This window comes from Noviherbaspirillum suwonense (assembly GCF_900182955.1).
In the GTDB taxonomy this organism is placed as follows: Bacteria; Pseudomonadota; Gammaproteobacteria; order Burkholderiales; family Burkholderiaceae_D; genus Noviherbaspirillum_A; species Noviherbaspirillum_A suwonense.
Genome location: NZ_FXUL01000001.1, coordinates 395,141 through 508,235, shown reverse-complemented (window position 1 = coordinate 508,235; position 113,095 = coordinate 395,141). Strand labels below are relative to the sequence as shown.

The 113,095-nt window shown below is 63.8% G+C and carries 111 protein-coding genes (2 of these 111 cut by a window edge); 40 read left to right on the top strand and 71 right to left on the bottom strand.

Annotated elements, in window-relative coordinates; genetic code table 11:
* On the top strand, positions 1-562 hold the 3' portion of the coding sequence (sctL, locus tag QOL82_RS02380; RefSeq protein WP_283440614.1) for a type III secretion system stator protein SctL. The gene continues 149 nt to the left of window position 1, outside the view; only the last 562 of its 711 coding nucleotides appear in the window; its start codon lies off the left edge, out of view; it ends in the stop codon at positions 560-562.
* Positions 563-749: 187 nt separating this feature from the next.
* Here the strand turns inward: sctL and QOL82_RS02375 are convergent, their stop codons facing one another.
* The 18 genes from QOL82_RS02375 to QOL82_RS02290 all read right to left on the bottom strand — a co-directional run bounded on the left by QOL82_RS02375 (position 750) and on the right by QOL82_RS02290 (position 17,467).
* A complete protein-coding gene (locus tag QOL82_RS02375) occupies positions 750-1,373 on the bottom strand; it encodes an RNA polymerase sigma factor (protein ID WP_283440613.1) in 624 nt (207 codons plus the stop codon).
* A 581-nt stretch (positions 1,374-1,954) separates the two neighbouring features.
* Complete coding sequence (locus QOL82_RS02370; RefSeq protein ID WP_283440612.1) at positions 1,955-2,620, bottom strand: hypothetical protein; 666 nt, start codon at positions 2,618-2,620, stop codon at positions 1,955-1,957.
* A 31-nt stretch (positions 2,621-2,651) separates the two neighbouring features.
* Positions 2,652-3,137 carry a CesT family type III secretion system chaperone gene (locus tag QOL82_RS02365; protein ID WP_283440611.1) on the bottom strand — a complete coding sequence of 162 codons (486 nt, stop codon included), beginning with the start codon at positions 3,135-3,137 and terminating at the stop codon, positions 2,652-2,654.
* Between the two features lie 28 nt (positions 3,138-3,165).
* Entirely contained in the window at positions 3,166-3,645 is a 480-nt protein-coding gene (locus QOL82_RS02360; protein ID WP_283440610.1) for a CesT family type III secretion system chaperone, read from the bottom strand.
* A 124-nt stretch (positions 3,646-3,769) separates the two neighbouring features.
* Positions 3,770-5,089, bottom strand: a complete 1,320-nt coding sequence (locus QOL82_RS02355) for a hypothetical protein (protein WP_283440609.1) — start codon at positions 5,087-5,089, stop codon at positions 3,770-3,772.
* Positions 5,090-7,312, bottom strand: a complete 2,223-nt coding sequence (locus QOL82_RS02350) for a GNAT family N-acetyltransferase (RefSeq protein ID WP_283440608.1) — start codon at positions 7,310-7,312, stop codon at positions 5,090-5,092.
* An 18-nt stretch (positions 7,313-7,330) separates the two neighbouring features.
* Complete coding sequence (gene sctC / locus QOL82_RS02345) at positions 7,331-9,154, bottom strand: type III secretion system outer membrane ring subunit SctC (RefSeq protein WP_283440607.1); 1,824 nt, start codon at positions 9,152-9,154, stop codon at positions 7,331-7,333.
* An 8-nt stretch (positions 9,155-9,162) separates the two neighbouring features.
* Positions 9,163-9,564, bottom strand: a complete 402-nt coding sequence (locus QOL82_RS02340; RefSeq protein ID WP_283440606.1) for a CesT family type III secretion system chaperone — start codon at positions 9,562-9,564, stop codon at positions 9,163-9,165.
* A complete protein-coding gene (sctU, locus tag QOL82_RS02335; protein WP_283440605.1) occupies positions 9,558-10,619 on the bottom strand; it encodes a type III secretion system export apparatus subunit SctU in 1,062 nt (353 codons plus the stop codon). Before sctU ends, QOL82_RS02340 begins: the two co-directional genes overlap by 7 nt.
* Before the next feature lie 3 nt (positions 10,620-10,622).
* Entirely contained in the window at positions 10,623-11,417 is a 795-nt protein-coding gene (sctT, locus tag QOL82_RS02330) for a type III secretion system export apparatus subunit SctT (protein ID WP_283440604.1), read from the bottom strand.
* Between the two features lies 1 nt (position 11,418).
* A complete protein-coding gene (gene sctS / locus QOL82_RS02325; RefSeq protein ID WP_283440603.1) occupies positions 11,419-11,688 on the bottom strand; it encodes a type III secretion system export apparatus subunit SctS in 270 nt (89 codons plus the stop codon).
* Positions 11,689-11,692: 4 nt separating this feature from the next.
* On the bottom strand, positions 11,693-12,349 hold the full coding sequence (sctR, locus tag QOL82_RS02320; RefSeq protein ID WP_283440602.1) for a type III secretion system export apparatus subunit SctR: 657 nt from the start codon (positions 12,347-12,349) through the stop codon (positions 11,693-11,695).
* A gap of 48 nt (positions 12,350-12,397) precedes the next feature.
* The gene (gene sctQ / locus QOL82_RS02315; protein WP_283440601.1) at positions 12,398-13,423 is read right to left on the bottom strand and encodes a type III secretion system cytoplasmic ring protein SctQ; all 1,026 of its coding nucleotides are present in this window, start codon (positions 13,421-13,423) and stop codon (positions 12,398-12,400) included.
* Complete coding sequence (locus QOL82_RS02310) at positions 13,420-13,965, bottom strand: hypothetical protein (RefSeq protein WP_283440600.1); 546 nt, start codon at positions 13,963-13,965, stop codon at positions 13,420-13,422. The genes sctQ and QOL82_RS02310 overlap by 4 nt, the downstream gene beginning before the upstream one ends.
* Positions 13,962-14,471 carry a type III secretion system stalk subunit SctO gene (gene sctO / locus QOL82_RS02305; RefSeq protein ID WP_283440599.1) on the bottom strand — a complete coding sequence of 170 codons (510 nt, stop codon included), beginning with the start codon at positions 14,469-14,471 and terminating at the stop codon, positions 13,962-13,964. The genes QOL82_RS02310 and sctO overlap by 4 nt, the downstream gene beginning before the upstream one ends.
* A 260-nt stretch (positions 14,472-14,731) precedes the next feature.
* Complete coding sequence (sctN, locus tag QOL82_RS02300) at positions 14,732-16,084, bottom strand: type III secretion system ATPase SctN (protein ID WP_430438422.1); 1,353 nt, start codon at positions 16,082-16,084, stop codon at positions 14,732-14,734.
* A 22-nt stretch (positions 16,085-16,106) separates the two neighbouring features.
* Positions 16,107-17,024, bottom strand: a complete 918-nt coding sequence (locus QOL82_RS02295) for a hypothetical protein (RefSeq protein WP_283440598.1) — start codon at positions 17,022-17,024, stop codon at positions 16,107-16,109.
* A gap of 128 nt (positions 17,025-17,152) precedes the next feature.
* Positions 17,153-17,467, bottom strand: a complete 315-nt coding sequence (locus tag QOL82_RS02290) for a hypothetical protein (RefSeq protein ID WP_283440597.1) — start codon at positions 17,465-17,467, stop codon at positions 17,153-17,155.
* Positions 17,468-17,670: 203 nt separating this feature from the next.
* Between QOL82_RS02290 and QOL82_RS02285 the strand changes: the two genes are divergently transcribed.
* Together QOL82_RS02285 and QOL82_RS02280 are read left to right on the top strand one after the other, a co-directional pair.
* The gene (locus QOL82_RS02285) at positions 17,671-19,227 is read left to right on the top strand and encodes a TyeA family type III secretion system gatekeeper subunit (protein ID WP_283440596.1); all 1,557 of its coding nucleotides are present in this window, start codon (positions 17,671-17,673) and stop codon (positions 19,225-19,227) included.
* A 6-nt stretch (positions 19,228-19,233) separates the two neighbouring features.
* Positions 19,234-19,617: a type III secretion system chaperone family protein gene (locus QOL82_RS02280; RefSeq protein WP_283440595.1), complete on the top strand. Its 384-nt coding sequence runs from the start codon at positions 19,234-19,236 to the stop codon at positions 19,615-19,617.
* Positions 19,618-19,661: 44 nt separating this feature from the next.
* On the opposite strand, the gene QOL82_RS02275 is transcribed toward QOL82_RS02280, so the two are convergent.
* The 13 genes from QOL82_RS02275 to QOL82_RS02215 all read right to left on the bottom strand — a co-directional run bounded on the left by QOL82_RS02275 (position 19,662) and on the right by QOL82_RS02215 (position 30,917).
* The gene (locus QOL82_RS02275; protein WP_283440594.1) at positions 19,662-20,819 is read right to left on the bottom strand and encodes an ABC transporter substrate-binding protein; all 1,158 of its coding nucleotides are present in this window, start codon (positions 20,817-20,819) and stop codon (positions 19,662-19,664) included.
* A gap of 185 nt (positions 20,820-21,004) precedes the next feature.
* Positions 21,005-21,706, bottom strand: a complete 702-nt coding sequence (locus tag QOL82_RS02270) for an ABC transporter ATP-binding protein (protein ID WP_283440593.1) — start codon at positions 21,704-21,706, stop codon at positions 21,005-21,007.
* On the bottom strand, positions 21,699-22,454 hold the full coding sequence (locus tag QOL82_RS02265) for an ABC transporter ATP-binding protein (protein ID WP_283440592.1): 756 nt from the start codon (positions 22,452-22,454) through the stop codon (positions 21,699-21,701). Before QOL82_RS02265 ends, QOL82_RS02270 begins: the two co-directional genes overlap by 8 nt.
* Positions 22,451-23,449 carry a branched-chain amino acid ABC transporter permease gene (locus QOL82_RS02260; protein ID WP_283440591.1) on the bottom strand — a complete coding sequence of 333 codons (999 nt, stop codon included), beginning with the start codon at positions 23,447-23,449 and terminating at the stop codon, positions 22,451-22,453. Before QOL82_RS02260 ends, QOL82_RS02265 begins: the two co-directional genes overlap by 4 nt.
* Positions 23,446-24,309 carry a branched-chain amino acid ABC transporter permease gene (locus QOL82_RS02255; protein ID WP_283440590.1) on the bottom strand — a complete coding sequence of 288 codons (864 nt, stop codon included), beginning with the start codon at positions 24,307-24,309 and terminating at the stop codon, positions 23,446-23,448. Before QOL82_RS02255 ends, QOL82_RS02260 begins: the two co-directional genes overlap by 4 nt.
* A 157-nt stretch (positions 24,310-24,466) precedes the next feature.
* The gene (gene pcaC / locus QOL82_RS02250; RefSeq protein WP_283440589.1) at positions 24,467-24,859 is read right to left on the bottom strand and encodes a 4-carboxymuconolactone decarboxylase; all 393 of its coding nucleotides are present in this window, start codon (positions 24,857-24,859) and stop codon (positions 24,467-24,469) included.
* Positions 24,860-24,875: 16 nt separating this feature from the next.
* Complete coding sequence (gene pcaD / locus QOL82_RS02245; protein WP_283440588.1) at positions 24,876-25,655, bottom strand: 3-oxoadipate enol-lactonase; 780 nt, start codon at positions 25,653-25,655, stop codon at positions 24,876-24,878.
* Positions 25,652-27,055, bottom strand: a complete 1,404-nt coding sequence (locus QOL82_RS02240; protein WP_430438421.1) for a 3-carboxy-cis,cis-muconate cycloisomerase — start codon at positions 27,053-27,055, stop codon at positions 25,652-25,654. The genes pcaD and QOL82_RS02240 overlap by 4 nt, the downstream gene beginning before the upstream one ends.
* Positions 27,048-27,644, bottom strand: coding sequence for a protocatechuate 3,4-dioxygenase subunit alpha (gene pcaG / locus QOL82_RS02235; RefSeq protein WP_283440587.1), 597 nt, complete (start codon positions 27,642-27,644; stop codon positions 27,048-27,050). The genes QOL82_RS02240 and pcaG overlap by 8 nt, the downstream gene beginning before the upstream one ends.
* Position 27,645: 1 nt before the next feature.
* A complete protein-coding gene (pcaH, locus tag QOL82_RS02230; protein WP_283440586.1) occupies positions 27,646-28,350 on the bottom strand; it encodes a protocatechuate 3,4-dioxygenase subunit beta in 705 nt (234 codons plus the stop codon).
* Positions 28,351-28,380: 30 nt separating this feature from the next.
* Positions 28,381-29,583 (bottom strand): 3-oxoadipyl-CoA thiolase, encoded by a 1,203-nt coding sequence (gene pcaF, locus QOL82_RS02225; protein ID WP_283440585.1) that lies wholly within the window; start codon positions 29,581-29,583, stop codon positions 28,381-28,383.
* Positions 29,584-29,610: 27 nt separating this feature from the next.
* Positions 29,611-30,252 carry a CoA transferase subunit B gene (locus tag QOL82_RS02220; RefSeq protein WP_283440584.1) on the bottom strand — a complete coding sequence of 214 codons (642 nt, stop codon included), beginning with the start codon at positions 30,250-30,252 and terminating at the stop codon, positions 29,611-29,613.
* The gene (locus QOL82_RS02215) at positions 30,249-30,917 is read right to left on the bottom strand and encodes a 3-oxoacid CoA-transferase subunit A (RefSeq protein ID WP_283440583.1); all 669 of its coding nucleotides are present in this window, start codon (positions 30,915-30,917) and stop codon (positions 30,249-30,251) included. Before QOL82_RS02215 ends, QOL82_RS02220 begins: the two co-directional genes overlap by 4 nt.
* Before the next feature lie 357 nt (positions 30,918-31,274).
* Here QOL82_RS02215 and QOL82_RS02210 point away from each other — a divergent pair, with 357 nt between their 5' ends.
* Together QOL82_RS02210 and QOL82_RS02205 are read left to right on the top strand one after the other, a co-directional pair.
* Positions 31,275-32,117, top strand: a complete 843-nt coding sequence (locus QOL82_RS02210; RefSeq protein ID WP_283440582.1) for an IclR family transcriptional regulator domain-containing protein — start codon at positions 31,275-31,277, stop codon at positions 32,115-32,117.
* A gap of 189 nt (positions 32,118-32,306) precedes the next feature.
* Positions 32,307-32,762, top strand: a complete 456-nt coding sequence (locus QOL82_RS02205) for a hypothetical protein (RefSeq protein ID WP_283440581.1) — start codon at positions 32,307-32,309, stop codon at positions 32,760-32,762.
* 1,074 nt (positions 32,763-33,836) lie between these two features.
* On the opposite strand, the gene QOL82_RS02200 is transcribed toward QOL82_RS02205, so the two are convergent.
* The 3 genes from QOL82_RS02200 to QOL82_RS02190 form a co-directional block, all read right to left on the bottom strand.
* Positions 33,837-34,367 carry a ferritin-like domain-containing protein gene (locus tag QOL82_RS02200; RefSeq protein ID WP_283440580.1) on the bottom strand — a complete coding sequence of 177 codons (531 nt, stop codon included), beginning with the start codon at positions 34,365-34,367 and terminating at the stop codon, positions 33,837-33,839.
* A gap of 145 nt (positions 34,368-34,512) precedes the next feature.
* Entirely contained in the window at positions 34,513-35,160 is a 648-nt protein-coding gene (locus QOL82_RS02195) for a general secretion pathway protein GspB (RefSeq protein WP_283440579.1), read from the bottom strand.
* Between the two features lie 2 nt (positions 35,161-35,162).
* On the bottom strand, positions 35,163-36,971 hold the full coding sequence (locus QOL82_RS02190; protein WP_283440578.1) for an ExeA family protein: 1,809 nt from the start codon (positions 36,969-36,971) through the stop codon (positions 35,163-35,165).
* Positions 36,972-37,092: 121 nt separating this feature from the next.
* On the opposite strand from QOL82_RS02190, the gene QOL82_RS02185 reads away from it, so the two are divergent.
* From QOL82_RS02185 to thpR, 3 genes are all read left to right on the top strand, one after another.
* Positions 37,093-38,049, top strand: a complete 957-nt coding sequence (locus tag QOL82_RS02185; RefSeq protein WP_283440577.1) for a metallophosphoesterase family protein — start codon at positions 37,093-37,095, stop codon at positions 38,047-38,049.
* A gap of 61 nt (positions 38,050-38,110) precedes the next feature.
* Positions 38,111-39,163 (top strand): GMP reductase, encoded by a 1,053-nt coding sequence (locus QOL82_RS02180; RefSeq protein WP_283440576.1) that lies wholly within the window; start codon positions 38,111-38,113, stop codon positions 39,161-39,163.
* 7 nt (positions 39,164-39,170) lie between these two features.
* Positions 39,171-39,725 (top strand): RNA 2',3'-cyclic phosphodiesterase, encoded by a 555-nt coding sequence (thpR, locus tag QOL82_RS02175; protein WP_283440575.1) that lies wholly within the window; start codon positions 39,171-39,173, stop codon positions 39,723-39,725.
* A gap of 10 nt (positions 39,726-39,735) precedes the next feature.
* Here the strand turns inward: thpR and tcdA are convergent, their stop codons facing one another.
* Complete coding sequence (gene tcdA / locus QOL82_RS02170) at positions 39,736-40,617, bottom strand: tRNA cyclic N6-threonylcarbamoyladenosine(37) synthase TcdA (protein WP_283440574.1); 882 nt, start codon at positions 40,615-40,617, stop codon at positions 39,736-39,738.
* 200 nt (positions 40,618-40,817) lie between these two features.
* On the opposite strand from tcdA, the gene QOL82_RS02165 reads away from it, so the two are divergent.
* From QOL82_RS02165 to QOL82_RS02155, 3 genes are all read left to right on the top strand, one after another.
* A complete protein-coding gene (locus QOL82_RS02165) occupies positions 40,818-41,366 on the top strand; it encodes a hemerythrin domain-containing protein (RefSeq protein ID WP_283440573.1) in 549 nt (182 codons plus the stop codon).
* A 3-nt stretch (positions 41,367-41,369) separates the two neighbouring features.
* A complete protein-coding gene (gene pdxH, locus QOL82_RS02160) occupies positions 41,370-42,005 on the top strand; it encodes a pyridoxamine 5'-phosphate oxidase (RefSeq protein WP_283440572.1) in 636 nt (211 codons plus the stop codon).
* Between the two features lie 63 nt (positions 42,006-42,068).
* Positions 42,069-43,271: an SAM-dependent methyltransferase gene (locus QOL82_RS02155; RefSeq protein ID WP_283440571.1), complete on the top strand. Its 1,203-nt coding sequence runs from the start codon at positions 42,069-42,071 to the stop codon at positions 43,269-43,271.
* A 57-nt stretch (positions 43,272-43,328) separates the two neighbouring features.
* On the opposite strand, the gene msrA is transcribed toward QOL82_RS02155, so the two are convergent.
* Positions 43,329-43,859: a peptide-methionine (S)-S-oxide reductase MsrA gene (gene msrA / locus QOL82_RS02150; RefSeq protein ID WP_283440570.1), complete on the bottom strand. Its 531-nt coding sequence runs from the start codon at positions 43,857-43,859 to the stop codon at positions 43,329-43,331.
* A gap of 212 nt (positions 43,860-44,071) precedes the next feature.
* On the opposite strand from msrA, the gene QOL82_RS02145 reads away from it, so the two are divergent.
* Positions 44,072-44,728, top strand: a complete 657-nt coding sequence (locus QOL82_RS02145) for a DUF1345 domain-containing protein (RefSeq protein WP_283440569.1) — start codon at positions 44,072-44,074, stop codon at positions 44,726-44,728.
* Between the two features lie 31 nt (positions 44,729-44,759).
* Here QOL82_RS02145 and QOL82_RS02140 read toward each other — a convergent pair whose 3' ends face one another.
* Positions 44,760-45,398, bottom strand: a complete 639-nt coding sequence (locus QOL82_RS02140) for an AMP-binding protein (protein WP_283440568.1) — start codon at positions 45,396-45,398, stop codon at positions 44,760-44,762.
* A gap of 121 nt (positions 45,399-45,519) precedes the next feature.
* Between QOL82_RS02140 and QOL82_RS02135 the strand changes: the two genes are divergently transcribed.
* Positions 45,520-46,029, top strand: a complete 510-nt coding sequence (locus QOL82_RS02135; protein ID WP_283440567.1) for a flavin reductase family protein — start codon at positions 45,520-45,522, stop codon at positions 46,027-46,029.
* Positions 46,030-46,088: 59 nt separating this feature from the next.
* Here QOL82_RS02135 and QOL82_RS02130 read toward each other — a convergent pair whose 3' ends face one another.
* From QOL82_RS02130 to QOL82_RS02090, 9 genes are all read right to left on the bottom strand, one after another.
* A complete protein-coding gene (locus tag QOL82_RS02130; RefSeq protein WP_283440566.1) occupies positions 46,089-47,129 on the bottom strand; it encodes an L-threonylcarbamoyladenylate synthase in 1,041 nt (346 codons plus the stop codon).
* Positions 47,126-48,319, bottom strand: a complete 1,194-nt coding sequence (locus QOL82_RS02125; protein WP_283440565.1) for a 5-(carboxyamino)imidazole ribonucleotide synthase — start codon at positions 48,317-48,319, stop codon at positions 47,126-47,128. The genes QOL82_RS02130 and QOL82_RS02125 overlap by 4 nt, the downstream gene beginning before the upstream one ends.
* Positions 48,316-48,822, bottom strand: a complete 507-nt coding sequence (gene purE, locus QOL82_RS02120) for a 5-(carboxyamino)imidazole ribonucleotide mutase (RefSeq protein WP_283440564.1) — start codon at positions 48,820-48,822, stop codon at positions 48,316-48,318. The genes QOL82_RS02125 and purE overlap by 4 nt, the downstream gene beginning before the upstream one ends.
* Positions 48,823-48,833: 11 nt before the next feature.
* Positions 48,834-49,733, bottom strand: a complete 900-nt coding sequence (locus QOL82_RS02115; protein ID WP_283440563.1) for a phosphoribosylaminoimidazolesuccinocarboxamide synthase — start codon at positions 49,731-49,733, stop codon at positions 48,834-48,836.
* A 102-nt stretch (positions 49,734-49,835) separates the two neighbouring features.
* The gene (gene fba, locus QOL82_RS02110; protein WP_283440562.1) at positions 49,836-50,900 is read right to left on the bottom strand and encodes a class II fructose-bisphosphate aldolase; all 1,065 of its coding nucleotides are present in this window, start codon (positions 50,898-50,900) and stop codon (positions 49,836-49,838) included.
* Positions 50,901-50,922: 22 nt separating this feature from the next.
* Complete coding sequence (gene pyk / locus QOL82_RS02105; protein ID WP_283440561.1) at positions 50,923-52,356, bottom strand: pyruvate kinase; 1,434 nt, start codon at positions 52,354-52,356, stop codon at positions 50,923-50,925.
* A gap of 83 nt (positions 52,357-52,439) precedes the next feature.
* Positions 52,440-53,633 carry a phosphoglycerate kinase gene (locus tag QOL82_RS02100; RefSeq protein ID WP_283440560.1) on the bottom strand — a complete coding sequence of 398 codons (1,194 nt, stop codon included), beginning with the start codon at positions 53,631-53,633 and terminating at the stop codon, positions 52,440-52,442.
* Between the two features lie 114 nt (positions 53,634-53,747).
* The gene (locus QOL82_RS02095; RefSeq protein WP_283440559.1) at positions 53,748-54,086 is read right to left on the bottom strand and encodes an AzlD domain-containing protein; all 339 of its coding nucleotides are present in this window, start codon (positions 54,084-54,086) and stop codon (positions 53,748-53,750) included.
* A complete protein-coding gene (locus tag QOL82_RS02090) occupies positions 54,083-54,871 on the bottom strand; it encodes an AzlC family ABC transporter permease (protein ID WP_283440558.1) in 789 nt (262 codons plus the stop codon). The genes QOL82_RS02095 and QOL82_RS02090 overlap by 4 nt, the downstream gene beginning before the upstream one ends.
* Positions 54,872-55,113: 242 nt before the next feature.
* Between QOL82_RS02090 and QOL82_RS02085 the strand changes: the two genes are divergently transcribed.
* The 6 genes from QOL82_RS02085 (at position 55,114) to QOL82_RS02060 (ending at position 59,286) form a co-directional block, all read left to right on the top strand.
* Positions 55,114-55,914 carry a PEP-CTERM sorting domain-containing protein gene (locus QOL82_RS02085; protein WP_283440557.1) on the top strand — a complete coding sequence of 267 codons (801 nt, stop codon included), beginning with the start codon at positions 55,114-55,116 and terminating at the stop codon, positions 55,912-55,914.
* 185 nt (positions 55,915-56,099) lie between these two features.
* Entirely contained in the window at positions 56,100-57,020 is a 921-nt protein-coding gene (locus QOL82_RS02080) for a branched-chain amino acid transaminase (protein ID WP_283440556.1), read from the top strand.
* A gap of 19 nt (positions 57,021-57,039) precedes the next feature.
* Positions 57,040-57,240 carry a zinc-finger domain-containing protein gene (locus QOL82_RS02075; protein ID WP_283440555.1) on the top strand — a complete coding sequence of 67 codons (201 nt, stop codon included), beginning with the start codon at positions 57,040-57,042 and terminating at the stop codon, positions 57,238-57,240.
* Positions 57,241-57,242: 2 nt separating this feature from the next.
* Positions 57,243-57,674 (top strand): YybH family protein, encoded by a 432-nt coding sequence (locus QOL82_RS02070; protein ID WP_283440554.1) that lies wholly within the window; start codon positions 57,243-57,245, stop codon positions 57,672-57,674.
* Positions 57,674-58,639 carry a YheT family hydrolase gene (locus QOL82_RS02065; protein ID WP_283440553.1) on the top strand — a complete coding sequence of 322 codons (966 nt, stop codon included), beginning with the start codon at positions 57,674-57,676 and terminating at the stop codon, positions 58,637-58,639. Before QOL82_RS02070 ends, QOL82_RS02065 begins: the two co-directional genes overlap by 1 nt.
* A gap of 53 nt (positions 58,640-58,692) precedes the next feature.
* Entirely contained in the window at positions 58,693-59,286 is a 594-nt protein-coding gene (locus QOL82_RS02060) for a DUF2946 family protein (RefSeq protein WP_283440552.1), read from the top strand.
* Positions 59,287-59,381: 95 nt separating this feature from the next.
* On the opposite strand, the gene QOL82_RS02055 is transcribed toward QOL82_RS02060, so the two are convergent.
* Positions 59,382-60,881 (bottom strand): beta-barrel assembly-enhancing protease, encoded by a 1,500-nt coding sequence (locus QOL82_RS02055; protein WP_283440551.1) that lies wholly within the window; start codon positions 60,879-60,881, stop codon positions 59,382-59,384.
* A gap of 419 nt (positions 60,882-61,300) precedes the next feature.
* Here QOL82_RS02055 and QOL82_RS02050 point away from each other — a divergent pair, with 419 nt between their 5' ends.
* Together QOL82_RS02050 and moaC are read left to right on the top strand one after the other, a co-directional pair.
* The gene (locus QOL82_RS02050) at positions 61,301-65,221 is read left to right on the top strand and encodes a VCBS domain-containing protein (RefSeq protein ID WP_283440550.1); all 3,921 of its coding nucleotides are present in this window, start codon (positions 61,301-61,303) and stop codon (positions 65,219-65,221) included.
* A 307-nt stretch (positions 65,222-65,528) separates the two neighbouring features.
* Positions 65,529-66,035, top strand: a complete 507-nt coding sequence (moaC, locus tag QOL82_RS02045) for a cyclic pyranopterin monophosphate synthase MoaC (protein ID WP_283440549.1) — start codon at positions 65,529-65,531, stop codon at positions 66,033-66,035.
* Between the two features lie 253 nt (positions 66,036-66,288).
* Here the strand turns inward: moaC and QOL82_RS02040 are convergent, their stop codons facing one another.
* The 3 genes from QOL82_RS02040 to QOL82_RS02030 form a co-directional block, all read right to left on the bottom strand.
* On the bottom strand, positions 66,289-67,338 hold the full coding sequence (locus QOL82_RS02040; protein ID WP_283440548.1) for an alpha/beta hydrolase: 1,050 nt from the start codon (positions 67,336-67,338) through the stop codon (positions 66,289-66,291).
* 357 nt (positions 67,339-67,695) lie between these two features.
* Positions 67,696-68,862 carry a GGDEF domain-containing protein gene (locus tag QOL82_RS02035; protein ID WP_283440547.1) on the bottom strand — a complete coding sequence of 389 codons (1,167 nt, stop codon included), beginning with the start codon at positions 68,860-68,862 and terminating at the stop codon, positions 67,696-67,698.
* A gap of 419 nt (positions 68,863-69,281) precedes the next feature.
* Entirely contained in the window at positions 69,282-69,740 is a 459-nt protein-coding gene (locus QOL82_RS02030) for a putative periplasmic lipoprotein (RefSeq protein WP_283440546.1), read from the bottom strand.
* Between the two features lie 446 nt (positions 69,741-70,186).
* On the opposite strand from QOL82_RS02030, the gene QOL82_RS02025 reads away from it, so the two are divergent.
* Entirely contained in the window at positions 70,187-71,173 is a 987-nt protein-coding gene (locus tag QOL82_RS02025; RefSeq protein WP_283440545.1) for an acyltransferase family protein, read from the top strand.
* A 20-nt stretch (positions 71,174-71,193) separates the two neighbouring features.
* Here QOL82_RS02025 and QOL82_RS02020 read toward each other — a convergent pair whose 3' ends face one another.
* The 5 genes from QOL82_RS02020 to QOL82_RS02000 are packed head-to-tail and all read right to left on the bottom strand — an operon-like array spanning position 71,194 to position 76,432.
* Positions 71,194-71,889 carry a molybdate ABC transporter substrate-binding protein gene (locus QOL82_RS02020; RefSeq protein WP_283440544.1) on the bottom strand — a complete coding sequence of 232 codons (696 nt, stop codon included), beginning with the start codon at positions 71,887-71,889 and terminating at the stop codon, positions 71,194-71,196.
* Positions 71,890-71,930: 41 nt separating this feature from the next.
* A complete protein-coding gene (locus tag QOL82_RS02015; protein ID WP_283440543.1) occupies positions 71,931-74,087 on the bottom strand; it encodes a xanthine dehydrogenase family protein molybdopterin-binding subunit in 2,157 nt (718 codons plus the stop codon).
* Complete coding sequence (locus QOL82_RS02010; RefSeq protein ID WP_283440542.1) at positions 74,084-74,563, bottom strand: (2Fe-2S)-binding protein; 480 nt, start codon at positions 74,561-74,563, stop codon at positions 74,084-74,086. The genes QOL82_RS02015 and QOL82_RS02010 overlap by 4 nt, the downstream gene beginning before the upstream one ends.
* On the bottom strand, positions 74,560-75,543 hold the full coding sequence (locus tag QOL82_RS02005; protein WP_283440541.1) for a tripartite tricarboxylate transporter substrate binding protein: 984 nt from the start codon (positions 75,541-75,543) through the stop codon (positions 74,560-74,562). The genes QOL82_RS02010 and QOL82_RS02005 overlap by 4 nt, the downstream gene beginning before the upstream one ends.
* Before the next feature lie 10 nt (positions 75,544-75,553).
* Complete coding sequence (locus QOL82_RS02000; protein WP_283440540.1) at positions 75,554-76,432, bottom strand: fumarylacetoacetate hydrolase family protein; 879 nt, start codon at positions 76,430-76,432, stop codon at positions 75,554-75,556.
* A gap of 154 nt (positions 76,433-76,586) precedes the next feature.
* Between QOL82_RS02000 and QOL82_RS01995 the strand changes: the two genes are divergently transcribed.
* On the top strand, positions 76,587-77,285 hold the full coding sequence (locus QOL82_RS01995) for a FadR/GntR family transcriptional regulator (protein ID WP_283440539.1): 699 nt from the start codon (positions 76,587-76,589) through the stop codon (positions 77,283-77,285).
* Positions 77,286-77,312: 27 nt separating this feature from the next.
* Here QOL82_RS01995 and QOL82_RS01990 read toward each other — a convergent pair whose 3' ends face one another.
* The 7 genes from QOL82_RS01990 to QOL82_RS01960 all read right to left on the bottom strand — a co-directional run bounded on the left by QOL82_RS01990 (position 77,313) and on the right by QOL82_RS01960 (position 84,701).
* Positions 77,313-77,762 carry a MaoC family dehydratase gene (locus QOL82_RS01990; protein WP_283440538.1) on the bottom strand — a complete coding sequence of 150 codons (450 nt, stop codon included), beginning with the start codon at positions 77,760-77,762 and terminating at the stop codon, positions 77,313-77,315.
* A complete protein-coding gene (locus QOL82_RS01985) occupies positions 77,759-78,562 on the bottom strand; it encodes an enoyl-CoA hydratase/isomerase family protein (protein WP_283440537.1) in 804 nt (267 codons plus the stop codon). The genes QOL82_RS01990 and QOL82_RS01985 overlap by 4 nt, the downstream gene beginning before the upstream one ends.
* A gap of 17 nt (positions 78,563-78,579) precedes the next feature.
* On the bottom strand, positions 78,580-79,827 hold the full coding sequence (gene boxA / locus QOL82_RS01980) for a benzoyl-CoA 2,3-epoxidase subunit BoxA (RefSeq protein WP_283440536.1): 1,248 nt from the start codon (positions 79,825-79,827) through the stop codon (positions 78,580-78,582).
* A gap of 71 nt (positions 79,828-79,898) precedes the next feature.
* Positions 79,899-81,326 carry a benzoyl-CoA 2,3-epoxidase subunit BoxB gene (gene boxB, locus QOL82_RS01975; protein WP_283440535.1) on the bottom strand — a complete coding sequence of 476 codons (1,428 nt, stop codon included), beginning with the start codon at positions 81,324-81,326 and terminating at the stop codon, positions 79,899-79,901.
* A gap of 40 nt (positions 81,327-81,366) precedes the next feature.
* Positions 81,367-83,025 (bottom strand): 2,3-epoxybenzoyl-CoA dihydrolase, encoded by a 1,659-nt coding sequence (gene boxC, locus QOL82_RS01970; protein WP_283440534.1) that lies wholly within the window; start codon positions 83,023-83,025, stop codon positions 81,367-81,369.
* A gap of 191 nt (positions 83,026-83,216) precedes the next feature.
* Positions 83,217-83,672: a hypothetical protein gene (locus tag QOL82_RS01965; RefSeq protein WP_283440533.1), complete on the bottom strand. Its 456-nt coding sequence runs from the start codon at positions 83,670-83,672 to the stop codon at positions 83,217-83,219.
* Positions 83,673-83,750: 78 nt separating this feature from the next.
* Positions 83,751-84,701, bottom strand: coding sequence for a helix-turn-helix transcriptional regulator (locus tag QOL82_RS01960; protein WP_283440803.1), 951 nt, complete (start codon positions 84,699-84,701; stop codon positions 83,751-83,753).
* 137 nt (positions 84,702-84,838) lie between these two features.
* On the opposite strand from QOL82_RS01960, the gene QOL82_RS01955 reads away from it, so the two are divergent.
* From QOL82_RS01955 to QOL82_RS01885, 15 genes are all read left to right on the top strand, one after another.
* Positions 84,839-85,309, top strand: a complete 471-nt coding sequence (locus QOL82_RS01955; RefSeq protein WP_283440532.1) for a DUF4863 family protein — start codon at positions 84,839-84,841, stop codon at positions 85,307-85,309.
* Between the two features lie 40 nt (positions 85,310-85,349).
* Positions 85,350-86,915, top strand: coding sequence for a benzoate-CoA ligase family protein (locus QOL82_RS01950; RefSeq protein ID WP_283440531.1), 1,566 nt, complete (start codon positions 85,350-85,352; stop codon positions 86,913-86,915).
* Between the two features lies 1 nt (position 86,916).
* On the top strand, positions 86,917-87,720 hold the full coding sequence (locus QOL82_RS01945; protein ID WP_283440530.1) for an alpha/beta fold hydrolase: 804 nt from the start codon (positions 86,917-86,919) through the stop codon (positions 87,718-87,720).
* A 75-nt stretch (positions 87,721-87,795) separates the two neighbouring features.
* Positions 87,796-88,995, top strand: coding sequence for an ABC transporter substrate-binding protein (locus QOL82_RS01940; protein ID WP_283440529.1), 1,200 nt, complete (start codon positions 87,796-87,798; stop codon positions 88,993-88,995).
* A 271-nt stretch (positions 88,996-89,266) separates the two neighbouring features.
* Positions 89,267-90,139, top strand: a complete 873-nt coding sequence (locus QOL82_RS01935) for a branched-chain amino acid ABC transporter permease (protein ID WP_283440528.1) — start codon at positions 89,267-89,269, stop codon at positions 90,137-90,139.
* Positions 90,140-90,141: 2 nt separating this feature from the next.
* Complete coding sequence (locus QOL82_RS01930; RefSeq protein WP_283440527.1) at positions 90,142-91,170, top strand: branched-chain amino acid ABC transporter permease; 1,029 nt, start codon at positions 90,142-90,144, stop codon at positions 91,168-91,170.
* Complete coding sequence (locus QOL82_RS01925; protein WP_283440526.1) at positions 91,160-91,933, top strand: ABC transporter ATP-binding protein; 774 nt, start codon at positions 91,160-91,162, stop codon at positions 91,931-91,933. The genes QOL82_RS01930 and QOL82_RS01925 overlap by 11 nt, the downstream gene beginning before the upstream one ends.
* A 23-nt stretch (positions 91,934-91,956) precedes the next feature.
* Positions 91,957-92,658 carry an ABC transporter ATP-binding protein gene (locus QOL82_RS01920; RefSeq protein ID WP_283440802.1) on the top strand — a complete coding sequence of 234 codons (702 nt, stop codon included), beginning with the start codon at positions 91,957-91,959 and terminating at the stop codon, positions 92,656-92,658.
* A gap of 144 nt (positions 92,659-92,802) precedes the next feature.
* Positions 92,803-94,176, top strand: coding sequence for a PxKF domain-containing protein (locus tag QOL82_RS01915; RefSeq protein WP_283440525.1), 1,374 nt, complete (start codon positions 92,803-92,805; stop codon positions 94,174-94,176).
* 291 nt (positions 94,177-94,467) lie between these two features.
* Positions 94,468-95,631: an ABC transporter substrate-binding protein gene (locus QOL82_RS01910; protein WP_283440524.1), complete on the top strand. Its 1,164-nt coding sequence runs from the start codon at positions 94,468-94,470 to the stop codon at positions 95,629-95,631.
* Between the two features lie 72 nt (positions 95,632-95,703).
* A complete protein-coding gene (locus QOL82_RS01905) occupies positions 95,704-96,759 on the top strand; it encodes a branched-chain amino acid ABC transporter permease (protein ID WP_283440523.1) in 1,056 nt (351 codons plus the stop codon).
* Positions 96,759-98,540 (top strand): branched-chain amino acid ABC transporter ATP-binding protein/permease, encoded by a 1,782-nt coding sequence (locus QOL82_RS01900; RefSeq protein ID WP_283440522.1) that lies wholly within the window; start codon positions 96,759-96,761, stop codon positions 98,538-98,540. The genes QOL82_RS01905 and QOL82_RS01900 overlap by 1 nt, the downstream gene beginning before the upstream one ends.
* 15 nt (positions 98,541-98,555) lie before the next feature.
* A complete protein-coding gene (locus QOL82_RS01895) occupies positions 98,556-99,305 on the top strand; it encodes an ABC transporter ATP-binding protein (RefSeq protein WP_283440521.1) in 750 nt (249 codons plus the stop codon).
* Between the two features lie 143 nt (positions 99,306-99,448).
* Entirely contained in the window at positions 99,449-100,585 is a 1,137-nt protein-coding gene (locus tag QOL82_RS01890; RefSeq protein WP_283440520.1) for a hypothetical protein, read from the top strand.
* A 269-nt stretch (positions 100,586-100,854) separates the two neighbouring features.
* Positions 100,855-102,444, top strand: coding sequence for a histidine phosphatase family protein (locus tag QOL82_RS01885; protein WP_283440519.1), 1,590 nt, complete (start codon positions 100,855-100,857; stop codon positions 102,442-102,444).
* Between the two features lie 64 nt (positions 102,445-102,508).
* Here the strand turns inward: QOL82_RS01885 and QOL82_RS01880 are convergent, their stop codons facing one another.
* The 9 genes from QOL82_RS01880 to QOL82_RS01840 form a co-directional block, all read right to left on the bottom strand.
* Positions 102,509-103,156 (bottom strand): TIGR04282 family arsenosugar biosynthesis glycosyltransferase, encoded by a 648-nt coding sequence (locus QOL82_RS01880; RefSeq protein ID WP_283440518.1) that lies wholly within the window; start codon positions 103,154-103,156, stop codon positions 102,509-102,511.
* On the bottom strand, positions 103,153-103,836 hold the full coding sequence (locus QOL82_RS01875) for a TIGR04283 family arsenosugar biosynthesis glycosyltransferase (protein WP_283440517.1): 684 nt from the start codon (positions 103,834-103,836) through the stop codon (positions 103,153-103,155). Before QOL82_RS01875 ends, QOL82_RS01880 begins: the two co-directional genes overlap by 4 nt.
* A gap of 7 nt (positions 103,837-103,843) precedes the next feature.
* Positions 103,844-105,994 (bottom strand): dihydrolipoyl dehydrogenase family protein, encoded by a 2,151-nt coding sequence (locus QOL82_RS01870; protein ID WP_283440516.1) that lies wholly within the window; start codon positions 105,992-105,994, stop codon positions 103,844-103,846.
* A 53-nt stretch (positions 105,995-106,047) separates the two neighbouring features.
* The gene (locus tag QOL82_RS01865) at positions 106,048-106,998 is read right to left on the bottom strand and encodes an alpha/beta hydrolase family protein (RefSeq protein ID WP_283440515.1); all 951 of its coding nucleotides are present in this window, start codon (positions 106,996-106,998) and stop codon (positions 106,048-106,050) included.
* Positions 106,995-107,954: an arsenosugar biosynthesis radical SAM (seleno)protein ArsS gene (gene arsS / locus QOL82_RS01860; RefSeq protein WP_283440514.1), complete on the bottom strand. Its 960-nt coding sequence runs from the start codon at positions 107,952-107,954 to the stop codon at positions 106,995-106,997. Before arsS ends, QOL82_RS01865 begins: the two co-directional genes overlap by 4 nt.
* A gap of 190 nt (positions 107,955-108,144) precedes the next feature.
* Positions 108,145-109,020 carry a PhnE/PtxC family ABC transporter permease gene (locus QOL82_RS01855; RefSeq protein ID WP_283440513.1) on the bottom strand — a complete coding sequence of 292 codons (876 nt, stop codon included), beginning with the start codon at positions 109,018-109,020 and terminating at the stop codon, positions 108,145-108,147.
* Positions 109,017-109,895: a phosphate/phosphite/phosphonate ABC transporter substrate-binding protein gene (locus QOL82_RS01850; protein ID WP_283440512.1), complete on the bottom strand. Its 879-nt coding sequence runs from the start codon at positions 109,893-109,895 to the stop codon at positions 109,017-109,019. Before QOL82_RS01850 ends, QOL82_RS01855 begins: the two co-directional genes overlap by 4 nt.
* A gap of 115 nt (positions 109,896-110,010) precedes the next feature.
* A complete protein-coding gene (gene mtnP, locus QOL82_RS01845; RefSeq protein ID WP_283440511.1) occupies positions 110,011-110,883 on the bottom strand; it encodes an S-methyl-5'-thioadenosine phosphorylase in 873 nt (290 codons plus the stop codon).
* 16 nt (positions 110,884-110,899) lie between these two features.
* Entirely contained in the window at positions 110,900-111,886 is a 987-nt protein-coding gene (locus QOL82_RS01840) for a serine/threonine protein kinase (protein WP_283440510.1), read from the bottom strand.
* 70 nt (positions 111,887-111,956) lie between these two features.
* On the opposite strand from QOL82_RS01840, the gene QOL82_RS01835 reads away from it, so the two are divergent.
* Both QOL82_RS01835 and QOL82_RS01830 read left to right on the top strand, forming a co-directional pair.
* Positions 111,957-112,640, top strand: a complete 684-nt coding sequence (locus QOL82_RS01835; RefSeq protein WP_283440509.1) for a UPF0149 family protein — start codon at positions 111,957-111,959, stop codon at positions 112,638-112,640.
* A gap of 164 nt (positions 112,641-112,804) precedes the next feature.
* A protein-coding gene (locus QOL82_RS01830) for a DUF4331 domain-containing protein (protein ID WP_283440508.1) crosses the window boundary here: on the top strand, positions 112,805-113,095 show its 5' portion. It continues 1,209 nt past the right edge of the window; 291 of the gene's 1,500 nt are visible here — the first part of the coding sequence; the start codon lies at positions 112,805-112,807; its stop codon lies off the right edge, out of view.

Sequence of the window (113,095 nt, the reverse complement as noted above, 5' to 3'; positions counted from 1 at the left end):
AGAATCCGCTTATCTGCAGCAAGAAGTTCGCGGTTATAAAGACGGCATGCAAAAGGCGCAGGCGCAATTTGCAGAATGCATGATGGATACCGTCAATAGAACGGTGCTTTATCTGATGAAAACTGAAAGCCAGTTTGCAGCGCTCGTCTATGACTCAGTAAGGCAGGTAATTGCGGCTTATGACGACAATCAAAAGGCCCTCGCTGTAGTCAAATCTGCTATTGCTGCAATGCGAGGACAGAAACACATAATCCTGAAACTAAACCCGTGCAACATGGATTATGTGACATCGGAGTTGAGATCGCTACATGCCGCATTTCCGACCATTACCCATATAGAGATTGTGGAGCAAGCGGATATCTCCGCGGATGCATGCATCGTACACACTGAAATTGGCAGCGCGGAAGCCAGTATCGGATCTCAACTCGACGCACTAAAATCATCACTAAACCGAGTTTTTGGGAGCTTGGAAATTAGCGTAGTCGAAACAGCATCAAGCAAAGACTCAACTGACTCTGAATATGGCGAACATTCAATGTCTCTTCAAGATGAAGAGAGCTAGAATGATAATCCGACAATTACCGCCGCCAGCATGATTTGGCAAGCGCCAGGACGTGGTAGAAAGTTGTGAGGACTGCAAATCGGCATTTTTCGTTCAACATAAACGTGATTTGTGCAAGATGCCCTCGTGAAGAAAGTAATGTCGCCGTACACGACTCCGGCAACATTACTCAGGAGGCCCGCGCACCTTAGAAAGCCAGTTTTACGCCCTTTTTTTCAAGTTGCAGTCGCAATCCCGCTCTGGCTCTCGATACTCTGCTTCTTACAGTCCCCAATGGGATACCAAGCTTTTTGGAGACGTGCAAGTAGGACTCTTCTTCGATTGCAACCAGACTGAGCACTTCCCCCATTTCTTCTGGAAGTTCTGCCAGAGCGGCGAATACAATCTGTAGCATTTCTCGCTGATTCAGATGCTCACTCGGCTCAATGGCATTGGATGCGATACTGCTGAGGCTTTCTTCTGTTTCAAACTTATAGATTCGGTGCGGCGCACGGCTCAGGTAATTGCGCACCATATTCATGGCAATGCCAAACAGCCAAGTCGACAACTTGGACTCTCCGCGGAAAGTGGCTATGGTTCGGCTTGCTTCGGCAAATGCCTGCTGCGCGATATCCGCAGCGTCGTCGGGATGGTCGACGTATTTCGTAACGAAGCGATATAGTCGGCCCTGGTGCTGTGCAACGAGTTGTCTGAAAAGTTTTTCGCGGTCCATCAGATCGGGAATTGGCTCGGAGTATGCTGTTACGCCGCTGATGGCGGGTTGAACATTAGTCTTGGTCAGTTGCTGAATACTTTCTGACGTTACGGCCATGGTGATGCTCCTTGTAAGACATTTTGAAGACTACGGCAGCGGCTGGAGGTAGTTTCGATCGAGGAACGCATGCGGATACGGCTTATGGCCAGCCATGCCTGCAAGCGAGAAGAGATACTTGGGTGGGTTTGAACGGCCGACTGGCTAGAGTAGCGTCGTGCAGTGATGCGGTGGGCCTGGCTGCAATCCGTCGGCTTGAATGGTCACCTAGGCGACGAGGGGAAATGCCACCAGCAGCATGGATGAATACGATGGCAAGGATCCGGAACAGCGTGTAGAGGGCATGCATGATTTTCGAGATCTCCCTAATTGATGGGATTGACTTTCTCGAATCATTCCTTAATCACCCTTGTCCACCCAGAAAAATTAGGACGTACTAACAAATCAAAAATTGCCTGATAACCAGAAATTGCTGTAATCCGGCTGACGATCTTTTCATGAAATTACATGGCTTATCGATGAAATTGATTGATAGGATATGGCTTTAACGCAAAAATTGGGCCTGTTGCATATCGTTATTTCCATTCTTGCTAAAAGGAAAAATAATTTCCTATAAGTAAATTTTTTCGGGAGAGTTATTTTTAGTCTGTGTCCGAATCCTCTTCCGTTTCAGACCCGACGAGTATATTCGGCGCCGTTGCTGCTCTAAATAATCCAGCGTGTGAATTGGAAAATATTCTTTGCAGAGGCTGCATCTCATTCCGTATTTTTTCAAGATTTTCGAATTTTTCTTTGACATCTTTGAATAAATTGAAAGTACTATTTTTCAATTTCGTAACATTACCAATTTTGATAGCGAGATTGTCCCACTGTTGCTTAACTAATGTTTTTTCATTTTCTGCCAAGATGGCCTTGGCATTACCATTTCCATCGCTGATCAACGTTTTATATTGAAGGAATGATGTTTTTGCTTCGTCAATCGCTGCCACAAACAGGCTTTTGTTCCCACCATGGGTGGCGACAGACAGCATGCGAACCACTTCGTCCAGCTTTTCATTCGTTTCGATTAATTTTTGCTGGATTGCGAGATATCCCTTCAGAGCCAGCAAAACTTCTGCGTGTCTGTCCTGCCGGGCTTGCTCTTGCGGCGACAAACGAAAAAGGTTGATGAGATTGAAGCCCTGAGGTTTTGTTCGCACAACTGGCTGACTTGGTGGAGCAACTGCAGGTGCATCAACGTCGTTTTCCTGATCTACGGTCGAGCTTTCGCTAATTGAGATTCGCGGAGATACTCCAGTGGTGTCCATGATAACTATTCCTCTTTAATTGAGTCGGTCACTATGCTAATGAAATAAATTTCTCATTGAAATTCTCCGGGATCTTCGGACTGTCAGTGTTTAAAAAGTAAGTAGTTTGCCAATATTCCGCTCGCCAGGTAATTTCGGTCATGATAGTCAGCAAAGACGCCCCGTCGAGCGTCTCCAGCGGCGCTGTATGGATGTAGATCACCGCGTTAACCACGTCGTCAAAACCTATCTTGGCAACCCCTGTTTCTGACAGCTCGCGATTCAGGTGCATGATCCTGTAGAGAACGTCGGTTGTTCTTTCCGCAGGCAGTTGGCCGAAATCCGCCTGGATCAGCACTTTTTCAGTCTGCTCGTTCAATGAGTGCGATACGGTGAAGGCAATACCTTCAAGGGTCATTTCCATCACCAATGTTTCATCGTCACGCACCTCGCTGCTGCGTTCGGGATAATTTAGTACCCGGCATAAGTCATTCACCAAACTCATGAACGCACTTCTTTCCGTGGGCATCGAATGCATGCTTTCCTCCTGTTTTATACGGTTCATATCATGCAAGAGCCGATGAGACATAAGCTATCGCGCCGTCCTGGTTCTTTATTGCGCCAGAAAGCATCAGGCGCCATTCATAGGCGTGTGCTGCTATTTCCCGCAATGCCTGTAGTAAAGCCCCGCCACTAGCTTCTTCCAGTTCCATCGCGATGCTATAGAGGACACTATCGTCCTTGATGTCGCAGGAAAATACGCCGCTGTATATTTTTGCCATACCCAGGTTTTTTGCGAGAAGCATGGTGAGTACGGCATTGGGATTGTCGCTTGCGATATGTCCAATTCTGCCTTCAATAAGGCAGTGCGTTTCATTTGCGCGCGGATTGTGCACTACTTCGAATGTAGTGCCATCGACTTCAAGCTCCATAACCAGCGAGGCGTCCACATCGTGGGTCATCGCCGGTGCGTCGAAATGAAGCTCCCGAAAGACTTCTTCTATTACCTCGATAAACCTGCGTCTCCAAGCATATTCGGTTGACATCGTTGTCCCTTTCAAATGGCAAATGGTTTCTATCGGTCTGATCTTGCAGAGACGGCCGGTGAATTTATCCAGCGCCGCCAGTAGTCTCCCAAACACCTTTGCTTGCGCAGAACGCGAACCGCAGTCAGCTTTTATGTAAGATTAACTGCGGTAATGTTTCCGCTAGCCGCCGTTTTGTCTCATCGCTTTCCAAGCGACGTGATATTGCGCTGTAGCCCACACTGCTTTCTGCAGCTGTGATGGCGGCCTCCATCCACTGTCGTTCCGTTGCGATTGCATTGCCTAGCCGGCTGATTCGAGCCGACTTTTTTTCATCTTGCGCAGTACGCGCGCTGATTGCATCGAAACGCCGGGCTATCTCGGCTATGTACAAGGAAACCGACTGGTCGCCGGAAGCGGCCAGCCGCATTAATGCTTTTTCCGGACTGATATGGCGTGCTTGGGCAAGTCGCTGCAAGGCTGCCGGCGTGCTTGCTCCTGCCACGCTGGAAAGCAGCTCCAGGTATTCATAGAGGCTCTCGCGGTCGCGTGCCGGCGATGGGGAATCCTCCTGTCTTTCAGGGCTGACTTTGGGGCTAGCTGGTTCCAGCATGTCGGATGTGAACGCCTGCTCTGCGCTTGGCGGTGCAGCCAAGGTTTCGATAAACGCGTCGAGAAAGCGATAGCGGCCTTGCAGGCTGGGAGAATCGTTGGGTTCCGTGTCGCTGGTCGAGGTAGCAATGCGCTTAGCAGCAAGAGATTCCAGCACCACCTTTAACTCGGACGTCAGCGCTTGTGTTTGCGCCGCTTGCGTCTGCGCCTCTTGAATCAATCGGTCAAGGAATTTTTCCATTGGATGCTCAACGGCATCGGAAGTCGCACTTCCCGCGTATGCAAAGGCCACTTCCAAGCTCTGCATCCAGGAGAGTTCATCGATTTCCTGCTCGCTTGTAGTCAGGGCGACGCTGCTGCCTGCCGCATCATGACGATCGATAGCCTCCTTGGATTCCGATGTTGGCTTTGGCTCCAGTGCGCCTGAATGAGTGTCGTGACTCGGCGAGTCTTTTTCACCAGCCACGGGAATGAAAACTGCAGCCCGGGTTTCCGGCGCGCGCCGTTGCTGAAGGAGGCGTGACGCGACAGAACCGCGCGTGTCTTCCGATGGCGACTCCGCGGTCTCCCTGGCGATGTCGATGGCAAGTCCGGTCAGCTCATCTTCAATGTTTGCACCAGGAAGTTCTGATTTGGCCAAGGAAGCGCGATCCGTCCAATCCTTATCCGTGTTACGGCTTTCCACTGCCTTCCTCGCGAGCAGCCGCGATTGCGTTTCAACCGACGGCAGTACCAGGCGGCTGAACTCGCGCGCTTCCAGCTGGCGGCGGCGGGCAAGCCGGCGTCTGTACTCTACCTGCAATGAGTAGTCCGGCTCAGGCCGGTTGATTGAGATCCGGTCTATTGGTGGCATTTAAGACTCCTTTGCCTGCACGTGCATCGCCTCGACCGCAGCGTCGTTCGCATTGACCGCGACGGCGGCTTGCATAGCTGCTCGATCAGCTTGCTGACGTGTTTCCTGACCGGGAAAGTAAAGCGGCAACTTTTCTCGCTCATAGTAGGTAATCAGCCGCTCCGACTGGTCCCGCACTGAAACGTCGCTCAGGTTAAGAAAGAAGAACACGCGGTCATTTTCCGGCGGCAGGGCACGAATATCAATCCGCGAAAAACCGGTCTTTTCGAGTGCGGCAATCGATCGGGCATTATCTTGATACGCCGATGTAAAGACATGCAATACACCCTGGCGTTTTGCCAGATCAAATAGCAGCCGCGCGGATTCGATCGAAAAGCCGCTGCCCTGGAAGTCGGCGCCTATCCAAAAACAGAAATAGGCTTCGTGTGCGCTGACTGACAGGCAAACATATCCGACAAAACCATATTCCCTATGCATAAGCGCATAAGGCTTGCGGCCCGGTTCTGCGACATGCTCGAGTATCCATTTTCGGGTGGCATCCAGTGTCGACAGGGTTTGCAGCCCCGTCATGAATGCAATCTGCGGGTCCCTGTATTGATGCCAGAACGCCTCTGCATGCCCGACGTCGAGAGGCTCTATCGCCAGAGGCAAGGAATGGCTTGAAACACTGGCTTTCCAATTGGCGTCCCAACCCTGCATCTTCCCTTCTACCGTCTGCATCACTTCCCGCACGGTTGGATCATTGCCATTCAGAATTGCCGCACGCCTGATCAATGCCAGAGCGGTGTTTCCCTGTCCGGTTCGCATTTCACACCAGGCGAGATGCGCCAGGTCAAGGGCTTGCTCCCCATGAATTTGCATTCCACGCGACAGCACGGCGCGCGCCAGGCGCCATGCACCGACCCGCATGGCTGCAGGCGCAAGCTTGCGATGCAGCGCCTGCGCAGGTGCATGCGCTGACGGCAGGTGATTTGACCAGGTACGCTCCAACGCATCTACCCACGCTGCGCGTTCCACCCGGGAGGAAGTGCGGAGGTCGTCCATGATCGACGACGCGGCCACGCTAAAAACGGCCGGGTCGAACTCGGACCGCCGAATCAGCGCCAGCAGCACATTCAGCCTGTTGTCCCCTCTCGCCGCGCCAACAGCACGCGCTGCCTCGACCAGCGACGGTGCATCGGATGCAGCACCGAATTTTAGGGTGGCAACAGCCACGGAAAGAGCGCTTTTCGGATCCGGGAGATTGCCGACTGCGGCCTGAACCGCATAGTCCGGTCTGAGTTCGGATTGCCAGCTCACTCCGCCCAGGACCCCGACATACTGGCTCAGTAAATAGAAGTTGACCGGCATCTCCGCGTAGCGCCGATAGTGGGCCAGCAGGTCGGAAAACTGATGTAGCCGGATATGACGCTCGGACACGAGTCCAGGCGCCGCGGCAAGAACCAGGTAGCCATTCGAAGCGAGCGACGCGATGCGCTCGAGTATGTCGATTGCGCCGATCGGAAGCGGAACGGGAGCGCTGTTGAACTTCGACAGGCACCCTTCCATGAGCGATGTGACCCGATCGGCCACACGACCGGTTTGTAAAGGCCGCCACTCGCCGGCTTCTTCAGCCGGCGTCGTGCATTTGGACAACCGGCAGATATCCGCTTCCAATAGCCTTCCATAGTGGACCGCGCAAAGTCGCTGCCCAAGTTTTGCCCAGCTATCGTGCGCGATGACGGCCACAGGGTTAATCGGTTTCCATGCGGACCGTTTTCCGGGACGCAGCAAACAGGGATCGCCTCGACCGGGGTCCCACAGGACGGTTACAAGTTTCTCGGCCTGTAGCGATGGCTGCAGTTCAGACTGCCATCGCGTCGGCGTCAAACTGTCGCGCCGATGGCCGACCATCAAATAGCGTAATGAATGCGCAAAGCCCGGCAGCATTGCCATGCGTTGTTCGAGTGCACGCATCAGGATGCGAACGGACTCGCCGCTGCCAGGCATCAGGTCCAGCACTTCGAGCGGTTGAGTTGGATCCAGCCGGCCCTGAACGCTGGCCGACTGCCAGAATGCAATGATGGCGTCGGCCCAGGCCGACGCCACGAGCGGGCTAAAATCCGCCGGTTCGCGCATCGAGTGATGGACAGGTAGATCGGGCTGCGATTGTGGGAGGCGAACGGAAGCACGCTGTTTTATTTCCGACGCCTTGCGCTTGGTGGTAGCTGCTGTTATCGCCATTGATATTGCTCGTACGGGTTACCTATTCTCGGTTTGTAACGGCAAAGCGATATTCATCTGCATATCCATACGCATATTCGGCGATTCCTGTGGCGTGGGAGGCAACTGCGCCTGGGAGAAGCTGGTCAACGGCGTTCTGGAATCCTGCGTAGCAAGTGGGACCGCGTAGGAAATAGACTGGGTTGTGTCGCCGCCTTCGGGTCGGATGATTCTTGGCGTAATCAGAAATAGCCGCTGCTTGCGTTCCACCGTCGACTTGGTATTCGCGAATAGACCGCCAACCACCGGGAGATCGGCAAGCAAGGGAACCGCGTCTTTCTGGCGAATATTGGACTCTGAATTAAATCCGCCGATCAACAGGCTTTCATGCTCGGCCATCACGGCCTGGGTACCAATATTGCTCCTGCGGATAGTCGGCAAACCCTGGATCGTGACATCGGTCCTCGTGCCATCCTCGATATCCACTACCAGCTGCACCGATTTCCGTCCCCCCTCTTCAATGACATGAGGCGTCACCTTCAGCGTGACGCCTACCGAGACTGGTGTCACGTTGGCAACGCGCTCACCGACCGATTGGATGTAGAACGTTTCAGCCAGGTCGATCAGCGCTCCCTGGTTATCAATCGTCAGGATGGAAGGTCTCGACACGACTTTCGCCTGCCCCTTGCTTTCGAGCGCGTTGATCCGGGTTACCAGGAAATTGGCTGCGTTCGAAATGATCGTTGCCGAATTTGCGTTTCCAAGGGAAATGACGGCGGACGGATTGCTGGACGGCGCCGACGGATTCCCTATGTTCGCGCTCACCCGCCCCGCCCTTGCGTTCCAGTCCACGCCAAGCTCGGCGACCTGGCTTGCGTTCACGTCGAGTATCATCGCCTCGATTTCCACGAGCTGGCTGGGTACGTCCAGCAAGCTGATCATCTGACGGTAAATCTGCATGTTCTCGGGCCGGTCCTTGATGATCACTGCATTGAGCCGGGGATCAGCCTGGATGACCGCGCGGTTCGGCGAGCTCACCGTCGAAGGCGCTACTGTGACGGAGCCCGGTTCCGACTTGGCTGCCCGGGCATTTTCGCCATTTATCGGTGGAAGCGGGCTTAGGGTGCCGCGCAGCGGCGACGCAAGTTCCGACAGGGCAATACTGGTGCCGGTCTTGCTCTCGCCCGATATCAGTCCGCGCAGGATGCTGGCAATGCCTGGCGTGACGATCTGCCTGTCGCGGTAAAAAATCGTCCGGTCGTCAACCGGAGCATGCCGAAGCCGGAATACCTGCAGTTCCTGGTCAGGCGGCATCGAAGGCAGGTCGATGACCGAGCGAAGCACCATATCGACATAGCCGGGGGGGCCGGATACAAGCACGATCCCGCGCTCGACGACTTCGCCCCAACCGAATTTGGGATCGATCACACCCAGTTCCGTCAACGCCATCTTCAGGCCGGTCGCCGATATTCCTGGCGGGGTCAAGACGCGGGTAATGCGTTCATTGCTGCGGCTGACATGCAGCGTTCCATTCTGGATGAACCAGGTCAAACCGTAGGAGCCGGCTATCTGATTCAGAAATTCGGTGGGATTCGCAGTGCTTATTTTGCCGTTCACGACGGCTGTCGACGATGCCACTGCATTGGTAAGTTGCGCCTCAAGTCCAAATATGCGGCCAAAACGAACGAATACGTCAGGCAGCAGGTGGCTATCGGCCATGTAGGTAAAGCTGGCGTCAGGCAGCGGCGATACGGCCGCAGCCGGCATCCCGGCCAGCAGTGCCGCGAGTACCGCAAGGCGCAATGCAAGCCTGGATCCGACCGGACTCAAGGTTCTCGATAGCCACTTCCGATGAATTGCCATGTTGCCGCCTAGAGGACACCCGCCAGGCGACGCCACCCGGCAAGTGCGTTAACAAAGCTGTCCAGCATGTTGCTGAACTGGATGCGATCGGCCTGCGCCGGCACTATCTGTTGAAGCATTAAAATTTGTCCACCCGATCCAAGCGCGAGCCATTCGGCATGGTCCTGCAGTCTCTGTCCGGCCTGTTCGAGAAGCATTTCCACCGTCGTCGTGCGGCTTCCTTCATCGTCGGGCAACCGCAAGACCCGCGCCTCAAGCAATAGGTCGCCCTGTGCAAATACCTGGCAGGTCACGCGGTATTGCGCATCGAATACCATGCTGATCGAACCATCTGGACTCCTGCTGGCTTGATCAGCTTTTTCAGCAGCCAGATATCTGGCCAGTTCCGGATGCAGCGCGCTCGTTACCAAGTGCCCTCCTCACGTTGCTGTGCAAGGCGCCGAAGCGCGATCAATACTTCCGCTACCGGTTCGACCAGATCGGAAGGGATGTAGTGATCAACCACTGCGTCCGCCATCAACCGCCGTGCCAGCGGAATGTTCTGCATGATCGGAACGCCTGCCTCCCGTGCGATTCGCATGATTTCATGGGCGATCACACCGCGGCCCTTGTTCAAGACGATGGGAAGCGGCGTCTCTTCGGCGTCAAAAAAAAGCGATATGGCCAGGTGAGTGGGATTACTGACCACCACCGTTGCCTTGCGTGTCTTGTTATTGGAATCGTTCATGGCGATTTCCTTGGCAAGCTGTTTCCTGTGGCCCTTGATTTCCGGATTTCCTTCCAGCTGCTTGTACTCCTGCTTGATTTCCTCGATCGACATGCGAAGGCTCTTCCGGTGTTCGAAGCGTTGATACAAAAGGTCGAACAGGGCAATCGCACTGAAGGCGATGAACGTGAAAATAATCAGCTTCTTGAGCATGGCGGCAAGGGCCACGCCGGCAGCGGCGAGGCCAGCCGGTGGAATTTTCACCAGATCGTCTATCGAACTCCGGATAATGAAAAAAATCACCGCGGTCAGAAACATGACCTTTATATTGGACTTCAAAAATTCAACGATGCTTTTCATCGAGAACATTTGCTTCAAATTACTGACTGGATTCAGCCGCTCTCCCTTGGGCATGAGAACCTTGAACGAGACCAGCAATCCGATCTGGATCGTCTCTGCGAAAATGCCGACGATGATCACGATGAGGATATAGGGGAGCAGGATGAAAACCATTTCCACCGTCATCGCGGTCACGACGGAAGATAAGGAGGCATTGAATTCTGCATAGCCAAGGTCGGCAGGCAATTCGATGAGCTTGATCATGCGCCCGAGAAGTCGTTCTGAATCCATCAGCGTATAAACAAACAAGGCGCCGACGAGCAGCGTTTGGGTGAAGTCCTTGCTCTTGGCCACCTGTCCATTTTTCCTGGCTTCGCGCAGTTTATGGGGAGTAGGCTGTTCGGTTTTTTCGCTGCTCATGGCTCACCTGAATATCGTTGTCAACTGCTGCAGGGTAAGCGCGCCGATATTCCTGACCGCGTCGATTGAATAGTCGAATAGCACGGCCACGTAGATCGAGAACATGAAAATCGCAATTCCGCTCTTTATCGGCATCGCCAGAAAAAACACCTGCAACTGTGGCACGAACCGGCTGACAATGGCCAAACCGATTTCGGCCAGCAACATCGCGAACATGATGGGTGCGCTCATGACGATCGCCAACCTCATCATCCGGTCGAGTTGCGACAGGAGAAAAGCAGGCGTACTGGCATCCAGGTCGGGGAAGAACGAGAGCACGGGCCACAGTCGGTAGCTGTCCTGGATGGCGGCGAGTATCAGTGTGAAGCCGCCGGTGATGAACAACAGGACGACGATCGTCTGGCTGAACAGGTCGCCCAACGGCGAGCTCTCGTGACCGGTAAGGGGATTCAGCGTCTGGGCAATGCTGGCGCCGCGCTGGTTGTCCACGAATGCGCCCATTACCTCGAACGCCCATATCGGCATCGCAATGATAAATCCCAGCAAAAATCCGATCAGCGCTTCCTTGAAGCATATAGCGATGATTTCGCCGGTTCCGCGTTCTACTGCCATTGCGGGATCGATCAGACCAGGCACTAAAAATAACGCAAGGCCCCCTGCGACGCCGATGCGCAGCATTCCCGGCAATGCCTGGCGATTGAACATTGGCAGAACAGAAAAAATTGCCAACATGCGCGGCAGCGCAAATCCGAAGGCCATCAACTCAGGAAAAGGCCATACGATCCATGAAAGCGGCATTTCAGCGGACCATGGCCGGAAAGGTGTCGAACAGGAACACGGTGTAATTAAAGATTTCACCTCCCATCCACCGGGCGGTTAGAAATATCGTGACGCCTACGGATATGAGCTTGACGCCGAAGGAAAGGGTTTGCTCCTGAATCTGGGTTAATGCCTGGATCAGACTAAAGACGACGCCGACGACCGATGCAACCAGAATGGCGGGCATCGAAAGCCACAGGGTCAGCAGCAATGCCTTGATCACGACGGCGGTGAGGTCTGGTATGTCCATGCCGCTAAGGGAGATAAGTCTGAACAAGGCCGTGGATCAGCCTGGACCACCCGTCCACCATTACGAACAGAAATAGCTTGAGCGGGAGTGAAATGGTTACCGGTGAAACCATCATCATTCCCATTGCCATCAATATGTTCGAAATGATGAGATCGATGACAATAAATGGCATGTAGAGCAAAAATCCGATCTGAAACGCAGACGTAAGTTCGGAAACCATGAATGCCGGCGTCACAATGAGAAAATCCTCGGGCTGCGCGTCAGCCACTAGTTCGGCCGGCCACATCTGGCGCGCGCGATCCAGGAAAAAATTGCGCTGGTCACGACTGCTATTTGCCACTAAAAATTTCCTTAGCGGCTCGGCTCCCTTTCGGACTTCCTGGATCAAAACGGGAATTCCCATACTTTCCTGCGACACCTTGTCAAGCGAGATCAGCTTTGAAATCTCATTGCCCACCGGCGCCATGACATACACGGTCAATAGCAAGGCCAATGAATAGATAGCAAGATTCGGAGGCGCCTGTTGCACCCCAAGCGCATTGCGCACCAGCGACAGGACGATGGATATCTTGAGAAACGAGGTCATCGTTACTATCAGGATCGGCACCAGGGAAAACAGCGCTAGCGCAAGTGACAGCGCAATCGGATCAATCGAGCGCATGCCTGGCTCTTCCTGCCGCGCTGCAAGTGCAAGCGCATGGCTCGCGCATCACTCTGGCCGACCTGATACGAACAACACCGCTACACCGGTACGCCCTTCGATATCGACCAGTTCACCCTCTCCAATACGCATTCCATTCGCCCTTATCGTCACCGCCTGACGAAAGTCGCGCCCCAGGTCGAACACATAGCCGGGAGCGATAGTCTGCAGTTCTCCGAGGGGAAGCGTCCGTTCACCCAGATCGAACGTCAGCTTGATCGGAAGATCATTGACAATCTCGCCCGTGCTGTACTCGATATCATCGAAAGAATCATCCATTGTCTTTGTCAGCCCTTCTGTCACTACCAGCCGCGCACCTGATATCCGAACACGAAAAATAGCGTTATTTGCAACCATGACAGTCAACGTATCCTGCCGCATCCAGCTTTCATCCAGAACGATCACATCGCGTACTTGTATCGATGAGAAGGCTGACAGGGATACGGTCGTATTTCCTACAATGAACTGCATCGTGACAGGCAATTCGGGAAGCGCTAGCCTGGTGCGAGGGTCGTATTCACGCGCTCTCCTGGTCGCCGATGCGATCGACATCCCAAGTGCGTCTAGCACCAACTCTCCATCGAATTCGTAATCGTCACATGCGACAGTCCAGCGCATGCGGTCGGGTTCGGCGAAATGGACATCCGAATCGACCCGGCCTTCGACCACCTGCACATCCTTGATGCAAACATGTTTCTTGCTTGCCGCCTGCAGTTGATCCGCCAGTTCGTCAAATGCGGTTTCCAGAAGCGCCAGCCGCAGTTGAGGTGGCAGCGCCGACACGTCGGATTCCTGGAGTAGTGTTCTTGTGGCCATTTCGAGCAATTGCAGATCCGCATGCAGTACGGCTTCCGACCCGCCCCAATCAATTTGTATTCGCACATCTCGTTCCCGGGCTGCACGAGAATGCCACATGCTGCATTCCCATTCGCGGCCCAGCCAGGTAAAGGCGATATGCAAGCCACCCTGAAACAAGCTATTGCGGACAGCGATTTCTGCTACAGATGTACGTCTGAGATGCAATGCTCCGGTCATGAGCTTATTCCGTCTTCCCATTGGAACTGGGCGCGGCTTATTTCCAGGCCGTTAGCATTTCGAATGGATACGGAAACGGAGCGTTGCAATCGATCTGCGATCTCTTCGGCAAGTCTGGATGCACACCGGTCAAGCCATTGCCTGGTTCCTTCCAGCGCGGGGGTAAGCTCTATCTGCAGCGCGCCGATGTTCTCGTATATGCGGACCCATGTCTGCGGCAAGATCGCTTCCGGCAATCGCAATCGCACCTCTCGAACACCCTCCTTTCCATTACTTGTCCAGAGTTGCTGAAGTTCCAGCATCAGTGCCGTCTCATCCGGCATTCCTTCAAATGTCCCGTCGCAATCGGCAGCTTCCATTGCAGAATGGCAGTCGAATTCGGGCCTGTTTTTTTTCGGGTCCGAACGCCCAAGCAGGCTGCGAAGCCGGATTGAATCGCGGCCGATATGGCTGCTGGATTCCTGGTTGACGCTGGCTTCCTGCACCGGGCCAACTGCCAGGGCTATTGGTCCATAGTCGACACGACTTCTTGCGGAGCTCATGGGGCGAATTCTGGATGCGTGGTCAAGGTAGCGGCGTTTTCATCGGATCGCTTGGGAGATAGTTCTTCCAGTTCCATATCCTCCTTGTGCAACTCGATCCGTGTATTTTCGATACTTGCCTGCTTCGAAAGCTCGGTGTATTTTTCGCGTGCCCTGCATGCATTTCTGTACGCAATCCGCATCTGCTCGCGGTTTTTTTCTGCGTCGGATTGTTTCTGCCTGGCCGATTCGAGGGCCACTTCGCACTCCTTGATTACCACGTGCATTTTTTCGAGTTCGGCGTGTGCGATGTCGATGTCACTCCGTTGCACAAGCCGTGAAAAAAGATCTGCGTAGAGTGCGGCCTTTCGGGCGCCATGGGCGCCATGTGCCTGGTCGAGAGCAACTTTGGCCTCTATCCTCGCTTCTATCGCTGACTGCAATAGTTTGCTCGCCTGCGATAATTGCAATTCAGCCTGATTTTCGCGATGCGTCTTGATTCGCAGAAGATCTTCAATAATTTTCATGATCGCCCCGGTAGCCTGACATGGTGAACTCCCGTCCGGTATTCATCCGGCTCTCAAGCAGCATCTTTCAACTGACCGCACATGGCGACGGAGCTTACGGTTACGACTGCCGGATTTGCTACGGCAACTGAATAATCCTGAAACTGGCAACATGTAACTTATGACCCGGTGCAAAAGCTTTTTGTCTGAAATGGCGGCATTAACTTTGTTAGTAACGTTTATGAAGAACAGTTCCGCACAACAGAAACTGCGTCTCTGCATCAGTTTGCAAGCATGGTCAGGTCATCCAGCATGTCGTCGAACGAGACATGCTCATTGATGTCCTGTCGAAGGAAACGGTTGATCGAGTCAATTTTTTCGATTGCCTCGTCAGCGATCGGATCGCTTCCCTCCTCGTACTCGCCTACTTTCACGAGTAATTCGATGTCCTGAAATTTTGCGAGCAATTCGCGCACTTTAAGTCCCGCATTTCTATGTTCATCGCTGACAATTGCATTCATCACACGCGAGACGGAAGCCAATACGTCGATGGCGGGGTAATGGTTACCCGATGCAAGCTTGCGGGAAAGAATAATGTGACCATCAAGTATCGAACGCGTTTCGTCGGCGATGGGTTCGGTCATGTCGTCGCCCTCGACAAGCACCGTATAGAGCGCGGTAATGGATCCCTTGTCATTCATGCCGGAACGCTCCATCAACTTGGGGAGCGTGGCGAATACGCTAGGCGGAAAGCCGCGCCGCGTCGGCGGCTCGCCGGCGGCAAGGCCGATTTCCCGTTGCGCACGTGCGAATCGCGTCACCGAGTCCATTAGAAGGAGCACCCTCTTCCCCTGGTCCCGGAAGTATTCCGCGATGGCGGTCGCCGTGTAGGCGGCATGCGAACGTTCCATCGCCGAGCGGTCGGACGTGGCACAGACGATTACTGCTTTAGCCCTGCCTTCGTCACCAAGATCATTTTCGATGAATTCGCGGACTTCCCGACCGCGCTCTCCGATCAACGCGACAACCGTGACATCCACATCCGCATTTCTGACGAGCATTGCGATCAGCGTTGACTTGCCGCCGCCGGCGGCAGCGAATATTCCCATTCGCTGACCTTCGCCACAGGTAAGCAGAGCGTCAATCGCGCGTACGCCGAGCGCGATCGGCGTCGAGATAATTTTGCGACGCAAGGGATCGGGCGCGTCGGCAAATACCGGATAGCTGCGCGCGGTGGAAAGTGTCCCGTAGGTATCCATGTCCAGCGGCTTGCCAAGACCGTCCAGCACCCGGCCTAATAATTCCGTGCCGACGGCCACCATGTGAACCCGCCCGGTCGGAATGACTTCCGTCTCGGCGGAAATACCGTGGGTGTCGCCGGTGGGCATCAGCAATGCGGTGCCTTTGGAAAAGCCGACCACTTCCGCTTTCATATCGGACGCATCGCCAGGATTGCGAAGGATGCAGATCTCCCCTATTTTTACCGTAGGAACAACTGCCTTGATCACGGTCCCGGTTACCTGTATGACGCGACCCCGGAGTTTCACCGATGTCGTGCGAAGGACTGCCTTGCGCAGCATGGGAACAACGTGGTCGAAATGGCGTATCTTGCTACGCGCTTCAGACTCAGGCATGGTCGACGCTTTCAAACGATGGCTACTTGCTGTTCGATATGATCGCGTTACATGCCGCCGTGATTTTTTCGAGTATCGCGACGAACGTGGTAACGACGGTATTCAGTTGGCCGCTCAGCTTTTGCACTTCCAGGGAGTCCCCTTTCGAAAGATCGGAGGAGGCGCTGATTTTCTGATTAATCTGGGCGATCAGGCTGGAAATCACATCATCGTTCGGCGACTGAATGAATTTTTGCAGCGGATATCCGGTGACCTCGACGCCTGTTTTGGCATTGGACACCCGATAGTATCGCCCGGTGTCGAGATCCTGGACCAGGTCTCCAGGCGTACAGCTGCTGAAATCGGTTCCCTTCTGCGTCTTCGACGATATGGGCGGTATGACAGGATCGAACACATAACCCAATGGTGGAACGTTTGAACAAACCTGATATCTGCCGTTTGCCTGGGCGGTCCCAAAATCGTAAACCTGGCCGGGAACGGATTCCATGGCTTTCAAAGGCGGCGTAGGAATTGGCAGCCTGGAATAGCCTATCGAAGGCGGACTGCCGTAGGCGTACCGGACGGCATCATAATTATTATCTGGAATGCTTATGCCGTTGAGGTAAAGCGCATCGGTTTTGTTTATACGGTCCTGATTCGCGGGATTCAGTGGGTCGGGCGGCGTCTTGGCAATGATGGGCGGTGTATTCCATGCTTTCAGGCCGTTCAGCAGATCGGTACAGTCCGCAATGTCTTTGGTTTTCTGTTTCAGGCTCAGGTTCACGACTTCCGCAGCGGCGCCTATTCGCGCATAAAGGACGCGGAATGCGTCATGGAGTGCGCGCGTGATGTCTTTCACTGGCGGGCCATCGCTTACCGCCGGCGTTCCGGCTGGACTGCCCATGATGCCTTGCGGAGCGGCCTGTGCGTTTCGTGTCGTGACGCTGATTTCTTTTTCCATTCCAATTCCTGTAGCTGGTTCATCCAAAAGGAGCGGCGGCAGCACGTGCCATGCTGCGCATAGTTACGGCAATGTCTTGCCGATGAAAACGGAAGGATGTGATTGCCATTGCGGCTCCACGGGGCGCGTCAGATGCGTGGCCGGAAGCGGCCTGGCGGAATGGCCGCGCTGCCGCCTGGTGCAGGTGTGCGGCTGTTGTTCGATTGGCCCGTTCCGTCGGATGGTGCCGCCAGCGGGGTGAAGTAACGCTGGACCAGCGACTCCAGCTCCTCTTCCAGGCGTGCCTGCTGGGCCAGTTTTTTCGGGTCTGCTTCATCGTGGTCGCCGGTTTTGCCGGCCAGCTTGTTCAGGGCGGCCATCAGGTCTCTTGTCCTTGCGATGATTTCCTGGGCATCCTCGATAAATTCTTGGGTCTTGCGGATGCTGACATCGGGTTCGTTCATATCAATGCCCCACGGGTTGAATGTCGCTGCTTTGTGCAGGCTTTAACCAGGCTTTGTGCGGCTCGGTCTTTTGGCTCTTCGCTGAGTAACTGGGCAACGCTGGCGGTTCACCGGCTGGCAAGTCTGCCGGCGGACCATCCTGAACAGATGGCCGAGTCAGGTTACGAAGGACCAAATCTTTTTCCACCCTGGGTTGAAATCTCATGGATGCAACTGGCAAGGCTCGCAACCTGACAGGCGTCAGGACTGCTTCGCAGCAGAGGAAGTACCTGCTCCGGCGCGCACAGATCAATGGCACTGCGGCAAAAGGCGTGCTGGTTGCCCGGTCCGACAGAACGCATTCGCTGGGTCGGGATGCGTTTGGCATCAACCGGCCGCTCGCAGCCCGTACGCTCGCGCTGGAATCCGGCTTTCAAACGATGGCGCCCGACCAGACCGCCAAGGCCCTGAATGCGATCGAAGGACAGGCTGAAGTCATGGAAATGGTCCGGCAGATCGTGCTGGAGCGGAAGATGCCCGAGCCTGGCGGCGTCCGGAACCGGCTGGTGCGCAAGCACCTGGCCTTGCATCTTGCCGCCGGCCTGCTCGACGTGGATGCGGACCAATCTGACTGGCTGCTGATCGCCGCGTCGATGAAGGGCCGCCCGCCTGGCAGCCGCAAGGCCTTGCTGCGCCAGCTTGAACATGGGGAAACCGACGAAAGCAGTTTTGAGGCCATGTTTGCGCCGGCGCTGGAATCCAGCGGGGAGCCGGAGCGCTTGCGCAAGATGCTTTTTGCCGCACGGCGCAACCCGAGGCTGCTGGGCGCGGTGCTGCGGCAGGCGCTGGGCCTGAATGCCGTCCAGGCATTCCGGCGCAGGAATGTCGACCCGGAACAATTGGCGCGTGACATCCTCGCCTGCGGCGAAAATCCCGAACTGCTGGGCGCGCTCGCGGAATCGCTCGAAGGGCTCGACGGCAATGCGCCTCAAATGGCGCAGATGCTGAAGTCGGTGCGCGGCGATGGCCGCAAGCTGTCCAAGCTGTGGCTGCGTGCGCACCAAGCCGCCGGCGCTGCGAGCGCAGAACGGGATGAATTGCGTTGCGAGGTGCAGGCGGCGATCAAGGAACTGGAACTGCTGGACGGCGACCAGATCCGTGGCAGCTACAACGCCCTGGATGCGGCGATCGACGGCCCCGAACCGGCGCGTTTCCTCGATGCCTATGGCGAAATCACTTCCGAAAAAAGTACGAAATTCACCGCTGTGCTGCGCAACATGCTGAAGTTTTATGCGCTGGACGATATTAATGTGCAGATCGACAGGACGAAGAAGGCGCTGGGAGACGATCTCCGGGCCGAACGGTCTTCCAGCGACAAGGCACATTTATCCGAGATCCTCGACAGCCTTTCCAGCATGCACCTTTCCACTTCTTTCCTGATGATGGTGGATGAGTTCGAGGAAAAACTGGCCGGCGCAGCTGCCAGGGCGAAGGTGGAGGTTCCACCGGTGAATGGAACCATGATGGTGCTGGGACTGCTTGATGTGATTGACTCAGGAAGCTCGCAGCCCTCGCAGTTCGAGACACTGCTGGCCAAGCTTGGACTCGACTGCGATGCATGGACCGAGATCTTCACGCTGCAGGGCATCAAGGAAATCCTCCGCACCATGCCCGACCGTATTTATGACAGCATCCGGGGGCTGGGAAAGTTGCAGGAAGCTGCGCAAACCGTGCTGGAAGCCGCCATCCTGCGGGAAGAAGCGGCAGCGCCGGCGCCCTGACCTACGATGGACTGGATACAACAGGCAGTCAGGGAGTTCGGGGACACCCTCGGCATCGACAATCTCCAGTTCGACGCCGACGAGGGCGTCGAACTGGCGCTGGACTCCGGTGAAATCGTCGGCATCGCCTGCACGCCCGCGCTGGCTTCCCGGGAGATGCTGGTCTATGTCAGCGCGGCGCTCGCATTCGACCCCTTGCCCCAGATGGAATTCGCGCTGAGGCTGGGCAACGCGCGCTACGGTAACGCGCCCTACCTGCGCGCAGCGGTGATCAACGCCCGGCTGGTGCTGGCGCTACGGCTGGATGCGCGGGAATTCGATCTGCCGGCGCTGGATGAAGCGGTCTGGCGTCTTGTCGAACGGCAGCATGAGGCCAGCGCCGCAGGCTAGCGCGGCACGGGCCGGATGGCAGCGCACCAGGCCCGTGGCTCGGGCTAAAAGGCCTTTTGCTCGGTGAACTTGTCGAACTCGATGCTGTAGATGCCGCCATTGCGTTGTTCGGTGCGACGGATATAAACGGTCTGCACGACATCCCTGGTGTCCGCATCGATCTTCACGGTGCCGCGCGGGCTTTCCCAGCTTGCGCCTTTCAATGCGCCAGTAAATTTGACGGCATCGCTGTCGCCGCCGGTCTTGTTCAGGGCCGTGTAGATCGCCGCCATGCCGTCATAGCCGGCAACCGACATGTAGTTCGGCCGCATCCGCGTGCCATAGGCCTTGCCGTAGGCGGCGACATATTCGCGGTTGAGGACGGAATCATGCGCGGTGGAATAATGGCCGGCGGTAATGGCGCCCAGCGCCGGCTTGCCAATGGCCTCGACGATGCTGTCGTCGACCAGGTCGACCGTTCCCAGCAGCCGCACGCCGGCCTTGTCCATGCCCCGCTCGACCCAGGTCTTCATGAAAGCGATGGTGGCTTCGCCGGGGGGCAGGAACAGGAATACGGCGCTTGGCCCGGCATCCTTGATGCGCTGCACCGCCGCGCTGAAGTCGACGTTGCCGACCGGGACCTTCATCTCGCCAAGCAGCTTCCTGCCGCCTGCCTCATAGGCCGCCTTGAACGCGCCCTGGGCATCGAGCCCCGGCGCAAAGTCGGCAACCAGCGTATAGACTTCGCCGACCTGATTCTGCAGGGCCCATTTCGCCATCGGCTGCGAAAGCTGCGGCAGGGTGTGCGAGACCCGCACGATGTTCGGCGACTTGCTCGTCAGGACCGAGGCGGCGGCATTCATCACGACCATGGGCTTGCCGGACTGGGTAGCGACCGCGGCGGCGGCGAGCGCGCCGGGACTCAGGCCGAAGCCGGCCAGCACGTCGACATGCTGGTTGGTGACCAGTTCCTGCGCGAGTCGCTTGGTCAGTTCAGGGGCGATGCCGGTATCGTCGCGGATGATCAGTTCGACCTTGCGGCCGGCGATGGTGTCGCCATGGCGGGCAATGTATAGCCTGGCGCCGTTGCTGATCTGGTTGCCATAGTCGGCATACGGGCCGCTGAGCGGAAGGACGAGGCCGATCCTGATTTTTTCCTGCGCGATCGCGCAGTTCGCGGCCAGGGCCATTGCGACGGCCGCAGTTATCAGCCTGATGATCATGGATATTTCTCCCTGATGGTTTGGTGGACATTTAACCCGGTACGGCGGGCGCCACTGTAAACCAGTGTGCCCGGATCGCCACCCGAGATTAGGCCAAGGTTAAGACCCAGCGGGCATGCTGGGCGCTGGCCAGGCGCACCTGGCGCGCGCAAAGATGACGATGCTAACGGCGAGGACACCGCCCGCTAGGCCACCGCCACAAGCCGGTCCAGGGTCGCCCTGTCGTCCAGCAGGCTCGTGCTGCTGCCCTGGTGCACGATGCGGCCGCGGTCCAGCACGATCGCATGCTTCGTCATCGACAGCGCCAGCCGCGCATGCTGTTCAACCACGATCACCGCCAGCCCTTCCTCGCTGATCAGCCTTCGAATCACGCGCACCAGTTCCTGCACGATGATGGGCGCCAGGCCTTCCATCGGCTCGTCGAGCAGCAGCAGCTGCGGATTGGTCATCAGCGCCCGCGCGATCGCCAGCATCTGCTGCTCGCCGCCGGAGAGCTGGTTGCCCATGTTGGCGCGCCGCTCCTCCAGCCGCGGGAACAGTTCGTAGATCCGCTTCAGGTTCCAGGGACCGGGCCGGGCCACCACGGTCAGATGCTCCTCGACGGTTAGCGACGGAAACATGTAGCGCTCCTGCGGCACCCAGCCCAGCCCGGCCTGCGCGCGCCGGTGCGTGGCGACGCGGGCCAGGCTGTCGCCGCGCCATCGGATGGCGCCGCCATGCAGGCGCGTCAGGCCCATCAGCGTCACCAGCAGCGTGGTCTTGCCGACGCCATTGCGGCCCAGCAGCGCAAGGCTGTCGCCCTCGTCCATGGACAGGCTGACGTCTTCCAGCACGACCGAGTCGCCGTAGCCGGCCGTGATTTTTTCCAGCGCCAGCAATTCAGTCATGCTCGGCTTCTCCCAGATACACTTCCCTGACCCGCTGGTCCTTCGAGATTTCGTCCGGCGTGCCCTCGCACAGCACCTTGCCGCCCACCAGCACCGTAATGCGGTCGGCAAACCGGAACACCAGCCCCATGTCATGCTCGATGAACAGCACCGTGACATCGCGCGGCAATGCCGACAGCACCTCGAACAGCTCCGCGCTCTCGCCCGAAGGGATGCCGGCCGCCGGCTCGTCGAGCAGCAGCACGCGCGGCCGGGTGGCGAGGCCCAGCGCGATCTCGACCAGGCGCTGGCGGCCATAGGCCAGGCTGCGCGTCAGCGTGCCGGCGTCGCGCTCCAGTTTCAGCGAGGCCAGCAGCGCCATCGCCTCGTCGGCCTGGCGCTTCTGCTGCGCCACGGTCTGGTGCCAGACGCGGTGCCGGCCATCGCGTTCGCACAGCGCCAGCATCACCGACTCCAGCACCGTGAGTCCGGGGAAAAGCGTGTTGATCTGGAAGGTGCGCGTCATGCCGCGCTTCACCCGCATGTGCTGCGGCAGGCCGGTGATGTCTTCGTCGCCGAGGAAGACGCGGCCGGCGCTCGGCGCGAACGCGCCGGTCAGCAGGTTGATGAAGGTGGTCTTGCCGGCGCCGTTGGGCCCGATCAGCGCATGCCGCGCGCCCGGCGCGAACGTGAGGCTGATGTCGCTGTTGGCCTTGAACGCACCCCACTGCTTGGACAGGCCTTCGGTGCGCAATCCGATGCCGCTCATGGCTGGTCTCCGTTCCGCTTCTCTTGCAGCAATGGAGCGGCCAGCCGCTCGAGGCCGCCGAGGATGCCGCCCCGCGCGAACAGCACGATGACGATGAGCAGCAGTCCGATCCAGAATTGCCAGTAGGCCGGGTTCAGGCCGGCGATCGTGTCCTGCGCGACCATGAAGACGATGGCGCCGACCAGCGCGCCGTACAGCCGGCCGGTGCCGCCCAGCACCAGGATGATCAGCAGCTCGGCTGAACGCGCAAATCCCAGCGAGTCGAGGCCGACGAACTGCGTGGTCTGCGCCAGCAGCGCACCGGCCACGCCGGCGACCGCGGCGCCGACGGTGAAAATGGCCGACAGGCGGCGGCTGACGTCCGCGCCGATCGCCGGCATCCGCCGGCCGCCTTCGCGTATGCCCTTCAACGACAGGCCGAAAGGCGAATTGACCAGCCGGCGCAAGGCCACGAAAAGGATAAAGAGCACGACCAGGCTGTAGATGTAGGCGGTCTTGCCGTAGAGGTCGAATTCGAACACGCCCAGCAGCTTGCCGACCATCATGCCGGACAGGCCGTCGACGCCGCCGGTGATGAAGGCAGCCTTGTTCGCGGCCTCGAACAGCATCAGGCCAATGCCCAGCGTGACCATCAGGCGGGTCAGGTCCTGCCCGCGCACGATCAGGAAGCTCACCAGGTAGCCGGCCAGCGCCGCCACCGCGGCGGCCGCGAACAGGCCGCTGATGGGTTCGCCCCAGCCATGCGCGGCCAGCAGGCCGGCCGTGTAGGCGCCCAGGCCGAAGAAGGCGGCGTGGCCGAGCGAGACGATGCCCGCATAGCCGAGGATCAGGTCGAGCGACAGCGCGAACAGTCCGACGATCATGATCTGGCTGATCAGCACCAGGTAGCCCGGCGCCAGGAAATAGGCGGCGACCGGGAGCAGCCAGAACAGGATCTCGAGCGGCTTCCAGCGGCCGTCGGCCAGTCCATGCCGGACGATTTCCGGGGGCGTCATGTGCGCCTCCCGAGCAGGCCGTTGGGGAACAGCAGCAGCAGGACCACCATCAGCGCATAGATCACGAAAGCGCCGACCTCGGGCACGTAGTACTTGCCGGCGACGTCGAAGATGCCCAGCACGATGGCCGCCAGCAGCGGGCCCTTGATGGTGCCCGCCCCGCCGACCGCGACGACCAGCAAAAAGTACACCATGTACTTGATCGGGAAGGTCGGGTCCAGGCCGAGCACGTCGATGCCGAGGCCGCCGCCTAGGCCGGCCAGGCCCGACCCGAGCGCGAATGTCAGGCTGAACACGCGGCTGACATTGATGCCCAGCCCCGCGGACGCCACCTGGTTGTCGACCGACGCGCGGATCTGCGCGCCGAAGCGGGTGCGCTCGATCAGGTAGCCCAGCGCCAGCGTGACCAGCACGACCACGCCGATCAGGAACAGGCGGTAGCGGCCGACATCCAGACCGGCAATGCCCACCTGGCCGCGCAGCCAGGCCGGCAATTCCACAGGCTGCTGCGACGGGCCGAAGATATAGGTGGCGCCTGCCACGGCCATGAAGGTCAGCCCGATCGAGAACAGCACCTGGTCGAGGTGCGGCGCCTTGTACAGCCGGCGGTACAGCAGGCGTTCCAGCACGAAGCCGGCGGCGGCGCTGGCGAGGAAGGCCAGCGGCAGCGTCAGCAAAAAGGGCACGCCCAGCCGCGACAGCAGCGTCACGCAGACGAAGCCGCCGAGCATGGCGAAGGCGCCGTGCGCGAGGTTGATGAAGTTCATCAGGCCCATCGTGACCGACAGGCCGACGCTGATCAGGAACAGCAGGCTGCCATAGGCGACGCCGTCGAACAGCACGCCGATCAGGTTGCCCACGGCTCGCCTCCCGCTTGCCCGGCCGATGCCCGGGTCACGCCCGCCATGGCGCGTCCGCTCGATCTGAGATACATGCTGGCTCCACTCCCTTTGCTGTCATTGCTGTCGTTCTTGTTTTTAGGACTTCATGCACTCGTCATGCGGCCGTCATGCAGCCTCAGGCGGACCCGGGCGCATCCATCTCGCGAAACACCTGCTGCGCCAGCGCAAAGGCGGAGTTGGCCGCCGGCACGCCGCAGTAAATCGCCGCCTGCAGCAGCGCTTCCTTGATCTCGTCGCGGCTGACGCCGTTGTTCGACGCGGCCCGCAGGTGCAGCTTCAGTTCTTCCTCGCGGTTCAGCGCCACCATCATGCAGATGGTCATCAGGCTGCGGGTATGCCGCGGCAGGCCGGGCCGGGTCCAGATCTCGCCCCACGCATAGCGGGTGATCATGTCCTGGAACTCGGTTGTGAGCTCGTTCTTTTTCGCTTGCGCGCGGTCGACGTGCGCATCGCCCAGCACTTCCCGCCGCACTTTCATGCCGGCGTCGTGGCGGTCCTGTTCATCCATGTCTGTTCCCTTTCGATCAGGCGGTCAGGAAGGCGACCAGCGCCTGGGTGAACTGCTCGCTCTGCTCCCAGTTCGACAAATGGGCCGCGTCCAGTTCGACATAGCGCGCGCCGGGTATTGCATCGGCCACTGCGCGGCCGTCCGCCGCCGGCGTCGAGCCGTCGTGGGTGCCGGCAATGACCAGGGTCGGCACCCGGATGGACGCGAGGTCGGCGCGCTGGTCCATGTCGCGCACGGCCGCGCAATTGGCGCTGTACCCGGCCGGCGCGGTATTGAGGAGCATGTCCCGCACCACAGCCACCTGCTCCGGCGCGCGCGCCCGGAAGCGGTCGGTGAACCAGCGCTCTAGCACGGTATCGACGATGGAAGCCATGCCCTCGGCCTCCACCTTCGCGATGCGCGGATTCCATGTTTCCGGCGTGCCGATCTTTGCCGCGGTATTGCACAGCGCCAGCCGGTCGAGGCGGCCGGCATGATGGGTGCCCAGCCACATCCCTATCATGCCGCCCATGGACAGGCCGCAGAAATGCGCACGGGCGATGCCAAGGTGGTCCATCAGCGCCAGCACGTCGGCGCCCAGCTGCGCGGTGCTGTAAGGCCCGGGCGGCACATCCGACCGGCCGTGGCCGCGGGCGTCGTGCCGCAGCACCCGGAAATGCTGCAGCAGCGCGGGCATCTGCGGCGCCCACATCTCCAGCGTGGTGCCCAGCGAATTGGACAGCACCAGCACCGGCGCATCCTCGCGGCCTTCGAGTTCGTAATGGAGGCGCACGCCTTCGTGGTCGAGGTAGCTCATGGTCTTGTCTCCGTTCCAGGTTTGTTTTCGTGTTCGCTTTGTTCGTAGCGGGACAGCACGCGGTCGACGAAGGCGCCGGCCTCGCCGCGGTAGTTGGCCGGGTCGAACAGGCGGTCCAGCGCTTCGGGCGACAGGTGGCGGCCGATGTCGGCATTCTCGCCCAGCACCTCGCGCAGGTGACGGCCGCTCGCCGCCGCTTCCTGGCTGGCCTGCTCGACCAGCTTGTGCGCCGCCATCCTGCCGATCGCCGCGCCCAGCGCCAGCATGACCGATTCTCCCATGATGAGTCCGTGCGTCAGTTCGAGGTTGGCGCGCATGCGCGCGGCATCCACCTGCAGGCCGGCGGCCACGTCGCGCATCTGCCGCAAGGCGCCCGAGGTCAGCAGCACGATGTCGGGCAAGGTGTCCCACTCGGCCTGCCAGCCGCCGAGCGCCCTTTCATGTTCCTGCACCATGCCCGACAGCATGGTCGAGACCAGCGCCGGAACCCGCGCCGCCGCCGTCAGCGCGGCGGCGCAGCCGACCGGGTTGCGCTTGTGCGGCATGGTCGACGAACCGCCGCGTCCGGGTGCGGACGGCTCGGCCGCCTCGGCGACGTCGGTCTGCATCATCAGCGATATATCGCGGGCCATCTTGCCCAGCGTGCCGGTCAGCAGGCCCAGCACGGTCGCCACTTCGGCGACGCGGTCCCGCTGCGTGTGCCACGGCAGGTCGGGCAGCGACAGGCCCAGGTCCTGCGCCAGCGTCGCCGCCACCGCCAGGCCCTTGTCGCCGAGGCTGGCCAGCGTGCCGGCGGCGCCGCCGAACTGCAGGGCCAGCGCGCGACCGCGCACCTGCTGCAGCCGCTGGCGGTGGCGCAGCACGGCGTCCAGGAAGCCCGCGGCTTTCAATCCCAGGCTGGTCGGCAGCGCATGCTGCATCCAGGTGCGACCGACCATCGTGGTGTCCCGGTGTACGCGGGCAAGGCTGGCGAGTGCGCCGGCCAGCGCCGCGAGGTCGGCAGCGACCAGGGACAGCGCGTCGCGCAGCTGAAGAACGAGGCCGGTGTCGATCGCGTCCTGGCTGGTTGCGCCCCAGTGCACGTACTTGCCGGCCTCGGCATCGTCGCGCAGCACCGCGGCCGTCAGTTGCTTGACCAGCGGAATGGCGAGGTTGCCGGCGGCTGCCGCCGCCTGCGCCAGCGCCGGCAGGTCGATCCGTGCGGCATCGCAGCAGTCGACGATGGCAGCGACCGCATCGGCCGGGATGACGCCGTGCGCCGCCTCAGCACGCGCCAGCGCGGCTTCGAAGTCCAGCATGCGCTGCACGGCCGCCTGGTCGGAAAACAGCGACAGCATGTCGGCGCTGGCCAGCATCGGCCCCGTCAGCGTGAAGCCGCGCGCGGCCACGCCGTCAGACATCGAGGAATACGGTTTCGGGCCGGCCGCCGGGGCTGGCCTGAAGCACGATGTCGAACTGGTAGCTTCCCTTCGCGGACGAGGGCTGCGCAATCAGCGTGCCGCGCCGGTCGGCTGGCACGGCATTGAGCAGCGGGTCTTCGGCATTGCCGGCGGCATCGGGGAAATAGATGCGCGTGACCAGGTGCTTCAGCAGGCCGCGGGCAAACACGGTGACCGCGATATGCGGCGCCTGCAGCATGTCGCCCGGCCCCGGCAACCTGCCCGGCATGATGGTGCTGAATCGGAAATGGCCGGTGCTGTCGGTCGGCGTGCGGCCGAAGCCGCGGAAGCCGGCATGCGCGGACGCTGGCTGCCCGGCGCCTGCTTCGGCGCCGGCGGAATTGCCGGCGTAATTGCCATCGGCATCGGCCTGCCACAACTCGACCAGCGCATCGGTGACGGGCGCGCCGTTGCCGTCGTAGACCCGGCCTTCGATGCTGATGCGCTCGCCGGCGGTGTCGGCGCCGGCCAGCTCGGTGGTGATCAGCCAGTCGGTCCCGATATGCAGGTAAGGACCGATGGTCTGCGAGGAAGACATCTGCAGGCTCATGCTATTTCTCCATCGGCGTCGCATCGCGGCCGCGCAGGATGATATCGAAGCGGTACCCGAGCGCGTACTCGGGCGTGGTGTTTTCCCAGTCGAAGGTGGACACCAGGCGGTCGCGGGCGCGCTCGTCCGGGATGCTGGTGTACATCGGGTCGAACGGCAGCAGCGGGTCGCCGGGGAAGTACATCTGCGTGACCAGGCGCTGCGCAAACGCATTGCCGAACAGGGAGAAATGGATGTGCGCGGGCCGCCAGGCATTGAAGTGGTTGCCCCACGGGTAGGCGCCCGGCTTGATGGTCAGGAACTGGTAGCGTCCATGCTCGTCGGTCATGGTGCGGCCGCCCCCGGTGAAGTTGGGGTCGATCGGCGCGTCATGGTTGTCGTTCTTGTGTGGATAGCGGCCGGCCGCATTGGCCTGCCAGATTTCCACCAGCGAATGCCGCACCGGCCTGCCGTTTTCGTCGAGCACCCGGCCGCTGACCACGATGCGCTCGCCGATCGGCTCGCCGGCATGCTGGTGCGTCAGGTCGTTGTCGCCGGCCTTCACATCATCATGCCCGAACACCGGGCCGGTCACTTCGGTCAGCGTCTGCGGCAAGATGATCAGCGGCTGGCTGGGCGCGCGCTTCACGGTCGAACGGTAAGGCGGGTAAAGATAGTCCGGCTGCGTGCCGTGGAAGGGGCGCCGGTATTGTGCCTGGTTGGCCATGCTTGTCTCCGTGGTTACTGCCTGGACCGATCAAACGCGCTCGATGACCATTGCAATGCCCTGCCCCACGCCGATGCACATCGTGCAGAGCGCAAAGCGACCGCCGGTGCGGTGCAGCTGGTACATCGCGGTGGTGACGAGACGCGCGCCGCTCATGCCCAGCGGATGGCCCAGCGCGATGGCGCCGCCGTACGGGTTCACGCGCGGGTCGTTGTCGCTCACGCCCAGCTGGCGCAGGACGGCCAGGCCCTGCGCGGCGAACGCCTCGTTGAGCTCGATGATGTCCATCTGGTCTATCGTCATCCCCAGCTGGGCCAGCAGCTTTTGCGTGGCCGGCGCCGGGCCGATGCCCATCACGCGCGGCGCGACGCCGGCGGTCGCCATGCCGACGATGCGGGCGCGCGGCGTCAGGCCATGGCGGCTTGCGCTGGCTTCATTGGCCAGGATCAGCGCGCAGGCGCCGTCGTTGACGCCCGATGCATTGCCGGCGGTGACGGTGCCGTCAGGACGCACGACGCCTTTCAGCTTGGACAGCGCCTCGACGCTGGTCGAGCGCGGATGCTCGTCCTGCTCGACCGTGACCGGCTCGCCTTTTTTCGGGCGGATGATCACCGGCGTGATCTCCTCGGCCAGCGTGCCGTTCTTTTGCGCGGCAGCCGCCTTGTTCTGGCTGGCGACGGCGAACGCATCCTGGTCCTCGCGGCTGATGCCGTAGTCGGTGGCGACGTTCTCGGCGGTCTCGGGCATCGAGTCGACGCCGTACTGCGCCTTCATCAGCGGGTTGATGAAACGCCAGCCTATGGTGGTGTCGAAGATATTGGCGCTGCGTGAAAACGCGCTGTCGGCCTTGCCCATCACGAACGGGGCGCGGGTCATCGACTCGACGCCGCCGGCAATCATCAGCCCGGTCTCGCCCGACTTGATCGCGCGCGCCGCGGTGCCGACCGCGTCCATGCCGGAACCGCACAGGCGGTTGATGGTGGCGCCGCCGATCTCCTGCGGCAGGCCGGCCAGCAGCAGCGACATGCGGGCGACATTGCGGTTGTCCTCGCCGGCCTGGTTGGCGCAGCCGTACAGCACGTCGGACACCGCGGTCCAGTCGACGTTCGGATTGCGCTCCATCAGCGCGCGCAGCGGGACGGCGCCGAGGTCATCGGCGCGCACATCCTTCAATGCGCCGCCGTAACGGCCGATGGGAGTACGGATGGCGTCGCAGATAAAGGCTTCGATCATGGTCTGGTCTCTTTGGTTATTGATTGTTCAAACGGCGCGCGTCAGGGGCACGCCGGTCAGTTGCTGCAGTTCTTCGAAACTGATGTCGGACAGGATTTCCCGCACCGACAGCCCGGCCGGCGTCACGTCGAGCACGGCCAGGTCGGTATAGATGCGCGAGACGCAGCCGATGCCGGTCAGCGGATAGGTGCATTGCGCGACCACCTTGCTCTCGCCGCTTTTGGTCAGGTGCTCCATCATCACAAAGACGTCCCTCGCGCCCAGCGCCAGGTCCATCGCGCCGCCGACCGCGGGTATCGCGTCCGGCGCGCCGGTATGCCAGTTGGCAAGGTCGCCGGAGGTCGACACCTGGAAGGCGCCGAGCACGCAGATGTCGAGATGGCCGCCGCGCATCATCGCAAACGAGTCGGCATGGTGGAAGTAGGCGCCGCCGGGCAGCAGCGTCACCGGCTGCTTGCCGGCATTGATCAGGTCCTCGTCCTCTTCGCCGGGCGCAGGCGCCGGCCCCATGCCGAGCAGGCCGTTTTCGCTGTGCAGGAAAATCTCGCGGTCGCGCGGCAGGTGGTTGCCCACCATGGTCGGCAGGCCGATGCCAAGGTTCACGTAAGCGCCCTCGGGAATGTCGCGGGCGACGCGGGCGGCCATCTGGTCCCGGGTCAGGCGTTTCATGGAGCCTCCTGTTTGACGATGCGCTGGACGAATATGCCGGGGGTGACGATCGCTTCGGGGTCGAGTTCGCCGAGTTCGACGACCTCGGACACCTGGGCGATTGCGCACTTCGCCGCCATCGCCATGATCGGCCCGAAATTGCGCGCGGTCTTGCGGTAGACGAGATTGCCCCAGCGGTCGCCTTTCAGCGCCTTGATCAGCGCAAAGTCCGCATGGATCGGCGATTCGAGCACATAGTGGCGGCCATCGATGAGCCGGGTCTCCTTGCCTTCTGCCAGCAGCGTGCCGTAGCCGGTGGGCGTGAAAAACCCGCCGATGCCGGCGCCGGCGGCGCGGATGCGTTCTGCAAGGTTGCCCTGCGGCGTCAGCTCCAGCTCGATTTCACCGGCGCGGTACAGCGCATCGAACACATGCGAGTCGGTCTGGCGCGGGAACGAGCAGATGATCTTGCGCACCCGTTTCGCCTTCAGGAGCGCGGCCAGGCCGGTGTCGCCATTGCCGGCGTTGTTGTTGACGATGGTGAGTTCACGCGCGCCCTGCGCAATCAGCGCATCGATCAGTTCGGCCGGCATGCCGGCGTTGCCGAAGCCGCCGATCATCACGGTCGCGCCGTCATGCACGTCGGCGACAGCGTCCTCCAGCGTGGCAGATATTTTGTTGATCACAAGACACTCTTTCTCTGTGGACGGAACACTTGCTGCGCCGATGTTAATTCAACTGCGGATTGCAACGCCAACATATTGACCGATATTTAACAAAAATCGTGACTATTGGTTAAAGAACGTAAATCCGAAACTTGCTATTTTGTAACGAATTGCTCCGATTGTTCTGCAAACCTGTTCTGCAACCATTACACCTTTAAGCTTAACGTGCTTAAATGTTCGTTTATCGAACAAATGTCTGCTAATAGAACGAACTCTGAGTTTTTCATACGAGAACAGCAATCGTCAAGGCGATGCCCGCGATAGTGTGCGATCGCCGAACAGTAATGACCAACAATACTCACCAAGGCGAGGACCCCCATGCAAGCATTCCAAGAGCCGATTGTCCTGGACAACCAGTCTTTTCACTCCGATAAGCTATTGACCATCGCGCAGGAAATCGAAGCGATGACTGACCCAAGCTTCATGACATCGCTCGCACGCGGCCTTGCCGTGGTCCGCGCCTTCAGCGACCAGCGCCGCAGCCTCACCATCGCCCAGATCAGCCACAAGACCGGCATCCCGCGCGCCGCAGTCCGGCGCTGCCTGTATACGCTGAAGCGTCTCGGCTACGCCGATTCCGAGGCCAACAACTTCTTCCTGAAGCCCAAGATCCTGTCGCTCGGCTATTCCTACCTGTCCTCCACCCCGCTCACCGTATCCGCCCAGCCCTGCCTGAACGGCATCAGCCGCGCGCTCAACGAGTCCTGCTCGCTCGCGGTCCTCGACAATGACGAGGTCTTATATGTCGCCCGTTCAGCCACCTCCCGCGTGATGTCCATCGCCCTCAACACCGGCAGCCGCCTCCCCGCCTACTGCACGTCCCTTGGCCGCGTGCTGCTGGCGAACCTGTCGGATGAAGCGCTGCAACGCTATTTCGACACCGTGAAGCTGCGCGCCTACACCGAGCGCACCGTCGTCTCCGTCGCCCGGCTGCGCGAGATCCTGAGCGAGGTACGCGTGTCGGGCTATTCGGTCGTCGAAGAAGAACTGGAAGTCGGCCTGCGTTCCATCGCAGTCCCGGTTCGCGGCGCGTCGGGCGTCGTGCATGCCGCGCTGAACATCGGCGCGCAGGCGACGCGCGTGTCGACGCGGCAGATGGAAGAGGAATTCCTGCCATCCCTTTTGCGTGGGGCGCAGGAGTTGTCGGTCCTGCTACCGTAAAGGGGGCGGCGGCGTGGTGCCGCGGGACGTGCCGGCGGTGCTGTCGATGCGCGGCGAGGATGCAGGAAGCGATCTGACAGTGGTTGGTCGGCCACTGGCTTCGACGATCGCTGGATGGATGGGGTGGCTAACGCAAGACGATCCTAGTACAAGGAAGTTTCGCGCAGCGACTGCAGGAAGTCGTTGCCCGTGCAGCGACAGCTGGAGTTCCGCGTAGCGACAGTTGCCGTTGCCGTTGCTTGGGAAACGGCCGTTGCGGTTGCGATTGCCGTTGCCTTTGCGGTTGCCATTGCCGTTGCCTTTGCGGTTGCGGTTGCCGTTGCCGTTGCCTTTGCGGTTGCCGTTGCCTTTGCCTTTGCCTTTGCGGTTGCGGTTGCCGTTGCCTTTGCCTTTGCGGTTGCGGTTGCGGTTGCCGTTGCCGTTGCCGTTGCCGTTGCCTTTGCGGTTGCCGTTGCCTTTGCGGTTGCCGTTGCCTTTGCCTTTGCCTTTGCGGTTGCGGTTGCGGTTGCGGTTGCCGTTGCCTTTGCGGTTGCCGTTGCCTTTGCGGTTGCCGTTGCCTTTGCGGTTGCCGTTGCCTTTGCGGTTGCCGCTGCCGCTGCCGCTGCAGTTGTCGTTGCGGTTGCCGTTGCAGTGAATCCCCGTTAGATGGCGACGCGTCGCCAGCGCCTGAAACGGATAAAGAAGCGTCCGCTGTCTGAGCGAAGCGAGTTTCGGACGCTTCCCGTTTCAGGTGCTGGCGGCGCGTGCAGTCCGCGCAGCGGACCGCCATCGTAGGGGTCGCCTTTTCTTGGTTACTTCTTTTGGCGAAGCAAAAGAAGTGACCCGGCCGCCGGGACGGACTCCCGGCTACTCCCCACGGCAGTGAATCCTCAACGTTTCACCCGTCAGCAGACGCAGCATCGGCGCCTTGCGCTGTGGCGAGTTCTCGTAACGTGCAGCCGTCGCAAACTGCAGAAGCGGCTTCGCGACGGTGCGCCTGCTGGCGGATGAAGCAATACCGGCTGGCCTGCCGGACGACCTAGCCGGGTTTCGGCCCGGCAGCCGACCTACTTCTCTTGCTTCGCCAAGAGAAGTAGGCAAGAGAAGGCGAGCCCGATGATGGCGCCCCGCTGCGCGGGGTGCACACGCCGCCAGCACCGAAATCGGGAAACGTCCGAAACTCGCTTCGCTCAGACAGCGGACGCTTCTTTATCCGATTTCGGCACTGGCGACGTGTTGCCATCGACGGGGATTCACTGCAGCGGCAACGGCAACGGCCACTGCAACGGCAACTGCAACGACATGCCACAGGTGTGAGGAACCGTTCGATACACTCACTGCGAGAGCATTTAGGGGAAATGGAGGTGGGAGTACAGCGAAATACTGCAACTGCAACTGTCGCTGCGCGCGCAACAGCAACAGCAACAGCAACGGTCGCTGTGCGGTACTGCAACTACAACTGCAACAGCAAAGACATGCTGAAGCTGGGGCAACCCTTCGATACAGCTGCTGCGCAGCCGACTCACGGCGAAGAGGAAAACATGGGGGAGCAGAAATATAGGCCAGGATAGTGCCAGGCCCACCACATACTAGCCCACTTGAAAACTCAATTGCACCAACCCAGCCAGGCAGCCGGCCACTCAACAAGTCAACAAGTCGAGCAGTCGACCACCGAATCGGTCAGCCGGTCAGCTGCCAAGCATAATCAAGCAAGCCCAGCTGACCAGAACATCCTCCATCTCACTGGAGCAGATCGCTCATATCATCTGCATGTTCCTCTTCCTGCGCCATGATCTGCACCAGCATGTGCTTGGTCGTCGGATCGCTATCGCCGATCCGCTCGATCATCTGCCTGTATGCCTCGATCGCGACCCGCTCCTCGATCAGGTTGGCCTTGATCATCGCGCGGATGTCGCTCGAATCGTCGTATTCTGCATGGCTGCGCTCGCTCAGCGTGCGGGGATTGAAGTCCGGGTCGCCATTGAGTTGGACGATGCGCTCGGCGATCATGTCGGCGTGCGCTTCTTCTTCTTTCGCGTGCTCCAGGAACTCTTCCTTGATCGACGTGTTTTCCAGGCCGGTCGCGGTGTAATAGTGGCGCTTGTAGCGCATGATGCAGACCAGTTCGGTCGCCAGTGCTTCGTTCAACATGGCGATGATGCCTTCGCGGTCGCCCTTGTAGCCCGAGCTGACTGCGCCCTCTTCGGTGCTGGTTGCGGCGGCGCGGATTGCGTTCTTGTCCAATTTGCCTACGGTGTTTTCTGCGGTCATCTCGATATCCTTGCTGATTGATTGAAATAGCCGGCCTGTCCTGCGTGCAGGCAGCCGGCACTGCTGTCCAATCCTGAGCATACGCCCGACGACGGATCGTCATCGGTGCGCCAACGAACATCGGGATGCGCTTAATGACGCGTGGCTAGTAGCTGATCCGGTAGCGGTACCCGCGGTAATTCAGCACCATCTCCCTTGGCAGCAGTTTCTCGAGCACGAAACCGTCCCCCAGCGCATCGCCCTCGCGACGCAGGCGGTTGTTGATCAGCACCGAACGATCCGCCGGATTGCTTGCGTAAATATAGCCATTGATCGCCAGCGCGGGAATTTCGCGCTGTATCTGCGCGGGAAGGTCTTGCAGGGAGGCAATCCTCTCGGGCGCCGGGACGGGCGCCGGGGTGGGCGCGACGGCGCTTGCCTCCCCGGGCGCGCGTTCGCCCAGCTTGCGCAGGGGCTTGGCCGGCGCCGGCGTTGCTGCCGGCACGGCCGCCGGGGCAGGCGCCGGGGCAGGCGCAGCCTCAGGCACGGGGACCGCCTTCGGCGCCGGCGCGACGACCGCTGCGGGCGCCTGGGCCACGGGCGCCGGCGCGGCCGGCTCCGGGCGGGTCCATGGCCATTGCCAGAACAGAACCGCGCAGGCGACCAGCGCCGCCAGCAAGACCAACATCCACGGACGCAAGGGGCTGGGAGCACGGGCGGCGATGGTCGGGACCGGTTGTGCGTTGACGCCGGGAACGTCGCCGCGCGCCCGTTCGGCCTGGGCTTTCTTCAGCGCTTCCAATATGTAGGACATGGTTATTTCCCCTGCGCGCCGAGCTGCGGCTCGGCCAGTTGCGGTTCGGGCACGCCGGCGGCCCCGTTCAGGGCCATCATGGTTTTCGGCCCCACGATGCCATCGGCCGGCAAGCCCTGGGCCGCCTGGAAGGTGCGCACTTCGCGGGCCAGCGCGGCATCGTACTGGCGGCCCGGCTCCGGTTCGGCATAGTTGTTGATGACGGCCAGGCGCGCAGCGACCCAGTCGACATCGGCGCCGCGGTCGCCGGGCTTGAGATTGGCGCGGAAGTCCTGCGGCGCGCGCCACAGGGTCAGGAAGCGGCCCGGCATCCGGCGGCCCAGCGTCACCAGGCTGACCATGCGCACCTGGTCGCCGACCTGCAGGCCGGCGCCGGCGGTGCCCAGCGCCACCAGCAGCATATGCCGCTGGATCCCGGCGTCGTCCCTGACCGCGATGATGGCCGGGCGTCCCAGTTGCCGCAGTTCGGCCAGTCCGCCGGCGGACTGGAAGCAATGCAGGCCGGCCGCCAGCGCCGCCTTGCACGGCTCCCCCTCGCCCAGCGTGGACTTCCAGAATCGCGCCAACCCGGCAAGCTGCGCCTGCTCGTCGGCAGGCGCGCCATTGAGCAGGCTGCCGATTTCGGACAGCCCCGTCGCCCGCACGACCGGTTCCAGCCCGAGCGCCGCGGTGACGCTGGCGGGGCCGGGTCCCGGCGCCGGATCGGCCGGCGGCGCAGGCGAAGCGGCTGCGGATGCCGAGGCCACGGGCGCTGCAGGCGCTGACGGCACCGGCGATGCGTCCGGACTTGGGGGCACGGGCGCATCCGCCGCCTTCGCCGGCACGGCGGCGGCAGGCGTCGCCGGCGCGGTCGCAGCCACGGTTGCGGTCTCGGCGACGGGCGCATGCACCAGGCTGGCGACATCCCGCCAGTTCCATCCGCCTGCCAGCAGCGCGCCGCCCGCCAGCAGCGCCAGCACCCCGGCAATCGCATACGGACGGTAGGGCTGCGCGCCAGGCTGGGCGCCGAACACTTCGGCTGCCGCGGCGCGCAGTATGCCGCGGTCGACCCGGCGCATGCCCCCCGCGTAGGCGCCGAGCAGCGCCCGGTCGCACAGCAGGTTGATCCGGCGCGGCACGCCGCGGGTGATCCGGTGTATCAGCCGGGTCAGCCGCGGCGGAAACGGCGAGTCGCCGGGCAGGCCGGCGACCGCCAGCCGGTGGTTGATATAGGCCCCGGTTTCCGGCGCGGACAGGGCGTCGAGGTGATAGCGGGCGATCACGCGCTGCGCCAGCTGCTCCAGTTCGGGACGGGCCAGCATGTCGCGCAGTTCCGGCTGGCCGATCAGGATGATCTGCAGCAGCTTGCGCTCGCTGGTCTCCAGGTTGGTCAGCAGCCGCAGCTGTTCCAGCACGCTCAGCGACAGGTTCTGCGCCTCGTCGATGATCAGCACATTGTTGCGCCCTTCCGCGTGGGCGGCCAGCAGGTGCGCATTGAGCCGGTCGACCAGGTCCTTGACCGAGCTGTCGGACGCTGGCGGCGGCAGGCGGAATTCCTCGCAGATGGTGCGCAGCAGTTCGACCGCGGTCAGCCGCGGATTGAAGATGTAGGCGACATTGCAGTTGCGCGGCACCTGCTCCAGGAAACAGCGGCAGACCGTGGTCTTGCCGGCGCCGATCTCCCCGGTCAGCAGCACGAAGCCGCCACCGGCGTCGACGCCGAACAGCAGATGCGCGAGCGCCTCGCGATGGCGCTCGCTCATGAACAGGTAATGCGGGTCCGGGGCAATCGAAAACGGCGCGTGCCTGAGCTGGAAAAATTGCTTGTACATGGTCTCTTTGCGAATGAAGCGGCAAGGCTAACATGAACCGGCGCGCTGGCGACGCATCATGTGCGGCCTTGCCCCGGCGGCGGTCCGGGCGCTACGCTCTGGCTCCCGACGGAGAACCCCCATGCCCCAGCGCTTCCGAATTGCCCTGACCGTTCGCCGCCTCGCCGGCGCCGCCCTGATCGCCACCCTGATCGCCGCCCTCGCCGGCTGCGCGGCGCCGCCTGCGCCGCACGGCTTTCGCGGCGCGCCGCTGACGGTCTATGCGGCCGGCGACATCGCCGACTGCCGCTACCGGATGCCGGAGTCCAGCGGCGCGGCGGCCACGGCCTGGCTGGTCGAGGCCGGTCTCGCCGCCCATCCCGGCGCCCGCGTGCTCACGCTGGGCGACCATACCTATCCGGTCGGCACGCCGGCCGAATTCAGCGACTGCTACGAGCCCACCTGGGGCAGGTTTCGCGAGCGCACCCTGCCCACCCCCGGCAACCACGAGTACTACACCCCCGGCGCACCCGGCTACTACGCTTATTTCGGCGCAACGGCCGTGCCGGAACAAGACGGTTATTACAGCGTCCAATTGGGAAAATGGCATGTCATTTCGCTCAACAGCACGCTGCGCGGGGCCAGGGCCGATGCCCAGCTGGCGTGGCTGAAAGACGACCTGGCGCGCCATCCGGCCCTGTGCACGCTGGCATTCTGGCACCATCCACGGTACAGTTCCGGCGGCCATGCGGGCAACGCTTTCATGGCGCCGTTATGGCAGGCGCTGGCGGACGGCGGCGTGGATCTTGCGCTGGCCGGGCACGACCATGATTACGAGCGTTTCGCGCCGCAGGATGCGCACGGCGTGCGCGACGACGCCCGCGGCATGCGGCAGTTCGTGGTCGGCACCGGCGGCGCCTGGCTGACGCCGATGCGCTTCGCGGCGGACAACAGCGAGGCGCGGAACAATTTCAGCCTCGGCGTGCTGCGGCTGGATTTATTCGACAATGGCTATACATGGGAATTTCTGGCCGTCGCCAGCGAAACCGACCCCGGCGTCGCCGCCTATACCGACCGCGGCGCCACGCCCTGCCACTGACCGCGCCGCCCGCCTCGCCCGGCATGACGCATAACCTTACGACACTACCAGGACTACCAGCATGCATATCGAAGAATCAGTCAAGCTCGATTTCAAGGATGTACTGATACGCCCGAAGCGCTCGACCCTCACGTCGCGCTCGGACGTCGACATCCACCGCGAGTTCACCTTCCACCACTCGCGCCGCACCTACCGCGGCATTCCCATCATCGCCGCCAACATGGACAGCACCGGCACCATGGAAATGGCCCGCGCGCTGGGTGACCATGACCTGTCGGCGGCCTTGCACAAGCATTATCCGGAAGACGAGCTGGTGCGGTTCTTCAAGGGACTGCAGGACGAGGGCCGCGCCGAGTCGACCGCGTTCTACTCGATGGGCATCGGCAAGTCCGACTATGAAAAATTCGAGGCGGTGATGGCGCAGAGCGGCTCGGCGATCGCCTATGTCTGCATCGACGTCGCCAACGGCTACACCGAGCATTTCATCAACTTCGTCAAGCGCGTGCGCGGCAACTACCCGCACCTGACCATCATGGCCGGCAATGTCGTCACCGGCGACATGACCGAGGAGCTGATCCTGGCGGGCGCCGACATCGTCAAGGTCGGCATCGGCCCCGGCTCGGTCTGCACCACGCGCAAGATGACCGGCGTCGGCTATCCGCAGCTGTCGGCCGTGATCGAATGCGCGGACGCGGCGCACGGCCTCGGCGGCCAGATCTGCGCGGACGGCGGCTGCGTGGTGCCGGGCGACCTGGCCAAGGCCTTCGGCGCGGGCGCCGACTTCATCATGCTGGGCGGCATGCTGGCCGGCCATGACGAATGCGCGGGCGACCTGGTCGAGCGCGACGGCAAGAAGTTCAAGCAGTTCTATGGCATGAGCAGCCGCGTGGCGATGGAAAAATACGCCGGCGGCGTCGCGCGCTACCGCGCCAGCGAGGGCAAGGAAGTGCTGGTGCCGTCGCGTGGGCCGGTGGCGGACACGCTGCAGGACGTCCTCGGCGGCGTGCGTTCGGCCTGCACCTATGTCGGCGCGCACAAGCTGAAGGAACTGACCAAGCGCACCACCTTCATCCGCGTGACGCAGCAGCTGAACGAAGTTTTCGGCAAGTCCTGAGCCGGCGATGGCGGACGCCGCGCCCGCGCTGAGGCTGTTCTTCGCGCTGTGGCCGGATGATGCGGCCCGCGCGGCGCTGCACCGGCTGCAGCGCGGCCTCGGCATCCCGGCCGGCGCCCGGCCGGTGGCGCCGGAAAACCTGCACCTGACCATGGCTTTCCTCGGCATGCAGCAGGCGGCGCTGCTGCCGGAGATCGAGGCCATCCTGGACCGGGTGGCTGTGCCGGAACTGCGGCTGGACCTCGATTGCTATGGTTGTTTCCCGCGCGCCCGGATTGCCTGGGCCGGGATGCGCCAGCCGCCGCCGGCGCTCGCCGCGCTGCACGAGGCGCTGATGGAGGCGTTGAGGCAATGCGGCATAGGCCATGACAAGGCGTCGGCGTTCCGGCCGCATGTGACGCTGCTGCGCAACGCGGTCTGCGACAACGGCCCGGCGGCCGAGCCGTTTTGCTGGCATGGGCCGCGCCTGGCGCTGGTGCAGTCGACCACGATGCCGGCCGGGCCGGTCTACCGGGTGCTGGCGGAGCGTGCGCCGCAGGCGGGCACCGACTCCGCAAATTAAGGCGCTGCGTTCATTCCGGTTCGCTGCCGGGCTGCGGCTTCCGCCCGCTTCCCTTCTCGGCAAGGCGGCGCAGCACCTGCGCCGCCGCCACCAGCCCGAAACTGGCCGTCACCACCATCGCCGAACCGAAGCCGGCGCAATTGAGGCCGGTGACGCCCTGGGGATCGACCTCGCAGGCGTCGCCGCCCTCGCCGGTATCGGGCTGCCGCAGCGGCTCGGTGGAAAACACCGCGTCGACGCCGAACTTGTTCTTGGTGCCGCGCGGGAAACCGTGTTCGGCGCGCAGGCGCTTGCGCACCTTGGCCAGCAGCGGCTCCTGCTCGGTGCGGCACAGGTCGCGCACCTCGATCTTCGTCGGGTCGACCTGGCCACCGGCGCCGCCTATCGTGATCAGCGGGATTGCATTCGCCCGGCAGTAGGCGACCAGCGCAGTCTTGGCGCGCACATCGTCGATCGCGTCGATCACGTAGTCGTAGCCGCGCAGTCCGACCATCTCGTCGAGATTGTCGGGCGTGATGAAATCCTCGATCTGCGTAACCCGGCAGAACGGGTTGATCTGGGCGATGCGCTCGGCCAGCGCCGTCACCTTGGCCTGGCCTATGGTGTCGGTCAGCGCATGGATCTGGCGGTTGACGTTGGACTCGGCCACGTTGTCGAGGTCGATCATCGTGATCTGCCCGATGGCGCTGCGCGCAAGCGCTTCGGCCACCCAGGAACCGACGCCGCCGACCCCGATCACGCAGACATGGGCGGCGCGGAAGCGGGCCAGCGCCGGCGCGCCGTAGAGCCGGGCGATGCCGCCGAAGCGGCGTTCGAAATCGATATCGGCGACCTCGGACGGCACGGACAGCGGCGCCGTGGAAATATCGGCGATTGCATCAAGTTGTTTCATGTCGGTATTTTACCGGACAGCTATCGCGGCAATGGCGTGGCCTGCGCGAGACAGCCCGCCCCACCTGCGATGAATTTACGTCTACAATAACAAAACGCTAACATTTTATGGCCTGACCATCACGCCGTTTCGTCTCTAGTTTCGTTTCCCGGACACAATCCGGCGAATGCCGGAAGGCCCACCGCTTCAACAGGCATGCAATGACAACTACGCTGTTTGACACCGCGCCCGATTTCGACCAGCCGGTGGCCGTGCTCAAGCACTGCCACGACCGCATCCGCAAGCAACTGAAAACCATGGACATGCTTGCCAGCCCGGCCGTGCTGGCGGCCACGCCCGACGAAGTGCGCCAGGCCGCCGCCGCGGTGCTGCGTTATTTCGAGAAGGCCGCGCCGCAGCATCACGAGGACGAGGAACACGACCTGCTGCCGATGCTTGCCGACACCGCCCGCGGCGAGGATGCCGCGCTGCTGGCCCGGCTCACGCCCGAAGTGCTGGACGAGCATCACCAGATGGAGCAGCTGTGGCAACGGCTGCAGCCGCAGCTGGCGGCGATTGCGGCCGGCCAGTCGTCGACGCTCGACGGCACCGACGCCGCCGCGTTCGGCGAACTCTACCTGCGCCACATGGACAAGGAAGAAAGCCATATCGCTCCGATGGCGAAGCGCCTGTTTTCCCCCTCGCAGATGCAGCGCCTCGGCAATGCGATGCGCAGCCGGCGCGGCATTGCCCTCCCCGAAGAAAGCTGAACGATGTCGATCGCCGATCTGCGCAAGGACTACAGCCGCGCCAGCCTGACCGAGGCTGACGTCGACCCGGACCCGGTCCGCCAGTTTTCCGTCTGGTTCCGGCAGGCGCTGGACGCCGGCATCCCGGAAGCCAATGCGATGAGCGTGGCCACCGTGGGCGCGGACAACCGGCCGTCCTCGCGCATCCTGCTGATCAAGGATGTCGATGCCGACGGTTTCACCTGGTTCACCAACTACGCCAGCCGCAAGGGCCGCGAACTTGCCATCCACCCGCATGCGGCGCTGCTGTTCCACTGGGTCGAACTGGAGCGGCAGGTGCGCATCGAGGGCCGCGTCGAGAAGCTGCCGGATGCGCAAAGCGACGCCTATTTCCAGAGCCGCCCGCTGAAAAGCCGGCTCGGCGCCCTCGCCTCCGCGCAGAGCGAACCGATCGCCAGCCGGGACGCGCTGGAACGGCAATATGCGGACACGGAAGCGGAATACGGCGACCACCCGGTGCGGCCATCCCATTGGGGCGGCTACCGCCTGGTGCCGGACCGGGTCGAGTTCTGGCAGGGCCGGCCGTCGCGGCTGCACGACCGCATCCTCTATACCCGCCAGGAAGACGGCGCCTGGCGCCGGGAGCGGCTGCAACCCTAGGGCCGCACAGCACGGTACATCGCCGCATGACCAGGATAGTGACGCCACCTTACGGAGGATTTCATGTTTTGGGAAAGGAAGCTGGAAAACTGGGTTGACCATATCAGGGAGAATGCGGCGCTGCCCTTGCGGCTCCAGCTCTGGAACGGCCAGCGCTTCGACTTCGGCAAGCAGGCGCCGAAAGTCACGGTCACGGTGCCGCACGTGTCGTCGCTGCCCTTCCTGCTCAAGCCCACGCTGGCCAACCTGGGCCGGGCCTATGTCGAAGGCAAGCTGCTGGTGGAAGGCCGCGCCAAGGAAGTGATCGCGGTGGCCAATGCGCTGGCGGCCCATACCCTCAAGCGCGAGACCCGGCCCGGATTCATCGGCAATCCGTTCAGCCACACGCGCAGGAGAGACGCCGATGCGATCCAGTACCACTACGACGTGTCCAACGCGTTCTACCAGCTGTGGCTGGACCCCAACATGGTCTACTCCTGTGCGTACTTCGAGACCGGCGAGGAAGACCTGGCCACGGCCCAGGTCGCGAAGATCGACCACATCCTGAACAAGATACAGGTGCGTCCCGGCGACACCCTGCTCGACATCGGCTGCGGCTGGGGCGCGCTGGCGATCCGGGCCGCGCAGGAATACAGCGCGCGGGTGACGGGGGTCACGCTGTCGGCCAACCAGCATGCGCTGGCGACCGAGCGGGTGCGGGAGGCCGGGCTGGACGGGCGGGTCGAGATCAGGCTGCAGGACTACCGGGATGTCGAGGGCGAGTTCGACCGCATCACCAGCGTCGGCATGTTCGAGCATGTGGGCATCCGCAACCTGGCGCAGTACTTCGGCAAGATCAATGCGCTGCTGAAGCCGGACGGGCTGGCGATGAACCACGGCATCACCACCACCGACGTCGGCAACGGGGAAACGCCCTACGGCGGCGGCGAGTTCATCGACACCTACGTGTTCCCGCAGGGCGAACTGCCGCACGTGAGCCTGGTGCTGAAGGCGATGCAGGAAGGCGGGCTGGAGCCGCTGGACGTCGAGAACCTGCGCCGGCATTACGCCAGGACCTGCAGCATCTGGGCCGACAATTTCGAGGCGCGGGCCGACGAGATCCTGCAGACCGTGGACGAGAAGCGTTTCCGCATCTGGCGCGTCTATCTCGCCGGCTGCGCCTATGCGTTCAACAAGGACTGGATCTCGCTGAACCAGATCGTCTGCGGCAAGGCCGGGCGCGAGGCCGGCGCGCTGCCCTGGTCGCGCCGCTACATGTACCGCTAGGCGCCCGCCGCACGGTGGCGGGACGGCGTGCCCGTCCCGCTGCGCTCAATTGATCGGTCAGTGATTGAGCCGGTCCGAGTAGGTCTTGCGGAATTTCGCGACCTTGGGCGCGACGATGTAGGCGCAATAGCCCTGCATCGGGTTCTGCCGGAAGTAGTTCTGGTGGTAGGCCTCGGCCTTGTAGTAGTCGGGCAGCGGCTTGAGCTCGGTGACGATGGGCGCGTCCCACACGTTGGCCATCTCGGCGATCACATGCGCGGCGGTCTCGCGCTGCGCATCGTCATGGTAATAGATGACGGAACGGTACTGCGTGCCGATGTCGTTGCCCTGCCGGTTCAACGTGGTCGGGTCGTGGATGGTGAAGAAGATTTCCAGGATCTCGCGGTAGCTGACGACGCTGGTGTCGAACTGCACCTGCACCACTTCGGCATGGCCGGTAGTGCCCTCGCAGACCTGTTCGTAGCGCGGGTTGACGACCTGCCCGCCCGCATAGCCGGACTCCACGTGCTGCACGCCCTTCAATTCCTGGTAAACCGCTTCGAGGCACCAGAAGCATCCGCCGCCCAGCGTCGCCGTTTCGATCGCCATATTGTTTTCCTCCAGGGTGAACTGTTATTTAACCATCCTACTCTAGCGTAAAATTTTCCTGCCCGCTGCATCCGGCCGTGCGCTGATCGGACTACAATCGCGTCCTGTTGACGCTGGACAATCAAAAATTAACGGACGGACCGCACCACCCGCACCACCCGCACCATGCCGACCACTCTCTCCCCTTCCCCGCACCGTTCGAAGACCTGGCCATGCAGCTGCTGCGCCACCTGATCGTCTCACGTCCGCGCCTGGTGGTCGCGCTGCTGGGCGGGGTCGCCACCGCGCTGCTGCTGCCCGACAGCCTCGGCCCGGTATCGCGCGTGCTGATCGGCTGGAACGTGATGATCTGGAGTTACCTCGCCAGCGTGGGATGGCTGATGTCGCGGGTCGATCACGAGACGGTGCGCACGATGGTCCAGCAGGAAGACCGGACCGCGCTGGCCGTGCTGGCCATCATGTCCACCGCCGCGGTCGCCAGCATCGCCGCCATCGTGCTCGAACTCAGCAGCGCCCGCTCGCTTGCCGTCAGCGAGCGCGTCTTCCATTACCTGCTGACCGGCGCGACCATTGCCGGCTCGTGGTGCCTGGTCGGGGTGTTGTTCACCTTCCATTACGCGGTGATCTTCTACAAGTCGCCGCCAGCGTCGCGCGCCCTCGGTTTCCCGGACCATGAAGCGGCGCCGGACTACTGGGACTTCCTCTATTTTGCCTTCACGATCTCGGTCGCCGCGCAGACGTCCGATGTGACCGTGCTGTCGCGCTCGATGCGCAAGGCGGTGCTGGCGCAGTCCATCCTGAGCTTCTTCTTCAATGCCGCGATACTGGGCCTATCCATTAATATAGCCGCCAGCGCCGTCAGCGGCTGAAGGCCGGACTCAAGCAGGAATCACGCAAGAATCAGCGCCAGGTCAGCGTGTCGCCGGCATGCAGCGCGGACAGCACCACGGGGCCGAAGACATTGGCGTCGAACAGCGCGCCATGCACCTCGCGTCCTTCGCCCGCCGTTTCCTCGCCAAGCTGGTCCAGGCTCAGCGGGCGCAGGCTGCCGTCGCCGGCCAGGCGCAGCAGGCTGCAGGCGGCGGTGTCCGGCGGCGCCACCGTCGCCCGGTACGGACAGGGCTGGCCGATCAGCGTCGACAGGGGAAACGCCGCCGGCGCGATGCGCGACGCATCGGGGCCAGGGTCGAGTTCGTCGTCGAACAACGCCAGCGCCAGCCCAGGTCTTTCGGCAAGGCCGGCAAATGCCGCGCGGCTTGCCGGATGTTCGAGCGGCAGCAGGACCGCGCCGCAGCGCGCCAGCGCGACGAAAAGCACGATCGCATCCGGATGGCCACGGCCCTGGTAGGCGACGATGTCGCCCGGGCGGATACGCCATTCGCCCTGCAGCCGGGCGGTGGCGCGCTCGACGCGCGACCAGAGCTTGCGGTAGCTGGCGAGCCGGAAGCGCGATGCGCAGGCGATCGCGTCGGGCTGCAGGCGGGCGTGGCGCGCCAGCGCCTGGAACAGGCTTTCCGGCATGGGGCGGGATGACGGCAATGGGATCATGGACGGCAGGCAATTGATCAAACCTGCCGATTTTACGTAAAAAACCCGCGCCAACCTCATGCCGGGCCGATTTTCGGCATAATCCTTCCTGTTCAATGCTTCCAGGCTCGCAATGCAAACTATTTCATCCGGCGCGCTCGAACCCGAGTTCGATACCGCCCACTTCCGCAATGCGCTCGCCCAGTTCGCCACCGGCGTCACCGTCATCACCACCCGGCTCGAAAACGGCACGTTCGTCGGGCTGACCGCCAGTTCCTTCAATTCGGTGTCGCTGTCGCCGCCGCTGGTGCTGTGGAGCCTGTCGAACGAGGCCAGCACGCTGCCGGTGTTCACCGACAATTCCCACTACGTGATCAACGTGCTGTCCGCGCGCCAGGCGCACCTGGCCGAGCAGTTCGCTCGGCGCGGGGCCAACCGCTTCGACGGCGTGGCCTATACGCTTTCCCGCACCGGGCTGCCGGTGCTGGACGGCGTCTCCGCCTGGTTCGAATGCCATAACCGCAGCCGCTACCCCGAGGGCGACCACGTGATTTTCGTCGGCGAGGTCGAGCAATGCGCGTTCAACCCGCAGCCGGGGCTGATCTTCCACGGCGGCAGGTTGATGGAGAGCGGCGGCAGGTAGCAGGCGTGTTGCAGCCCTGACGTGCGGCGAATGGCGTCATTCGCCCTAGCCGCGACACCCTAAGGCATCGCGCCGGTCAGGCGCTCCAGCGCCTGCTCCGACCCGTGCGCGGCGCGGCGCAGCCTGTCGTTGATACCTGCCCAGGCCGCATCCTGCGGCGGCTGCTGGACGATGATCACGTCTGCCTGCGCCGCATCCATCTCCCGCAGCGCCGCATACAGTCCCTGCGCATAGCCGTCGGTCTGCGCCGGCAGCAGCGCGTGCGGATGGTCCGCCGCCAGCGCCGCCTCGGTCACGATCAGCGCTGCGCGCCGTGCGGGCCGCGCTTGCTGCAATTGCCGCAGCGCCGCCGGCAGCGCATCCCCTTCCAGCATCACTACAGGCGTGCGCGGCGCGTAATGCGACGCCAGCGCGCCGGACACCCGCGGCGCATCCGTGCCGCCGGCGCCCGGCCAGGCGCCGATCACCGCGGCGATCTGCGCCGCGCTGATCTGCCCCGGCCGCAGCAGCGCCGGGCCGCTGCTGTCCATCCGCGACAGGTCGACGATGGTCGATTCGATGCCGACCTCGCTCGCGCCGCCATCCAGCACCGCGGCCAGCGGCGAGTCCGGGCCGCTGCCGAACTCGTCCTGCACGTGCCGGGCAGTGGTCGGGCTGACATGGCCGAAGCGGTTGGCCGATGGTGCGGCGACGCCGCCCTGGCCGCCGCGGAATGCGCGCAGCAATGCCTGCGCGACCGGGTGCGACGGGCAGCGCAGGCCGATGCTGTCCTGGCCGCCCGAGACCGCTGCCGGCACGCCCGGCGAGCGCTTCAGGATCAGCGTCAGCGGACCGGGCCAGAAGGCCGCGATCAGCTTGTGGGCCGCGTCGGGAATGTCGCTTGCCCAGCGGCCGATGTCGGCGCCGGGCGCGAGATGCACGATCACCGGATGGTTCGACGGCCGTCCCTTGGCCGCGTAGATGGCGGCGACGGCGGCCGGGTTTTCGGCATCCGCGCCCAGGCCGTACACGGTCTCGGTCGGGAAGGCGACCAGCCGGCCCGCCTCCAGCGCTCGCGCGGCCGCGTCGATCGCGGCCTGGTCCGGCATGGCCGCGCTCATGCGTCTATCCGCAGGATCCCGCAGGCCGCCTGGAACTGCTGCTGCGCCTGTTCCAGCGTCGGCGCAACGAAGGTCACGTGCCCCATCTTGCGGCCGGGCCGCGCTTCTTCCTTGCCGTACAGGTGCAGGTTGGCGCCCGGCAGCGCCAGCACCCGGTCCCAGGCCGGCTCGGCGCACGCGTCGCCGTCGAACCAGAGGTCGCCCAGCAGGTTCAGCATGACGACCGGCGAATGCTGCCGCACGTCGCCCAGCGGCAGCCGCGCCATCGCCCTCACCTGCTGCGCGAACTGGCTGGTGATGCAGGCGTCTATCGTGTAATGGCCGCTGTTGTGCGGCCGCGGCGCCATTTCATTGACCACCAGCGCGCCGTCGTCGAGCACGAAGAACTCGATGCACAGGACGCCGACATAGTCGAGCCGCTCGATGATGGCCAGCGCCGCCGCCTGGGCCTGCGCGGCGCAGGCGGCCGATACGTTGGGGCCGGGCACGGTGGTCGAGAACAGGATGCCGTCGCGATGCACGTTCTCGGCGATCGGGTAGACCACCGACGCGCCGTCGGCGCCGCGCGCGGCCAGCACCGAGATCTCGTAGGCCAGCGGCAGCATCTTTTCCAGCACGCAGGGCACGCCGTCCATGCCGGCGAAGGCGGCGCGCACGTCGTCGCGGCTTTTCACCCGCACCTGGCCCTTGCCGTCGTAGCCCATGCGCACGGTTTTCAGGATGCCGGGAAACAGCGCATCGGGCAGCGCGGCAATGTCGGCGTCGCCGGTGATGAGCTGGTGCGGCGCCGGCAGCACGCCGGACTGCGCGGCGCAGCCGGTGAAGAAACGCTTCTCGACCATCCGGTCCTGCGCCACCGACACGCAGGCGGCGGACGGCGCGACGAAGGTGTCCTGCGCCAGCCGGGCCAGGCTGTTGGCCGGCACGTTCTCGAATTCGGTGGTGACCGCGCTGCACTGCGCGGCCAGTTCTGCCAGCGCCGCCGGGTCTTCGTAGCCGGCCGACAGCAGGTGGTCGGCCGCATGGCCGGCCGGGCAGTCGGGCGCCGGCTCCAGCACCGCGACCTTGTAGCCCATCGCCTGCGCCGCGTGGGCGAACATGCGGCCCAGCTGGCCGCCGCCCATCACGCCCAGCCAGGTGGCGGGCGAGGCCGACGGCATGGCGGGACCGGGATGATGCGGCGCGCTCATGCCGGCAGCGTCATGTCCAGCGCCGCCTGGGTCTGGCGTTCGCGGAACGCGAGCAGCTTCGTGGCCAGCGCCTCGTCGCCGGCCGCCAGGATGGCGATGGCGGTCAGCGCCGCGTTCGCCGCGCCGGCCTCGCCGATGGCGAAGGTGGCGACCGGCACGCCCTTGGGCATCTGCACGATGGACAGCAGCGAGTCCTCGCCGCGCAGGTATTTCGACGGCACCGGCACGCCCAGCACCGGCACGATGGTCTTGGCCGCGATCATGCCCGGCAGGTGGGCCGCGCCGCCGGCGCCGGCGATGATGGCGCGCAGGCCGCGGCCGCGGGCGGCCTCGGCATAGGCGAACATCTGGTCCGGCATCCGGTGCGCGGACACCACGCTGGCCTCGTGGGGCACGCCGAACTCCTTCAGCATCGCGACCGCGTGCTGCATTACTTCCCAGTCGGACGACGAGCCCATGACCACGCCGACCAGCGGGGCTGCGGCTGAAACGTCAGCATTCATGCGTGGCTCCCTTAATCCTTGAGTTGTTCGCCGGTCAGGCGCTGCAGCGCCTCGCGGTATTTGGCGCCCGTCTTTTCGATCACGTCGGCAGGCAGCGGCGGCGCCGGCGGCGCCTTCTTCCATTCGGTCACCGTTTCCAGGTAATCGCGGACGAACTGCTTGTCGAACGACGGCGGCGACATGCCGGGCCGGTAGGAGTCGGCCGGCCAGAAGCGGGACGAGTCGGCGGTCAGCACTTCATCCATCAGGTGCAGCACGCCGTTGTCGTCGAGGCCGAACTCGAACTTGGTGTCGGCGATGATGATGCCGCGGGTCGCCGCATAATCGGCCGCCGCCTGGTACAGCCGGATGCTGATCTCCTTCATCTGCCGGGCCAGGTCCGCGCCGATGCGCTGTTCCATCTCGGCATAGCTGATATTCTCGTCGTGATGGCCCAGCTCCGCCTTGGCCGCGGGCGTGAAGATCGGCTCGGCCAGTTTTTCCGCCTGGCGCAGGCCGACCGGCAGCGTGATGCCGCAGACCGCGCCGGTTTCCTGGTAATCCTTCCAACCGGAGCCGATCAGGTAGCCGCGCACCACCGCTTCGACCAGGATGGGCCTGAGCTTCTTGGCGACCACCGCGCGGCCGCGCACCTGCTCGACTTCGTCCGCCGCCACCACCGACTCCGGCGCGATGCCGGTCAGGTGGTTGGGCACGATGCCGGCGAGCTTGTCGAACCAGAAGTCGGACATCTGGTTCAGCACCCTGCCCTTGCCGGGTATCGGTTCCTGCATCACCACGTCGAAGGCGGACAGGCGGTCGCTGGTGACGATGAGGATCTTGTCATCGCCGACGGCGTAATTGTCGCGGACCTTGCCGCGCCCCAGCAGCGGCAACGAGGCGATGCTGGTTTCGTAAAGACTGGTGGTCATGGAAATCTCTGGAATGCGCACCGGCGGCAGGGCTGCCGGCGCTGTGGCTTGCGGAAGGCCCGCGCCCGGAATGGGCGCGGACATGTATTGCAGGGAGGGAGTTTACTGCACGATCTGCGAAAGTTCGCCTTTTTTGTAGCGCTCGGCCATTTTTTCCAGCGACATCGGCTTGATCTTGCCGGCCTGGCCTTCGCAGCCGAATGCCAGGTAGCGCGCCTTGCAGACTTCCATCGCGGCCTGGCGGGCAGGCTTCAGGTAGTCGCGCGGGTCGAACTTGCCCGGGTTCTCGGCGAAGTAGCGGCGGATCGCGCCGGTCATGGCCAGGCGGATGTCGGTGTCGATGTTGATCTTGCGGACGCCGTTCTTGATGCCTTCCTGGATTTCCTCGACCGGCACGCCGTAGGTTTCCTTCATGTCGCCGCCGAATTCGCGGATCTCGGCCAGCAGTTCCTGCGGCACCGACGACGAACCGTGCATCACCAGGTGGGTGTTCGGGATGCGGGTGTGGATTTCGCGGATGCGCTCGATGGCGAGGATGTCGCCGGTCGGCTTGCGCGAGAACTTGTACGCGCCGTGCGAGGTGCCGATGGCGATCGCCAGCGCGTCGCACTGGGTCTGGCGCACGAAGTCGGCGGCCTGCGCGACGTCGGTCAGCAGCTGCTCGCGGGTCATCTTGCCGTCCGCGCCGTGGCCGTCTTCCTTGTCGCCCATCATGGTCTCGAGCGAGCCGAGCACGCCGAGTTCGGCTTCGACGGTCACGCCGATGTAGTGCGCGAATTCCACGACCTTTTTCGACACTTCGACGTTGTACTCGTAGCTGGCGACCGACTTGCCGTCTTCATTGAGCGAGCCGTCCATCATCACCGAGGTGAAGCCGGACTTGATGGCCGACATGCAGACCGCCGGCGACTGGCCGTGGTCCTGGTGCATCACGACCGGGATGTGCGGATAGGCTTCGACCGCGGCCGAGATCAGGTGACGCAGGAAGGCTTCGCCGGCATATTTCCGGGCGCCGGCCGACGCCTGCATGATCACCGGCGCGCCGGTTTCATCGGCAGCCTGCATGATCGCGCTGACCTGCTCGAGGTTGTTGACATTGAATGCGGGCAGACCGTAGCCGTTTTCAGCAGCATGGTCCAGCAGTTGACGCATGGATACGAGAGGCATGTTGATTCTCCTGGTATAAAAATTAGTACTCGCCGACCTTCATGATATTGAGCGCGTTGGTGCCGCCGACCTGCCCCATGGGCTCCCCCCAGGTGATGACGATCATGTCACCGCGCTGCACCGCGCCCTTGGCCAGCAACAAGTCCTGGGCCATCTTGAGCACCGCTTCCCGGTCGGTGGAATGCGGCAGCTCCATGGTCGTCACATTGCGGTAAAGCACCGCCTTGCGCTGGGTCGCGCGGCTGGGCGTCATCGCGTAGATCGGCACGTCGATATTGTGCCGGCTCATCCACAGCGCGGTCGAACCGGACTCGGTCAGCGCGACGATGGCCTTGACCCGCAGGTGGTAGGCGGTAAACAGCGCGCCGTAGGCGATCGACTGGTCGATGCGGCTGAAGGTCACGTTGAGGAAGTCGGCGTCGAGCCGGAAGTCTTCCGAATGCTCGGCCTCGATGCAGATGGCGGCCATCGCCTCGACGGTTTCGACCGGGTAACGGCCCGAAGCGGTCTCGGCCGAGGTCATCACCGCGTCGGTGCCGTCGAGCACCGCGTTGGCGACGTCGGACACTTCGGCGCGGGTCGGCACCGGGTTCTGGATCATGGACTCCATCATCTGCGTCGCAGTGATGGCCAGCTTGTTGGACGTGCGCGCCATCCGGATCATGCGCTTCTGCAGCGCCGGGACTGCGGCATTGCCGACTTCCACCGCCAGGTCGCCGCGGGCGACCATGATGCCGTCGGACGCATCGAGGATTTCCTGCAGCGCCGGAATGGCCTCGGCGCGCTCGATCTTGGCGATCATCTGCGGCTTGTGCTGGAACTCCTCGCCGGCGATGTTGGCCAGCTGGCGCGCCATCATCATGTCGGTCGCGTTCTTCGGGAAGGACACCGCGATGTAATCGGCCTGGAAGCGCATCGCGGTCTTGATGTCCTCCATGTCCTTGGACGTCAGCGCGGCCGCGGTCAGGCCGCCGCCCATCCGGTTGATGCCCTTGTTGTTCGACAGCTCGCCGCCGGTGCGCACGGTGGTATGCACCTGGGTGCCGGTGACCTTGTCCACCACCAGCACGATCAGGCCGTCGTTGAGCAGCAGGATGTCGCCGCTGCGCACATCGCGCGGCAGGTCCTTGTAGTCGAGGCCGACCTGCTGCTCGTTGCCGAGCTCGCAGGCGGCGTCCAGCACGAACTGCGCGCCGCGCACCAGCTGCACGCGGCCGTTCTCGAACTTGCCGACGCGGATCTTCGGACCCTGCAGGTCCGCCATGATGGCGATCTCGCGACCAAGGTCGGCGGCGATGCTGCGCACCAGCTCGGCGCGGTCGATATGGTCCTGTGCCTTGCCATGGGAGAAGTTCAGCCGCACCACGTCCACCCCGGCATGGATCATACGTGTCAGGGTGTCGACATCGCTGGAAGCGGGGCCGATGGTGGCGACGATCTTGGTGGCTCTTTGCATCTTGCCTTCCTGGATGACGGGCGCTGGCCCTCTACTTTGCGACGGCGGACGCGGGCTCCGCCGGCCATAGGCGGGCGACGTGCTCAAGCTGCCGCGCGCTGCTGCAGGATCTCGACCGCCGGCAGGGTCTTCCCTTCCAGGAACTCGAGGAACGCGCCGCCGCCCGTTGAAATATAGCCAATCCTGTCGGCGATGTCGTACTTGGCGATCGCCGCCAGCGTGTCGCCGCCGCCGGCGATCGAGAACGCCTTCGATTCGGCGATGGCCTTGGCCAGCGTCTTCGTGCCTTCGGCGAACTGGTCGAACTCGAACACGCCGACCGGTCCGTTCCAGACCACGGTGCCGGCGCTGGCGATCTGCTGGGCCAGCATCGCGGCGGTCTTCGGGCCGATGTCGAGGATCATGTCCTCGTCGGTGACGTCGGCCACGTCCTTGACCGTGGCTTTCGCGGTCGCCGCGAACTCGGTCGCGCAGACCACGTCGACGGGAATGGGCACCGAAGCGCCGCGCGCGGACATCTTCGCGATGATTTCCTTTGCGCCCTCGACCAGGTCGGGCTCGGCCAGCGACTTGCCGATCTTCAGGCCGGCGGCCAGCATGAAGGTGTTGGCGATGCCGCCGCCGACGATCAGGTTGTCGACCTTGTCGGCCAGGGTTTTCAGTATCGTCAGCTTGGTCGACACTTTCGAGCCGGCGACGATGGCCACCAGCGGATGCGCCGGCTGGTGCAGCGCACGGCCCAGCGCGTCGAGCTCGGCGCTCAGCAGCGGGCCGGCGCAGGCGACGGGCGCGAACTTGGCAATGCCGTGGGTGGTGGCCTCGGCGCGGTGGGCGGTGCCGAATGCGTCATTCACATAGACGTCGCACAGCTTTGCCATCTTCTGCGCCAGCGCGTCGCTATTCTTTTTCTCGCCCGGGTTGACCCGGCAGTTTTCCAGCAGCACCACCTGGCCGGGAATCACGTCGACGCCGTCGACCCAGTCCTGCTTCAGCGCCACCGGCTGGCCCAGCAGCTCGGACAGGCGGCGCGCGACCGGCGCCAGCGAGTCCTGCGGCTTGAACGCGCCTTCGGTCGGACGGCCAAGGTGGGAAGTCACCATCACGGCCGCGCCGGCGTCGAGCGCCTGGCGGATGGCCGGCACCGAGGCCCGGATCCGGGTGTCTTCGGTGATATTGCCGGCATCGTCCTGCGGCACATTGAGATCGGCGCGTATGAACACGCGCTTGCCCTGGAGCTTACCCTGCTGGGCCAGGTCGGCGAAGCGAATGAATTGCATGTTAGACGGGGATGGTGAAATGGAAAGAGCCGTATTCTACCCCACGGCAAACTGGTGAAACGCCGTTTTGGGCAAGCATTGCGGCGTTCTTTCTTATTTTTCTGCCAACACCTTTTAAAGCAGGAGCCGGAATGCCGAAAACAGCGCCATGCCGGCGACGATGGTGCCCAGCAGGTGCCGGGTCGCCAGGAAAAACAGGGTCGCGCCGATGCCGGCCAGCAGGCGCGGGTTGGTCCAGTCGATGCCCGTAATGCCTGCCGCGCCGCCCGCGCCGCCGTTGAGCAGCAGGTCCGGGATGACGATGGCCGCCAGCGCCGCCGGCGGCGCATAGCGCAGCGCCTGCTGCACCCGGGCTGGCAGCCGGGCCGACGCCAGCAGGAAGAACGAGGTGCGGGTGACGACGGTGGCGAAGGTCAGCAGCGCAATCGTCAGCCAGATGTCGGCGCTGCTCATGCGCCCTCCCCGGCGCCGGGCTGCGTCCGCGTCCTGGCCTTGAACAGGTCGACCAGCGTGGCCGCCGCCATGCCGGCCAGCAGAGCCAGCAGCAGGCCCAGCTTGTACGGCAGGCTGTAGGCGGCGACAGCCACCGCGCCGGCGACCGCCACGGCGACCAGCGCCGCCGCGTTGGCGACCAGCGGGATCATCACCGCCAGCAGCGCCAGCGTGCCGGCGAAGCCGACGCCCCAGGCGGCCGGCACCTGGCTGGCGACCAGGATGCCGAGCACCGAGCCGCCCTGCCAGGCCAGCCAGTTCATATAGCAGATGCCGGCGAAATAGCCGGCCTTGCCGCTGGTATGGCCCAGCGTGTGGCCGGGAAAACGCTGCGGGAAGAAGCCCATCATGATGTCGTTGTTCAGGTAGCCGTACCAGAGACGCCGGTGCCAGGGCAGGTGCGCGAAATGCGGCCCCATGCTGGCGGCGAAGATCACGAAGCGCAGGTTGACCACCAGCCCGGTCAGGAACACCACCATGGCCGGCGCATTCGCCGCCATCAGCGGCAGCGCGGCCAGCTGCGCCGAGCCGGCGAACACCACCAGCGTCATCCCCAGCGCCTGCCAGAGCGTGAGGCCGGACTGCATCATCGCCATGCCGGCGACCACGCCCCAGGCAAAGATGCCGGGCATGGCCGGCGCACTCGTGCGCATGGCTTCGTGAAAGGCGGCTTTTTCGGGATCCTGCGGAAAACTGGACGGATCGCGGGAGGAATCGAGGGAAGGACCGGGATGCGGGGAAGTCATTTAGCGGCGTGGACTGCGGACAGGCCGGAATGATAGCGGATATGCATAATTCCTGCCGGCAGCGGTATTAGTGAAAACCAACATCTCATGTCGGGGATTTTTACATTCCATGATCGAAATGGAAACTAAATTTCCTAAATACATGATTCTGAAAGTAAATATTTTCTGGCACGCAACGTGCATTACTTGCCGTGCATAAACGAACTTAGCAACCGATTTCAACAAACCACGGCCCAAAGCAAATGACTATCAAGAACAAGCAGTTCAACAAATCCATCCTGGGAGCATTGGTGCTCGCAGCCACCTTCGGCTTCGCATCGAACGCGGCTTCGGCCGCGGAAGTGATCGTGTTGCCTGGCGATCCGAGCTGGGTTTCTCCGAGTGATGAAAACAAAGGCGGCGGCTCAAGCCAGATCACTTCCACGATGCCCTTTAACGGCAACGGCTCAGTCGAAATGACTGGAGACCGCACACGCCTGTTTGGCCTGAACAATCCATATAGCCCGAGCAGCAACATCGGGCTGCTCGACGCCGTCCGTTCGCTGACCTTCAGCTGGGCCATCGCAAATGGCAGCATCGCCACGCTGAATCCCGACTACACCCCGGCGCTGCGCCTGCATATCTTCGACGGCACGAGCCGCAGCGAACTGATCTGGGAAGGCGTGTACAACAACACCTACGGCCATACGCAGCAAGGCACGTTCTACACATCGGGCCAGGATGACGTGTTTTACCGCAATGTCTCCGGTTCAGGCGTGACGCTGTCCAGCGGCTCCCAGGTAAACCAGTCGATCACGTCGTGGGCAGCCAGCAGCTATTACACTGACGCCGCCTACGTGTCGGCAATCAGCATCGGCGTCGGCTCCAGCGCAGGCGCCGGCTACCGCGCATTCGCGGACAATGTGACGCTGAGCATCGGCGGCGTGGCGACGACCTACAACTTCGAAACCGCCGCAGCCGCGGTGCCTGAACCCGGCATGCTGGCCCTGCTCGGCCTCGGCGCGCTCGGCCTCGGCCTTGCCCGTCGCAAGCAGGCGAAGTAAGCGTTCGAGCCACGGCGGTCCGCCGCAGCGCAAGGCCCGCTTCCAGCGGGCCTTTTTGCCGTCCAGAGGCCTTTTTAAAACCACATCGACGCAGCGCCAAAGCCGTCGCCTGCACGGCGCGCCGTTAAACCCGGCCGAATCCGTTAAAATCTTCCCCCTCTCATTAACAATCTGGAGAACACGACATGTCCATGGCAGACCGCGACGGGAAAATCTGGAAGGACGGCGCAATGGTGGAATGGCGCGACGCCACCGTGCACGTGCTGACGCATACCCTGCATTACGGCATGGGCGTATTCGAAGGCGTGCGCGCGTACAAGACCCCGGAAGGCACGGCGATCTTCCGGCTCAGGGAACATACGCAGCGCCTGTTCAATTCGGCCAAGATCTTCCAGATGGCCATTCCCTACGACATGGAAACCCTGATGGCGGCGCAGCGGGACGTGGTGCGCGCCAACCAGCTGGAGTCGTGCTACCTGCGGCCGCTCGTCTGGATCGGTTCGGAAAAGATGGGCGTTTCGGCCCGCGGCAACACCATCCATGTCGCCATCGCCGCCTGGCCGTGGGGCGCCTACCTCGGCGAGGAAGGCATTTCCAAGGGCATCCGGGTGAAGACTTCCTCGTTCGCGCGGCACCATGTGAACGTGTCGCTGGTGCGGGCCAAGGCGGTCGGCTACTACGTCAACTCCATCCTCGCCAACCAGGAAGCGCTGGCCGACGGCTATGACGAGGCGCTGCTGCTCGACACCGACGGCTATGTGTCCGAAGGCTCGGGCGAGAACGTGTTCGTGATCCGCAACGGCACGCTGTACACGCCCGACCTCGCGTCCTGCCTGGACGGCATCACCCGCGACGCGGTGCTGACGATGGCGCGCGACCTGGGCATCCCGGTCGTCGAAAAGCGCATCACCCGCGACGAGGTGTACTGCTGCGACGAAGCCTTCTTCACCGGCACCGCGGCGGAAATCACGCCGATCCGCGAACTCGACAACCGCCAGATCGGCCCCGGCCACCGCGGCCCGATCACGGAAAAACTGCAGTCCCTGTTCTTCGACGTGGTGGCCGGCAAGGCGCCGCAGTACAAGCAGTGGCTTACCCTGGTTTAACAACGTTGGAATGCAAGCAATGAGCGATAACAATCAGAAAATGAGTTACGTGGAGCTGGACGGCAAGGACCTGCCTGCTTTCTGTCCCAACCCGACGATGCCGATCTGGTCGTCCCATCCCAGGGTCTTCATCGACCTCGGCAACCACGGCGAGGGCAAGTGCCCTTACTGCGGCACGGTGTATCGCCTGAAACCCGGCGCGGTGCATACGGGCCACTAGGCATGGCAAAGTCGAGCAAGAGCATGGGCACCGCGGTCGATGCGGAGGCGGCGTTCTACGACGCCATCGCCCGCGCCGACATCAATGCATTGATGGCGCTGTGGGCGGAGGATGACGAGATCGTCTGCGTCCATCCGGGCGGCGGAAGGCTGGCCGGCCATGCCGAGATCCGCGCGTCCTGGGAACAGATCTTCGAGCGCGGCGGCGTCCACATCGGCGTGTCGCGCCTGCACGAGACCCACAACATGATGACCGCGGTCCACAGCATCGTCGAGGAAGTGCACCGGGGCGAAAACCGCCAGCCCGACCTGCATGTCATCGCCACCAACGTGTTCCTCAAGACCGCGCAGGGCTGGCGCATCGTGATCCACCATGCGTCGGTCGCGCCCGGTCCGGCGCCGTCGCACCAGCCTCCGGGAACCGTGCTGCACTGATGGACTACCGCGCACCGCGGTGGCTGCCCGGCGGCCACCTGCAAACCATCTACCCCGCCACCATGATCGCCAAGCCCGCCGTCGCCATGCGGCGCGAGCGCTGGCCGACGCCGGACGGGGACTTCATCGACATCGACTTCCTCGACGGCGCGCCCGGCAAGCCGCTGGTGGTGCTGTTCCACGGCCTCGAAGGCTCGTCCGACAGCCACTATGCGCGCGAGCTGATGGCGCATGCGAAGGCGCTGGGCTGGTCCGGCGCGATCCCGCATTTCCGCGGCTGCTCCGGCGAGATCAACCTCGGACCGCGCTTCTATCATTCCGGCGACGCCGAGGAAGTGGGCTGGATCATGCAGCGCATGAAGACATCGCCGGCGCGGCTGGCCGCCGGCAGGCTGCACGCGGTCGGCGTTTCGCTGGGCGGCAATGCGCTGCTGCGCTGGCTGGGCGAATCGCAGCATGCGGCGGATTTCATCGATGCGGCCGTCGCCGTTTCGGCCCCGCTGGACCTGGCCGGCGGCGGCGCGGCGCTGTCGTCCGGACTGAACATGATCTACACCCGCGTCTTCCTGAAGACGCTGAAGCCGAAATGCCTGCTGAAGCTGGACCAGTTCCCCGACCTGTTCGACCGCGACCGGATGCTGGCCGCGCGCAACCTTCACGAGTTCGACAACGTGGTCACCGCGCCGCTGCACGGCTACCGCGACGCCGACGACTACTGGGACCGCGCCAGCGCCCGCCATGTGCTGGGCGACATCACGGTGCCGACGCTGGTGCTCAATGCGCAGAACGATCCCTTCCTGCCGGCGCGCCACCTGCCGCAGAAGGCCGCGCCCTTCGTCACGCTGGAATACCCGGCGGAGGGCGGCCATGTCGGTTTTGCCACCGGCGCCGCGCCCGGCGCCAACACCTGGTTGCCGCGCCGCATCGTGCGCTTCCTCGAAGGTGACGGCACGCAAGCCGCCTGAGCGCGGACGGCGCTAGTATTGGACGCATCTTTCAATTCGACGAGGCAGCGATCATGGATGACAGCGTCCGACAGGCCATGGCCAAATGGCCCAATGTTCCGCACTGCTACGGCTGGCTGGCGCTCGACGCGCGCGGCGGCTGGCGCATGCGCGACGAAGCCGCGCAGCAGGCCGGCCAGGCCGGCGACCGCATCGCCAACGCAACGCTGCTGGGCTTCATCAACCGCAACTACGCCTGCGACGACGGCGGCCGCTGGTACTTCCAGAACGGGCCGCAGCGGGTCTACGTGGACCTCGAGGCGACGCCCTACATCGCCCGCACCGACCCCGCCCAGGGCTTCCTGCTGCAAACCGGCGACACGCTGGCGCAGGTAGACCAGGTCTACATGACCGAGCGCGGCCAGCTGATCCTGGAAGGCGGCGGCAAGCTCGCGCAGCTCGACGACCGCGACCTCGCGCAATGCACCGGCGCGCTGTCGGTCGGCGGCGCGGCAGCGTCGGACGAAAGGCTGATGGCATGGCTGGAGGAATCGGCCCCGGCGCCGATGACGATGCAGCACGGAGGCCGCGCGCTGCCGGTGCAGCGGATAGACAGCGCCGGGCTGGCGGAGCGCTTCGGCTTCGTGCTGCAGCCGCGCGGGGAGTAAGGCTGCCGGGCCGGAATGTGCCCAGCCGCGTCCGGCGGATTCTGCCGGCCGGCTGGCGCAGCGCCCCGCCGCCGGCTCCGCCCGGCGAACCGCGCCTACTTCCGCGCTTCCCTGCTTTCCTTTAATTCCTCGCGCCGCCGTTCCTGGAATTCCCGCTCGCGGGCATCGATGATGGACTGGTCGTAGAACGACGCATCCGGCGCCTTGCGCGCAATCCCCAGCTGGTCCAGCGCCGCCGGCAGCGCGCCATTGAGCGCATAGGCCTCGGCCAGCGCCATGTGCTGCAGCGCCTGCTTGCCCTGCGCGGCATAGGCGCTGGCCAGGTGCTGCTGCACCTCGACATCCGAGCGGTAGAGCTGCGACTGGTCGCGCAGGAAACGCACCGCCTCGTCGCTCTTGCCGGACGCGGTCAGCGCGTCCGCATACTGCATTGCGAAGCCGCGCGACAACGGATACGCGGTGCGCGCAGCCTGCGCCTCCTTCAGCGCCAGCGCCGGCTGCCCGGCCGCCAGCCGCGCCTCGATCCCCAGCGCGGCCAGCGGCGCGCTGTTCTTCAGCGCGGCGGTGCGGGCCTCCTCCAGCAGCGCCTGCGCCTGCTCGTTCTTTCCCTGCTTCAGCGCGATGAAGGCCAGCCCGTACTTGGCGGCGGCGGTCTGCACCCGGCTCTTCTGCTGCAGCTGGCTCTCGAACAGCGCAGCCGCCTCGCGCAGCCCCTGCGCCGACGGGTCCTGCAGCACCCGCACCCGCGCCCGGATCAACTGGAACTCGATGCTGTCCGCCCGCTGCCGGTACCGCTGGTCGCGGATGCGGGCCTGGATATCGGCGATCCGCTCGGTCGTCAGCGGATGCGACTGCAGGTAGGCCGGCGCGTTTTCGCTGTAGGCGCGGGTCGCCGTCTGCAGCCTGCCGAAAAAGGCCACCATGCCCGACGTGTCGAAGCCGCCCTCGCCCAGGATCTGCAGGCCGACGCGATCGGCCTCGCGCTCGGCGTCGCGGCTGAAGTTGAGCTGGCGCTGCATCGCATAGCCCTGCCCGCCCATCATCGTCGCCATCCCGAGGTCGGGGCTGCTGCGGGCGGCCAGCGCGCCCAGCACCATGGCCGCCAGCGGGATCAGCATGTCCTGCTTCTGGCTGCCCAGCATGCGGGCAATGTGCCGCTGCGACACGTGGCCGATTTCATGCGCCAGCACCGAGGCCAGTTCGGACTCGCTCTGCGCGGCCAGCATCAGGCCGGAGTAGACGCCGATGAAGCCGCCGGGCAGCGCGAACGCGTTCAGCGCCGGGTCGCGCACCGCGAAGAAGAGGAAGTCGAAGCCGGCCTCGCCGCGCACCTCGGGCCGCGCCTCCACCAGGCTGTTGCCGAAACCGTTCAGGTATTCCAGCGTCGGCGCGTCGTTCAGGTAATCGTTGTCGCGCCGGATGTCGCGCATGATCTGTTCGCCCAGCTTGCGCTCCATCAGCGGCGACAGGTCCTCGCGTTCGCTGCCGCCGAGGTTGGGCAGGTTCTGCGCCGTTGCCAGCTGGGGCGCCAGCACGGACTGGCTGGCTAGACATGCCGCCACTGCGGCGGCCAGGAAAAGTCTACGGAATCGCATGGCTGATCGGGTACGAAGGCAAGTTCAAGGCGCCATGATACCTGTCGCCGGCCAACGGGTGCCGACCATGCATTCGTCAAGTCGATATCGGTGCAGGCACATCAGCGCATGCCTGAAGCCGCCGGGCAGACAGTCAGGATGCGGTGTCAGACGGGCAGCGCCGAAACAGCATGGCATCGAGGGCAGCTATCGATATTTACCTCTTGCCCCGCGCTACTTCTTGTATTTTTTATTTTTCCACTTATAGTTAAGCGGCCAGCATTGAACCGGTCTGGCATCGACAGGCCCGAACAGCACCAGGCAAGGCAAAAAATCGTCAGTAAAGCTGGCGTCGCTTGCGGCTGCGTGCTGTTCCAAGGCCCTTATAAAGCGCATGTCCTTTCAAACGCCACTCGCCTCGACGACACCAGGAGTTATCCATGGCAATCTACAACGGCACACCCGGCAACGATGTTTATCCGGGTTCATCAGGCAATAACTCGGGCAACGACACGATTCTCGGCAACACGGGAAACGATACGTTGAACGGTGGCGCCGGCAACGACTTTTTATATGGCGGACTGGGTGATGACAAACTTGACGGCGGATCCGGCAACGATCTGCTCGATGGCGGCGCCGGCAATGACAGGCTTGAAGGCGGCGCCGGCCATGACCTGCTCAACGGCGGCGCCGGAAGCGACATCCTGAGTTATGGCATGGCCGAAAATGCTGGCTACCGGGATGGCTATAGTGGCGGCTTCGGGACGGACACGCTCCAGCTCGGCTTTACTTATGCACAATGGCTCACGCCCGGCGTGCAGGCCGATGTCGCCCAATACCTGGCATTCCTCGCTGGAACGAAAGCCCAATCATCATTGTTCGAGTTCAAGGCATTCGGCCTGACCACCTTCGGGATGGAAAACCTGACAGTGACCGTGGACGGGATCGCGCTCGATCCGAGGAACGATCCGGTCACATTGACGGCAGATACGATTGCCTGCAGCGAAGATGCGCCAAGCACCGCGTTCAATGTGCTGGCCAATGACAGCGTGCCCGATCTCGCTAGAAGCATCACATTCACGCAGCCGCCGGCAGGCGCCGATGGCACGCGACACGGCACAGTGGCCCTGGCGAATCTCGATCTGACGCATCCCGCAACCGGACAGGCAGCGCAGTTCGTTTATACGCCCAACGATATTTATCAGGGACTCGGCGCCGGCCAGACCGCCCAGGATACGTTCACCTACACCGTGACGGATGCGAATGGCGATGTAAAAACTGCCACCGTGACAATCAACATCACCGGCGCCAATGATGCTGCCGTCATCAACGGCCAACGTAGCGGAGACGTGACGGAAGCCGGCGGCGTGGCCAATGGCACGGCCGGCTCGCCCACTGCAACCGGCCTGCTGACGGCCACGGACCCGGACAACCCGGCGAACACGTTCACGGCGACGGCTGCAGGCCAGGCAAGCACGGGCGGCTACGGCTCTTACGCAATGACCGCTAGCGGCACATGGACCTATACACTGGACGACACCGACAGCACAGTGCAAGCGCTCAGCGCGACCGGGACCTTGCAGGACAGCTTTCAGGTCACGACGGCCGACGGCACGGCGCAAACGATCACGATCGGCATCAAGGGCGCAAACGATGCGCCAACCGTGGGCGCGGCGCTTGTCTCGGCCGCGCGCGAAGACGCGGAATCCTATGACATCGACTTGCTCGCCGGGGCAAGCGATGTCGACAATGACATCAGCACCCTGAGCATATCGAACGTCACCTACAGCGTCGACGGCGGCGCTGCGCCGGCGACCGCGCCGAGTGGCCTGAGCCTGTCCGGACGGACACTGACAGTCGACCCGGGCAATGACGCGTTCGACCATCTGGCAGGTCAGACCAATCGGAAAGAAGCGCAGACCAGCACCATACGCGTCGATTACCAGGTCGACGACGGCAACGGCGGTACATCGGTCCAGTCCGAAACGGTCACCATCAGCGGCGTCAACGATTACGCCATCGTCGATGGCAGCTTGACTGGCGAAGTGACGGAAGCGGGCGGCGTCGACAACGGCACGCCTGGCTCGCCCACAGCGACCGGCGTAGTGACGGCGGCAGACGTGGATAATGCGGCCAATACCTTCATGGACGCGACTCCGGGCCAGCCCAGCCGGGGTGGCTATGGCACTTATGCAATAAGCGCTGACGGCAAGTGGACTTACACCCTCACCAACCACAACGGCACCGTACAAAAGCTCAACACGACCGAGACCTTGCAGGACACCTTTCAGGTCACGACGGAAGATGGCACCGAGGAGACGATTAGGATCAGTATCAACGGCGCAAACGATGCGCCTGTCGTTACGTCGGCCAGCGCCACGGTATCGGAAGATGGCCCGGCATTGACGGGACGCCTCGATGGCAGCGATGTCGATGCCGGCGCAAGCCTGACCTTCGCCAGTACCGGCATCCTGGTGACGGCGTTGAACATCGACCCGGATGGCGCCTATCGCTTCGATCCGAAAAACGCAGCGTTTCAGCATTTATCGCAGGGCAGCAGCGTGGACCTGCTACAGAATTTTTCCGTAAGCGACGGCGTGAGCTCGACCAACGGGACGATGCAAATTACCGTCAATGGCGTCAACGACACGCCGGTTGCGACAAACGATGCCTTGACAGCCACCCGGGGCGCGCCGGCTATCTACACCGCCCTGCAACTGCTGGGAAACGATACCGATGCAGACGACGGCGATGCCGCCCTGTTGAAAATATCCAGCGTGACCGATGGCGCCGGCGGCACTGCCGTGCTCAATACCGACGGCACCGTCACCTTTACGCCGTCAACCAGCGGCGCAGCCAGTTTCAGCTACGTGGCGCAAGATACGAAAGGCGCGAGCAGCAATGCAGCGACGGCGACTGTGACGGTCGCAGCGTCGACCGCCGTCGACATTCTTCTCTGTGGCGCGGATGTGATCAACGGCACATTCTCACCCACCGGCGCTGCGGCTGATAACGTCGTGCTGGCAGATGGGGGAAGCATGCTTATAAACAGCGTGGACTACACCGTGACATTACCCGACAAGCCGGCTTACAGCAGCGAGAACGGTTCCGCTGGCGGTGACGGTACTGCCACTGTCGCCGGCGCCAGCCCGACCTCTGCTACCGCTTTTAACGAACGCATTGCGTATCAGGATGCCAGTCCGCATCTCGTTCTCGGCGCGGCGCTTATTGCCGTTGGCAACGGCGGCCAGGGAGGGGCCGCGGGTCCCTACACTGCAGGCGTGGACGGCGGGACAACGCCGGCGGGCGGCAACGGCGCCAATGGCGAAACCATCGATTACACCGTGGCCGAAACCGGATCGGGAAGTGTCCTGCTGTTCGGCGGCGATCAGGCAGATGCAGGAGATGGCGGCAATGGCGGAAACGGCGCGGCGGGAAATTACACGGTTACGCCGGGCACCAGTCGTTTTTTTGCTTCGCAATTCGGGCAGGATGGCGGAGATGGCGGGAGTGGCGGCTCTGGCGGCTCGATTAATTACAAGATAGAGACCGGCTTTGCCAGGGACATCATCCTGCAGGGCGATATCGGTGCTGGTGGAATCGATGGACAGGATGGCCTGGGAGGCGCAGCAAACCCGAATGCCAGCGGGTTTATCAATGGAACGCCCCTTGGACGAATCACGCATCCTGGATCGGGTGGACCTGGCGGGCACGGAGGAACAGCGCACTACGACATCAATGCCGGCGATGGAAACAATACCATCGTTGCCGGCAAGGCCGGCCTGTTCAATGACGGCGGGTCGTACAGCGCCTTGACCGGCGGCGCCGGCGACGATACCTTCTATTTCGACAAGAGCTTTACCGGCACCAGCGCCACTGCACGGCTGACGCAGTTCACCGTGACGGGCAGTATCGGCAACGACACCCTGGTGATTAAAGACCTGTACCAGGACGCGGCAGCCGGCAAGCTGCACGATATTGCGTTCGACGGCGGCGCCGGCTCCGACACCATAAAAATCACGGGCATGACGGACCTGGACCTGGGGCGCTTTCTCGTCAGCGAAAACGCATCCAGTGGAAAGACGTCCTATGCCAATGTCGATGCCTTCGACTTCGCCAACGGCGCGGCCGATATCTTCCGCCTGACCCCGAGTGCCGGCATTGCCTTTACCTCTGGCGACCTGTTATTCCTGAAAGCCGATGCAAACGACCAGGTCTTCGTTGCAGACGACGGTTTTAGCCGGACCAAGGTGGATAGCCTTACCGTCCTCGGCGTCAGCTACGATCATTATCACTACGAGGGGATCGGGGCGACACAATTCAATCTTTATGTTTCAGGTGCTCAACCGCTCTTTTCGTAAGCGCGTCGCCCCGTCTGGCGATGCGATGCAGCGCCGGCGTCCGCCCTCCGAACGAAAATGATGCACGGCGCTCCAGGCATGCGCATCCGCGAGCCAGTCCGCATGCAAGTCCATGCAGAAGACCCTTATCGGCACGCAGCGCCTGCCGGCGCTGCCGGTTTTGCGCAGGATTGCATTCGGTGCTTATCCCTGATCCGTGCGCGATCGGGCGGGCGTGACGGCGAGGACACGGTGCTATGATCCCTGCTGCCAGACCATGTGCCAGCAGCGCGGCATTTCCCATTCATCCAGCCACCTTCTTCCGTTCATGAGCACAGACCAGCAGCCAGACACCCCGTCCTCTCTCACGCATTTCGACGCATCCGGCCAGGCGCACATGGTCGACGTCGGCGCCAAGGCCGACACCCATCGCATCGCCATTGCATCGGGCGTGATCCGGATGAAGCCGGAGACCCTGGCCCAGATCCTGTCCGGCACCGCAAAGAAAGGCGACGTGCTGGGCATCGCGCGCATCGCCGCCATCATGGCGTCCAAGCGCACCAGCGACCTGATTCCCCTGTGCCATCCGCTGGCGCTGACCCGCGTCACCGTGGACCTGGAGCCGGACGCTGCGCTGAACCAGGTGACCTGCACCGCGCGGGTGGAGACGAGCGGCAAGACCGGCGTGGAGATGGAAGCGCTGACCGCGGTGCAGGTCGGCCTCTTGACCATTTACGACATGTGCAAGGCGGTGGACCGCGGGATGGTGATGACGGATGTGAAGGTGCTGGAGAAGCATGGCGGGAAGTCGGGGGACTGGGTAGCGGGTTCCTGAGCGGACGGTTCATCGTCGTTCATGGCAATCGCTTTCATCCTTCCGGCCATGTTTCAGAGACCTGGCCGGCGGAAAAACCGTCGAACCCGAGGCACTGGCCGCGGTGTCCCGATACCGCAGCTTCATCATGCTGAATCACTGGTGCCCTCTTCCTGCCGCAGGAGCGGCAGGAAGAGCGTCAGAACGCCTTACCTGTCAGATAGCAAGGAACATCGGCACGGCGATGTCCTTCCTGCAGGATAGGGCAAGCCGTTCACTTTCCAGGTTTGATGTCTTCATCCAGAAATTGCTGCACTGCCTGGAACAGCTGCATGCGATTCTTTTCCATGATCACGGTGTGCGTGCCTTCACCGATTTCTACATACCTTTTATAAGGCGCATTCGTCAGCCTGGCAAAGTACGCATGCAGCATGTAGCTGGGAAGATCGGCGTCCCATTCGGCATGCGCGAGAAATGTCGGCACGCGTATCATTCCGGGGTCATACAGTGGCTTGCCGACGGACCAGTAATCGCGCGAATCCTGCACCGTGCCATTGGGCGCGCGCAGCACCGGTGGCGTTTGCTTCGAGCCTTCCGGGTCCGTCGCCAATGTGGCTTGTGACCATTGCTCGAACCAGCCTTCCGGTATCAACGTTGCCTTCTTGTCTTCCGGCACGCCTTTCAACCAGCGTTCCTTCGCCGACGACATCGACACCGAACGGTATGCGCCAAGTTTTCCGCCGCTATCGGTCAGCGAAGCTTCGTTTCGAATCCATTGCGGTGCGTACAGCACCAGCTTATTCACCTTGTCATTATGCTGGGCGGTGTACCAACCCATCGTGCTGGTGCCCCAGGACCAGCCCAGGAGATTGAGCTTCGGCGACCCGGTTCGTTTGGTGATGAAGTCGACTGCGGATCCGACATCCCGGACGGCGGTCTCTGTCCGGACTATGGGCGAATTGTCTTCCGCGGGCTTGGACATCTCCGGCGGCCGCGTGGAGCGCCCATAGCCACGCAGGTCGACCAGGTACACGTCATACCCATGCTGGGCGATGTAATCCATCCATGACATGCCGTTCAAGGGCAAATCGAAAGCCGTTTCGGCCGGATAGGTCGATCCATGCACGAATAGGAGAATCTTGTCGGGACCGAATTTTTCCACGCCTTCCGGGCGCTTGTTCCGCACATATAACTGGATGCCCGATTCGTCGGCAGGCACCATGAATTCCTGCATCCTGATCTTTGCAGGTTCGGCTGCGACGGCGGAAGACCAGCTTGCGACGGCGAATGTCATGCCGCATAACAGCTTTGCAATATTTCTCATGTTGTCCCCTCATTATTGATGTTATTTGCCAACCCTCGGCAACGGTTCTAATGTACAAGAAAACCCGGCATCACCCCTGACAGCTGCCGAATCAGCTGCCTGAACAGTGGATTCATTGTCGAATTGCCGCTTGGCCGCCAATGCGGGACACGCCGTATCCTTATGACGATGGGTGTTGTCCCATCCCCATTCCACTGATCGATCATTTTTTCTGGCAGCGATGGCTCCCGGCCGTCGACGCATCGCGGCGAGAATGATCGGTGGGGTGAGTGGAGGTTGAAATTCCTGGCGGAGATTTGAAACGTGGCAATGCGGACATACGAGTTCGCCAGGCGGGCGCAACGGCATGAACCTGTTCTAGGCGGCCGTCGAAATCACGACATGTGATTCGTAACGGTTCTTTCCATTCCTCTTTGCACGATAAAGCGCCGCATCGGCCTGCGCCAATATGGCGCCTATGTCTTCGCCGCCCGGCTGGACGGTTGCCACGCCGATGCTGACTGTAAATGCAGTCGCACCCGCTTCGCCGGATCGCTGGCATATTGCACATATTCGCCCTGCGACTTCGTGGGCCTGCTTTTGGTCGGTCACCGGCAAAAGGGCCACGAATTCTTCGCCGCCATACCGGCCGAACAAGTCATGGCTCCGCAGGACTTGCCGGGTCCTGTTTACAAAATCAATCAGCACGCCATCGCCGCCCAGGTGGCCGAAACGATCATTGATCGATTTGAAGTCATCGAGATCGATGATCAATAGCGATACCTTGTCGCCGGACCGATGGCAGCGCGCCAGTTCCATGTTCGCCGAATCGAAAAATGCCGTCCGGGTAAACACACCGGTCAACCCATCGTGGAAGGCTGCCGCTTCCAGCCGCTGCTGCAAGCGGCGGTTGATCATCATAATGAAACCAAGGCTTAACGCCAGGATCGAAAATGAAGTTGTTGCGAGATACACGTAGTGGATGAATGACGTATTGGTCAAAGGCTGCAGCGTGTTTGGCGCAAGCAGGGTGACGCCGCATCGCACGGCCAATACTAAAGCCGTGGCAACGAATATGAACTGGGTAAAGTACTCGACGAAGCCTTTCGCCGACATCCGTGTAATTGCGAATGCCGATGCAAGGAAAAAACATGCATTCACCACGCTTACGATAACGATGCGAAATCGATAGTCGTCATGAACGAAGGTCGGCCACACCAGCAACGCTGCCATGGCAAGCACGGTGGCAGTTTCAAGTCGTTGACGATACGGCTGAGCGGTAAATTTACGTATGCTTCGGTGCATCAATGCGATGCCGGCTACAAAAAGGACATTCGCCAGATAACTGCCGAAGAAGATATTCAAATGCTGGCGTGAAGCGAACAGAGCTGAAGCAACCACAAGGACAATGCAAGCCGTTCCCCATTCGGTAATTCCCTCAATGTCGCGTGGAAAGCTACGCCGCAGGATAAAGCACAGGCAAGCACATAAAAAGCCAAGACAGGTCGTAACAATGATAAAAGAACGTGGATCGATTCCCAGCATGGCGTCCCTTCTCAATATTACATTTTTGCAATTAGCCCCCAAAAAGATTCTTTTTGGTAACTAATATAAATTATATAACATTGCTGCCCGCCCGCGACGACGAAATGATTTTCTTTTCCGGCTTCTTATAACCCTGGATAACAGACGGGTCCGCGATTCTTTTCCCTCGGCCTGCGCCTGCTTCTGCGTGCCAGCCGCAGGCCGAACAACTCCAGTTTTTCACGCACATCGCCGTATTTGCGATGCTTCCACATGGCCCCGCAATACCCATAAAGGCGCACCGCTGGCAAACAAGGACGGTGGAACGCAGCATCCGCCATCCGCCATCCACATTAGCTGCTCAGCTTTGTGCACATTAAAAAAGCGGGCCATCCGGCCCGCTTTTTCAGTCATCGATGTCGCCGCGCGACAATCCCGCTTTAGCGGTATCCGCGCTCGCTCGCATCATGCTCGATCCCGATCAGACCGGTGCTGGTCGAGAAGCCGCCGTTCGACGCGAACAGCAGGCGCCCGACGCCCTTGTAATGCAGCCAGGTTTCAACCGAACCCGAGCCCATGTAGAACGGGATGAAGGCCTTGCCGGTGATATGCGAGCCCTGGTCGGTCGGCTGGCCGGCGATGTCCATGGCCTCTTTCTGGCCCATGCCGATCTTCAGGCTCGAGAACCTGCTGTTGGCCGCAGGGGTACCCTGGATATAGCCGCTCCAGTCGTTGATTCCCTTGACTTCCCGCTTGCCCGCGGAGGACGCGGCAGTGGCAGGCTGGGCCTGGGCGGATGTCGCGGGCTGCGTGTTCGCGGCGCCGTTTTTTGCCAATGGGTTTTGTGCGCAGCCGGCGAGAAGAAGCGCTGCGATAAATAGGCCTGATTGGGTTTTCATGTGTCCCTTGTTCGAATTATTAGTGGTGGAAAAAGACCGGGCTGCCGCTGCCAGACGTTAGCAGCAAGGGCATGCCAGAGCGTTATAGATTTAATAAGCGCTCGCATTTAACCGCCCGAAAGATTATCTGTCAATCATTTCGCCGGACAGGCCCCTATGTATTCCGGCATGCATCGCAATAAGATTTCCAGCACACGGCACACTGCCTGGAATCGTCCCGGCTATCTCCCGCTTTCGTTGCAGGCACCCTGGCATCCCATAAACATGTGAGTCGCCAAACTTTACAAAAGGTAATGTCAGTTTCGCAAACCTGACGCCAAGCCATTGTTTTTATTTAAATTTATTTACTGGCATTAACATTGCTATACGGAAGCGTTTCAAGTTTTCTGGCTTAGGCATCAATGAATCAGGTTTGGATAGACAATGAAGTAAGAACGCGAATCGATATGCTGCGTTTCGCAATGATTTTCGGCATCGTGATTCTCCACACGCCGGAATACGTCAACATCGCCGACATCGGTTCCGGCTGGTTCGACCTCACCAAGGCATTCTTCCAGAGCGCGGTGTTCCGCTGCACCGTGCCTGTGCTGACCTGCGTATCGGGTTACCTGCTTTTCGGCTCCGGGCTGGACACCAGCGCGAGCAAGCTCGCTTCCAAGAAGTTCAGGACGCTGCTCGTGCCTTTTTTCACTTGCAATACCTTGCTGGCCGTTGCCCTGTTTTTGATGCAGTCGCATTACAGGGTGCCGGTCTCCTACCAGTTGTATCCATTCAATCCCGGCACGATGCTGGACGCCGCCTTCGGCTTCACCAAGGGGCCGGTCAACTACCCGTTGAACTTCGTGCGCGACCTGCTGGCGTTGATGCTGCTGGCGCCCTTCCTCGGATGGCTGCTGCGCCGCGCGGCGCTGGCTGGCTTTTTCCTCACTGTCGTGCTGTTCTGGTTTAACGTCGAGGGCGACCTGGTGCTGCGCAACGAGATGGCCATCATGTTCTATATCGGCGGCATGGCGGCGGTGCAGCGATGGGACATCAAGCGGCTCGACAAATATGCCGGCCTGTGCCTGATCGTTTTCCTGGCGATCTGCACGAGCATCGTCATCTTCAGGATAGGAAACACCACTTACCTGCGCTTCGTCGCGCCCTTCCTGCTATGGCCCACGACGAGCCTGCTGGTCGATACGAAGGCCGGCAGGTGGCTGGCAGCGCGGGCGAAGCACAGCTTCTTCATATTCCTGCTGCATGCGCCGGTGCTGATCCTGACCTACGCACTGTACAAGCGCGTCGACCAGTCCATTCCGTATGAGGCGTACTGGTTCGCCGCTCCCTTGATGACGACCTGGGGGCTGATGGCGCTGCACCGGTTCTGCAGGAAGTCGAGGCCGCTGCGCTTCAGCTGGATATTCGGCGTCAGCGTGGCGAAGCCGATCTGAGGCGTCGCCACGCGGGGGTTCTATAACTCGAATCCACCCTGTTCGCGCAGGGCCTTCGATGTCTCGCCGGACAGCGCCGCAATGAGCCGCCGCGCCAGCTCGGGCTGGTCCGCGCGGGTCGACAGCGCCGCGGTATAGACGGTGGCCAGTTCGAACTCGACCGGCAGCGGCGCCACCAGGCTCACGCCCGGCGTGTACAGGATCTCGGTGACCTGGGTGCAGCCCAGCAGGCCGGGCTCGTCGGCCTGCGCCATCTGCGCCATCGCGGTGGCGCCGTTTGGAAACGGCCGCAGCGCCGCTTCGATGTCGGAAAAGATGCCGAGCTTCTTCACCACGTTGATGAAGTGGATGCCGGCGGTGGCTTTCTGCGGGTCCGGGAAGTAAATGCCGCGGGCCGCCAGCAGCGCCGCGCGCAGGCCGTCCGCGCTGGACACATCCGGCTGCGCTTCGCCGGCCTTCACCGCGACGCCGGTCTTCACGCGGCCCAGCGCGGCGGCGCTGCCCGACTCGACGCGGCCGCTCTGCTCCAGCTCGTCGATCAATGCCTGCGTCAGGATCAGCACGTCGCATGGCGCGCCGCCCAGCAGCTTTTCCTTCATCATGCCGACCGCGCCGAACGTCGCCTGCAGCCGGGCGCCGGTCTCGTCCAGGAAGGACTGCTCCAGTCCCCTGACAACGCCCTGCGCCGCGCCGCCGCTCAGAATATGCACTTCCATGTTTTCTCCTTTGGTGATTCGTTATTTGCGCCGGCGCGGTGCTACGCCAGCAGCTGTTGTATGCGTTCCGCGGTGATCGGCAGCGCCCGCACCCGCAGCCCCAGCGCGCGGGCAACCGCATTGCCGATGGCCGCGGCGGTCGGGCCGACCGACGCTTCGCCCGCGCCCAGCGGCGGGCCGGCGCCGTCGAGGATGCCGACGTCGACCGCCGGCACCTCCGAGAAGCGCAGGATGGGGTAGGTGTCCCAGCTGTCGCTGGTGACGCGTTCGGCGTCGAAGCGCACCGCTTCCTTGAGCGTCCAGCTGCATGCCTGGATCGCGCCGCCCTCGATCTGGTTGCGCACGCCGTCCGGGTTGATCGCGGCGCCCACGTCGACCGAGATGGTCAGGCGCCTGACCATGATGTCGACGCCGGCTTCGATCTCGGCCACCACCGCGCACCAGGCGCCGGTGTTCTTGTAGCGCGCAAAGCCGATGCCCATGCCGCGGTCCTCGGCCAGGTGCGCGCCGGGCCAGCCGGCGCGCCGGGCCGCGTCCTCCAGCACCGCGCGGGCGCGCGGGTCGCCGCAATGGGCAAGCCGGTATTCCAGCGGGTCGCGGCCTGCGGCCTCGGCCAGTTCGTCCATGAAGCTCTCGACCGCGAACACGTTCACATGCGCGCCCAGCGCCCGCAGCGCCGACGTGCGCAGCGGCATCGACAGCAGCCGGTGGCTGGTCGCCTGCCACACGGGGAAGTCGTAGCATGGCAGCGCATTGCGCTCGGCGCCGCCGCCGGCGGCCAGCGGCGCATTCAGCGCCAGCAGCGGTGGAAACGGCTTGGCGGTATGCCAGCTGCCCAGCAGCGCCGGCGTGGCGGCGCGGCCGGGCCGGTTGCTGTGGCCGTTGCTGCGCACGCTGTGCCGCCAGGACTGCACATTGCCGAGGCTGTCCACGTCGGCCTGCAGGTCGACCACCGCGGCCGGGCCGAACGGCGCCCAGGCCAGTTCGTCGGCGCGCGACCATTGCACCCGCACCGGCTGGCCGGGCAATGCGCGGGCCAGCCACGCGGCGTCGAACGCGGCATCGTCCGCGCCGTTGTGGCCGTAGCAGCCGGCGCTCTCGACATGCCGGACCGTGATGTCCGCGGGCGCCATGCCGAAGGCCAGCGCCAGGTCGGCGCGCAGGTTGTAGATGCCCTGGCTGTGCGTCCAGACGGTGAGCCTGCCGTCGCTGAACTGCGCCAACGCGCATGACGGCGCAATCGACGCATGCGCCAGGTAAGGCCTGCTGTAACTGGCGCTGAACACGCCGGCCGGCGGCGCGGCGACGGCGTCCTGCTGCCTGGGGCTGGCCGCCACCAGGCTGGCGTCGGCGGGCTGGCGCCTGATCCAGTCGGGCAGCGTCTGCTCGTCCGGCAGCGGCGCGGCAAGCGGCGTTTCCCATGCCAGGCGCTTTGCGGCGGCGACGGCGGCGCGGTTGGCCAGGTACTGGGTGGCCGCCACTACCGCCAGCAGCGAGCCGTCGCGCACCAGCCGCGCCTGGTCCAGCGCGGCCTCGGCCGCATCCGCCGACGCCAGCCGCGCGGCCGGCGATGGCGGACGCAGCATCCGCGCATGCAGCATGCCCGGCAGCACCATGTCATGGATGAAGGCAGGCAGCCCGAAGACCTTGGCCGGCAGGTCGAGCCGCGCCGCCGGCTGGCCGACGACGCGGTAAGCGCCGGCGTCCTTGGGCGCAATGGCGCCGCTGGCCTCGCGGTCCAGAACGACCCGGCCGGCCAGCGTCCAGTAGCTTTCACGGCGGCCGTCCGCATGCAGGAAAGCGCCGTCGGCGACCTGCAGCGCGGACGGCGCGCAATGCAGCGCGGCAGCCGCCGCCTGCAGGAACAGGTGGCGCGTCTCGGCCGCGGCCCAGCGCAGCGCCGTGCCCGACTCCTGCACCGACAGGCTGCCCGAGGTCACCGCTTCGTCCGGGCTGGTGTCGGTGTTGGCGGCATGCATGCGCACCTGGTCGATGCGCAGGTCCAGTTCCTCGGCGACGATCTGCGCCAGCGCGGTCAGGATGCCCTGCCCCAGCTCGACCTTGCCCGAAAATACATCGACCTGGCCTTCGCTGGCGAAGCGCAGCCATTGGCCCAGCGTGCGGTTGCGCTGCAGGCTGCCCGGCAGCGCCGGGCCGGGGGGGACGGCGCCAGTGGCCGCCGCGTACGCCATGTTCATCGGGATTTGTTTCCAGCGGCGGCGCGCAGCACTGCGCGCACGATGCGGTTGTGGCTGCCGCAGCGGCAGAGATTGCGTTCCAGCGCGGCCCGCACCTCGGCCTCATCCGGGTCCGGGTTGCGGCGCAGCAGCGCCGCGGCCGAAATCAGCATGCCCGACGTACAGTAGCCGCATTGCGCGGCCTGCTCGTCCAGGAAAGCCTGCTGCAGCGGATGCGGCGCGCCCGGACTGCCCAGCCCTTCGACGGTGGTGATCGACTTGCCCGCCACCGCCCACAGCGGCGTTTCGCAGGACGGCATCGGATGGCCGCCGACCAGCACGAAACAGGCGCCGCACTGCCCGGCGCCGCAGCCGAAGCGCGTGCCTTTCAGGTCCAGCATGTCGCGCAGCGCATCGATCAGCGGCAGGTCGGCATCCGCGTCGATCTGCCGCGGCGTATTGTTGACCTGCAGCGCTACGGTGCCGCCGGAACTCACCGGTCGGCCTTCGCCCCGGAGACCTTGACCACGCGCGCCCACTTCGTGATGTCGTCCTGCATGAACTTCGAGAACGCGTCGGGCGCCATCTTCATCGGCGTCGTGCCCTGCTTGGCCCAGGCCCGCACCGTCTGCGGGTCGGACGCGAACTTGCCGACTTCCTCGTTGAGCCGCGCGACGATGGCCGGCGGCGTGCCCTTGGGCGCCATCAGTCCCAGCCAGATCACCGCCTCGTAGCCCGGCACGCCGGCCTCGTTCATGGTCGGCACGTTCGTCAGCACCTCGGAGCGGGTCTTGCCGGTGGTGGCAAGCGCGGTCACCTTGCCGCTGCGGATGAACTCGGCCATCGTCGGCACCGCGTCGAACATCATGTCGACCTGGCCGCCCAGCACATCGGTGCGGGCGCCGGAACTGCCCTTGTACGGGATATGCAGGATGGATATGCCGGCGCTCGCCTTGAACAGCTCGCCGGCCATGTGGTACGGCGTGCCCGGCCCGGACGACGCATAGCTCAGCGCGCCCGGCTTGGCCTTGGCCATCTTCAGCAGGTCGGCGATCGTGGCCGCGCCCAGCCCCGGCCGCGTGACCAGCACCAGGTCGGAGTAGTTGATCGGCGCGATCGGCACGAAGTCGCGCATCAGGTCGAAGGACTTCGACGTGAACAGCGACTCGTTGACCGTGTGCGTGTTGGACATCAGCAGCAATGTATAGCCATCCGGCGCGCTCTTGGCCACCGCCTCGGTGCCGATCAGCGAGCCGGCGCCGGGCCGGTTCTCGACGATGAAGGTCTGCTTCATCACCTCCTGCAGATGCACCGCGACCGCGCGGCCATAGACGTCGGCCGACCCGCCGGGCGCGAACGGCACGATGATCTTGACCGGCTTGGTCGGATACTCCTGCGCGGACGCCGAAGTGGCGCCCAGCGCGGCGGCGGCGAGCAGGGTGAAGGCGGCAACGCGCGCCAGCGGATGGCTGTTCATCGCTGTCCCCTTACTTGACGCGGTTGGTGAGCGTGCCCAGATTGCCGATGGTGATTTTCATTTCATCGCCGGACTTCATGAAGCGCGGCGGCTTGAAGCCGATGCCCACGCCCGCCGGCGTGCCGGTGGCGATCACGTCGCCGGCGCACAGCGTCATGCCGGCCGACAGGGTTTCGATCACGGTCGGCACGTCGAAGATCAGGTCGCTGGTGTTGGCGTTCTGGCGCAGTTCGCCATTGATCCAGCACTGCACGGTCAGGTTGCCGACATCGACCTCGTCGGCGGTGACGATGAACGGGCCCATCGGGCAGTAGGTGTCGAGCGATTTGCCGATGAACCACTGGCGGTGCTTCTGCTGCAGGTCGCGCGCGGTGACGTCGTTGATGATGGTGTAGCCCCAGACGTGGTTCAGCGCCTCGGCCTTGCTGATGCCGCGAGCGGTGCGGCCGATGATGACGCCAAGCTCGGCTTCATAATCCATCTGCTGCGTCACTTCCGGGAAGGCCAGCACGTCGTCGCCGTTGCCGACCACGGTGCTGGCCGGCTTGGTGAACACGACCGGCGCCGGCGGCGCATCCTCGCCCTTGCCGGCCGACATGTCGAAGCCGGACCGGCCGAATTCCTTCGCATGCTCGTGGTAGTTCTTGCCGACGCAGAAGATGTTGCGGCGTGGCTGGGGAATCGGCGCGCAGATGCGCACGCCGGCGAGCGGCTGCAGGCCGTCGGTCGGCATGGTCACGCCTTCCATGGTCGGCTGGCGCTCGATCAGCGCATGCATGTCGCCGTCGAATCCGGGGAACAGCCGGCTTGCTTCGCAATACTGGGTGCCGTCCGCGCTGACTGCTGCGACGAACTGGCGGCCGTTTACTTCGAGAGTGGCAAAACGCATGTGATCTCCAGATTGGTTGTAATTGGTTTCATTAGTAGACCAATTTATCAGTGTGGGTGTACGATTGTCAACCAGTTGTGCGTTGATAGTTCTTCTGTAATCATGTTAACGGACGTCCCGACATGTGCTTGCCTTCACTGACACTGCTACCGCCTTGAGCACCGATACCGCCTTCCAGTTACGCGAAATGCTGCTTGCCGACCTGCGCAACGGACGCTGGCGGCCGGGCGAACGCCTGCCGGCGGAGCGCCAGATGATGGAGGCGTTCAAGGTCGGACGTTCGACCGTGCGCCGCGCGCTGACGCAGATGAAGGGCATGGGCCTGATCACCCAGGCCGTGGGCAGCGGCACCTATGTCGCGCCGGACGCCCTGGCGCGGCTGCCGCAGCCGGCGTTTCCCGCGCGGCCCGCGCCGGGCACCGCGACCAGCCCGGCCGAACTGATGGAAGCCCGCATCGCCTTCGAACCGGCTCTGGTCGACATGGTGATACGCAATGCCAACGGCGCCGACTTCGCGACGATGGACCACTGCCTGCGCAATGCGGAAAACGCAGCCGGGTTCGAGCAGTTCGAGCATTGGGATGGCGCACTGCACCGCAGCCTGGCCGAAGCCACGCATAACAGCATCGTGCTGACCGTCTTCAACCTGATGAGCGAGGAAAGGGAGCGCGCCGAGTGGGGCCAGCTGAAGCGGCAGAGCCTGACCCCGGAACGGCGCCTGGCCTACCAGCAGGAGCACAGGGCGCTGGTCGATGCGCTGCGCCAGCGCGATGCGGCGCTGGCCCGCAAGGCCATCCATGCGCATCTGCAGCATGTGCAGCGCAACCTGTTCGACCCGGGGTCAATTGAATAAGGCCTCCCCGGCTAGGAGACCGCCCGGCTAGGAACGTCCTTCCTCGCCCAGCCTGAACATGCTGGTCGCTTCCAGGTCGAGCACCACCGCCCCGCCCTGCCGCTTCATCATCCACTGCCAGCGCACGATGCCCAGCGATGGACGGCTGTCGGACACGCGCTGCTCCAGCACCTCGAGTTCCAGCGTCAGGCTGTCGCCGGGGCGCACCGGGTTGGGCCAGCGCACATAAGCCAGGCCGGGCGACGCGAACGATTCGGAATCCGCCAGCACCTCGCTGGCGATCAGCGACATCGCCATCGCGCAGGTGTGCCAGCCGCTGGCGATCAGGCCCTGGAACGGGCCGTCGGCGGCCCGCTCGGGATCGGTATGGAACCACTGGCTGTCGTACTTGCCCGCGAAGGCGAGCACCTCGCCTTCATCGACCGCCAGCGGCCCGAGACTGATGCGGCGGCCGGCGGTCAGTTCGGCGAATTTCATTGGCCGCGGCCGAACTGCGGCGCGCGTTTTTCCCGTATCGCGGCCAGCCCCTCGCGCGCGTCGGCCTCGCCGAAACCCATGATTTCCGCATTCAGCGACGCCTCGAACGCCGGCCATGCCGCATGCAGCCACAGGTTGAGCGAGCGCTTGGTATGCGCGAGCGCCGCGGCGCTGCCGGCGGCAAGGCGCTGCGCGATGTCCAGCGCGGCCTGCTGCAGCCGGTCTGCCTCCACCGCCTGGCTGACCAGGCCGATGCGTTCGGCTTCCTCGCCGCTCAGCGGTTCGCACAGCATCAGGTAGTACTTGGCCTTGGCCATGCCGCACAGCAGCGGCCAGATCACCGCCGCATGGTCGCCGGCGGCCACGCCCAGCTTGGCATGGCCGTCGATCAGCTTCGCATTCTTCGCAGCGATGGAGATGTCCGCCAGCAGCGCCACCGCCAGCCCGGCGCCGACTGCCGCGCCATGGATGGCCGAAACGATGGGCTTGCCGCAGGCCAGCATGCCGGCCACCAGCTCGCGCGCCTCGTGCAGCACCCGCCGCCGCGCGGTCTCGGACTGCAGCATCTCCTCGACCATGTCGAGCGCGCCGCCGGCGCAGAAGGCCTTGCCCTCGCTGCGCACCAGCACCACGCGCACGTCGGCGCGGGCGTCGAGGTCGCGCCAGATCGACGCGATCGCCGCATGGCCGCGGGCGTCCGTCACCGGCATGCCGCCGGCCGGCCCGAAGATCAGGTGCGCGATGCCGCCTTCATCGATTTCGACGCGGAAGTTGTCGGTGTCTACGGGGAGTGTCGTCATCGTGGAATTTTTGTCTTTCAATAGGTTTCGACATGGAAGCGGCCGTCCCGCACCATCTTCGCATGCAGCGCGGGCCAGTCGACGCCGGCCGCCGCGCAGGTGTCGCGCAGCGCGTCCATCACGCCGGCCTCCATGCCCTTGAGGCCGCAGATATAGACATAGCTGTCGCTGTTGAGCAGTTCGATGACGGCCGGCCCGGCTTCGCGCAGCTTGTCCTGCACATAGGCGCGCGGCTGGCCGGGCTGGCGCGAGAACGCCAGGTGCATGTCGATGAAGGCCGGCGGCAGCTTCAGCAGCGGGCCGAAGTACGGCAGCTCTTCGGGCGTACGCGAGCCGAAGAACAGCATCAGCTTGCCGGGCAGCGGTTCGCCCTTCGCGAACATGCGACGGCGATGCTCGGTCATGGCCCGCATCGGCGCCGAGCCGGTGCCGGTGCAGATCATCAGGATGTTGGAGCCGGCATGGTTGGGCATCAGGTAGCTGGCGCCGAACGGGCCTGTCACCTGCACCGTGTCGCCCTTCTGCAGGTCGCATAGGTAGTTCGAGCCTATCCCGCGCACCGGCCGGCCCTCATGGTCGGACACCACGCGCTTGACCGTCAGCGACAGGTTGTTATATCCCTCGCGTTCGCCGTTGCGCGGGCTGGCCACCGAGTACATGCGGATGTAATGGGGCTTGCCATTTTCATCCACGCCGGGCGGGATGATGCCGATTGACTGGCCTTCCAGGATCGGAAAGAACTGGGTGCCGAAGTCCAGCACGATATGGTGGATGTCGCTCTCGGTGTCGACCGCGGTCAGCCGGTAGTTGCCGGCGACGGTGGCCGTCAACGGGTTCCTGTTCAGGTACAGGTTGACATACGGATGCGCGGCCGACCACGGCGCGATGGTCGAACTGGGCGACAGCGCGGCATTGACCTGCATGCCTTCGACCGGCGTTTCCTCGGCCGCGGCCGCGACGGCGGCCTCGACCAGGCTGTCGTCCGGCACGTCCTGCTGCGCCGGCAGCTCGTCCCAGCTGAACTGCTCTTCCAGGCTGTAGGCAGCGGCCTTGGGCAGGGTCCGCCAGTGGTCGATCGAGCCGGTCGGGCATGGCGAAATGCAGGCATTGCAGCCATTGCAGATCGCCGGGTCCACCACGTAGTTGCGGCCGTCGTGCGTGATGGCGTCGATCGGGCAGGTTTCCTCGCAGGTGTTGCAGCGTATGCAGACCTCGGGATCGATCAGGTGCTGTCGGATCAGCACGATCTGTTCAGGAGCGTTCATGGCGTGGTGCTTCCGTTTGTTGTGCTGGCAGCCCGGCCGGGTGGAGCGGCCGGGCTGCGTTCGGGCAGGGCCTAGTTGAACCGGACGTATTCGAAGTCGACCGGCTGGCGGTTGATGCCGACCGGCGGCGGCGCGATCCAGTTGGCCATCTTGCCCGGCTCGACCACGCGGCCCATCAGCGAGGCGACATACGCGCGGTCTTCCTCGCTCGGCAGCCAGTTGCGCACGTTCGCCGCCCATTCGGCTTCCGAGATCACGCGCCCGTCCGGCGACACCTTTTGCCCGGCGAACGTGCCGATATGGCGGTTGAACGCCTTGTGCGGCGTGACCAGGCGGAACGCCAGTCCGGCCTTTTCCAGCACCCGGTTCCAGCGCGCGACGCCGGCCACCGAGTCGCGGATGTAGTCGTCGCGCAGCACTTCATTGAGCGCATTGAGCATCGGCACTTCGCGCTCGACCAGCTGGCCGTTGGCAATGTCCAGGATCTTGTACTGGCCGCCCTTCAGCAGGTGGTCGTCGTCGCGCTTGGTCTCTTCATAGCGGCCCTTGAGGCCCGTGGTGTAGAAGGTCGCCGCATTCGACGACTGGTCCGCGCCGAACAGGTCGATGGTCACGCTGAAGTGGAAATTCAGGTAGCGCTGTATGGTCGGCAGGTCGATCACGCCGTGGCGGCGCACTTCTTCCGGGTCCTCGATGCCATGCTGCTTCATCACGGCGGCCGTGCGGGCCAGCACGCGCGAGATGCCCGACTCGCCGACGAACATGTGGTGCGCCTCCTCGGTCAGCATGAAGCGGCAGGTGCGCGACAGCGGGTCGAAGCCGGACTCAGACAAGGCGTTCAGCTGGAACTTGCCGTCGCGGTCGGTAAAGTAGGTGAACATGTAGAAGGCCAGCCAGTCCGGCGTCTCTTCATTGAACGCTTCGAGGATGCGCGGGTTGTCCTGCGAACCCGAATTACGCTGCAGCAGCGCCTCGGCTTCCTCGCGGCCGTCGCGGCCGAAATGCTTGTGCAGCAGGTAGACCATCGCCCACAGGTGGCGGCCCTCTTCCACGTTGATCTGGAACAGGTTGCGCAGGTCATAGTTCGACGGCGCGGTCAGGCCCAGGTGGCGCTGCTGCTCGACCGATGCCGGCTCGGTGTCGCCTTGCGTGACGATCATGCGGCGCAGGTTGGCGCGGTGTTCGCCGGGCACGTCCTGCCAGGCAGCCTCGCCCTTGTGCTCGCCGAAATTGACCTTGCGGTTCTCGTCCTTCTGCGCGAGGAAGATGCCCCAGCGGTAGTCCGGCATCTTCACGTAGTCGAAGTTGGCCCAGCCTTCCGGCGTGACATTGATCGCGGTGCGCAGGTAGACGTCGAAACCATTCGAGCCGTCCGGCCCCATGTCGCGCCACCACTGCAGGTAGTTCGGCTGCCAGTGCTCCAGCGCGCGCTGCAGGGTGCGGTCTTCCGACAGGTTGACGTTGTTCGGAATCTTTTCGCTGTAGTCGATTGTGCTCACGGTATTTTCCTTGTCTGTACGTTGTAGTCGTCGAAGCTGCTTACACGCGGTTCATGTCGAACTGGGATTTGTTGCCGCTGCCGTAGACCTTCAGCGCGCCGAATTCGCCCACCGCGTTCGGGCGGATGAAGATCCAGTTCTGCCACGCGGTGAGGCGGCCAAAGATCCGGGTCTCCATGGTCTCGGGACCGTTGAAGCGCAGGTTGGCTTCCAGGCCCGTCAGCGCGTCCGGCGACATGCTGGCGCGCTCCTCAATCGCCATGCGGGTCTCGTCGGCCCAGTCGATGTCGTCCGGGTTGAAGGTGACGAGGCCGAGGTCCATCGCCTGGTCGGCGTCGAGCTGCTGGCCCAGCGTCTCGCGCACCTTCGCGATCGTGCCCTCGTCATCGTAGAAGCGGCGCTGCAGCCGCGACTGGCGGGTGACCATGGGCAGCAGGCCGAAATTCATTTCCGACACCGCGATCTTCGGCGCGGTCTCCGGGCTGTCGGGCAGCGCCAGCATGTAGATGCGGTCGGCCGCCAGCGCGACTTCGAGCAGCGTGCCGGCAAAGCAGGAGCCTTCCTCGACCAGCGCAAACAGCGAGCGCGCGGACACGTCCAGCCGGGCGAAGGTGCGGCGCAGCAGGCCGATGGTCTGGCGCACCAGCCAGTGCGACTGGTTGGCCAGCAGCGCCGCATCCGCGTCCAGCACGGCCTGCACGTCGCCTTCGGTCTTCAGGAGCCAGGTGCCGATGTCGAGTTCATTGGTGCGCATGTGCAGGATCGCATTGTCGAGTTCGCGCGCCATCTGCAGCGGCCACCATTGCGCGCCGGCTTCCTCGATCGCCGCGACGGTCGTCGGCTGCGGGCCTTGCGGGCCGCGCACGGTCAGCACCGCGTTGCGGGCATTGCGGTCGATCGCGATCCCGACATACCGGTACTCGATGCCATCGGGACTGACCGTCTTGTCCAGCGGCGCCAGCGTCACGCCGCGCCCTTCCGCGGGCCGGTCGCTCAGCGCGGCCAGTTCCTGCGCGCGCTTCTGCACCGTTTCCTTGAACACCGCCGGCTTGGCGATCGCATCGACCAGTTTCCAGTCGACCGCGCGCTGGCCGCGCACGCCTTCGGACGTGGTGCAAAAAATATCGGCGAGGTCGTGGCGGACGCGGCGCTTGTCGGTCAGCCGGGTCAGGCCGCCGGTGCCGGGCAGCACGCCCAGCAGCGGCACTTCCGGCAGGCTGACGGACGAAGAACGGTCGTCGACGAGGATGATTTCATCGCAGGCCGCCGCCAGCTCGTAGCCGCCGCCGGCGCAGGCGCCATTGACCGCGGCGATGAATTTCAGGCCCTCGTTGCGACTGGAATCTTCCAGGCCGTTGCGGGTTTCATTCGTGAATTTGCAGAAGTTGACTTTCCATGCGTGGGACGACTTGCCCAGCATGAAGATGTTGGCGCCCGAGCAGAAGATCCGGTCGCGGCTGCTGGTGATGACGACGGTGCGCACTTCCGGGTGCTCGAAGCGGATGCGCTGCACCGCGTCGTTGAGTTCGATGTCCACGCCCAGGTCATAGGAATTGAGCTTCAGCTTGTAGCCGTCGCGCAGGCCGCCGTCTTCATTGACATTCATGGTCAGCGTGGCGATCGGGCCGTCGCAGGACAGCGTCCAATGCTTGTATTGCGCGGGGGAAGTTTCGTAGTCGACCTGCGGCGTTGTGCTCATGGCGTCATCCTTTGAAGCAATATGGTGCATTAACGAGGGTGTGAAAGCACTATATTGCATCTTATTGGATGCGTCAAGAATTGAATTGCATTTCGATTCGGAATTGCTTTGATAGGTGAGTTCCGGGAAACACCGGACGAAGCCAGGTGTTTCCCGGATGCTGGCGGAATCAGGATTTCAGTGGCGGATGCCTAGTTGATCGGCGCCGAGTTGCGCGCCGCGGGCTTCGGGAACACGTCCGCCACGACGGAAAGGGGAACGCCATTCTTCCTGTATTCGGACTTGAACCCGGCCGTCATCAGCGCATTGCTGCTTTTCGAAAGGGCGGATGAGAGACCGCTACGGGGATCTTCATCCTTGCTGGCCCGGTACTGCAGGCGGGTTTGCAAGACCTTGGCGGCCAGCGCATGTTCGTGCTCGCCATTGAATAAATTCCTGAACCACTTGATCGGGCTTTCCTTGCCTGATCGCACGAATAACTTCGTGACTGTCGAGATGCTTCCGTCCTTGTTCCGGTACGTTTTCTCGACGGCCCGCAGATGCGATTTTCCGCCGGATTTGTCCAGGGCTACCGCTGACTCGAGAAATTCGATGATCGTTTTTCTACTCGTCTCGGCATCGATTTGAAGCTTGCAATGGGTGAACATGGCATGAAACCTTTCTAGGGCTGCGTTGCACGGGTTGCAACGGCCGTTTTTCGTACCCCCATCCTGCCAGTCCGTTCCCTACCCCCCGTTCCGCGCGCCCGCCAGCGCCTTGCCGCGCAATTGCTCGGTCAGGCCGATGAATGCCGCTTCCTGCGCGATGTCGCTGGTATCGAATGTCAGGTCCGCCTTCGAATAAAACTGCGCGCGGCTGTCGAGGATGTTCCGCAGGTCGTCCATCGCCTCGCGGTTGCCCGACATCGGGCGCTTGTCGCCCTGCGCCAGCACCCGCTCCATGTGCTCTTCCGGGCTGGCCTTGAGCCATACCGTGTAGCAGTGCGACAGCAGCAGGTTGAAGGTGGCCGGGTCGGACACGATGCCGCCCGGCGTGGCGATCACGGCGCTGGGAAAGCGGCGGATCGCGTCTTCCAGCGCCCGGTATTCGTAGCGTCGATATGCGGTCGCGCCATACAGCGCATGGATCTCGGCGATGCTGCAGCCGGCCAGGGTTTCGATCTGCCGGTTCAATTCGATGAAGGGCACCATCCAGGTATCGGCCAGCATCTGGCCCAGCGTCGACTTGCCGGCGCCGCGCAGGCCGACCAGCGCCACCCGCTGGCGGCGCGCGCTTTCGCTGGTGGGTGTCTCGAACAGGTCGGACATCGCCGCGCGCGCCTTGGCCAGCTCGGTTTCGGAGCGGCCGCGCAGGATCTCGCGGATCATCAGCCATTCCGGCGACGACGCGGTTTCGTCGCCGATCATCTCGGCCAGCGTGCAGTTGAGCACCAGCGTCAATTGCCGCAGGAACTGGATGGATGCATTGCCGACGCCGGATTCGACATTGGCAAGGTGGCGTTCGGACACGTCGGCCAGCCGCGCCAGCGCCTTGCGGGTCATGCCGCGCCGGGCGCGCAGCATCTTCAGGCGCTCGCCCAGCGTGATCAGGAAAGGGTCTTTAATAGGATCGGAAAGGTCCGTCATGTTTTTACCCGTGGTTGCCGGATGCCGTGCATCCCGCCATGATAGTGCGATGAATTATAGTATGACTTTCGGTCTTGACCATTGCAAGATAGTGCATGTACACTCGATTCACGATGCAATATAAATTGCATTCAACATAAAAATAAAGGCACTCACTATAAGCGAAGTGCTGCACGAGGAGACCGCATATGGACGTCAACGAGTTCCAAACGCTTGTCGCCCGGCTGACCGGCGAGATTGCCGGAACGCCGCTCGATACCAGGCTGGAAGCCCGCCTGAATGCCGATTTCGGCCCCGGCAGCGACCTCTACGACGCGCTGCTGGCGGCCTGCCGGACCGGCGTCGCCGAGGGCTGGCTCTGCAGCCGCGAAGGCGGCGGCATCCGCTACGGGCGCGTGCTGAAGGCAAGCGATGCGACCCACGGCTTTTCGGTCGACGTGGTCGACATGAACGACCTTGCCGGACCGCACCATAGCCATCCGAACGGCGAAATCGACCTCATCATGCCGCTGACGCCCGGCGCGCAATTCGACGGCCATCCGGCCGGGTGGTGCGTCTATGAACCGGGCAGCGCCCACCATCCCACGGTGAGCCAGGGCCGCGCGCTGGTGCTCTACCTGCTGCCCCAGGGCGCCATTCACTTCACGCCCGCCGCCTGAGGCGGACTGCTCCCATCTGCAAGGAAGCCGAGGAAACATCATGCACCAGACCATTTCCAGCCCGCCCGAGCGCTTCAACTTCGCCCGGCACCTGCTCGACGCCAACCGGGCGCGCGCCGCCAAGCCGGCCTACATCGACGACACCGAAACCCTGACCTACGGCGAACTCGACCTGCGCATACGACGCTGCGCCGCCGGCCTGCTCGCGCTCGGCCTGCGGCCCGAGGAACGGGTGCTGGTCGTCATGCAGGACACGGTCGACATGCCCGTCGCGCTGCTCGGCGCGATGTATGCCGGCATCGTGCCGGTGCCGGTCAATACGCTGCTTCCGGCCGACGACTATGCCTACATGCTGGCCCACTGCGGCGCTCGCGTGGTGCTGGTGTCGGCCGCCCTGCTGCCCGCGGTGCAGCAGGCGATCGCCAGGTCCGGCAAGTCGCCCCGGCTGGTGGTGTCGGGCGACATCGACGCGCTGCCGGAAAACGCGACCCGCTTCGCCGCCCTGCTGGACACGCCGCCCTTGGCCGCGGACGGCCATGCAGACACCCATGGCGACGACTTCGCGTTCTGGCTGTATTCATCCGGCTCGACCGGCCGCCCCAAGGGCACCGTGCATTCCCATGCGAACCTGTACTGGACCGCCGAGCTGTACGGCAAGCCGGTGCTGGGCGTGCGCGAGGACGACGTGGTGTTTTCAGCGGCCAAGCTGTTCTTCGCGTACGGCCTGGGCAACGGGCTGACCTTCCCGCTGTCGGTCGGCGCGACCACCGTGCTGATGGCCGAGCGGCCGACGCCGCAGGCGGTCTTCAAGCGCCTGGTCGCGCACCGGCCCACGGTGTTTGCCGGCGTGCCCACGCTGTATGTCGGCATGCTGGCCTCGCCGGACCTGCCGGCGCGAGAGCAGACCGCGCTGCGCATCTGCGCCTCGGCCGGCGAGATGCTGCCGCGCGAGGTCGGCGAGCGTTTCCGCGAGCACTTCGGCGCCGACATCCTCGACGGGCTGGGCTCGACCGAAATGCTGCACATCTTCCTGTCCAACCGCAGCGGCGACGTGCGCTATGGCGTGACCGGCAAGCCGGTGCCGGGCTACGACATCGAGTTGCGCGACGACCAGGGCCGACCGGTCGGCGTCGGCGAAGTCGGCGACCTGTACATCCGCGGCCCGAGCGCGGCGCTTATGTACTGGACCAACCGCGACAAGAGCCGCGCCACTTTCCAGGGCGACTGGGTCAAGAGCGGCGACAAGTATGTGATGGACGCCGAAGGCTATTACACCTATGCCGGCCGCAGCGACGACATGCTGAAGGTCAGCGGCCAGTACGTGTCGCCGATCGAGGTGGAGTCGGCGCTGATCGCGCACCCGGCGGTGCTGGAGTGCGCGGTCGTGGGCCGGGCCGACGAACAGGGACTGACCAAGACCATTGCCTACGTCGTGCCGCGCAGCGGCCAGGCCGCCGGGGAGGCGCTGTGCGCCGACCTGAAAGCGTTCGTGAAGACAAGGCTGGCGCCGCACAAGTATCCGCGGGACATCGTGTTCGTCGAGGACTTGCCCAAGACCGCCACCGGCAAGATACAGCGCTTCAAGCTGCGCGCGCTGGAGGGCTGAGATGACGGAACGGGATCCTTCGGCGCCGTCCATGGTCGAGATCGACTGGCGCGGCCGGCCGCTGTCGCTCGAAGTGCAGTGGGTCGGCGACGACGACCCAGCGCTGCCGGTCATGGTGTTCCTGCACGAAGGACTGGGCTCGGTGGCGATGTGGAAGGATTTCCCGCAGCAGTTCTGCGAACGCAATGGCTTGCGCGGACTGGTCTATTCCCGCTACGGCTACGGCAACTCGACCCCGCGCCCGGCCGGCGAACGCTGGCAGCCCGACTTCATGCACCGCCAGGCGCTGGAAGTGCTGCCGGCGCTGCTGGCCGCGCTGGATGTGGAACGTCCCTGGCTGTTCGGGCATAGCGACGGCGGCTCCATCGCGCTTTTGCATGCGGCGCGCTTTGCAGAAAAGCTGCGCGGTGTTATCGTCCTCGCTCCGCATATTGTCGTCGAGGACGTCAGCGTCGCAAGCATCCGCGAGGCGCGCGAAGCCTACCTGTCCGGCGGCCTGCGCGAGCGTCTGGCGCGCTACCATGCCGACGTCGATTCGGCCTTCTGGGGCTGGAACGACATCTGGCTGGACCCGGCGTTCAGGGACTGGAACATCGAGGCTGCGCTGGCCGACATCCGCTGCCCGGTGCTGGCGATACAGGGCGAAGACGATGAATACGGAACATTGGAGCAGATTTACGGCATTGCCCGAAAGGCGTCGCAGACACGCACGCTGGTGTTGCCGCGGTGCGGCCATTCGCCGCACCGGGATCAGCCGGATGCCTTGCACAGGGAGGCGGGAGACTTTATCCGCAGCCACGGCTGAATCGGGCAGGTAATGGAAACAGCGGTAATCGACCTATAACAAACGCAGCACCGACAAGCACCTTGAGGAGACCTTATGCACAACCGCTTCACATCTGCCCGCTTCACGTCCAGCGCCGTCACCACCGCGCGCCTTGCCATCGCCGCAGCCGCGCTCGCGCTGGTCGGCCATGCGCAGGCGCAGAACGCGCCGATCAAGGTTGGCCTGATGCTGCCGGCAACCGGCACTTTCGCCAACCTCGGCACGATGATAGAAAACGGCTTCAAGATGTATGTCGCCGAACAGGGCGGCAAGCTCGGCGGCAACGAGGTGCAGTACTTCAAGGTGGATGACGAGTCGGACCCGGCCAAGGCCGCCGACAACGTCAACAAGCTGATCAAGCGCGACCAGGTCGACGTGCTGGTGGGCACCGTGCATTCGGGCGTCGCGCTGGCGATGGCCAAGGCGGCGAAGGAGTCCAACACGCTGCTGATCGTGCCGAACGCGGGCGCCGACGTGGTGACGGGACCGATGTGCGGCAAGAACATCTTCCGCAGCTCCTTTTCCAACTGGCAGCCCGCCTATGCGATGGGCAAGGTCGCGGCCGAACGCGGGCACAAGAAGGTCATGACCATCACCTGGAATTACGCGGCCGGCAACGAGTCCGTCAAGGGCTTCGTCGAAGGCTTCGAGGCGGCGGGCGGCAAGGTCAGCCAGCAGCTGAACCTGCCCTTCCCGCAAGTGGAATTCCAGGCGCTGCTGACGCAGATCGCGTCGCAGAAGCCGGACGCCGTGTACGCCTTCTTCGCTGGCGGCGGCGCAGTCAAGTTCGTCAAGGACTATGCGGCCGCGGGCCTGATGAAAAGTGCGCCGCTCTACGGGCCCGGTTTCCTGACCGACGGCACGCTGGAAGCGCAGGGCGAGGCGGCGCAGGGCATGTACACGACGCTGCATTACGCCGACAACCTCAACACGCCGCGCGACAATGCATTCCGGCTGGCCTTCGCCAAGGCCTACAAGGTCAATGCCGACGTCTACGCGGTGCAGGGCTACGATGCCGCGCAGATGCTGGGCGCCGGGCTCAAGGCCGCGGGCGGCGACATCAAGAACCGCGACAAGCTGGTGGCCGGCATGGAAACCGCCGTGATCGACAGCCCGCGTGGCAAGTTCAAGCTGTCGCCCGCGCACAACCCGGTGCAGGACATCTACCTGCGCCAGGTCAAGGGCAATGTCAATGAAGTCAAGGGCGTGGCGGTGAAGGCGCTGGCCGACCCGGCGAAGGGCTGCAAGATGTAAGGTGGCAAGCGCCGCACGGCGACACGTGCGGCGCGACGAAACGTAGGGTGTAATAAGCAAAGCGCATTACACCACCGGCGGTCGCATGTCCGCGGCAGCCTTGCGTGACGAACAATGGTGTAATGCCCTTCGGTTATTACACCCTACGATTTTTTCGTCAGCTCTTCACGCTGACACGCGCAGCGCGGCGACACGCAGGGTGTAATGCGCTTCGCTCATTACACCCTGCGATTTTGTACATAACCTGACCCTCCGGCCAACCTGGAACAACATGGATTTCCCCACCTTCCTCATCCAGTGCCTGAACGCCGTCCAGTACGGCCTGCTGCTGTTCCTGGTCGCCAGCGGCCTGACGCTGATCTTCGGCATCATGGGCGTGATCAACCTGGCCCACGGCAGCTTTTACATGATAGGCGCCTACATGGCGTTCGCGCTGGCGCCGCTGTTCGGCGACCAGTTCATCCTGCAGCTGCTGGCGGGCATCGTGCTGTCCGCGCTGCTTGGTTTCGTGCTCGAATGGATTTTCTTCAGCTACCTGTACCAGCGCGACCACCTGCAGCAGGTGCTGATGACCTATGCGCTGATCCTGGTGTTCGAGGAAGTGCGCAGCATGCTGTTCGGGAACGACGTACACGGCGTGACCGCGCCACCATGGCTTTCCGGCGGGCTTTCGCTGGGCGGCGTCATGACTTACCCGGTCTATAACCTGTTCGCCTCCGCCGCCTGTATCGTCGTCGCCATCGGCCTGTACTTTGTGGTCAACCGCACCCGGCTCGGCATGATGATCCGCGCCGGCGCCAGCAACCGCGACATGGTGCGCGGCCTGGGCATCAATATCCGCCTGCTGTACCGCATCGTGTTTGCCGCCGGCGTCGCGCTGGCCGCGCTGGCCGGCATGATCGCCGCGCCGGCTGCCTCGGTCTATCCGGGCATGGGCGGCCAGATCCTGATCATCTGCTTCGTGGTGGTCGTCATCGGCGGCATCGGCTCGATTTCCGGCGCGCTGATCGCGTCGCTGCTGGTCGGATTCGTCGACACCTTCGGCAAGGTGTTTTTCGCTCAGTACAGCGGCATCAGCGTCTACGTGCTGATGGCGCTGATCCTGATCTGGCGCCCCGAAGGCCTGAAAAGCAAAGGTTACTGATCATGACGTCCACCCCTCTTCCCCTCGCCGCCGCGCCGGCCGGAGCGTCGCGGCGCGGCCTGCAGGCATCGCTCCTGCCGCTGGCGGTCGCAGTGCTTCTGTCCCTGCTGCCGTCCTTCCTGTCGTCCTATGGCAGCGACCTGGTGCTGCGCATCATGGTCTATGCGATCTTTGCGCTGAGCCTCGAACTGCTGGTCGGCACCACCGGGCTGGTCAGCCTCGGCCACGCGGGCTTCTTCGGCATCGCCGCCTACGTGACGGTGCTGGCCTCGGGCGACAATGCCGCGTCCATCGCCTGGCTGCTGCCGGCGGCGATGCTGGCCGCCGGCCTGTATGCGCTGGTGACCGGCGCACTGTCGCTGCGCACGCGCGGCGTCTACTTCATCATGGTCACGCTGGCATTCGCGCAGATGGCCTACTTCGTCTTCCACGACACGCCGATCGGCGGCGGCAGCGACGGCATGTTCCTGACCTCGCGGCCGGTGCTGGCGGCAGGCGGCGTCACGCTGCTCGACCTGGAAAAATCCAGCCATGTCTATTACCTGGCGCTGGGCTGCCTGGTCGCCACCTATGCGCTGCTGGCGGCGGTGCTGCGCTCGCGCTTCGGCCATGCGCTGGCCGGCATCCGCATCAACGAGCAGCGCATGCGCGCCGCCGGCTACCACACCTACTGGTACAAGCTGGCCGCCTTCGTGCTGGCGGCCATGCTGGCCGGCGTGGCCGGCTTCCTGATGGCCGCCAAGAACGGCGCGGTCAACCCGGAGCTGCTGTCCTGGCACGAGTCCGGCGGCGTGCTGATGATGATCATCCTAGGCGGTCTCGGCAGCCTGCGCGGCGCGGTGCTGGGCGCGATTGCCTTCGTGCTGCTCAAGGAATTCTATGCATCGTCGGCCATCCTCGGCAGCATCGCCGAGCGCTGGCAGCTCACGCTGGGGCTGACGATGATCCTGTTCGTCGCGCTGATGCCACAGGGCCTGATCGGCCTGGCAAGGCGCTGGAAGCGTTCACCGGAGGCCGGCCATGCACACTGATGCCCATCATTCCCAGCCGCTGCTGCAGGCCGGCGCGCTGACCCGCCGCTTCGGCGGACTGACCGCGGTGAAGGCGGTGTCGATCGACCTGCATGTCGGCGAACTGCATGCGGTCATCGGCACCAACGGCGCCGGCAAGTCGACGCTGATCAACATGCTGTCCGGCGAGATCGCCGCGTCGGAAGGCATGCTGAAGCTCGACGGCGTCGACGCCACCGCGTGGCCGCAGCCGAAGCGCGCCCGCGCCGGCATCGGCCGCAGCTACCAGCGCACCACCATCTTCCCGCAGTTCAGCGTGCTCGAAAACTGCCGGCTCACCGCGCAGGCGGCGCTGCAGCGGCCCTGGCACCTGTGGCAGTCGGCGCGGGGCTGCGCGGCCAGCGTCGGCATCGCGCGCGAGGTGCTGGAGGTGGCCGGCCTCGCCGGCTTCGCCGAGCGCCCGGCCGGCAGCATGAGCCACGGCCAGAAGCGGCAGCTCGAGATCGCGATGTGCCTGGCGACCCGGCCGCGCGTGCTGCTGCTGGACGAACCGCTGGCCGGCATGGGCGCGGAAGAAGCCGAGCGCATGCTGTCGCTGCTGGAACGCCTGAAGCGCGACCATGCGATCCTGCTGGTCGAGCATGACATGGACGCGGTGTTCCGCGTCGCCGACCGGATCACCGTGATGGTCAACGGCGAGGTCATCGCCAGCGACACGCCCGACAACATCCGCGTCAACCCCGACGTGCAGACCGCCTACCTCGGCGACGCCCATGAACACTGAATCCCATGAATACTGAAGCCGCCATGCTGGACGTTGCCGGCGTCAACACCTACTACGGCGACAGCCACATCCTGCAGGGCGTGGACCTGCAGATACCCGCCGGCCGCGCGCTGGGCCTGCTGGGACGCAACGGCATGGGCAAGACCACGCTGATCCGCTCGCTGATGGGCTATGTGCCGATGGCCGCGGGCAGCGTGCGCTGGGGCGGCCGGGACGTGACCGGCTGGCCGCCGGAAAAGATGGCGCGGCTGGGCATAGGCTACGTGCCCGAGGGCCGCGGCATCTTCCCCAACCTGTCGGTCAGTGAAAACCTGGTGATGAGCGCGCGCGCCGGCGTCGACGGCAGCCGCGCCTGGACCTATGACCGGGTGCTATCCCTGTTCCCGCGCCTGGCCGAGCGCCTCGACAACGGCGGCGCGCAGCTCTCCGGCGGCGAGCAGCAGATGCTCTCCATCGGCCGCGCGCTGATGACCAACCCGACCCTGATGATCCTCGACGAAGCCACAGAGGGCCTGGCGCCGCTGATCGTGCAGGAGATATGGCGCGTGATCGGCCAGATCCGCGAGACCGGCATCAGCACGCTGATCGTCGACCGCAACTACCGGATGGTGCTGGCCCATACCGACCTGGCGGTGGTGCTGGAAAAGGGGCGGGTCGTGCTGGCGGGCGAGTCGGCGGCGCTGGCGCAGGACCATGATGCTCTGGGGCGCTACCTGGGGGTGTGAGGATGGCCGGATTGCCGGTTTGTACGACATTGAAGGCCGGTGGAACCTGATGAACAAACGGTTAATTTGTGCGACTAACGAACTGTCGCACATCTATCCCGGTGTGCGCTTAAAGTCTTTCCACTCTCGCCACCTGGAGAAGCCATGTTCATTCAAACGGCTGCGGCACGCGCCCGCAACAGGGTAGCGCCTGGATTTTCATTGGATGGTTTCCGGCTCCGGCAGTTCTTCCACTGGTCCATGAAGGTTTGCTGCGCAGGCTTGCTGGCCGCATGCACAGTAGCCGCAGCCAACGCGCAGGCGTTGATGCCAGGACAAGCGATCGGCTGGGGCGAGGCTGCACCAGAGTTGCTTCAAATACCGGTCATGTCCCCGCCCCTGGACAATATCAGCGCGATTTCGTCTGACCTGCAGTACACCGCCGCGCTGAGAAACAACGGCACGATCGTCGTCTGGGGTCCCAACGCGGCGCTCGTGACGCCTCCCCCGGACTTGAACGACGTCACTGCCATCGCGGCAGGCGCAAATTACCTGATGGCATTGCGGCGCAACGGCACTGTGACGTTTCTGGGCACTTTCCCGCGATCCGGACCGTATGCTCCCGGTGCTCTCACCGATGTAGTCGCCATCGCCGTGTCCGAGAAACATGCGATGGCGCTCAAAAAAGATGGAACGGTCATTGATTGGCGCGTGAGCGACGGAGCGCTGATCGAGGTCCCTGCATTCGTCTCCGACATTACGGCAATCGCCGCTGGCGAGAACCATGCGCTGGCATTGCGGAAGGATGGCAAGGTGTTTGCATGGGGAGATAACGAATCCTTTCAGACTGACGTCCCGCCTAACCTGACTGGTGTCGTGGAGATCGCGGCGACCAGGCTCAACAGCTTTGCCCTGCAGGGTGACGGCTCCGTTGTCCCATGGGGAGATACGTTTCCCAAAGTGTTCAATGATGCGAGCAGCCTGGCCAACGTCAAGGCGATCTCGGTGCGCGGGAGCCACGGACTAGCGCTCCTTGCCGATGGCACGGTGCAGGCATGGGGTTTTAATTTTGCAGGGGTATACGATCCCTCGCCCGCGCTGACGAACGTAAAGGCTGTCACGGTGGGCACTCTCAGCGCTTTCGCACTTAATCCCGCCCCGCTGCTTGTGCCGCTTCCGCCTTATACATTCAGCGGATTCAAGCCCCCCGTCAACGGCTCGCCCGTCATCAATATCGGCAAGGCCGGGCGCACTTATCCGGTCAAATGGCAATTAAAGAACGAAGCCGGCGCCTTTGTTTCCAGGCTTGACGCGGTAAAGTCGATCAACAGCATGCCGACCCAATGCGGCGCCTTTTCCAGCGAGCCGACCGACCTGCTCGACACCGCGTCCGCCGGCGATACCGCTCTGCGCTACGACGCCACCGCCAACCAGTTCATCTACAACTGGAAGACCCCTTCGAGCACAGGTTGCCATACCCTTTTCCTCACGCTCGACAGCGGCCAGATCTTCACTGCGTACTTCAATCTGGCCAAATAGATACCGGTGGTTACAACGCATCTGGAGCGCCGGTTACGGCGCTCTTTTTTCGGCCTGAGAATTCAGCCGCAAACAGACTGCACCCCGTTTCCACCATGCTCTCCGGCAAGCAAAACGGGGCAAAATCCCTCCCTTTGATGCTATAGTTCTGCCAGCAAAAATCGCGGGCAGGCGCTGCCGGCCCCGTCCGTGCCGGCGACGGCGCCGCATCCTTTGCAGCCCGCCCGGGGCAGACGCATCAGACGACGGGCCAAGCCCGCAAAACAGCATTCATCAATCCGGAGACCATGCATGAAAACCAGATTCGCAGCCGCACTCTTGCCCGCCCTTCTCGCCCTGGCGTATGCCGTCCCCGCCGCAGCCCAGATCAAGGTCGGCGTCAGCGTGTCGGCCACCGGCCCTGCCGCTTCGCTCGGCATCCCGGAAAAGAACACCATCGCGCTGCTGCCGAAAACCATCGCCGGCAAGACCGTTGAATACATCGTCCTCGACGACGCGACCGACCCGACCACCGCGGTGAAGAATGCCCGCAAGCTCGTCAGCGAAGACAAGGTCGACCTGCTGATCGGCTCGACCGTCACGCCCAACTCGCTGGCCATGACCGACGTCGCCGCCGAATCCGAAACCCCGATGATCTCGATGGCCGCTTCCGCCTCCATCATCGAGCCGCAGGATGCGAAGCGGCGCTGGGTGTTCAAGACGCCGCAGAACGATTCCCACATGACCACGGCGATCCTGTCCCACATGGCCGACGCAGGCGTCAAGACGGTTGGCTTCATCGGCTTTTCCGACGCTTACGGCGAAGGCTGGTACCGCGAGATTTCCAAGCTGTCCGACGTCCGCAAGATCAAGGTCGTCGCCAATGAACGCTTCGCCCGCGCCGACACGTCCGTCACCGGCCAGATCCTGAAAATCCTGTCGGCCAACCCGGACGCAGTGCTGATCGCCGGCTCCGGCACGCCGGCCGCGCTGCCGCAGAAGGCGCTGAAGGAACGCGGCTACAAGGGCAAGATCTACCAGACCCACGGCGTGGCCAACAACGACTTCCTGCGCGTCTGCGGCAAGGACTGCGAAGGCACCTGGCTGCCGTCCGGCCCCATCCTCGTGGCCGAGCAGTTGCCGGATGCGAACCCGGTCAAGAAGTCTGCGCTGACCTACAAGAGCGCCTATGAAAAAGCCTACGGCGCCGGCAGCGTCTCCACCTTCGGTGGCCATGCCTGGGACGCCGGCGCGCTGCTGGCCAACGCGGTGCCGGCCGCGCTGAAGGCAGGCCAGCCGGGAACGAAGGAATTTCGCAAGGGCCTGCGCGACGCGATTGAAAACACGAAGGAAGTGGCCGGCGCGCATGGCATCTTCAACATGAGCGCAACCGACCACCTGGGCTTCGACCAGCGCTCGCGTGTGATGGTGCAGATCGCCGACGGCAAGTGGAAACTGGGCGGCGACGCCAGGTAAGCAAGCCATAGCAGCCGCCGGGGCGCGATTATAATCGCGCCTTTTTAACGCCCTCCTTCCGGGGAATCAAACATGGATTTATCGATAGCCGCCATCCTGGCGCAGGACGGCATCACCAGCGGCGCGATCTATGCGCTGCTGGCGCTGGCGCTGGTGCTGGTCTTCTCGGTCACGCGCGTGATCTTCATCCCGCAGGGCGAGTTCGTCGCGTTCGGGGCGCTGACCCTGGCGGCGATGCAGTCCAACCGCTTTCCGCATTCGGCCACGCTGCTGGTGGCGCTGGGCCTGTGCTGCTTCGCCTATGAAGTCGTCGGCACGCTGCGCAGCGCCGAACGGCGGCATTTCGCCGCGCGCGGCATCGCGGTGGCGGCAGTGAAGTTCGTGTTGCTCCCTGTTGCGCTGTTCATGGCCGCCCGCGCCATGACCGGCATGGCGCTGCCGCTGCTGGCCCAGGTCGCGCTGGCGCTGGCCATCGTGATCCCGATGGGGCCGATGGTCTACCGGCTGGCCTTCCAGCCGCTGGCCGAAGCCAGCACGCTGGTGCTGCTGATCGTCTCGGTGGGCGTGCACTTCGCGCTGATCGGGCTGGGCCTGGTGATGTTCGGCGCGGAAGGCTCGCGCACCACGCCGTTCTCCGACGCCCGCATTGAGGTCGGCTCGCTGACCATCTCCGGCCAGAGCCTGGTGATCGTCGCCGTGTCCATCATCCTGATCGTCTCGCTCTACCTGTACTTCGAGCGCACGCTGTCGGGCAAGGCGCTGCGGGCGACCGCGGTGAACCGCCTCGGCGCGCGGCTGGTCGGCATCGGCACCACGCAGGCGGGCCGTCTCGCCTTCACGCTGGCGGCCGCCATGGGCGCGCTGTGCGGCGTGCTGATCGCGCCGCTGACCACGGTCTACTACGACAGCGGCTTCCTGATCGGCCTGAAGGGCTTCGTCGGCGCCATCATCGGCGGCCTTGGCAGCTATCCGATCGCCGCCGCCGGCGCGGTGCTGGTCGGCCTGCTGGAATCGTATTCGTCATTCTGGGCCAGCGCGCTGAAGGAAGTGATCGTCTTCACGCTGATCATCCCGGTGCTGCTGTGGCGCTCGCTGACCTCCAAGCATGTCGAGGAGGAGGAAGAATAATGAAGAAGTCATTCCTGCTGTTCATCATCGTGATGGCGGCGCTGCCGCTGCTGCCGACGCCCGAGTTCTGGATCACGCTGGCGAACTACATCGGCCTCTATTCCATCGTTGCGCTGGGGCTGGTGCTGCTGACCGGCGTGGCCGGCCTCACCTCCTTCGGCCAGGCCGCGTTCGTCGGCCTCGGCGCCTATGCGACCGCCTACCTGACCACGCAGTTCGGTCTGTCGCCCTGGATCGGGCTGGCGGCGGGCATCCTCATCACCGCCGGCGCCGCCTTCTTCATCGGCGCGATCACGATGCGGCTGTCGGGTCACTTCCTGCCGCTGGGCACCATCGCCTGGGGGCTGTCGCTGTATTTCCTGTTCGGGAATCTCGAATTCCTGGGCAAGTACGACGGCCTGAACGGCATACCGGCGATCAGCCTGTTCGGCGTCGCGCTGGGCAGCGGCCGGGCGATGTTCTACCTGATCTGGTTCGTCGTCGTCGTCGCCGTCATCGCGCTGCAGAACCTGCTCAACTCGCGCCCCGGCCGCGCGATCCGCGCGCTGAAGGGCGGCGGCGTGATGGCCGAGGCAATGGGCGTCAACACCGCGTGGATGAAGATCGTGATCTTCGTCATCGCCGCGCTGCTGGCCTGCATCTCGGGCTGGCTGTATGCGCACATGCAGCGCGCGGTCAACCCGACGCCGTTCGGCCTGAACCAGGGCATCGAGTACCTGTTCATGGCAGTCGTCGGCGGCGCCGGCCACCTGTGGGGTGCGATCCTCGGCGCCACCGTGCTGACGCTGCTCAAGGACCAGCTGCAGTCGCTGCTGCCGCGCCTGCTGGGCGCGAACGGCAACTTCGAGGTCATCGTGTTCGGCGTCCTGATGGTGCTGCTGCTGCAACGCGCGCGCGACGGCCTCTGGCCCTTCGTGCGCCGCCTGTTCCCGCAGCCGCCGCAGGCTGTCGCGCCCGCGTCCGCGCCGGCGCTGCCCATGCGCGACAAGCATGCGGACGGCGACGTCGTGCTGCAGGTGAAAAGCGCCCGCAAGGAGTTCGGCGGCCTGGTTGCGGTCAATGACATGCAGTTCGACGTGCGCGCCGGCGAGATCATGGGCCTGATCGGCCCGAACGGCGCCGGCAAGTCCACCATGTTCAACCTGGTGACCGGCGTGCTGCCCGTCACCCGCGGCGAGATCCTGTTCCGCAACGACGGCAAGCTGCAGCGCATCGACGGCCTGGCCTCGCGCGACATCGTGCGGCGCGGCATCGCCCGCACCTTCCAGCATGTGCGGCTGATGCCGACCATGTCGGTGCTGGAGAACGTCGCCATCGGCGCGCACCTGCGCGGCAGCCACGGCGACGTCGCCGGCGTCGCCACCAGCATCGTGCGCGCCAACCGGGTCGAGGAACAGTCGCTGCTGTTCGAGGCCAGGAAGCAGCTGGAGCGGGTCGGCCTGGGCCACCTGCTGTACGAGGAAGCGGGCAGCCTGGCGCTGGGCCAGCAGCGCATCCTGGAGATTGCCCGCGCGCTGTGCTGCGACCCTACCCTGCTGCTGCTCGACGAGCCGGCGGCCGGCCTGCGCTACAAGGAAAAGCAGGCGCTGGCCGAACTGCTGAAAAAGCTCAAGGCCGAGGGCATGAGCATCCTGCTGGTCGAGCATGACATGGACTTCGTGATGAACCTGACCGACCGCCTGGTCGTGATGGAATTCGGCACCAAGATCGCCGAAGGCCTGCCGGCCGACGTGCAGCAAAGCCCGGCGGTACTGGAAGCCTATCTGGGCGGCATAGATTAAAGGCGCGGAGACCTGATGAGCACACCGATACTTGAAGTACGCGACCTGCACGTGGGATACGGCAAGGTCGAGGCGCTGCACGGCGCCAGCCTGACCGTGGCCCCGGGCCAGATCGTGACCGTGATCGGCCCCAACGGCGCCGGCAAGTCCACCATGCTCAACGCGATTGCCGGCGCGCTGCCGGCCGCGGGCGCGGCCCGCGGCCAGGTCATGCTCAACGGCAGCGACCTGACCGGCGTGGCGATCGAATCGCGGGTCGCGCGCGGCATGTGCCTAGTGCCGGAGAAGCGCGAGCTGTTCGCCACCATGACCGTGGAAGACAACCTGCAGCTGGGCAGCTACCGCCGCTACAAGGCCGGCGAGCGCAACTACGGCGACCAGCTCGACGAGGTCTACCGGCTCTTTCCCCGCCTGAAGGAACGCCGCAAGCAGGACGCCGGCACCCTGTCCGGCGGCGAACGCCAGATGCTGGCGGTGGGCCGCGCGCTGATGGCCAAGCCGCGCCTGCTGATGCTGGACGAGCCCAGCCTCGGCCTGGCGCCGCTGATCGTCAAGGAAATCTTCCACATCATCGTCAGCCTCAAGGAGACCGGCGTCGCCATCCTGCTGGTCGAGCAGAATGCGCGGGCGGCGCTGCAGGTGGCCGACTATGCGTACGTGCTGGAGACCGGCGACATCGCGCTGGAAGGGCCGGCGGAGCAGCTTGCGAATGATCCGAAGGTGATCGATACCTATCTCGGGCTGACGAGGAAGGCGCAGGAGTAGGAAGGCGAGATCGCAGGCAGTAAAGGCAACACATCACGCTCTGGTGGTTCGCACCGTTCGACCATTTCTGAACAAGCCGCATTCCCGGGTTACTAGCACGTGCCGTTCAATTTCATGAACGGCATAACCCGGAGAACGGACAAATGGCCAATTCAATAGCGCGCACCACGCGCAACATTCAAGCGTATTCACCGTTACCAAACGACGTGCTGCCCAACATCATGCTGCGCGTGGAAGACCGTCGGGACTTCAAGCGGCTGGCCTGCACCTGCCACGGCTTCTATGCCTGGAGCGAGCCTTGGCTGAAGAGCCGCAGGCAGGCGGCAGAACTGGGCGAGGACCCGCAACGCCTGCTCAAGTTACCAGCCTGGATCAAGACCCACTCACGCCACCTGCACCCGGCTGATTGCGTTGCGCCCCAAGGCTGGAATAACGCCGGCGAGGCGCGGCTTCTGGTCGACGTGCTAAGGCGGTCGATGGCATTCACGTATGCCTTTTCGTCGCGGCAGCCTCCGGCGCCGTCGGCTACGGAAGATAGTGCCGCACATCTCGACTTCGTCTTCTTTTCACCGCGCTTGCTGCCCGACGTGAATGAAGAGGTGTTTGCCAACGCGAGCGAACGGCTCGTCGCCAACGCATGCTTCGCTCTCGCAGGATTCGAACCTTCCGGCGAGGCTTGGCAATGCGATGTCCTTTCGGGCGCGGTCGCCTGGCTCGACGGCAATGCGGACAGGATCGGCGTCGATGCGCGTTCGCGCTTATTGACGCAACTGAACTTGGCGATGATGGTGGTGATGGTCGCGCAGGCTTCTCCCGCCATTGCAATGCAGTTGCTCGCGCACGGACTCGCGAAAAGCTACCAGGTAAAAGACGCGCACCTGTCCAGTAGCGCTGAAGAACGCTGGGAAAACCCCCTGCTGACCGCGCTTGTCATGGCAGCGGCGAACGGCAAGCTGGAAGCAGGTTCTGCCGAAGCATGCGCCTTTCTTGGCGCGATCGGGCTGGTCGTCTCACGACTTGCACAAACGAAGGAACGCGCCGCGCTGGCGGTAACGGTCGGCCGTCTCGATTACCTGATGGCGCTGTTGCCGGAGAAGACCTGGACTCCGGGAAGCAAGGAATCTGCCTGGCTGCCTGCGCTGGTGCAGGGCGTCCGGGACATGCCGGACACGTTGGCAGCAATCAGGGAAATTCTCATTCAACGTGACTTCATCCGAATGGAAGAATGGAATGCGCTCCTGGCTCCGGTGCAGCGCACGTTCAGTGCGGAGCCTGGATAAGCGGCAGCGAACGCATCGACGATGGGTAGCGTACCGGCTAACTTGCCGCCGGCCTGCCATCAGTGCTTGTTCAGCTCGCCCCTGGTGCGAATGAAGCAGGTGATGTCCATGGTGACGATAGCCAGGCGAGTCCTGGCCCGGCGGTTTTCGAAAAGCGGCGATCCCATTGCGCAAGCGATAGCAGTTCGCCAGCGTCGAGGAACAAGCGGATTGATTGGCGCACAGACCATGGTGCACGTTTTCTTGCCAACCACTCTTCAGACCCTGACATGAAAAAAATCTCCCTGGCTTTACTGCTGATCACCATGCTCGTGCAGTCCGGCTGCGGCGGCGAGGGCGCAGCCCGTCCGGCTTCTGCCGATACGCGCGCTTTTTACGGCACCAAGACGCCTTACCAGCCGCAACAGGATGCGGCAAGCTACGAAGCGCCGCCAGCCGGCTATGCGCCGGTCCACACCCAGCTCGTCGCACGCCATGCATCGCGCGGACTCGCCACACCCAAGTACGACCTTGCCATGTACGCGATCTGGCGCAAGGCGGCGGAAGACGCTGCGCTGACCCCGCTCGGTGAAAGACTCGGCGCTGACATCCTGAAGCTCATGCGAACAAATGCGCTGCTCGGTGTTGGCGTGCCGGACATCGGGCGTCCGGGCTACGGCAATCTGTCCCGGCTCGGCATTGCCGAACAGCAGGAGCTCGCCGCGCGCATGCTGCGTCGCATGAAAAGCCATTTCGACCTGGTGGGCGCGACCGCTGAAACCGTGCCGCGCCGCATCGTGCTGGTCAGTTCGGGGGTCGACCGTGCCGAAGACAGCGGGCTGTTCTTCACGCGCTCACTCACGTCAGGGTCGGCGACGCTGGCCTCGCTGGTGTTCCGGCCGCCTGCCCCCAGCGGCTATCCGGCGCTCGCGCCGGTGGCCAGGCCGGACGGCAGCAACCGCTTCCTGCTGTATTTCTTCGCCCTCAAGCCGGAGGGAGAAAAAGTCGATGCGCCTGCCGACCCGTATTACCGGACCTACCTCGACAGCCTGGACTACCAGGCCTTTCTCGAGTCGCCCGCCTACCTCGCCGCCATCGGCAAGCTCGAAGACAATCCGCAGACCAAGTCGATCGAGCGGGCAATCATGGAGCGCCTGTTCAGCAAGGCATTTGTCGACAAGATCGACGATGGGCGCTACCGCTTCACCAATGCGGGCAGTTACACCTTCACGTCGGACGACGGCAACTTCACCAACACGATCACAGGCGACGGCCGTACCGGCGTCGGCAGCCTGTCCGATGCCGTGGACATGCTATACAACCTGTATGTCATCGCGCCCGGGCTCAGCCGCGAAGCCGCGTTGGACTTCGCGCCCTACTTTCTTCCCGAAGAGCTGGAGGCGCTGTCCAGCCTTTCGGACGCGCACGACTTCATTACCAAGGGGCCGAGCATTCCGGCAAGCCGGGGAGCAACCTACCGCATGGCGCAGGTGCTGCTCGACGACTTCTTCAACGAAGTGGACGCGATCGCCCGCGGCGACATGCGCACCGCCGCAAACCTCCGCTTCGGCCATGCGGAAACCACGATGCCGCTTGCGACCCTGCTGGGCCTGAAGGACCTGATCGTTCCCCTGCCGGCCTCGCAGGCCTTCAGCTACGACAACAACCCCTGGCGCGGCGCAGTGTTGACGCCGATGGCCGCCAACATGCAATGGGATACGTATCGCAATGCAGAGGGCGACATTCTGGTGAAGATGCTCTTCAACGAAAGGGAGAGGCTGTTCAAGGCGGCGTGCGATGCAGCCAGGCTAGGTCCTGACAGCCACTTCTACCGTTACGACGGGCTGAAAGCCTGCTACGGCCACGTCGCGCGGCAATGAGGCAGTGCGGCGGCGGGAGCAAGCTGCGCACTGCCGCGCAGACAGTCGAGCACAGCCGGCCGGATCAGTACGGCGGACCTGCCCGCAACCGTGTTTCCGCCAGCGCCCGCGCGAAATCCGCCGGCGTGTCCACGTCCCACAGCGCGGGCATCTCGCGCCAGTCGCGCCCGGTGCGCCATCCGCGCGCCGCCAGGCGCTGCCGTGTCTGCGCCATGACGTCGGCGCCGCCCCACATGACATCGTCGAAGCAAGCGGCTTCCAGGCCGCCGCGCCGTGCGCCGACCAGCACATAGCCACCGTCTTCAGCCGGGGTAAACACCATGCGCGCATGGTCCAGCGCGGCTGCGGCTTGCGCCAGGTCAGTGGTCGTCATGGCCGGAACGTCGCTGCCGGTCAGCAGCACCCGTTCATTCAGCGCCAGCCCGCGGCGCAGGCAGTCCGCCATCCGCATGCCGAGGTCGCCATCGCACTGCGGCACACATTCGACATGAAAGTGGGCGCTGCAGCGTTGAAGGAAGGGATGCGCCACATCGCCGGCGCACCATAGCGATACCGTGGCGCCGGGCAGCGCGGTCGCCATTTCCAGCATGTGCCAGGTCATCGCCTGCTGCGCGCGGGCCGCGCCCTCCGCACCCAGCAGCGGTATCAGCCGCGTCTTGGCGACGCCGGCGACAGGCGCCCTGGTGAAGATCGCCACGTGGATGACGCTCACGGTTTTCTCCGGTAGCCGTAGCGGTAGGCCAGGGTGTCAGCATCAGCGCCCAGGAAATAGGCCAGCCGCAGTCGCCACATCAGGAACACCGTGCGCCAGACGCCGTTCTTTTCCCAGCGCCGCGCCGAGGTCACTACCCTGTCGCGCAGGCAGGCGGGCCGCGCGAGCCGGCGCGCCCGCTTGCAGAAGGCGATGTCTTCCATCAACGCCTGCGGTGGGAATCCGCCGGCTGCCTCATAGAAGGCGCGTCGCATGAAGATCGCCTGGTCGCCGGTGGCGATCGACGTCAGCCGCGAACGCAGGTTCATCATCGCGGCGATCATCCGGTAGGCCGGACCATCGGCGTCAAGCGCGACGTCGAATCGGCCCCATGCACGGTTGCGGAGCGCCTGTGCGATCAACTCGCCGGCACGCGGCGGCAGCACGGTGTCGGCATGCAGGAACAAGAGCGCGTCGCCGCTTGCCGCCAGCGCACCGGCATGCATCTGCAACGCCCGCCCGCGTGGGGATGACAGCACGACGTCCGCGTGCGGCGCTGCCAGCGCAGCCGTGCCGTCCTCGCTGCCGCCATCGACCACGATGAGCTGTGCGCCGTCGCGCCGCAGCGTCGCCAGCCGCAGCAGCATCGCATCGATGCCGGCTGCCTCGTTCAGCACCGGCACGACTATGGATAGTTGCATTCCGAGGTCACCCCCGTTGCCACGCATGGAAACGCCGCACCCATTCCAGCAGCCGCTCCGGCGCATGCGCGCGCTTCCAGTTGCCGGCCGCGTACTTGTTGGCCTCGGCCAGCGTCGGATAGATATGAATGGTGCCCAGCAGCTTGTTCATGCCCAGCCCGTGCTTCATTGCCAGCACGTATTCGGCGATCAGGTCGCCCGCATGCTCGCCGACGATGGTCGCGCCCAGTATCTTGTCCTTGCCCGGCACGGTCAGCACCTTGACCCAGCCGTGCGCGACGCCGTCGGCAATGGCGCGGTCGAGTTCGCCGATGTCGTAGCGGGTCACTTCATACGCAACGTTTTTTTCCTTGGCGTCCTGCTCGTTCAACCCTACCCGCGCCACTTCCGGCTCCACGAAGGTGGCCCACGGGATCACCGAGTAGTCGGCCTTGAAACGGCGGAAGCGGCCGAACAGGCCGTTGACCGCGGCATACCAGGCCTGGTGCGCGGCCACGTGCGTGAACTGGTATGGGCCGGCGACATCGCCAGCCGCCAATATGTTCGGATACAGCGTCTGCAGGTAGTCGTCGGTTTCCACCGTGCGCGCCTTGGTGACCGGGATGCCCAGTTCTTCCAGCCCATAACCGGCGGTATTGGCGACGCGGCCTACCGCGCACAGCAACGCGTCGAACGGAATGCGCAGTTCGCCGCCCGCATGACTCGCAATGAGCATCTTCTCGCCGCCTTCGACCAGGAAGCGCTCGGCCTTGTGCCCGGTCATCACTTGTATGCCCTCGGCCCGGAAGCGCGCGGCCACCAGTTCGGACACTTCCGCATCCTCGCGCGCCATCAGCCGGTCGCTCATCTCCACCTGCGTGACCTGCGAGCCCAGCCGCGCAAAGGCCTGCGCCAGTTCGCAGCCTATCGGCCCGCCGCCCAGCACCAGCAGCCGGCGCGGCAGTTCGCGCAGTTCCCACAGCGTGTCCGAGGTCAGGCAGCCGACCTGGTCCAGGCCCGGTATCGGCGGCACGAAAGGCCGGGCGCCGGCGGCGATGACGATGCTGCGGGTGGTGAGCGTGCGCTTGCCGCCGTCGGCCAGCGTGACCTCGACCGCGAACGGCGACACGATGCGGGCATCGCCGCCGACGGTTTCCACGCCCAGGCCCGCGTAGCGTTCGACCGAGTCATGCGGCTCGATCTCGGCGATCACATGCCGGACACGGTCCATCACCGCGGCGAAATCGACGGTCGCATGCGCGTCGCTCAGTCCGTAATTGCCGGCCTTGCCGATCTGCGACATCAGCCGCGCGCTCTTGATCAGCGCCTTGGATGGCACGCAGCCGGTGTTGAGGCAGTCGCCGCCCATCCTGTGGCGCTCGACCAGCGCAACCTTGGCCTTCACCGCCGCGGCGATGTAGGCCGACACCAGCCCGGCCGAGCCGGCGCCGATCACCACCATGTTGTAATCGGTCTTGCGCGGCTTCGGCCACTTCGCATAGACCTTGCGCGCCTTGTAGATGTCGACCGCCTTCTTCGCCGCCAGCGGGAAGATGCCCAGCAGCGCGAACGACAGCAGCAGGCCAGGCGACAGGATGCCGCGCACCGACTCGAGCTGCGCCAGCTGGGTGCCGGCGTTGACATAGACCGCGGTGCCGGCCAGCATGCCGACCTGGCTGACCCAGTAGAACGTCAGCGCCGGCAGGTTGGTCAGGCCCATCAGCAGGTTGATCAGGAAGAACGGGAACAGCGGCACCAGCCGCAGCGTGAACAGGTAGAACGCGCCGTCGCGCGCAATTCCCTGGTCGATCGCCTTGAGGCGGTCGCCGAAGCGGCGCGTGACGAAGTCGCGCAGCAGGAAGCGGGCCGCCAGGAAAGCCAGCGTCGCGCCGATCGCCGACGCGAAGGACACGATCAGCAGGCCCCGCCACAAGCCGAACACCGCGCCTGCAGCCAGCGTGAGGATGACCGCGCCCGGTATCGACAGCGCGGTGGCGCCGACATAGATGCCGAAGAAGATCGCGGCGCTGCGCAGCGGATTCATCGCTGCATAGGCCTGCAGCGCTTCCTGCCGCGCCTTCAGCACGTCCAGGCTCAGGTAACGCCCGAGATCGAATACGAAGAAGGCGGCAATCGCGGCGGCGGCCAGCAGTAGCAGGAGCAGGCGTCTGGTTTTCATGGAATCCTACGGTGATGTTTTTATCGTGCCCTGGGCGGCATCGCCCGGACTTGCTAGAGGTAGGCCTGCCGTGGCGTGTAGGCCGGTCCATGCGCGATGCGCCCGAAGTAGGACGCATGCGCGGCCGAGCCGGCCGGCCAGTCGGCCAGGAAGCGTTCTTCGAAGCGCAAGTGATCATACGCAAGCGCGATGGCCGCGACATGGAGCATGCGTCCGCCGACCTCCCAGGCAAGCTCATGCAGCACCGGCAAGCCGGCCGGCGGCGGCGTGGTCGCGATGCGGCTGATGACACCATGGTGCGTGCCGAGAAAGTTGGGCATGCCGGCCGCGCCGTTGTTGATCACCGCATGCGCCCTGCCCTGGCCATCGAGCCGGCGCAGCGCCGGCAGGCAGGTATGGCTGCTGGCGAACACGTCGACATTGGCCCTGGCGAACTGCTGCAGCAGGTCTGCCTGCGCGTCAGCCGCATCGAGCCTGTCATGCGCGAAGCCCCAGCCGGCGAGCGCCTGCGCATCGCCATGCACGATGCCGATGCGCGCGCCGCCGACCAGGGCCAGCGCATGCATGGGCAGGCCGCCCAGCATCGCGCGCTGCAGCGGCTGGGTCAGCGCGGTGCCGCGCAGCCGTTCCAGTATCCGGTTGGAACGGTCGACGTCGGCGTCCGACACGTCGTCCGGGTAGCCGCAGCCGCAGCCGAAGCCGGCATCGGCGGCGGCCAGCTCGGTCTCGACATTGCCGCGCAGCGCGATATGGCGCAGCACGCGCCGGTTGATGTCGGCGAACACCGCGGGGTCGGTGTCGAACCAGTGGAAGTCGCCGTTGAACGCCAGGGTCGCGTCCGGCTCCAGCGCGGCGATCCGCTCGACCTGGTCCAGCGCCTGCGGATTGCCGTACAGGCCGCCGACCACATACAGCGTGGCGGCCGCAAAGTCCGGCGCGCGCCGGAACACGGCGGGGCCATAGCCATAGCTGGCCGGGCAGCTGCGGCCGGCGCCGTCGCTCACGCCAGCGCGCCGCCGCAGCTGCTGCCGGCGCCCGCGGTGCAGCCCCAGCAGTGATCGGCCACCGCCACCGGCTGGCCCTGCAGGTCGCGGCCCAGCATGTCGGACAGGTGCATGCGGCCAGCGCCGGCATGCCGCATCGGCATGCCCAGCATCTGGTTGAAGTCGCAGTCGTACAGGTAGCCCTGGTAGTCGACCGACACCAGCGAGCGGCACATCACCTGCTTCAGGTTCGCGTCCTGGTGCGCATCCCGCAGCAGCTGCATGTAGCTGTTGAACTGGCCCTTGGACAGCAGCATGCTGCCGAAGCGCTGGATCGGCATGTTGGTGATGGTGAAGAGCTGGTTGAAGCGCACGCCGAACTGCTCGCCGAGGAAGTGGTCGTAGTCGGCTTTCAGGCGCGCCTGCGGCGGCGGCAGCACCGCGCCCTGCGGGTTGTAGACCAGGTGCAGCTGCAGCGCCGGGTCGCTGCCGTAACCCAGCGCATTGAGCTTCTGCAGCATCCGCATGCTGGTGTCGAAGGTGCCCTTGCCGCGCTGGCGGTCGACGTTGTCCTCCAGGTAGCACGGCAGCGAGGCGACGATCTCCACCTTGTGCCCGGCCAGGAAGGCGGCCATGTCCTCGTAGCCCGGCTCTTCCAGTATGGTCAGGTTGCAGCGGTCCATCACCTTCACGCCCATCTCGCGGGCGCCGGCCACCAGCGTGCGGAAGTGCGGATTCATCTCGGGCGCGCCGCCGGTCAGGTCCAGCGTGGTAATGCCGCCGGCGCGCAGCACGTCCAGCACCTGCTCCACGGTTTCACGTTCCATCTGCTCGGTCCGGTTGGGGCCGGCATTGACATGGCAATGCACGCAGCTCTGGTTGCAGGTATAGCCCAGGTTGACCTGCAGCGTGTCGGGTCGTTGCCGCTTGAGAACGGGGAAGTCGGTGTCGACCAGCAGGGGGAAGGTAGCGCGCATGGAGAGAGTCCGGGTAAAAGCGATTGCCAAGGATAAACCGAAACGGGTGTCGGTGTTGCAGTGCAGTGAAAGCGGTTTGCGCGGTGCGAAGCGAGGCTGCGTCCGCAACCCGCCGCGCCTTGCCTTTCGATGTTTTCAGTCCATGAATCGGTCCATGAATTATTCCGTTGCAGACATCGCGCCGCGGGCATCAGTGCCGCGCCGCCAGTTCGGCCCTGACCCGGCGGCTGATCCGGTCGAATGCGGTCACCAGCGCGACGATTGCCAGCAGCAGCGTGGCCAGCCGGCCCCACTGGAACAGCGACACCGCTTCCGACACCAGCAGCCCGATGCCGCCGACCCCGATCAGGCCGAGCACCGTGGAGTCGCGCACGTTGAATTCCCATATATACAGGTGGATGCCCAGCGCCTGCGGCAGCATGGTGCGCGGCAGCGCATGCACCAGCGTCTGCAGCGGCGTCATGCCCAGCACCAGGCCGGCATTGATCAGCCGCCGGTCCACGGTCTCGATTGCTTCCGCGTACAGCTTGCCGTAGGTGCCGAACGAATGGAAGGCGATGGCCAGGATGCCGGCCATCGGCCCCAGGCCGATGATGCCGACCAGCAGCAGGCCGAACACCAGCGCATGGATCGCGCGCGCCGCATCCAGCAGCAGCCGGGCCGGCGCGGCGGCCCAGCGCGGCGCCAGCATGTTGCGGGCCGTGATGACGCCGAACGGCAGCGCCGCCACCGCCGCGATCAGCGAGCCCAGCGTCGCCACCTTCAGCGTGGTCCAGGTCGCTTCCAGCAGGCCCCACAGGTAATCGCGCTCGGCCGCGCGCCGGTCCTCGACGCGCAGCACGCGGCCGCTGTCGTCGCGATAGGCAAAGGCCCGCTCGCCGCGCCACGCATCGATGAAACTGGGGCGCGACAGCTCGTCCAGCGTGCGGGCCAGGTTCTGCAGCGGCTTGCGGCCGAACTGCAGGTCACCGGCACGCACGAAACTGACGACGCTGGCCACGATCAGCATGCCGTACAGCGCCGCGAACAGCCATAGCCGCACGGCGCGGCCGGCGCCAGCCGTCATGGACGCGGCTGCAGCTTGCCGGTCGCCAGCCCGGCGTCGCGAATCGACTTGTAGAGCGTGTCGTCGCTGCGCACGAAACCGGTGTAATGCGCCGGCAGCAGCTTCGGGTCCGACTTCAGCGCGGCGCCCGCCTGCTCCAGCGCGGCCTGCAGCTTCGCCACCAGCGCCTTGTCGCGCGACAGGTCGGCGCTGACGGCGACCGCATCGTTGGGCAGCGGCGCGGAAGTCCAGATGACCTTGCTTTCGGCAGCCTTGATCAGCCCCTGCTCGATCATTGCATTGCGATTGCGGTCGTAGTCGGCGCCGGCGTCGAGTTCGCCGCGGGTGACCTGGGTCTCGATCGCCTGGTGCTTGGTATAGACCACCTTGCCGAAGAATTTTTCGGGGTCCTTGATGCCCATCTTCAGCAGCTGGTGCGTCGGGATCAGGTAGCCCGAGGTCGAACCCTTGTCGCCGAACGCGAAGCTCCTGCCCTTCAGGTCCTCGATCCGGTTGAGGCCGCTGTCGGGGCGCGTGACGATCAGCGCCTGGTAGGTCGGCTTGCCGTCGTAGAGGATGGTGGCCACCGCCTGAGCGCCGGCATTGCCGTTGGCCAGCACATAGCCCCACGGCCCGAGCAGCGCGATATCGGTCTCGCCGTTGGCCAGCGACTTCGCCAGCCCTTCCCAGCTGTCCACCGTGCGCAGCTCGACCTTGCGGCCCAGCTGCTTCGCGAGGTATTGCGCAAGCGGACGATAGGTGGCGTCGTTCTTTTCCTTGTCAGGCTGGAACAGGCCGACGCCGAAGCGCAGCGTGTCGTCGGCAAAGGCGGACAGGGGAAGTGCGGCCGCGAGCAGTAGCAGCGTGGCCAGGCGGCGCTTGATGCTGGGAGACATGGCGGGTCCTTGTCAGGTCGGGTTGAAAATCGCAGCAGGATCAGGCGAGGCAGCACGCACCGTGACGGCCAGTCGCCGCCAAGCGCTGCGCGCGTCGTCCCTTCGGTTCATCGGTTTACAGATACTTCTTCAGCAGCGGCGCCAGCCTGGCCCGCGTCGCCTCCGGCATTGCCGCAGGCTGCGTCACCAGCGCCTGCTGCAGCGCGCTGTGCGCCTTCGACGCCGGCGGCGCCGCGGCCAGCCGCGCAATGCAGGCCCGCAGCACGCGCTGCGCATTGGCCGCATTGTGCATCAGGTTGCCGATCGCGATGTCCGCGGTCACCGCGTCGTGCCCCTCATGCCAGCAGTCGTAGTCGGTGACCAGCGCCAGCGTCGCATAGGCAATCTCGGCCTCGCGCGCCAGCCTGGCTTCCGGCATATTGGTCATGCCGATCACCGAGGCGTCCCACGAGCGGTAGAGCTGCGACTCGGCGTAGGTCGAAAACTGCGGCCCCTCAATGCAGACATAGGTGCCGCCGCGATGCAGCACCGCGTCCGGCAGCGCGCAGTCGTCGAACGCCTGCGCCAGCGCCGCCGACAGCGCGGCGCAGACCGGGTGCGCCAGGCTCACGTGGGCCACCGCGCCGTCGCCGAAGAAGGTGCCGGCGCGATGCCGCGTCAGGTCGATGAACTGGTCCGGCAGCGCCATGTGCCGCGGCGCCAGCGCTTCCTTCAGCGAGCCGACCGCCGACACCGACACCAGGTAATCGACGCCCAGCGATTTCAGCGCCCAGATATTGGCCCGGAACGGGATGTCGCCGGGCAGCGTCGAATGGCTGCGGCCATGCCGCGCAAGGAAGGCCACCGGGACGCCGTCCAGCGTGCCGGTGGCGATGGCGTCGGACGGCGCGCCATAGGGCGTGTCGACCGCGATCTCCCGCATGTCTTCCAGTCCTTCCATCTTGTACAGGCCGCTGCCGCCGATGATGCCGAAACGGATGGGTGTCATTGCGCTCCTCGAAATGTCAGGCCGGCCACAACGGCGGCTCGGCCATCAGCGCCACCTGCTCCCGCAATTCGAGGATGCGGTCCTGCCAGTAGCGCTGCGTGTTAAACCAGGGAAAGGCGGCCGGAAATGCCGGGTCGTCCCAGCGGCTTGCCAGCCAGCCCGAATAATGGATCAGGCGCAGCGTGCGCAACGCCTCGATCAGGTGCAGCTCGCGCGGGTCGAACTCGCAAAAATCCTCATAGCCGGCCAGCAGGTCAGACAGCTGCCTGACCATGTCGGCCCGTTCGCCCGACAGCAGCATCCACAGGTCCTGCACCGCCGGCCCGCTGCGGCTGTCGTCGAAGTCGACGAAGTGCGGGCCGTCGCCGGTCCACAGCACGTTGCCGACATGGCAGTCGCCATGCAGCCGCAGCATGCCGACCGCGCCGGCGCGCTGGTAACAGCCGCGCACGCCGTCCAGCGCCTGCTCGACCACGCTCTGCCAGGCCGCCTTCAGTTCGGGCGGAATGAAATCATGCGACAGCAGGAAATCGCGCGGCGCAATGCCGAAGGTGTCGAGGTTCAGCGCCGGGCGGAGCGTGTATGGCGCCAGCGCGCCGACCGCGTGGATGCGGCCGAGGAAGCGGCCCATCCATTCCAGCGTGTCGCGGTCTTCCAGTTCCGGCGCGCGGCCGCCGTGGCGCGGGAACACCGCGAAGGCGAAGCCGCCGAAATGCTGCAGCGTGCCGCCATCGAGCCCCATTGCCGGCACCACCGGGATCTCGCGTTCCACCAGTTCGGCGACGAACGCATGTTCTTCCAGGATCTGCGCGTCGCTCCAGCGGCCCGGCCGGTAGAACTTGGCCACCACCGGCGCGCCCTCTTCCATCGCCACCTGGTAGACCCGGTTCTCGTAACTGTTCAGCGCGAGCAGGCGGCCGTCGCTGCGCAGGCCGACGCTGTCGAGTGCGTCGAGCACCATGTCGGGCGACAGGGTCGCGTAGGAGGTGGAGGCTGGAGTCATGGGCGCCATTGTACGTTCAGTCGGTGCCAGCGGTTAGACTACGCCTTTCCCTTTTACCGCCTGGACCATCATGCATCTGGATGAACCGCTTTCCGACAAGGAATTCAACGAACTCGACGCTTTCCTTCTCTCCGACCGCTGCGGCGACGACGCGATGACCATGGATGCGCTGCATGGTTTCCTGACCGCGCTGGCGATTGGCCCGCAGGAGGTGCCGTTTGCCGAATGGCTGCCGCGGGTCTGGGGCGCGACGCCCGAGGACGCGCCGGAATTCAAGAACGAGAAGGAGGCGCAGCGCATCACCGCGCTGATCGCGCGCTTCATGAACGAGGTGACGATGACCTTCGAGGTCGCGCCCAAGGAATTCGAGCCGCTGTTCTGCGAGCACGAATGGAATGGCCGGAACGTGCTCGATGGCGAGGCATGGGCCTGGGGCTTCTGGGAAGGCATGGAAATGCGCGTCGAGCAATGGCAGCCCATCTACGAGTCGCCGCTGGAGCCGCTGATGCGGCCGTTCTACCTGCTGGGCGCCGAGGAGATCGAGGAAGAGGAAATGGCGCTGGTCGACGACCCCGGCAAGTGCCACAAGCTGACGGTGGAAATCGAGGCGGCAATCCCGCATATCCACCGCTTCTGGGCGCCGCTGCGCAAGTCGGCGATCAGCACCGTCAAGCACGATGCGCCGCCGCCCGGCCGCAACGACCCCTGCCCGTGCGGCAGCGACAAGAAGTACAAGAAATGCTGCGGAGCGTAACCTCCAGTATCGATGAAAGAATAACCATATTTCGTTTTCATCAACAGATGTGCACACGCCATGTAGAAAGTTGAATCCATTTGTAACGCGCCTCCATACAATCATTCGCAGCTTTCGTTGATGCCCGAATGACCATATCTGACGACCTTACCCCAGGAGATAACATGCGACGCGCTACTACCGGATTCCTCTTCAAGACCACCCTGCTTGCCACCGCACTGGCCGGCGCCTTCGTCCTGCCCGCAGGCGCGTCCAGCCACAGGGAAGGCCCCTACATCGCCGGCGCCCCCAAGGTGGACGGCACCGATTTCTACATGTTCCGCAGCTATGAAAGCGGCCGCCAGGATTACGTCACGCTGCTGGCCAACTACATCCCGTTCCAGGACCCGCAGGGCGGCCCCAACTTCAACCAGTTCGACCAGAACGCGCTGTACGAAGTGCACGTCGACAATAAC

Coding starts and splice junctions, on each gene's coding strand:
- QOL82_RS02220 (WP_283440584.1), bottom strand. CDS start 30,252: ATGAAACGCCTGACCCGGGACCAGATGGCCGCCCGCGTCGCCCGCGAC.
- sctT (WP_283440604.1), bottom strand. CDS start 11,417: ATGCCGCTTTCATGGATCGTATGGCCTTTTCCTGAGTTGATGGCCTTC.
- QOL82_RS02350 (WP_283440608.1), bottom strand. CDS start 7,312: ATGGCGATAACAGCAGCTACCACCAAGCGCAAGGCGTCGGAAATAAAA.
- boxA (WP_283440536.1), bottom strand. CDS start 79,827: ATGAACGCTCCTGAACAGATCGTGCTGATCCGACAGCACCTGATCGAT.
- boxC (WP_283440534.1), bottom strand. CDS start 83,025: ATGAGCACAACGCCGCAGGTCGACTACGAAACTTCCCCCGCGCAATAC.
- QOL82_RS01895 (WP_283440521.1), top strand. CDS start 98,556: ATGAGCACACCGATACTTGAAGTACGCGACCTGCACGTGGGATACGGC.
- QOL82_RS02210 (WP_283440582.1), top strand. CDS start 31,275: ATGCAAGCATTCCAAGAGCCGATTGTCCTGGACAACCAGTCTTTTCAC.
- QOL82_RS02080 (WP_283440556.1), top strand. CDS start 56,100: ATGTCCATGGCAGACCGCGACGGGAAAATCTGGAAGGACGGCGCAATG.
- QOL82_RS02095 (WP_283440559.1), bottom strand. CDS start 54,086: ATGAGCAGCGCCGACATCTGGCTGACGATTGCGCTGCTGACCTTCGCC.
- QOL82_RS01890 (WP_283440520.1), top strand. CDS start 99,449: ATGGCCAATTCAATAGCGCGCACCACGCGCAACATTCAAGCGTATTCA.
- pcaD (WP_283440588.1), bottom strand. CDS start 25,655: ATGAGCTACCTCGACCACGAAGGCGTGCGCCTCCATTACGAACTCGAA.
- QOL82_RS01920 (WP_283440802.1), top strand. CDS start 91,957: ATGCTGGACGTTGCCGGCGTCAACACCTACTACGGCGACAGCCACATC.
- QOL82_RS01915 (WP_283440525.1), top strand. CDS start 92,803: ATGTTCATTCAAACGGCTGCGGCACGCGCCCGCAACAGGGTAGCGCCT.
- QOL82_RS02275 (WP_283440594.1), bottom strand. CDS start 20,819: ATGATCATCAGGCTGATAACTGCGGCCGTCGCAATGGCCCTGGCCGCG.
- sctN (WP_430438422.1), bottom strand. CDS start 16,084: ATGCCTGAGTCTGAAGCGCGTAGCAAGATACGCCATTTCGACCACGTT.
- QOL82_RS02070 (WP_283440554.1), top strand. CDS start 57,243: ATGGCAAAGTCGAGCAAGAGCATGGGCACCGCGGTCGATGCGGAGGCG.
- purE (WP_283440564.1), bottom strand. CDS start 48,822: ATGAATGCTGACGTTTCAGCCGCAGCCCCGCTGGTCGGCGTGGTCATG.
- QOL82_RS01945 (WP_283440530.1), top strand. CDS start 86,917: ATGACGGAACGGGATCCTTCGGCGCCGTCCATGGTCGAGATCGACTGG.
- QOL82_RS01940 (WP_283440529.1), top strand. CDS start 87,796: ATGCACAACCGCTTCACATCTGCCCGCTTCACGTCCAGCGCCGTCACC.
- pcaC (WP_283440589.1), bottom strand. CDS start 24,859: ATGGATGAACAGGACCGCCACGACGCCGGCATGAAAGTGCGGCGGGAA.
- QOL82_RS02025 (WP_283440545.1), top strand. CDS start 70,187: ATGCTGCGTTTCGCAATGATTTTCGGCATCGTGATTCTCCACACGCCG.
- QOL82_RS01930 (WP_283440527.1), top strand. CDS start 90,142: ATGACGTCCACCCCTCTTCCCCTCGCCGCCGCGCCGGCCGGAGCGTCG.
- QOL82_RS02240 (WP_430438421.1), bottom strand. CDS start 27,055: ATGTCTGACGGCGTGGCCGCGCGCGGCTTCACGCTGACGGGGCCGATG.
- QOL82_RS02075 (WP_283440555.1), top strand. CDS start 57,040: ATGAGCGATAACAATCAGAAAATGAGTTACGTGGAGCTGGACGGCAAG.
- QOL82_RS02290 (WP_283440597.1), bottom strand. CDS start 17,467: ATGAACGAACCCGATGTCAGCATCCGCAAGACCCAAGAATTTATCGAG.
- QOL82_RS02375 (WP_283440613.1), bottom strand. CDS start 1,373: ATGGCCGTAACGTCAGAAAGTATTCAGCAACTGACCAAGACTAATGTT.
- QOL82_RS02030 (WP_283440546.1), bottom strand. CDS start 69,740: ATGAAAACCCAATCAGGCCTATTTATCGCAGCGCTTCTTCTCGCCGGC.
- QOL82_RS01835 (WP_283440509.1), top strand. CDS start 111,957: ATGCATCTGGATGAACCGCTTTCCGACAAGGAATTCAACGAACTCGAC.
- QOL82_RS02090 (WP_283440558.1), bottom strand. CDS start 54,871: ATGACTTCCCCGCATCCCGGTCCTTCCCTCGATTCCTCCCGCGATCCG.
- QOL82_RS02280 (WP_283440595.1), top strand. CDS start 19,234: ATGGACTGGATACAACAGGCAGTCAGGGAGTTCGGGGACACCCTCGGC.
- QOL82_RS02165 (WP_283440573.1), top strand. CDS start 40,818: ATGACAACTACGCTGTTTGACACCGCGCCCGATTTCGACCAGCCGGTG.
- QOL82_RS02155 (WP_283440571.1), top strand. CDS start 42,069: ATGTTTTGGGAAAGGAAGCTGGAAAACTGGGTTGACCATATCAGGGAG.
- QOL82_RS02100 (WP_283440560.1), bottom strand. CDS start 53,633: ATGCAATTCATTCGCTTCGCCGACCTGGCCCAGCAGGGTAAGCTCCAG.
- QOL82_RS01870 (WP_283440516.1), bottom strand. CDS start 105,994: ATGAAAACCAGACGCCTGCTCCTGCTACTGCTGGCCGCCGCCGCGATT.
- mtnP (WP_283440511.1), bottom strand. CDS start 110,883: ATGACACCCATCCGTTTCGGCATCATCGGCGGCAGCGGCCTGTACAAG.
- QOL82_RS02005 (WP_283440541.1), bottom strand. CDS start 75,543: ATGAACAGCCATCCGCTGGCGCGCGTTGCCGCCTTCACCCTGCTCGCC.
- QOL82_RS02260 (WP_283440591.1), bottom strand. CDS start 23,449: ATGACGCCCCCGGAAATCGTCCGGCATGGACTGGCCGACGGCCGCTGG.
- QOL82_RS02135 (WP_283440567.1), top strand. CDS start 45,520: ATGCAAACTATTTCATCCGGCGCGCTCGAACCCGAGTTCGATACCGCC.
- QOL82_RS01990 (WP_283440538.1), bottom strand. CDS start 77,762: ATGAAATTCGCCGAACTGACCGCCGGCCGCCGCATCAGTCTCGGGCCG.
- QOL82_RS01950 (WP_283440531.1), top strand. CDS start 85,350: ATGCACCAGACCATTTCCAGCCCGCCCGAGCGCTTCAACTTCGCCCGG.
- QOL82_RS02145 (WP_283440569.1), top strand. CDS start 44,072: ATGCAGCTGCTGCGCCACCTGATCGTCTCACGTCCGCGCCTGGTGGTC.
- QOL82_RS02035 (WP_283440547.1), bottom strand. CDS start 68,862: ATGCTGGGAATCGATCCACGTTCTTTTATCATTGTTACGACCTGTCTT.
- sctQ (WP_283440601.1), bottom strand. CDS start 13,423: ATGACCGGAGCATTGCATCTCAGACGTACATCTGTAGCAGAAATCGCT.
- sctR (WP_283440602.1), bottom strand. CDS start 12,349: ATGCGCTCGATTGATCCGATTGCGCTGTCACTTGCGCTAGCGCTGTTT.
- QOL82_RS01840 (WP_283440510.1), bottom strand. CDS start 111,886: ATGACTCCAGCCTCCACCTCCTACGCGACCCTGTCGCCCGACATGGTG.
- QOL82_RS02050 (WP_283440550.1), top strand. CDS start 61,301: ATGGCAATCTACAACGGCACACCCGGCAACGATGTTTATCCGGGTTCA.
- sctO (WP_283440599.1), bottom strand. CDS start 14,471: ATGAAAATTATTGAAGATCTTCTGCGAATCAAGACGCATCGCGAAAAT.
- QOL82_RS02060 (WP_283440552.1), top strand. CDS start 58,693: ATGGATGACAGCGTCCGACAGGCCATGGCCAAATGGCCCAATGTTCCG.
- QOL82_RS02270 (WP_283440593.1), bottom strand. CDS start 21,706: ATGACTGAATTGCTGGCGCTGGAAAAAATCACGGCCGGCTACGGCGAC.
- QOL82_RS01855 (WP_283440513.1), bottom strand. CDS start 109,020: ATGACGGCTGGCGCCGGCCGCGCCGTGCGGCTATGGCTGTTCGCGGCG.
- sctC (WP_283440607.1), bottom strand. CDS start 9,154: ATGGCAATTCATCGGAAGTGGCTATCGAGAACCTTGAGTCCGGTCGGA.
- QOL82_RS01965 (WP_283440533.1), bottom strand. CDS start 83,672: ATGTTCACCCATTGCAAGCTTCAAATCGATGCCGAGACGAGTAGAAAA.
- moaC (WP_283440549.1), top strand. CDS start 65,529: ATGAGCACAGACCAGCAGCCAGACACCCCGTCCTCTCTCACGCATTTC.
- pcaH (WP_283440586.1), bottom strand. CDS start 28,350: ATGGCCAACCAGGCACAATACCGGCGCCCCTTCCACGGCACGCAGCCG.
- QOL82_RS02370 (WP_283440612.1), bottom strand. CDS start 2,620: ATGGACACCACTGGAGTATCTCCGCGAATCTCAATTAGCGAAAGCTCG.
- QOL82_RS01935 (WP_283440528.1), top strand. CDS start 89,267: ATGGATTTCCCCACCTTCCTCATCCAGTGCCTGAACGCCGTCCAGTAC.
- QOL82_RS02295 (WP_283440598.1), bottom strand. CDS start 17,024: ATGGAAAAAGAAATCAGCGTCACGACACGAAACGCACAGGCCGCTCCG.
- QOL82_RS01850 (WP_283440512.1), bottom strand. CDS start 109,895: ATGTCTCCCAGCATCAAGCGCCGCCTGGCCACGCTGCTACTGCTCGCG.
- QOL82_RS02020 (WP_283440544.1), bottom strand. CDS start 71,889: ATGGAAGTGCATATTCTGAGCGGCGGCGCGGCGCAGGGCGTTGTCAGG.
- QOL82_RS01925 (WP_283440526.1), top strand. CDS start 91,160: ATGCACACTGATGCCCATCATTCCCAGCCGCTGCTGCAGGCCGGCGCG.
- pcaG (WP_283440587.1), bottom strand. CDS start 27,644: ATGAGCCTGCAGATGTCTTCCTCGCAGACCATCGGTCCTTACCTGCAT.
- QOL82_RS02115 (WP_283440563.1), bottom strand. CDS start 49,733: ATGACCACCAGTCTTTACGAAACCAGCATCGCCTCGTTGCCGCTGCTG.
- QOL82_RS02065 (WP_283440553.1), top strand. CDS start 57,674: ATGGACTACCGCGCACCGCGGTGGCTGCCCGGCGGCCACCTGCAAACC.
- QOL82_RS01955 (WP_283440532.1), top strand. CDS start 84,839: ATGGACGTCAACGAGTTCCAAACGCTTGTCGCCCGGCTGACCGGCGAG.
- QOL82_RS02195 (WP_283440579.1), bottom strand. CDS start 35,160: ATGTCCTACATATTGGAAGCGCTGAAGAAAGCCCAGGCCGAACGGGCG.
- QOL82_RS02360 (WP_283440610.1), bottom strand. CDS start 3,645: ATGTCAACCGAATATGCTTGGAGACGCAGGTTTATCGAGGTAATAGAA.
- QOL82_RS02190 (WP_283440578.1), bottom strand. CDS start 36,971: ATGTACAAGCAATTTTTCCAGCTCAGGCACGCGCCGTTTTCGATTGCC.
- QOL82_RS02185 (WP_283440577.1), top strand. CDS start 37,093: ATGCCCCAGCGCTTCCGAATTGCCCTGACCGTTCGCCGCCTCGCCGGC.
- QOL82_RS02265 (WP_283440592.1), bottom strand. CDS start 22,454: ATGAGCGGCATCGGATTGCGCACCGAAGGCCTGTCCAAGCAGTGGGGT.
- pdxH (WP_283440572.1), top strand. CDS start 41,370: ATGTCGATCGCCGATCTGCGCAAGGACTACAGCCGCGCCAGCCTGACC.
- QOL82_RS02200 (WP_283440580.1), bottom strand. CDS start 34,367: ATGACCGCAGAAAACACCGTAGGCAAATTGGACAAGAACGCAATCCGC.
- sctS (WP_283440603.1), bottom strand. CDS start 11,688: ATGGACATACCAGACCTCACCGCCGTCGTGATCAAGGCATTGCTGCTG.
- msrA (WP_283440570.1), bottom strand. CDS start 43,859: ATGGCGATCGAAACGGCGACGCTGGGCGGCGGATGCTTCTGGTGCCTC.
- thpR (WP_283440575.1), top strand. CDS start 39,171: ATGGCGGACGCCGCGCCCGCGCTGAGGCTGTTCTTCGCGCTGTGGCCG.
- QOL82_RS02180 (WP_283440576.1), top strand. CDS start 38,111: ATGCATATCGAAGAATCAGTCAAGCTCGATTTCAAGGATGTACTGATA.
- QOL82_RS01875 (WP_283440517.1), bottom strand. CDS start 103,836: ATGCAACTATCCATAGTCGTGCCGGTGCTGAACGAGGCAGCCGGCATC.
- QOL82_RS01885 (WP_283440519.1), top strand. CDS start 100,855: ATGAAAAAAATCTCCCTGGCTTTACTGCTGATCACCATGCTCGTGCAG.
- QOL82_RS02310 (WP_283440600.1), bottom strand. CDS start 13,965: ATGAGCTCCGCAAGAAGTCGTGTCGACTATGGACCAATAGCCCTGGCA.
- QOL82_RS02015 (WP_283440543.1), bottom strand. CDS start 74,087: ATGAACATGGCGTACGCGGCGGCCACTGGCGCCGTCCCCCCCGGCCCG.
- QOL82_RS01985 (WP_283440537.1), bottom strand. CDS start 78,562: ATGACGACACTCCCCGTAGACACCGACAACTTCCGCGTCGAAATCGAT.
- QOL82_RS02125 (WP_283440565.1), bottom strand. CDS start 48,319: ATGAGCGCGCCGCATCATCCCGGTCCCGCCATGCCGTCGGCCTCGCCC.
- pyk (WP_283440561.1), bottom strand. CDS start 52,356: ATGCAAAGAGCCACCAAGATCGTCGCCACCATCGGCCCCGCTTCCAGC.
- QOL82_RS02040 (WP_283440548.1), bottom strand. CDS start 67,338: ATGAGAAATATTGCAAAGCTGTTATGCGGCATGACATTCGCCGTCGCA.
- fba (WP_283440562.1), bottom strand. CDS start 50,900: ATGCCTCTCGTATCCATGCGTCAACTGCTGGACCATGCTGCTGAAAAC.
- QOL82_RS01905 (WP_283440523.1), top strand. CDS start 95,704: ATGGATTTATCGATAGCCGCCATCCTGGCGCAGGACGGCATCACCAGC.
- QOL82_RS02000 (WP_283440540.1), bottom strand. CDS start 76,432: ATGCGTTTTGCCACTCTCGAAGTAAACGGCCGCCAGTTCGTCGCAGCA.
- pcaF (WP_283440585.1), bottom strand. CDS start 29,583: ATGATCGAAGCCTTTATCTGCGACGCCATCCGTACTCCCATCGGCCGT.
- QOL82_RS02355 (WP_283440609.1), bottom strand. CDS start 5,089: ATGCCACCAATAGACCGGATCTCAATCAACCGGCCTGAGCCGGACTAC.
- QOL82_RS02285 (WP_283440596.1), top strand. CDS start 17,671: ATGGATGCAACTGGCAAGGCTCGCAACCTGACAGGCGTCAGGACTGCT.
- QOL82_RS02130 (WP_283440566.1), bottom strand. CDS start 47,129: ATGAGCGCGGCCATGCCGGACCAGGCCGCGATCGACGCGGCCGCGCGA.
- QOL82_RS02365 (WP_283440611.1), bottom strand. CDS start 3,137: ATGCATTCGATGCCCACGGAAAGAAGTGCGTTCATGAGTTTGGTGAAT.
- QOL82_RS01900 (WP_283440522.1), top strand. CDS start 96,759: ATGAAGAAGTCATTCCTGCTGTTCATCATCGTGATGGCGGCGCTGCCG.
- sctU (WP_283440605.1), bottom strand. CDS start 10,619: ATGAGCAGCGAAAAAACCGAACAGCCTACTCCCCATAAACTGCGCGAA.
- QOL82_RS01910 (WP_283440524.1), top strand. CDS start 94,468: ATGAAAACCAGATTCGCAGCCGCACTCTTGCCCGCCCTTCTCGCCCTG.
- arsS (WP_283440514.1), bottom strand. CDS start 107,954: ATGCGCGCTACCTTCCCCCTGCTGGTCGACACCGACTTCCCCGTTCTC.
- QOL82_RS02085 (WP_283440557.1), top strand. CDS start 55,114: ATGACTATCAAGAACAAGCAGTTCAACAAATCCATCCTGGGAGCATTG.
- QOL82_RS02055 (WP_283440551.1), bottom strand. CDS start 60,881: ATGCGATTCCGTAGACTTTTCCTGGCCGCCGCAGTGGCGGCATGTCTA.
- tcdA (WP_283440574.1), bottom strand. CDS start 40,617: ATGAAACAACTTGATGCAATCGCCGATATTTCCACGGCGCCGCTGTCC.